Consider the following 90,456-nt stretch of genomic DNA (forward strand, 5'->3'; position numbering starts at 1 on the left):
GCGATCGCAATCGGGCAACTCGCTTGCATACGATTTGATCAAAGGCAAAGAATGGTTTCCCCCCTGCCCGCTTTGGTTTAGTTTCCGTAAACGGTTGCAGCGCGGGACAGCGCCAGCGGTCGCTTTCAACGGGGATAATACGGAGAGACGTATGCTGAATGAGTTCAAAGAGTTTGTTGCCCGCGGGAACGTGATGGATCTCGCGGTGGGTGTGATCATCGGCGCCGCTTTCAGCAAGATCGTCACGTCGATCGTCGAAGACCTGGTGATGCCCGTTGTCGGTGCGCTCACCGGTGGCGGTTTCGACTTCTCCAACTACTTCCTGCCGCTCTCGGCCAACGTGACGGCGACGTCTCTTGCCGCTGCCCGTGAACAGGGCGCCGTCTTCGCCTATGGCAACTTCATCACTGTCCTCATCAACTTTCTGATCCTCGCTTGGATCATCTTCCTGATGATCAAAGCGGTAAACCGCGTGCGTGCATCGGTCGAAAAGCAGAAGGAATCCGAGCCGGCCGCTCCGCCGCCGGAAGATGTCCGGCTGCTTTCGGAAATCCGCGATCTCTTGAAGCAGCGCGCCTGAGTTTCCTCTTCCCGCGGGCTCCGGCGTCGTCGACCGAAGCCCGCGAAACATCACAGAAATCAATAAACCGGTCAGATAAAGTCGCGTGATCGCCGCTGCGAAAGCGGCTAGAAGCGACGGGCGATCCGGAGCGGGATCAGGAAAAGTGTGGGCGGTTTTCCGCCCGCATCCCGCTCTAACTCATGAAAATCGATCACGTTTTTGATTTGGGTCGAGCCAACCCGACCAAATCAAAAACGTGATCCAGGAGCCCGTCGATGACCATCATCACCACCCTCAGTCCCCGTGCACTCTCGGCGCCGGAAAGCGGCATCGTCGAGGTCGTGAACTATGCCCGTGGGCGCGACGGTCTGATCCCGCTCTGGGTCGGCGAAGGCGATCTTTCGACCCCGACCTTCATTTCCGAGGCCGCCAGCGAAGCGTTGCTCGCCGGAGAAACCTTCTACACCTGGCAGCGCGGCATCCCGCCACTGCGCGAAGCGCTGTCGCGCTATTACCAGCGCCGGTTCCAGAAGACCCTGTCACCGGAGCATTTCTATGTCACCGGCTCCGGCATGCAGGCAATCAAGCTTTCGATCGAGGCGATCACCTCGCCGGGCGACGAGATGGTGCTTTTGACCCCGGCTTGGCCGAATTTTGCCGCGGCTGCCGAGCTGTCGGGCGTCAAGCCCGTCTCCGTTGAGCTCCGCTTCGAAAACGGCACGTGGCAGCTCGATCACGAGCGGCTCGAAGCGGCAATCGGTCCGAAGACCAAGGCTCTCTTCATCAACACGCCGTCCAACCCGACCGGCTGGACCGCCAGCCATGACGATCTTCGCGCCATTCTGGCGCTGGCGCGCAAGCACGGCCTCTGGATCGTCGCCGACGAGATCTATGCGCTTTATCACTACGCAGGCGGCCGGGCGCCTTCTTTCCTTGATGTGATGGACGACGACGAGCGCATCATCTTCGTCAACTCCTTCTCCAAGAACTGGTCGATGACCGGTTGGCGCGTCGGCTGGATCGTCGCCCCGCCGGCAATCGGCCAGGTGCTTGAAAACCTGGTGCAATATGCAACCTCAGGTGTGGCGCAGTTCATGCAGCGCGGCGCCGTCGTGGCGTTGGAAGAGGGCGATGCTTTCGTCGACGCCAACATTGCCAAGGCCGCACAGAGCCGTGACCTCTTGTGCGACGCGCTGATCGCCACCAATCGGGTCGAAACGCTGAAGCCGGACGGTGCGATCTATACGTTCCTCAAGATCGACGGCGTCACGGATTCGCGCGCTGCGGCGATCGACATCGTCGACAAGACAGGCGTTGGCCTTGCGCCGGGAACCGCATTCGGCGATGGCGGCTCCTTGTTCATGCGCGCCTGCTTCCTGCGTGATCCGGCGCAGGTCGCGGAAGCGGCACACCGCCTGCAAAATTACATTCTCGGTCGGTAACGGTCGCCATCGCTTAGGTCGGCGTGCGCTCCTGCATAATTCCTTAAATCAGGATAGATTTAAGGCAAAAATTATGCAGCAAGTTTAGAATGTTACAGCGTCCTTAGCGCGTCAGATTTGACGCGCGGCGCTGTAAGTGCCCCGCCGACCTTTCGGCGTGACTATTTCTTAACTCTACACCAAGGAATTGTGGTCCCGCGGCCGCGCAGACGTGCGGCCCTTACCTATTCCGAAAGCATCTGTGGGTTTTGCTGTCTCCTATGTTCCAGGGAACGGGAAGCAGTAAATGGCTGTGTTGGTAACGGGCGGTGCCGGCTATATCGGCAGCCACATGACGTGGGCGTTGCTCGACGCCCACGAGGATGTGGTCGTGCTCGATCGACTGTCGACCGGTTTCCGCTGGGCCGTGCCATCAGAGGCGCGTTTCTACCGTGGCGATGTCGGCGACAAGGTATTGCTGGCACGCATCTTCGACGAGAACAGCATCGATGCGGTCGTGCATTTCGCCGGTTCGGCGATCGTTCCTGAATCGGTTGCCAACCCGCTTGCCTATTACGAAAACAACACCGGCAACACGCGTACGCTGATAGAGGCCGGCGTGAAAGCGGGGATCGGCGGTTTCGTTTTCTCGTCGACGGCGGCCGTCTATGGCAGCCAGGACGGCGCGGAACCCGTGCGCGAGACGACAGCCCTCCACCCCGAAAGCCCCTATGGGCTATCGAAGCTGATGGCCGAATTGATCCTGCGGGATGCCGCTGCAGCCCACGATTTCAGCTATGTGGCGCTGCGCTATTTCAACGTCGCCGGCGCCGATCCCCTGGGTAGGACAGGTCAGTCGACGACCGGCGCAACCCATCTGATCAAGGTCGCCTGTGAAGCCGCGCTCGGCAAGCGGCCGAAGGTCGATATCTACGGCACGGATTATTCCACGCCCGACGGCACCGGCATCCGCGATTACATCCACGTGGCCGACCTCGTCGAAGCCCACATGCGTGCGCTTGCCTATCTCAGGGCCGGTGGCGAGCCGTTGATCAGCAATTGCGGCTACGGCGAGGGTTTTTCGGTGTTGCAGGTCATCGACACCATCAGGCGCATCTCTGGCCGTGACATTGCGGTTAAGCATGGGCCGCGGCGACCGGGCGATATCGCTCGCATCGTTGCCGATCCCGCGCTCGCACGGCTGAAGCTTGGATGGGTGCCGGCCCATGCAAGTCTTGACCAGATCGTAGAGAGCGCCTTCGCCTGGGAAGAGCATCTTTCACGCAAGAACAGCTACGACCTGCCACGCCCGCAGATGCGATTGGTCTGAGGCCCTCGATCAGGGCGTTTGATCGTCGCTCGTTTCGCCCAGTATCTTTTGTTCATGCGCGATCGCGTGGTTGATCAGCCGTGCCCAGATCTCCTCGTAGAAATCCGGGTCCAGGTTCTGGCTCTCGGCATTCTTGCGGGCATTCTCGCGCACTTCCATGACCCGCGCCGGGATATCGGCCTTCAGCTTCAGCGGCCGCTTGATCTCTGCGGCGCGGTCGATATAGCCCCAGCGCTCGGCGAAAAGCGCCATCAGCGCCTGATCGAGCCGATCGATCTCGGCGCGCACATCGGCCATATCAGTGCATTCGGCTGGGGTCTTTTGCATCTGTCTCGTCCGGTTGCGGCAGGGATGCCTTGCGCCCGCAGGGGCACGCGGCGCTCTTGCGGCGCACTGCTAACAAACGGCGGGGGATCTGAGAAGAGGCAACAGGGTCGCACGGTCCCAGTGTCAGCGGAACGGTGATCACGAGGTGACACCGGGACCGTAATCACCAGGTGCCACCGGGTTGGTGGTCACCTCAGCAGGCGATCGCTTGGCGAGGGAGGAGGGTGCGGTCCTGTCTCCGTCCGCGGCGATCGCCTGCTGACGTGTTGGGAAAAGCTAACCCGCCAAGCTTGAGCGAGGCTTTATGCCCTGTCACCGAACCATCATGATCAGGTGCCGATCATCAGCTTGATTATCAGGCCGACGACGGTGACGGTCACCACGCCCGCACACCAGAGGCCGACAAACCACAGAAGCTTGCGACCGGTTCCCGTTTCGCTTTTCAATGGTAGCCCTCCTCCGGGTCGATCTTGCCGCGGAAGACCCAATAGGCGTAGCCGGTATAGGCAAGGATGATCGGCACCAGCACCAGCGCGCCGGCAAGCAGGAACGACAGGCTGGCGTCAGGTGCCGCCGCATCCCAGATCGTCAGCGATGGCGGCACGATATAGGGAAAGAAGCTGATGCCGATGCCGGCATAGCCGAGCACGAACAGCCCCAGCGCGGCAAGGAACGGCCGGGTGTCATGACGGGTCCTGATGCCGGTTATCAGAAGATAGAGGCAACCGAGCACCAGCAGTGGCACGATGATGCTGAAGATTGCCGTCGGCCAGCCGAACCAGCGCTGCAGATAGAGCGGTTCGAGGAAGGGCGTCCACAGGCTGACGATGCCCATGGCGGCGATTGTGCCGAACGAGCATTTGAGGGCAAGGCTGCGAGCCCGCTCCGCCAGATCCCCATGGGTCTTCATGACAAGCCAGGTGGCGCCGAGCAGTGCATAGCCGACGACGACGGCGATGCCGGTCATGATCGAGAATGGCGTCAACCAGTCCCACCAGCCGCCGGTATAGGCCCGGTTCTCAACCGGAATGCCCTGAACCAGCGCCCCCAGCGTGATGCCTTGGGCAAATGCGGCGAGCATCGAGCCGCCGGCAAAGGCCCAGTTCCAGAGATACTCGGCCCGCTTGGTGCGCCAGCGATATTCGAAGGCAACGCCACGGAAGATAAGGCCGATGACCATGGCGATGATGGGCGCGTAAAGTGCCGGCAGGATGGTGGCGTAGGCGAGCGGGAACACCGCCATCAGGCCGCCACCGCCCAGCACGAGCCAGGTCTCGTTGCCGTCCCAGACGGGTGCGACCGAGTTCATCATCACGTCGCGATCATGCTTTTGCGGAAAGAACGGGAAAAGGATGCCGACACCGAGGTCGAACCCGTCGAGGATGACATAGGCGAGCACCGCAAAGGCGATGATGCCGGCCCAAATCAGCGGCAGATCAATGTCCATGATGACCTCCATGGGGGTTGGCGAGGGCGGCACCGGCCGTGCGGATCGGCCCCTCGTCGAGATCCGGCGTCGGATCACGCGGCAGCCGCGCCATCAGCCGCAGGATGTAGAAAGTGCCTGCGCCGAAAACGAAGAAGTAGACGATGATGAAGGCCAGCAGCGAAGCGCCGACGGCAGGGGCCGCAATCGGTGCGACCGAGTCTGCCGTCAGCAGATGGCCGTAGACCGTATAGGGCTGGCGGCCGACCTCCGTGGTGATCCAACCGGCAAGCACGGCGACGAAGCCGGCCGGGCCCATGAGGACTGCTGCACGGTGTAGCCAGGCATTGCTGTCAAGCGTGCCGCGATACCGACACCACAGGCTCCACAGCCCGATACCGAGCATGGCGAAGCCGAGGCCGACCATGACGCGGAACGACCAGAAGATGATACCAACAGGCGGATGCAGTTCGTCGGGAATGGTGTCGAGGCCGGCAAGCGGCGCATTGAGATCGTGCTTGAGGATGAGGCTCGACAGCTTCGGCACGTCGATGGCGTAGTCGACGCGCTTTTCGGCGGAATTGGGAATGCCGAAGAGGATGAGCGGCGCGCCGTCCGGGTGGCTCTGGTAGTGGCCTTCCATCGCCATCACCTTGGCCGGTTGATGTTCCAGCGTGTTGAGGCCGTGCATGTCGCCGGCAAAGATCTGGATCGGCGCAACGATCGCCGCCATCCACATCGCCATCGAGAACATCTTTCGCGCCCGGCGCGGCGCCGTCTTGCGGATGAGGTGCCAGGCGCCGCAGGCGCCGACGACGAAGGCGGTCGTCAGATAGGCGGCAAGCACCATGTGCACCAGGCGATAGGGAAAGGACGGGTTGAAGACGATAGCCCACCAATCGACCGGCACAAACTGGCCGACCGCATTGATCTCGAAGCCCCTCGGCGTCTGCATCCACGAATTTGCCGAAAGGATCCAGGTGGCCGAGATCAGCGTGCCGATCGCGACCATGGCAGTCGCCAGAAAATGCAGTTTCGGGCCGACGCGGTTGAGGCCGAAGAGCATGACGCCCAGGAACCCCGCCTCGAGGAAGAAGGCGGTCAACACCTCGTAGCCCATCAGCGGCCCGATGATCGGCCCTGCCTTGTCGGAAAAGACGCTCCAGTTGGTGCCGAACTGGTAGGACATGACGATGCCGGAGACGACGCCCATGCCGAAGGCGACGGCAAAGATCGTCTTCCAGAAATTGAAGAGCTCGAGATAGACCTCGTCCTTCTTCCACAGCCACAACGCTTCGAGCACCGCAAGGTAGCTCGCAAGCCCGATCGAAAAGGCGGGGAAGATGATGTGGAACGAGACGGTGAAGGCGAACTGGATGCGGGCAAGTATCGTCGCATCGAAATTTTCAAACACGGCACAATCCTTTCAGACGTGCAGCGCCGCGTGTCCATTTGGACGCGCAAGGCTCACTGCAGCTCTCTGGTCTGCTGCGCACTTTCGGCCTCGGATCGTTTCCGACCTAAGGCGTTACGCGGTGCCTTTCGGGCCGGGCCAATCCTGTGGTTGCACCCGAATTTCAGCATGTGATTGAATCTGAGCCAAAATTGCCAAAGGTCAATGATGGGCCGGCCGCCACGTTGTCACACTGCGGCAATGTCGCGCTTGCGGCAAAAGGGAGCGGGCGCGCCGGTCATCGATGGCACGAGCACATGGGGGCGCTTGGTGTTGTGTCGCCGTTTTCAGCGCGTCGGCAGATAGGCTTCCGCAAGCTCCGTCCAGAAGGCGGCGCCGACGGGCAGAAGATCGTCGTTGAAGTTGTAGGCGGGATGATGGAGCGGCTTCTCCTCGCCGCTCACTTTCGAGCCGAGGAAGAAGTAAGTCCCCGGCCGCTCCTGCAGCATGTAGGCGAAGTCCTCGCTGCCCATGAACGGGCGGGCGAGATCGATCACCTTGTCGGCACCGGCAAAGCGGACGGCAAGATCGCGGACAAAATCCGTCTCTGCCTTGTGGTTGATGGTCGCGTCGTAGCTGCGCAGATAGTCGACCGTTGCGCGCATGCCGAAGCTTGCGGCTTGCGCCTCTGCGATCATGCGGATACGGCGCTCCAGCTCGTCGCGCACGGCGGGGTCGAAGGACCGGATGCCGACGACGATCTCGGCGCGCTCCGGGATGATGTTGCTGGCGGAGCCGGCATGGAAGGCGCCGACGGTGACGACGGACGGATCCATCGGGTGAATGTTGCGCGAGACGATCGACTGCAGCGCCATGATGATCGAAGCGCCGCAGACGATCGGGTCGGCGGTGTCCTGCGGTTCGGCACCATGGCCGCCGCGTCCGTGCACGGTGATCCGCGCTTCGTCGACCGCCGCCATGATCGGCCCTTCGCGCAAAGCGAACTGCCCGAAGGGCAGGCCCGGTTCGTTGTGAAGCGCAAAGACCGCGTCGCAGGGGAATTTTTCAAACAGCCCTTCGTCCATCATGATCTTGGCGCCGCCGAAATTCTCCTCGGCCGGCTGGAAGATCAGGTGAATGGTGCCATCGAAATTGCGGCGTTCGGCAAGGGCGCGTGCCGCGCCGAGCAGCATCGTCGTGTGGCCGTCGTGGCCGCAGGCATGCATCAGCCCCGGTGTCTTGCTGGCGTAGCCGAGGCCGGTTTCCTCAAGGATCGGAAGCGCATCGATATCGGCGCGAATGCCGATCGAACGTAACCCGCTGCCATTGCGCAACGTCCCGACGACGCCGGTCTTGGCAAGCCCCGTCGTCACCTCGTAGCCGAGTTCGGCGAGGTGCCGGGCGATGAAGGCGGAGGTGCGCGTCTCCTCCAGGCCGAGTTCGGGGTGGGCATGCAGATCGTGCCGGATGGCGACGAGGTCCGGCATGGCGTTGTCGATGGAGGAGGAAAGCTTCATGTCATGCACCACGGGTTGGTATGCGATTCTCGAACGTGCGGAAGGCCACCACCAGAATGCCGGTGAGGCACATGTAGATGAGCGCGAGCAGCAGCAGCGGCTCGTAGGTCAGGAACGTTTCCTGGCGGACCTTCGAAATCACCGCGTAGACGTCAACGACGGTGATCGTCGCCACCAGCGGCGTTGATTTCAGCTGCAGCACTGCCTCGCCATTGAGCGTCGGCAGGGCACGGTGGATGGCGCGCGGCAGCCAGATGCGGCGGAACATCGTCCAGCGGCTCATGCCATAGGCCTTGGCAGCTTCCAGTTCGCCGGCGGGAACGCCTGCAAAAGCGCCGCGCATCACTTCGCCCTCGTAGGCTGCGAAGGATATCGTCAGCGCCGCGACGCCATAGGGCCATGCTTCGCGCAGATACGGCCAGAGAAAGGATTGGCGGATGGCAGGAAACTGCGGGAACAGCGAGCCGAGCCCGTAATAGAGAAGCCAAAGCTGGAGGAGCAGCGGCGTGCCGCGAATGACGGTGCAGAACACCTTTGCCGGCAACTTGAAGAACCACGGGCCGGTCACCTGCGCCAGGCCGATCGGTACGGCGAGCAGGAAGCCGAGGATCGATGTGCTGAACAGCATCACCAGGCTGATGAGAATGCCCCAGCCGAGACGCGGCAGGTAGCGCGGCAACCAGTCCCAGCGCATGAAGACGGCGACGGTGACGACGAACGCGGCAAAGACCAGCATCATCACGATGCGATGCGGCTGGAAGAAACTGCGCGCGGTCGGCAGGTCCTCGGGCGTGAAGGCGATGGCGTGGGTGGTTTGATCCGTCATCGCTGCTCCGCGAAACCGCGCCTCGCATGTCGTTCCAGCATGCCGATGAAGATGTTGGAGATGAGCGTCAGCGCCAGATAGAGCGCGCCGGCCGCAAGGAAGAACAACAGATAGGCCTTGGTCGTGCCCGCCGCCTGGCGCGTGACGAGCGTCAGTTCGCTGAAGCCGACGACGGCCAGAAGCGCCGTGTCCTTGGTGGCGATCAGCCACAGATTGGAAAGGCCCGGGATGGCGTAGGGCAGCATGGCCGGCAAGGTGACACGCCGCAGCACCTTCAGGGGCGACATGCCATAGGCGCGGGCGGCTTCGATCTGCCCGGCCGGAACCGCCTTGATCGCGCCGCGAAGCACCTCGGTCGAATAGGCGCCCTGAACCACGCCGATGACGAAGATGCCGGCCATCAGGCCGCTGATGTCGACCGGGCCGATGCCGAACAGCGCCAGCAACTGGTTCAACAGATCGGTGCCGGCGTAGTAGAGCAGAAGGATGAGCACCAGCTCGGGCACGGCCCTGACGACCGTGGTGTAGCATTCGAGCAGGTCACGCAGGATCGGACCGCCATAGAGTTTGCCGAAGGCGCCGCCGACGCCGAGCGCCATGCCGAGCGCAAAACCGCCGACGGCGATCTGGATCGAGTTGAAGAAACCCTGCAGCAGCACGCCGCCCCAACCGGGTGCGGACAGTGCGAGCAGGCTCCAGTTGACGATAGAATCCGATGCCATGCGTCTTCGACCTCCGAAGGCACCGGCCGGCAGCCCGAGGGCTGCCGGCCGGTTGCGCCTTATTTGCCGTAGATGTCGAAGTCGAAGTACGTCTTCGAGAACGTGTCGTAGGTGCCGTTGTCGCGGATCGCCTTGATCGCGGTGTTGAGCTTGTCCTTGAGTTCGGTCTCGCCCTTGCGCAGGCCGACGCCGACGCCCGGGCCGATCACGGCCACGTCCTCGGCCACATCACCCTTGTAGTCGCAGCACTCCTTGCCCTGGTCCGTCGCAAGGAAGGCCTTGAGCGCGATCGCGTCCGCCTGGACCGCGTCCACGCGTCCGGCGGCCAGATCGTTGTTGGCCTCGTCCTGCGTCTGGTATTCCTTGACCTCGATGCCGGCCGAGGCGAAATGCTTGGCGGCATAGGCCTGGTGCACGGTCGAGACCTGGACACCGATCGTCTTGCCAGCAAGGCCTTCAGGCGTCGGCTTGAAGTCGACGCCCTTGGTGCCGATGACGCCGGTCGGTGTGTTGTAGTACTTGTCGGAGAAGTCGATCGTCTTCAGCCGCTCGTCGGTGATCGACATCGAACTCATGATCATGTCGATCTTCTTCGAGGTCAGCGCCGGGATGATGCCGTCCCAGGCGACGGGGGTCAGCACGCATTCGAGCTTCGCCTCGGCACAGACGGCCTTCATGAACTCGACTTCCCAGCCTTCCCAGTTGCCGTTCGCATCCGGCGCAGTGAAGGGCGGGTAAGGCTCGGCGGCGACGCCGACCTTCAATGCTTCCGCCGAAGCGGCGATGCCGCCACTGACGGCGATGGCGGCCGCAACCGCCAGGACTTTCAATGTCTTCTTCATGCTGTTCCCCTTTTTTGGTTGTTGAGCATTGTTGAATTCAGTGAATGGAGCTGATGAACTTCTTGAGCCTTTCGGATCTAGGCGCGCCGAAGATGGCCTCAGGCGAGCCCTGTTCCTCGATGACGCCGTTGTGCAGAAAGATGATGTGATTGGCGACGTCGCGCGCGAACTTCATCTCGTGGGTGACGAGGATCATCGTGCGCTTCTCGCGAGCGAGATCGCCGATCACCGAGAGCACTTCGCCGACCAGTTCAGGATCGAGCGCCGAGGTCGGTTCGTCGAAGAGCATGACCAGCGGCTGGATGGCGAGCGCGCGGGCGATGGCGGCACGCTGCTGCTGACCGCCCGACAGGAAAGCCGGATAGGCATCGCGTTTTTCATAGAGCCCGACGCGCTTGAGCAGCGATTCGGCGGTGGCGATCACCTCGGCCTTCGGTTTGCCGAGCACATGGATCGGCGCCTCGATGACGTTTTCGAGGATTGTCATGTGTTGCCAGAGATTGAAGCTCTGGAAGACCATGCCGAGCTGGCTGCGGATGCGCTGGACCTGTTTTCGGTCTTCCGGGACAAGTCCGCCGCGGCCGTCCGGTTTCATCCGGATCTTTTCGCCGTGTACGCTGACAGTGCCGGCGGACGGCAGTTCCAGCATGTTGATACAGCGCAGGAAGGTGGACTTGCCGGAGCCGCTGCCGCCGATGATGGCGATGACGTCGCCCTGTTTCGCTGTGAGCGAAACTCCCTTCAGCACTTCCAATGGCCCGAAACGCTTGTGCAGGTCAGTGACCGCGATTGCCTGGGCCGCATCCGTCATCGACGCGCCGATCCAATGGCTCTGCGAGCTTTCCGTGAAGGCATGAAACAGTTCCCCTGTCGTCTTTCCGTGCAGCATCTTTGGCTTGTCACGGTCTTTGTTGGCAGGCATGGTTGCACTTGTGCCGCTATTGTTCAAGCGTATAATAACACGTATCGTCGTTTTTTTATCGCCCGCCGCGTGCCCGATTTTCCCTGAAGGAGCTCCCATGCATCCGTTCCGCTCGAAGGATTTGACGAACCCGTTCGCCGACCCCCGTGCGCGGATGATGGCACGGATGACGGCATGAATCGTCGCGCGTTTCACCGGGCCCCTGAAGGAGAACGCCGCCAGGAGCTGATCGAAGCGACGCTCGATTGCATCGCCGAATTCGGCCTGAAGGGTGCGACAGTGCGCCAGATCGCTATCCGCGCCGGGGTGACGGCTGGGCTGGTCCGGCACTATTTCGAATCGAAGGACCAGATGGTCGCCGAGGCCTACCGTGCGGTGATCGCGTCGCTGACCGACAAGGCCGCCCATGTCGAAGGCGACCCGGAAACGCGGCTGAGGGACTTCATCGCCATCAACCTGACCGAGCCGGTCGCCGACAGCCGCAGCATCTCGCTCTGGGCGGCTTTCATCAGCCAGGTCCGCGTCGACCCGATCCTCGCCGAAATCCACCGGGACGGCTACCTGACCTTTCGCAACACGCTGCAGGACCTGCTTGCCGATTTCTTGGCGGTGAAGAACAAACCGGCCGACGCGGAAACCTGCCGCGCCTACGCGATCGCGATCAACGGCCTCGTCGACGGCCTGTGGATCGAAGGGTGCCTGGCGGGAGATCTGTTTCGGGAAGGCGAACTGGTCGCCATCGCCATGGCCTCGGTCGAGGCGCTGCTCGGCACCTCGATTGGCAGTGACAAACAATGAAAACGGGAGAAAACACCATGCGCTATGCATCGATCACCGAACGCCTCGCCGACCTCGGTTCGGGAAAATGGTCGCTGCACATCCGTGCGCGGCAACTGAAGGCGAGTGGTGCCGATATCATCGAGCTGACGATCGGCGAGCCGGACGTGCCGCCGGACCGCGCTCTGCTCGATGAATGCCAGCGTGCCATGAATGCCGGTCGCTATCGTTATTCCAACGGCCGCGGCGAGCATGCGGTCGTGGCGGCGCTCGTCGAGAAGTACCGCCGTCGCCGCGCCGATGTCACCACCGAAAACGTCATGTGCTTCCCGGGCACGCAGACGGCGCTCTTCGGCGTCATGCTGGGCCTGGTCGAGGCCGGCGATGCCGTTCTCGTCGGCGATCCGCTCTACGCCACCTATGAGGGCGTCATCCAGTCGACGGGCGCCCATCACGTGCTGGTGCCGCTGAAGCCGGAGTTTGGTTTTCACATGCAGGCCGCCGATATCGAGAAGGCGATCACGCCGGAATGCCGGGTGCTGCTGCTCAACACGCCGCACAATCCGACCGGGGCCGTACTGACCGCGGCTGAAATCGCCGAGATCGGCGAGGTCGCGCGCCGCCACGATCTCTGGATCGTCTGCGACGAGGTCTACGAGGAATTGGTGTTCGACGCCGTGTTTGCCTCTCCGTTCGACAATCCGGATCTGGCCGAGCGCACTATCGTCGTGTCGTCGATCTCCAAGTCGCATGCAGCGCCAGGCTTCCGCAGCGGCTGGGCCGTCGGGCCGGAGGAGTTTACCAATAGGCTTCTGCCGGTGTCGGAAACCATGCTGTTCGGCGTGCAGCCGTTCATTGCCGATATGACGGCTTACGCGCTGACGCATGACATCGATACGGCGCGGCGGATGCGCGAGACCTACAAGTCTCGCTCGCGCCGCATCGTCGAGGGCCTCGCCAATGCGCCAGGCATCCTGGTCTTGCCACCGGAGGCTGGCATGTTCACGCTGATCGACGTGTCGGCCACCGGCATGACCGGCGAAGCCTTCGCCTGGGCGCTTTTGGAGGAAGAGGGGGTCGCGGTGATGCCGGGATCCTCCTTCGGTGACGAGGCGCAGAACTTTCTGCGCGTCAGCCTGACCGTGCCCGACAAGGACATCGACGAGGCTTGCCGTCGCATCACCGTGCTTGCCGAGCGCGCCACACTGCGTCAGGAGCGCCGCGCATGACCACGAAAACAGTAGGCGAAGCCCTGGTCGATCTGCTCGAGGCCAATGGCGTCGAGGTGGTGTTCGGTATTCCGGGCGTTCATACGGTCGAGCTCTATCGCGGCCTGGCGGCATCGAAGATCCGCCACGTCACCCCCCGTCACGAGCAGGGCGCCGGCTTCATGGCCGATGGCTATGCCCGCGTCAGCGGCAAGCCGGGCGTCGCCCTTGTCATCACCGGACCGGGCTTGACCAACACCATCACCGCCATGGCGCAGGCCCGGCAGGATTCGATCCCGATGCTGGTAATTTCAGGCGTCAATCGTCGCGATTCGCTTGGGCACGGTCGCGGGCTGCTGCATGAGCTTCCCGACCAGCACGGCATGATCAAGACGCTGGCGCTCTATTCGCACACCTTGCTCAATCCCGACGACCTGCCTTTTGTCGTCGACCGGGCTTTCTCTGTGCTGCTGTCCGGCCGGCCAGGGCCGGTGCATATCGAGATCCCGACCGACGTCATGACGGCACGGATCGAGCCGAAGACGATCCGCTCGGCCGCCGCGACCCGTCCGCGCTCCGACAGCGAGACGCTACAACGCGCCGCGATCCTCTGCGCCGACGCGACCCGCCCGGTGATCATCTGCGGCGGCGGCGCTCTGACTGCCGAGGCGGAGGTCAGGGCACTTGCCGAGCAGATCGGCGCGCCCGTCGTCACGACGGTGAATGCGCGCGGCATGCTGGCCGGCAGCCCGCTGCGCGTTCCGGCAAGCCCCAGCCTCAAGGCGGTGCGATCGCTGCTCAAGGAGGCTGATCTCGTGCTGGCGCTTGGCACTGAGATGGGCCAGACCGACTACGACATGTATGCCGATGGCGGGTTCCCGGTGCTGCGCAACCTGATCCGTACCGACATCGATGCAGCACAGCTGGCCCGCGGTCCGCATGCCGCACTTTCGATCCTCTCCGGCGCCAAGACGGCGACGGCGAGCATTCTGGCTTTCCTGCCGGGACATGCGCCGAAGGATGGAGCGGCCCGCGCCGAGGTAGCGCGTAAGGCGGCGCTGAAGGAGCTGACGGCGAAGATGCGGGCCGAGATTGCCGTGATCGATGCGGTCTACAAGGCGCTGCCGGACTGCACCATCGTCGGTGACTCCACTCAGGCCGTCTACGCCGGCAACCTTTATTGCGACGCGCCGCGCCAGCGCAGCTGGTTCAACTCGGCGACGGGGTACGGGGCATTGGGCTACGCGCCGCCGGCAGCCGTCGGTGCTGCCGTGGCCGACCCGTCGCGGCCGGTCGTCTGCCTTGTCGGCGATGGTGGTTTCCAGTTTTCGCTTGCCGAGATTGGTTCTGCCGTCGATGTCCAAGCGCGGGTGATCTTCCTCGTCTGGAACAACGACGGCTATCAGGAGATCGAGTCCTACATGATCGATTCCGGTGTGACGCCGGAGGGTGTGAGGCCGTCTGCGCCGGACTTTATCCTCGCCGCCAAGGCCTATGGCATCGAGGCGGAAAGGCTGACGTCGGTCACTGACCTTTCGCGGGCACTTGCGGATGCCGTCGCGCGCAGCGGGCCGTCGCTGATCGAGATTCATCAGGTGAAAACCAGCGGCGCAACCGCGTAACCTGCAAATCATGTCACCGTTTGAGCGGCGCGAAATTTGACATTTCGCGCCCGCAATGGTGTTAAGAGCGCCTCGTGCTCGATTCCGGCCATGTTCTTCGGCTAGATTTGTTGCATTCCGGCTGAATTGAACTTTCAGGCGCCAAGCGCCGAGGAAGGGGCGGCGTCCCGAATGGACCCAGTGTGTGGTGGCAACAGAGGCAAGTTTGCCGGCCGGCTAATCGCCGTGCTGTGGCTCTTCTGTGCCTCGCTCGCCATGCAGCTGATCGTCGTCGGGCAGGGCTTCTCCTCGCGTCTTTCAGCCGAACAGCAGGCGGGCAATTTCTCCGCGCCTGACACCGTTCCTTCGGATCACCCCGCCGCGCGCCAGATTTCGCGCGCCACCCCGGTTTCGGATCTGCGCTTTACCGCCGAACGCAAGGATGGCAAATCCGCGACCGGCGACGGCGCGGTGCCGATGCTGCTTGCGTCGGTCCAGTTTCTTGCTTTCGAGCCGTCCGGCGAAGACCTCGCTTTCGGCCGTACCCCCTTCGCCGATGGTTTGTCGAACCGCGGCCCGCAAATCCGTGCGCCTCCGCGCGCCTCTGGTGATTGCTGATATTCGGGCACGATGATCGCTGCGATCGTGTTCATGCCCTTGATGAAACAAAGTCCTGATCACGCGGCTTTCGCCCGTACAGGCTCTCTTGGAACCACAACATGCGTACATCCAAATGGGCGATTTTCGCCTATGTCGTCGTTATCATCTTCGGATGCATAGCAGCGCTGCCAAACGTTCTCTCGCCGGCACAACGCGAGCAATTCGGCGCCTGGCTGCCGGTGAAGCCCGTTACCCTCGGCCTCGACCTGAAGGGCGGCTCTCACCTCGTCCTCGAGGTCGACGCCGCCGGCCTGCGCAAGGCGCGGCTTGAAACCCTGCTCGACGATACGCGCAGGGCGCTTCGCGGCGAGCGCATTCCCGCCTCGTCGGCGCGCATCAGCGGCGATGCCGTCACCGTCAAGATCGACGATCCGGCCGACCTCGAAAAGGCGCTGCCGAAGCTCAAGGAGCTCGCAGCCCCTGTCGGCACGCTCGGTTTCGGTGGTTCGGCCTCGGATATCGAAGTCACCGAGAACGGTGGCAACATTAGCCTGGCAATGACCGAAGCCGGCCTCAACGACCGGATGACCAAGGCGGTCGAACAGAGCCTCGAGATCATTCGCCGGCGCGTCGACACGGTCGGCGTCGCCGAGCCGTTGATCCAGCGCGTCGGTTCCAACCGTATTCTCGTCCAGCTTCCGGGCCTGCAGGATCCGACCGGGCTCCGCCAACTCCTGGGCTCGACCGCCCAGATGAGCTTCCACATGCTGGATCAGACCGTCGACGTGACGCAGCCGGCGCCCCGTGGCGTCGACATCCTGCCCGGTGCCAACGACGGCAACAGATATCCGGTCGAAAGCCGCATCGCCATTTCAGGCGAGCGTCTGGCCGATTCCAAGGCCGGCTTCGACCAGCGCACCAATGAGCCGATTGTCTCGTTCACCTTCGATTCGCTCGGCGCCCGGCAGTTCGCCGAAATCACCCGTGACAATGTCGGCCGGCCCTTCGCCATCGTGCTTGACGGCAAAGTCCTGACCGCGCCCGTCATCCGCGAACCGATCATCGGCGGTAACGGTCAGATCAGCGGTAATTTCACCGCACAGGAAGCAACCGTTCTTTCGGCACTGCTGCGCTCGGGCGCACTGCCCGCACCGTTGACCGTGATCGAAGAGCGTTCCGTTGGCCCGAACCTCGGCAGCGATTCCATCCGCATGGGCATCTTCACCGGCCTTGCCGGTTTCGGCCTCGTGGTTGCCCTCATGGTCGTGCTCTACGGCGCATGGGGCATGATCGCTAACGTCGGCTTGGTACTGCACACCATTCTGACGATCGGCGTGCTCGCAATGCTCGGCTCGACCCTTACGCTTCCCGGCATCGCCGGTATCATCCTCGGCATCGGCATGGCGGTGGACGCCAACATTCTCATCAATGCCCGTATTCGAGAAGAAACCGAGGGCGGCGCCGGCGCCATGAAGGCGCTCGATATCGGCTTCAACAAAGCCTATGCGACGATCATCGACTCCAACGTCACCACGCTTTCGGGCACCGTGCTGCTGTTTGCGTTCGGCTCCGGACCGGTCAAGGGCTTTGCGGTGACCATGATGCTCGGCATCGTCATCTCGATGTTCACGTCGGTGACCGTCGTGCGCCTGATGATGCGTGAAGTCGTCATCCGCCGGAAGATGAAGAAGCTCGAGATCCCCTCGCTCTTCGGACGTGTTCCGCATCTGCCGTCCTTCTCCTTCATGAAGGGCCGTTTCGTTGCCATCGGCATGTCCGCCTTCCTGTCGATCAGCTCGGTCGTGTTGTTCTTCACGCCCGGCCTCAACTACGGCATCGACTTCGTCGGCGGTATCCAGGTGGAAGCGACATCCAAGCAGAAGCTCGATCTGCCGGCGCTGCGCCATGGTCTGGAGTCGCTCAACATCGGTGAAGTCGCCCTTCAGGAATTCGGCCAGGACAAGTCGGTCCTGATCCGCGTTCAGCGCCAGCCCGGCGGTGAGCAGGAGCAGACGGTTGCCCTGAACAAGATCAAGGATGCAGCCGTTCAGACCATTCCCGACGTGACCTTCGAGCGGACGGAAGTCGTCGGCCCGACGATCAGCACGGAACTCGCGCGTTCGGGCTTCCTTGCCGTCGGTCTCGCGATGGTGGCGATCCTGTTCTACATCTGGTTCCGCTTCGAATGGCACTTCGCCGTCGGCGCGATCGCGGTCCTGCTGCTCGACATCACCAAGACGATCGGCTTCTTCGCGCTCACCGGCATCGACTTCAACCTGACGGCCATCGCCGCACTGCTGACGATGATCGGTTACTCCGTCAACGACAAGGTCGTGGTCTACGACCGCATGCGCGAGAACCTGCGCAAGTACAAGTCGATGCCGTTCTCCGACCTCATCGACATGAGCATCAACCAGGTGATCGCGCGATGCATCTTCACCTCGATGGCCACGGCGCTGTCACTGGTGCCGATGGCAATCTGGGGCGGCGATGCCGTCAAGAGCTTCGCCTGGCCGATGATCTTCGGTGTTATCGTCGCGACGACGTCGTCGATCTACATCGGCGGCCCGATCCTGCTCTTCCTCAATCGTTGGTGGAAGGATCGCGAAGCGACCCGCACCGGCACCGGAACCACGCAGCCGGGCGCACCGGCCGCCTGATATCAGGGCTGAGGTTATAAAATGTGAAGGGGCGGTCCTATGGGCCGCCCCTTTTTTGTCAGAAAGTGCTGTCTTTATCGCCCCCGTACCTTGCAGGTTGATTCGTCGCTTCCTAGATAGCGAGGGTCTCCGGTTTCGGATCGGGAGAACGGATATTGCATCCGGGACCCCTAAAATTTGATGGGTTGAGAAATATTTTTCGCGTCATCATGTTTTTAATTGACGGAATTGGTAGATTATTCTAGTTTGCAGCTCTGTGACGCGGGCGAGTCCGCCTCACAGTTGTTCATGAACCGCTCCGGCATTGCGATGCCGGACCAAGCCAAAGGAGTGTGACATGTCCGAAACCGTCTCGACCGCCGCCTTCTTCGGCACGCGTTCCCATTGTCGTGCAACAGTGAAGAAACGTCTCATTCGCCTCTGCCGAATGTGATCCTCGAACTCTCGAAATTCATCCTTTGCCGAAATTGAAATGTCCGCGCCTCCGGGTGTGGAAGGAGCGTTATTTGCATGAGCAAGCAGGTTATCGAATATGGCGGCGAAGCCGTCGGGGTCGTCGTCCCGGACGACGGCCGGTTCAAGTTCCTGGCAGTCAAGTACCATGTCTGGGATCTGGACGCTCAGCGGTTCCGGTCGGCTGACGAAGCACGCGCGGCAATTCGCCATCTGCTCGCGCGTCAGGCAGTGCCTGCCGAACGCCATGGCGATGCGGCCGCAGCATAATGTCTGGGGCGGCCGCCCCCTTATTCCGAGTATAATCCCAGACCAAGCTTTGCATTGATTCTGTGCCACAATTGTGTGTTTGCCGCACGATTCTTGTGCTATGCCAAAACAAGATTGCGTTTGCGCGGATGATTCCCGTTCTCAAGGGAACCGTAGGGAAAGCTTGCCGGAATGCTGACGAAGAAGGGAAAGTACGGATTGAAGGCTCTTGTCGACCTCGCTCGACTGGAGCCGGGAGAGACGGCTTTCATTACCGAAATCGCCCAGCGCAACAATATCCCGAAAAAATTCCTGGATACGATCCTGCTCGAACTGCGCAACGCCGGCATGCTGCGTTCGAAGAAGGGGCCAGGCGGCGGCTATTCGCTGTCGCGCCCGGCGGCGGAAATCCGCATCGGCCATGTCATCCGGACGCTTGACGGTCCGCTTGCGCCGATCCGCTGCGCCAGCCGCACGGCTTACGAGGTCTGCGAGGACTGCAATGATCCCGAGACCTGTCAGGTCCGTGTGTCGATGACGACCGTGCGCGACGCGGTTGCCGCGATCCTGGACTCCATGACGCTCGAAGAGTTTGCGGCCGACAAGTCGATGCCGCTCGAAGCGCCGGAAGAACAGCGCGTCGGCTGACGAAACCGTCGTCTTTGTGGGATTTCCTGCCGAAACTCGATGGCTTTGGCTTGGTTTGCCAAGAAAAAGCGCCTATCTGCCTGCAATGGGTCTGAGAAACGCCGCTTCTAACCGGCGCAAACGTCTTCGCGGGAATGGAAACATCATGGGTTTGAGACACGCATCAGCGGATGAGCGACGCGGTTCTGCCGCATTGGAGTCGGTCGGCAGGACGCTGACGACGGCGATGGCAGGCATCAAGGCGCTGGCCGATCATCTCGGTGCCGATACGGCGTTTGCGCAAAGCATGGTCGAAGCGATCGAACTCATTGGCGAAAGCCAGGGGCGCGTTGTCGTTTCCGGCGTCGGCAAGAGTGGCCATATCGGCCGCAAGATGGCGGCGACCATGGCATCAACAGGCACGTCCGCCTATTTTGTCCATCCGACCGAGGCGAGCCACGGCGATCTCGGCATGGTCACGTCGCAGGACGTGCTGATCCTGTTGTCCTGGTCGGGCGAAACGGCGGAACTCGCCAACATGCTCACCTATGCCAAGCGCTTCAAGGTGCCGGTCGTTTCGATTTCGTCCAACCGCGACAGCGTTCTCGCTCGCAACTCCGAAGTGCCGATCGTGCTGCCGAAGGTTCAGGAAGCCTGTCCGCATGGGCTGGCGCCGACGACGTCGGCGATGCTGCAGCTTGCGGTCGGCGACGCGCTTGCCATCGCCCTGCTCGAGCGCCGCGGTTTCTCCGCCGAAGATTTCAAGACCTTCCATCCCGGCGGCAAGCTCGGCGCTCAACTGCGTCTCGTGCGCGAACTGGCGCATGCCGGGGAACAGGTGCCGCTCTTGAGCGTCGGTCGCCCGATGAGCGAAGCCGTCATCGAGATGTCTTCCAAGGGCTTTGGTGTCGTCGGCATCGTCGACGAGGATGGCAAGCTGACCGGCGTCATCACCGACGGCGACCTCCGTCGCCACATGTCGGGCGATCTGCTTGCGCAGACCGTCGAGGCGGTCATGTCGCGTAACCCCCGTGTCATCAGGGGAGATGTTCTGGCAAGCGGTGCAATGGAGTTCATGCAGGATCACAAGGTGACCGTGCTGTTTCTCGTCGACGACGACGGGCTTCCCGTCGGCATCCTGCACATTCACGATCTGCTTCGCGCCGGCGTTGCCTGAGTTAAGCCGTCTTGGAATTTTTACGGCCAGCCTATGCCGATCGCGAGGCTGGCCGTTGTCTTTTCTGCGGCTTCCGGCGCGGTGGCGGATCGATGAACGCGCCGGGCTGGTTGACCGTGTTCTCGTGCAGGCGCTCGGCGATTGCCCGGGCGCCTGCGTCGGTTCCTGTTCTTGAATAGAGATTGCCCCGCACCTGGATCGAAGCCGCAAGCAGCCGGAACATGGCGCTGCTCACCTCGGCGTCGGGTGCTGTCGGCCTTTGCCAGAAATCCTCCAGCGGCTGCTGGTCCGTCAAACCGGCAATGTCGAACACAGCCGTGCCCAGCACCCTGACCGGGCGTCCCTGCTTTAGCGCGTGCAGACCGGCGGTCGAGTTGACCGTGACCATGCCGGCGCTGGCCTCTGCCAGCACATCGAGATTGCCGCCATCGAGATAGAACACGCGACCGGTCAGCCCGAGTTCCGCTGCCTTGTCGTCGATGAATTTGCGCCAGGCGATCAGATCGTTGTCGAGCGGATGAACCTTGAAGACCAGTTTGGTTTCCCTAGCCGCATCGGCTGCAAACGAGTGCATGACCTCGTCGATCGCGTCCTTCTGGCTGTGGAACGGCGAGTGGGCGCGCAGCTGGAAATCGGTTTCGAGCTGCAGCGGATAGACGAAAAAGGGCACGCGTTCCGAAAGCAGGATGCGGACCGTTTCCTCGGCCTCGGCACTGCGTCTTTTGCCGGTGAAAAGGCGGCGGATCCAGCCGGCATATTCGGCAAGTGGATGAAAGATCGCGTGACGGCGATAATGCGGAAAGAGGAACCACAGGAAGACGTTGGGCAGGTTGTAGAGAAGGTCGTAGCTGGCATCGGCGAGAAAGGTCTGGCTGTAGTGCTTGCGCCAATCCGGCTCCGGCAGGGTCTTCGCGGCTTCGACGATATGGGCGGCGTCGGCGGGAAAGTGGGAGTTCGACGACATGCCGTCGCGCTCGAGTGTTAGCCAGTCGGGTCGGAGATAGCCCATCTCGACGATGGCGATCGCGACCCCGGTCCGCCGGGCGACCGCAGTGGCAGCCTGATGATAGGGGCGCTCTTCGCCAAGCAGGATCATGTCGGTGACCTGGTGCAGGCCGATGAAGCGTGCCAGATAGTCCGGCCAATCCTCCGCTCTCCCGCGGTAGTTGGATGCGCCTTTGCGACGCCAGATGATCTCGTCGCCGACATTGAGGTTTATCCGCAGGCAGGTGTGGCCGTAGCTCTCAAGCCGATCGGCGATCTTGCGGAAGATCGGCGATGACGGGCCTTGCAGGAACAGGAAGACCCGTCGGCTTGGCCGATCGGCTGACACACGGGTGTTCAACGCTGCGTTTTCCATCGTCTCGCCGCCGCTAACGCAGCGTGTCCTTCTTGAGGTTGGCGTGGTTGAGCAGCGCCTCGATCAGATCCCAGGCAGCGACATCCCGTGGTTCGACCGGTCGATGATGCGTCGATTTCGCCTTGGAAAAAGGCACGATGAGATAATCCGTGCGTGGGTCGGGGAAGGGGTCTGCGAACGATTTCAGCAGCGGCGCATGATCGCCATAAAAGACGAACCAGACAGGCCGGTCGAGCCTGTCGAGCCGATCGGTCAGCTGCTTCAGTGCTGCGTCGGATTGCTCAAGGATCGCCAGATAGATGTCCACCGGGTTGGCAAGATCGCCAACGCGACCCGGTTCCCAAGGTCCGTGGTTTGCCATCGAGGCGACGAAAACGAAACCGCTCTTGTCTTCCGGCAGGTTCTCGCAGGCATCGATGACCCTGGCGGCGAGCTTCTCGTCGGAGACGTAAGGCCCGTCGCGCGCCGGCACGTGGTCGAATCCATCGAGCATCGTCAGCTCGGCAAAGCCGAGCTGCGGCATCGCCTTGTGGCGCAGGAAGAACGTGCGGTCGTAAGGATGCATGAAATGGGTGTGCCAGCCGGCGCGTTTCATCTTTCCCGGCCAGACGACGTCGGAATAGTGGGACGCGCGCAGATAAGGGTAGCTTGCATCCACGTGGATATCGTCGGGCACGAGCCCGCTGATGACGGCAAACTCGGTGCGCAGCGTATAGCCGCCTTCGAAGACGCTGCTGAGGCGTCCCCACTGGGCGGCCTGACGCCGCAACCGGTCGAGTGTCGGCATCTTCAGCGTGTCGACACCGAAATGGCGCATGTCGATGAAGGACTCCGACTGCCAGACGACGATGAGCGGCGAACCGTCGTCACCGATCAGGTCCTGGACGGCCGCCCGAACGATTTGTGAGAGTTCGGCGACGATCTTCTCCCGCTTGACGCCGAGCCAGATGATGAAGCGGAAGATCACCGACCCGAAGGTGCCGAAGCGCACCGTATTCATTTTGACGTCGAGCACTTTGACGAGCCTCTGAACGAGGGCCGCCGTGGGTCGGTTCACCGGGCCGTAGAACAGCAGGAGCCATGGGCCTGCGGCGACTGCCACCATCACCAGGATCCAGAAGGCCTTGCCGCTGTTGGGCAGAACAGACGGTTCGAAATAGAGGTAGAGCCCGGAAACGCCGAAGACATAGAGAAATGCAACGGTCCAGAACACGATGTTCAGCGAACTGGCATAGAAGATCGTCTTGTATTTGAAGACGTCGACGACGAGGGCGATGTCGGAAAAGATCAGCGGCTCGCGGATGAACTTGAACTTGGCCCTAGAAATCCCGGTGAAGATGATGAAGAAGCTCATCGTGCCGGCGGCGGCATAAAGTGGCCGCCAGGAGCCAGCGAAAAAGCCGGCGAACACCAGCGCGATGACCGGCAGGCGGGCAATAACATCGATGATGTCCTGCTTGCGGCCAAAGGGAGACGGGTTTTTCCGGCGTTCCCGTTTCGGCAGAGCGAAGCGGTCGGTGAAGAAGATCACCGCACAGGACAAGATGAAACAACAGATCGTCAGCGTTATCGGATAGTCGTGCAATTGAAAGGGGAGCAACGCCAAGCGGAAACCTTCATGCTTTCTTGCACACCGGCGCCGCCTCATGCAGCACGGCATCCGCCTGACACTTAGATCCTATCGCCGGCGCGCACAAGCGCCGTCACCTGCCGCCCTTTGATACTCCACCGCTACTGCGGGCGATTGCGCGGTCGAACCACCAGTTGAGGAGTGGTCTGACGGTGGGGCCGAACCGACCGAGAAGAAAAAGCGTCATTCCAAAATAGACTTCGAACCGTCCGCGCTCGATGCCGTAGACGATCTTGCGGGCAACTGCTTCCGCCGGCCAGGGGCTGACCGTACCCATGACGGCGGCGGCTTCAGGGGGACGGAAGGCAAGCTCGCGCTGGAACTGCGGCGTCTGGGTGTCCGGCGGGAAGCAGATCGAGACGTCTATCCCATGCGCGCGCGCCTCGGAGCGGAGTGCCTGGGCAAAGCCGTGCAGTGCGAACTTCGAGGCGCAATAGGCCGAATAGCCATAGATGCCGAGAAGGCCGGCACCGGAGGAGATCATCATGATCTTTCCGTGCCCACGCTGCTTCATGCCGGCGTAGACGGCGCGAACCGCATGGACGGTACCGGAAAAATTCGTTTCCATCTGACGCCGGAAGGCGGCGCTGCCGAGTTCGTCGAACCGGCCCGGCTCGACGACGCCGGCAGAGGTCACCAGGATGTCGCAGGGCCCGAATGCCGCTTCGCAGCGATGGATGGCGGCGATGATTTCCTCTTCCCGCGCGACATCCGCCGTCTCGATCCGGATGTCGCCGGCTGTTGCCGACTTGGAGGAGAGTTCATCCTGGGCACGCTTCAGGATCTCGGCCGAACGGGCGATCAGCGAAAGGCGCGCGCCACGACCCGCATAGATCGATGCGATCGCCAGCCCTATGCCGCTCGAGCCGCCGGTGATGATCACATGGGTCATGCTGGTTTCCGCCTGCGGCATCCGGCCCGTGAAGGGCGCCTGCACGTCATCCTCAGCGCGCCGAGAGCGCCTTCATCATCTGATCGATATCGATGCCGCCGAGGCCGAAGTTGCGTTCGGTCAGGTCCTTCAGGCGTTCCGCCGTCAGGGCCACCGTCTTGCGGATCTGCTCTTCGGTATGGTCGCTGGTGATGAAGAAGCGCAACCGCGCCAGTCCTTCGGGAACGGCGGGGTGGATGATCGGCAGCGCATTGACGCCGGCCGCAAGCAGATCGTTGGACAGCTGAACCGCGCGCAGGGAATCCCCGACCAGCACCGGCACAACCGAAAAGCCGCTGCTGAGGCCGGTGTCCAGACCCGCTTCCTTGGCAAGCTTGAGGAAGAGCGCGCCATTGCGCCGGAGGGCGGCAGTGCGCGACGGCTCGCGCGCAAGCACGTCGAGGCTGGCGGCCGCCGAGGCGGCCAGAACCGGCGCCAGGCCGACGCTGTAGACGAAGCCGCCGGCAGAGGCCTTGAGCACGGCAACAAGCGCCTCGCTGCCGGCAATGTAGCCGCCGCAGCTGGACGTCGTCTTCGAAAGCGTTCCCATCCAGATGTCGATCTCATGCGGATCGACGCCGAAGTGCTCGGCAAGACCACGACCATGCTTGCCGACGACCCCCAAGGAATGGGCCTCGTCGACCATCAGCCAGAAGCCGTATTCGGCCTTGAGCTTCAGGAGGGCCGGCAGGTCGGCGATGTCGCCGTCCATCGAGTAGATGCCCTCGACGATGACAAGGATACGACGATAGTCGCCCGAGACCGTGCGCAGCACGTGTTCCAGGTCGCTCGCGTCATTGTGCTTGAACAGCCGGCGCGTGGCGCCGGAGAGCTTGATGCCCGCAAGCGCGCTATTGTGAATGAACTCGTCGTGGACAACCAGATCCTTCGGGCCCATCAGGCAGCTGATGGCCGCGACATTGGTGAGATAGCCACTGACGAAGCAGACCGCGGCATCGACGCCGTAGAAGCGCGCGATCTTTTCTTCGAGCTCCACATGAACAGGGCGCTCGCCAGCGACAAGCCGGCTGGCAGAAGCCGAGATCCCGAAGGCGTCGACGGTTTCCTTTGCCCTTGCCAGCACTTCCGCGTGCCGGTTGAGGCCGAGATAATCATAGGAGGCGAAGTTGATCAGCTTGCGCCCGTCGATGACGGTGGTGGCGCCGGCTGCGGTCTGATGCGCGCGGTAGAACGGATTGGCGATCCCCAGCTGTTCGCTGGCAAACTTCTGGGTCAGAACCTGCTTGTACTCCGGCAGGTCCTCGAAACGGGCCTGTTGCCGGCGGGCCGGCGGCGGCATCTCCCGCTCCGAACGCGCCATGCGGTTGCGCTCGGAGGATTGATGCGTGTTTCTCATCCGGTCCAGCAGGTTCTCCTTGAGGCTGCTGGTCATCTTGGATGAGCCGGGACCATTTCCGTTCGTGCTCATTGGCTCTGTGCTTTTTCCTTTGCCGTGCCGACATGCCGTTGCGCCAGTTCTGTGACCAACTTGTCGTCCGCACCGTCGCTCTCTTCGCCCTGGTCGCGCTTGCTGACCTTGTCATAGAGCTTGCGGGCGACGTCGCCAACCGTCGTGTTGTCTGCGACACCACTGAGCGGCATGTCGAAACCGGTATTCTGCTGGAAGCTCATGCCGAGTTCCACGGCCATCAGGCTGTCGAGGCCGATTTCCTTCAGGACCTTGCTGCGCGTGACCGTATCCTTCGAGACCCGAAGGATGGCGGCAATTTCGCCTGCGACCAGTTCGAAGAGAATATCCTCGGCTTCCTGCGCCGACTTGCCCTCGATCATCGCGACGAGGTCCATCTTGGTGCCTTCGCCGCCGGACGAATGCTGATCGGCGCTACGCAGGATGACTTCGAAGAGCGCGTTGCGCGCGACCGGCAAGTTGCGGGCGGCCGACCAATCGATCTCCGATATCATCACGACGGCGGCGTCGACTGTGCCGGGATCGCTGGCGAGATGGCTCTCGACCATGTCCAGCGCCGTCTGCGCCTTCAGTGCCGTCTTGCCGATGCGCTTGGCCAGCAGATCGTTGACGTCGGTGTTCTGCACGAGATAGCCCTTGTCGGCGATCGCGCCGAAACCGACCGCCAAACCGGCAAGACCTTCCGCGCGCCGGGCGCGGGCAAGACCTTCGAGGTAGCCGTTGGCCGCAACGTAGTTTGCCTGGCCGGGATTGCCCACCAGCGTCGTTGCCGACGAGAACAGGATGAAGTTGTCGAGCGCATCGTTGCGGGTCAGCTGATCGAGAACAGCGGCACCCTTTGCCTTCGTGTCGATAACCGGCCGGTTGCGCTCGCGATTGAGATTGCTGATCAGCGCGTCATCCAGCACCATCGCTGCATGAACGATGGAGCGTAGCGGTGCGATGGCTCGCAATTCGGTGAGCAGGAGATCCGCAGCGGTTGCATCGGTGATATCGCAGGCGTGAACCGTGGCCGAAATGCCGGCCTTGGCCCAAAGCTCGATCATCGCCGTCGTTTCCGCGTCGGCAAGGCCGCGCCGCGAGCAGAGCGCGATCGTCTTGGCGCCCTTTTCCGCAAGCCAGTTGGCGGCGGCCAGGCCGAAGCCACCGATGCCACCGACGACCAGGTGCATGCCTTCGGGGTCGACCTTGACGCCACCGTGCGGCCGGGTCGCGACCTGGTGTTTGCCGGCCACCGGCGGCAGCACGACGATCTTGCCGATGTGACCCGCGTTCTGCATCAGGCGGAACGCATTGCCGATCTCGTCGAAATCGAAAGCACGGTACGGCAGCGGCGTAAGCTTGCCGTCCTCGAACAGGGCGCCGATCTCGGTGAAGATGCGCTTGGTCAGGGCCGGCGCGTTGACCAGCAACTGGTCCGCGTCGATGCCGAAGTAGCTGACATTGCGGCGGAACGGCCTGAGGCCGATCTTGCTGTCTGCGTAGTAGTCACGCTTGCCGAGTTCGAGGAAGCGGCCGAACGGTTTGACCAGTGCCAGGCTCTGCTCCATCGCCTCGGCGAAGAGTGAGTTCAGCACGAGGTCGACGCCCTCTCCATCAGTCACGGCGCGCACGTCGTTGACGAAACCGAGCGAGCGCGAATCGAACACATGATCGGCACCGAGCATCGAAAGGAAGCGGCGCTTCTCGCGGGTGCCGGCCGTGGCGATGACTTTCGCGCCCTTGAGCTTGGCAACCTGCAGCGCTGCGAGGCCGACCCCGCCGGCCGCACCATGGATGAGGATCGTTTCACCGGCCTGGATGCGGCCGAGCTCGACCATGGCGTAGTAGGCCGTGAGGAACGCAACAGGCACGGTGGCCGCGGCAACCGGGCTGACCGATTGCGGCAGCCTGGCGACGCCGGCGCGCGAAACGACGGCATGGGTGGAGAAGGCCGCAGACGCGATCGCCATGACCGCATCGCCGACCGAAAGGTCGTCCACGCCTTGACCGACGGCAACCACGTGACCGGACAGTTCCATGCCGATCGTCGCACCGGCAAAGCCGTCCTCGAGGGCTTCTTCAGGCAGAAGACCCATCGCCCACATCACGTCGCGGAAGTTGAGGCCGGTGGCCGCAACCTTGACGACGACGTCGCCGGGGGCCGCGGACGGCACGTTGCTTTCTTCCCAAACGATGCTGCCGACCTGAGAGGCGACACGCTGGCGGATGGTGGCGGCCTCGAAGGAGGCCGTCGAGCCATGGGCGTTGTCGGTCGGACCGGGAACCGCACGGATTTCCGAAAGCGATCCGTTCGGTCCTTCCAGCAGCCATTCGCGATTGCTGCCGGAAACGGTGAGCAATGGAAGCGATGCGGCAATCTGCTCGTCAGACGTCGAGGCGTCTGCGGCCAGATCCAGAGCATGAACGTCCAGGAACTCATATTCGTTCTGCAGCACCCGGGCGAAAGCCCAAAGGCCGGCATTGGTGCCGGAGCTTGCGGCCGTCGTGCCTGAGACACGGCTGGCGACCGGCGCCCCGCCAGGCGCGACAAGAACGAGCCTCGGACGTGCGTCGCCACTTGGATCGGTATCGCCGACATGCCGCCGCAATACTTCGGCTACGGCGCTAAACGCCAGAACCTGGTTTTGCAGCGAGGCAGAATCGTCCGTCCGGCTCTTCGGCGCAGGCGACGAAAGGAAGACGGCGCGAACGGGGCGATCGCGGAAGGCCTCAAGTGCATCGCGAAGCAAGGCCGCATCCGTCGCCGCATCACCCGTCAGGTCGACGGGGATGGCGCCGGTGGACGACTGCTTTGTCTTGGGCGCGCCGATCTGCAACAGAAGGTAGGAGCCCGCCGCTGAGGCAGCAGCATTCGCACCGGTCTCGACAGCCGCCGGCGCTTCCACGCCGCGTGCTTCAAGAACGATGACATTGCCGGACGCGCATTCACGGTCGGTGACGTCAATCTCGCGAAGATCGAGGTCGGCCAGACATTTCTGCCAGTGAGGAACGGCGGCGAGGTTGCCGATCGGGAACTCGGCCGCCTGGCTGCGGGCAAACCAGCCATCCGACAGTCCAAGCGCAAAATCGTTGAAAAGGGATGGCGCGCCGACGCCAGCGACGAGACCACCCGTCCGGCGCAGCGTCGAGCGGAGTGCCGTGCGTACATCGATGTCGTCTTCGATCAGGCCGTAGAGCCGGTCGGAGGCACTGATGGCGAGATCGAACGGCGCCTGTGTCGCAAGCTCACCCTTCTTGAGAATGCGCACATGGGCATCGTTTTCGAAGGCGAGTTCAAGGCCGCGTTGGGCATTGTCACGCGGCTCGACCACACCGAGGCTCGCGCCGTGTTTGGCTGCAAGCGTCGCGATGCGGCGCGTGAACCCGGCAGACACGCTGCCAAGCTCGAGAACGCGCAGACGTGTTCCCGTCGGCTGCGCCCGTAGCGCGCTTTCGACCGCATCAAGCACGAGCGCCATACGCTGGCGGCTTACTTCAGAATGCACGGCCTGATGATCGAGCGTCGCATCGCTGATGAAGCCGGCATTGGCAACGATTTCGGCATCGCCACCGGCTGGGGCCGCCAGCAGGACGTCGAGGCGTGCGAGCGCTTCCGCATAGGCGTTGTTGATCAGCACCGCCTCGACGGCACGATCAGGACGTTCGCCATAGAGTTCGCGCAGGATTTCTGGAACGCTCGGCAGGCTGAATTCCTGGGCGACGACCCAGACTCCATCCTTGTGCTCGCAGAGGCCGGCATCCTCAAGCACGTAAAGGCAGCTCGCCAGGAAACACTGGAAGGCGAAATCACCGGGCAGGCTATCGCTGCGCACGATCGATCGGCCCTTGCCGAGCTTCAGCGCAATCTCCTGGCAGGCGCGGTAGATCGCCGCGTTGAACAGCAACGTCGTGTTGTCGACGCCGGCATCGGCCGCCGTCTTGACGCCGAGGGTTACCGGCGTGCGGACGTCGGCCTCAACTGTCGGCAGGAACGTTTCGGAAAGGACTGTTTCGTAGTGGAAAGAGAGAGCGTCCAGCGCCTTGTGCTTGCGCAGATAGGTGCGTCGGAAACGGCAATCCTCGAAATGAGCGATCGGGTCGCCCGACTTGTCGAAGAAATGGAACTTGGCCTTGATCGAATTGGCGCTGACACGTTCGATCTCGATCGTGGCGCGCGCGATCGGCTTGCCGGCATTGACGACGCGCACGGAACCGAAGCGCACCGGAATATAGGGTGCGCCGCTCTTGTCGCCGGTGAAGCGGTCAAAAAGCGCGACGAGGCCGTGGAACGTGGCGTCGACCGAGATCGGATTGAGGGCATAGGTGACGAGCGGATGTCCCGGTTTGTCCGGGCTCTTCAGCTCGACGTCGACGATCCGGTCGTTATAGGCAACCGCCTTTGCCAGCAGCTGGAAACGCGGACCGTAGTCGAGGCCGAATTGCCGTGCGGTATCATAAGCCTTGGCCGGAGCGACGGTTGCCGTCTTCTGCATGCCGGCAAAGGAAGGCAACGCGCGTTCTTCACTCGGCAACGGCTTGCGGGACCGGGCGACCGCATGAACGGCCCAGTCGTCTTCGGACAGGCGCTCGCGCGAGCGGATCTCGATATCGCCGGTTTCCGGCGACAGGATGGTCGACAGTTCCATGATGCGGCTGTCGCTGAGCTCCAGCGGCCGGACGATTTCCAGATTGGTGATCTCGACTTCGTCTGTCCCGTAAAACTGCTGTGCCGCTGCGACGGCAATCTCGATGAAGCCGCTGCCCGGCAGGATAGCCTTGCCATCGACAACGTGCTCGGCCAGATCCGGGAAGAGGGGCGCATCGATGTGGTTCTTCCAGCTGCCGCTGTTCGGGTCGCTGCGCCATCCGATCAGGCGATAGGGTTTGGCGGTGCGGCCAAAGAGATCCGTGGCGTCGGTCGTGGCCGCCGGTCGCAATTCGACCGGCTCGAACGGCAGGCTCGGCAGCGAAATCGCCGCATTGCGCTTGCCGAATACGCGCGCGGTGTCGACGATTGCGCCGTGGGCGACAGCACGCGCCATAGCGGCCGAGATCGGATCCTGACCGGTCTCTCCGACATCTCGAAGCAGCGTCGGCACGACCATGCCTGGTGCCGCCGCCTGCTTGATCGTCTCCTTGACGTAAGAGGACAGGATCGGGCGCGGAGAAATCTCGATGAAGAGCCGGCAGCCGAGCTCGATCGCCGCCTCTGCCGCCGCCTGGAAGCGAACCGGCTCACGAACATTCTTCCACCAGTAGTCGGGGTCGAGTTGCGTGCCATCAAGGGCAGCACCCGTAACCGTCGATAGGTAGGTAACGTCCGCACGACGGGGCGCGATATCGGGAATATCCGACAGGAATGCGTCCTTGGCCCGGTCGATGATCGGGTGGTGGAAGGGATAGTTGATGTCGAGGATCTGAGCAGGGATCTTCGCCTTGCGTGCCGCGTCGCGGAAGGCGGAAATCTCATGGGCCGGGCCCGAGATCGTCACCGAATTGTGGGCGTTGACGGCAGCGACGCAAAGCTCATCGAGGCCGTGCGCCTCGGCGAAGGCGCGCGCGGCGTCTTCGCCCAGCATCACGGCGGCCATCGTGCCGTGGCCCGCGAGCAGATCCTGGTGCAGCGACCGCTTTGCAACGATCGAGACGGCGTCGACCATCGACAGCGCGCCGGCTGCATAAGCAGCGGCGATCTCGCCGACCGAATGACCGAACACGGCGACTGGCTTGACGCCCATGGCGACAAGCGAATCGGAAAGAGCTGCCTGGACGGCAAAAAGCAACGGCTGGGCGATCTTCGTGTCGGACAGCTTCTTGTCGAGGTCAGGATCGGTCAGAAGCTCGATGAGCGAGATGTCCGAATGGAACTTGAAGAGCGCGCTGACAGATGTGAAACACTGGCGGAAATGCAGGTTCTCACGGAACGCTTCGACGCCCATGCCGGCCCATTGCGAACCGTTGCCCGAAAAGACGAAGGCGACCTTGGCATCTCTGGTGACGGCTTCGCCGACTTCGCCGATATCGGAGCCCGGCTTTTCCACATGGCTTGCGATCGCACGGACGATATCTTCGGGATGATCGCTGCGGGCCGCGAACCGATAGCGCATATGGGTGCGGTTGGCGCCCGACGCTGCGACCATCGAGCGGATTTCGCCCTTGGAAGCGTTGGCAAAACGCGTCTTGTAGTCCTTCAGCAGTGCTTCGAGGCTCGACGCGGTATGGGCGCTTGCAAGGAAGACGTGACCGGACGACGGCGGATTGTTGATCTTGTCTTCGGAAACGGGCTCCGGATCGCTGATGACCACGTGGGCATTGGCGCCGCCGAAGCCGAAGGAGTTGATGCCGGCAAGCCGCGCACGCTTGCCGCGCAGCAGTTCGATCGGGCTTGCCGTGACGCGCACGTTCAGGCCATCGAAATCGATATGTTCGTTCGGCGTGTCGAAGTGCAGCGACGCCGGCAGGTAGTTGTTTTCGAGCGCCAGGATCGCCTTCATCATGCCGAAAAGGCCGGAGGCAGGCTCCGTGTGGCCGATGTTCGACTTGATCGAGCCGATCGGAACCGGTGCCCGGCGATTGGCGCCGATGACCGTGCCGATGGACCAGACTTCCGCTGGGTCGCCGACCTTGGTGCCGGTGCCGTGGCCCTCGACGAAAGCCACCTGATTGGCATCGATGCCGTTGCCTTCGTAGATCGCCCGCAGCAGATTTGCCTGGGCTTCGCGCGAGGGCAGGGAGATGCCGTTCGTGCGGCCGGCCGAATTGACGCCAGTCGCAACGATCCGGGCATAGCTCCGGTCTTTTTCGCGGCGCGCCCGGTCCGAGCGGCGCAGCACGAACACGACGCCACCTTCGGCGCGCACATAGCCCGCGCCATCGTTGTCATAGGCGCGGCAGAGCCCTTCAGGCGACAGCATGCGCGCCTGCGCAAAGCCGACGAACGGCAGCGGATGGGCGAGAATATTGACGCCGCCGACGATCGCCGTGTCGATTTCGCCGGCGTTCAGTGCGCGCATCGCCTGATCGAGCGCGACGAGCGAGGACGAACAAGCCGTATCGACCGTCATGCTCGGACCGCTCAGCCCGAAGATGTGCGAAATGCGGTTGGAGACGATCGACAGGGTGTTGCCGGTCATGAAATACGGGCCGGCCGCCGCCGGGTCCTCAACCGTCAGGTTGGCGTGGTCGAGGCTCGATGCGCCGATGTAGACGCCGACATTCTCGCCGTGCAGCGACGTCGTCGAGATATTGGCGTCCTCGAGCGCGCGCCAGGCGAGCTGCAAGAGCACGCGCTGCTGCGGATCCATATACATGGCTTCGCGCTGCGACATGCCGAAGACGGCCGGGTCGAAGTCATAGAGCTGATCCAGCACGCCCGCGGCGAAGGAATAGGTCTTGCCCTGCGTGCCCATGACCGGGTGCCAGAAACGCGCAACGTCCCAGCGATCGGACGGGATGCTGGTGACTGTGCACTTGCCCTGACGAAGAAGTTTGAACAACGCCGAAGGCGATTCTGCTCCAGGGGCGAGGCATGCACGCCCAATAATTTCAACAGCCATATATGATCGAACGCTCTAAACTGACGTTAAAGTTGCATCTGCGATTGCGCTTCCAAGCGGAAAACGCAACTGCCAATCATTCCGCCCCAGGGTTATCCCCACGTATATTCGTTCCGCCTCATTAGTCAGCTTTTAACTTAAAGTACCTAGCTTTCAAGTCCAATGGCCTAACATATACATGCCCAGAACCTTCATCCAAGACAAATCGGGCCGCAAACCCGTCAAGGTGTAGGAGGTATGACCGGAAAGGCGCAGGGCCAATTATTTTGCTCGTCTTCGTCTGCAAGTGACTTGTTGTGAGACGGCTATTGTGCTTTTCAGAGACCGGCGGATTCCCGACCGGGAGATCATGCGGTGCAGAACTATGAACAGAATCATGGCTGTGCCGAATTCGGAGTGTCTTAGTTGAAACGTGTAGCTGCCCTTCTGCTTTCTACCGCGCTTGCGGGATGTCAGGCTGTTCCGGGCGAGGGGCCGCTGGCCGGGGCCATTGTTGCGGATGCCGGCCAATCCGGCGCCGAAATCGGTCGAAAGAACGCCACCGTATTTGATATCGTCGATGTGACCGGTCAGTCCGCACGCCTTGTTTCCGACTACGTGTCTTCGACGCTCAACCGCCGGTTCGGTATCGGCGGCGGTGTGGGCCGGGTCGTCATCGGTGTTGGCGACGCTCTGAAAGTATCGATCTTCGAGGCCGGCAGCGACGGTCTGTTCTCGACGCAGGACTCCAAACAGACAAGCATCGACCTCGTCGTCCAGCCGGACGGCAAGGCAGCCATCCCCTATGTCGGCTCGGTCCGATTTGCCGGCCTGACGCTGGAACAGGCGCGCCAGGAAATCCTGGAAGCGCTGAAGCAGAAGGCGGTCGAGCCTGATGTCATCGTCACGAGCATGAGCACCGCCTCGCGCAACGTCACCGTTTCGGGCGCTGTCGGCAAGTCCGCAGTCGTCCCGCTCAGCCTCGTCGACGAGACGATCAACGAGGTCATCGCCAAGGCGGGCGGCCCCGTGGCGCAGCCCTACGAGACCTATGTCACGCTGGTGCGCGGCAAGAAGACCGGCACGGTTCTCCTGAAGTCGATCATCGAGAACCCGTCTGAAAACATCCATGTGAAGCCGGGAGACCAGATCTTCGTTGCGCGCGATCCGCGCCGCTTCACTATCCTTGGCGCCGTCAAGGCCAACCAGCGCGTCGAGTTCGGCGCCAACGACCTCAACCTGCTGGAAGCCATGGGACTTGCCGGCGGCGGTTCCGACTATGCGCTCGACATGAAGGGCTACTTCATCTTCCGCTACGAAGAGCCGGATGTCGTCATGAGCCTTCTCGGCCAGCAGCGCTTCAACGAGATGTTGCGCAAGGGCATGCAGACGGACAGCCAGGGGCGCTATCCGATCGTCTACCGCTTCGACATGAGCAAGCCGGACAGCCTGATCGTCGGCCAGACCTTCCCGATCAAGAATCGCGACGTGATCTATGCCTCGCGTCATCCGTCGGTGGACTTCTCGAAGTTCCTGAACTTCGTGGCGCAGCCGGTCGGCATTGCCAATTCCGGCTTCTCCATCGCCGACAACCTCAACGGCAACTGATCCAATTCAGGCTGCAGTTCTTGAGAGGGCGCCGACCGTGGTCAGCGCCCTTTTTCTATGTGCGTCAAGGATCGTGCCGTGGGGTGTCGAAGCGGGTTGCCGTCGCTCAAATTCTGTGATTGATCTTGGACTTAAATCGATTTTGGTGATCGATAGGGATTGGTCCGCTCAAGGGGAAAGCGATGGCTGGTGAGGCGTTGATCGTCGTCGACGTGCAAAACGATTTTTGCCCGGGCGGAGCGCTTGCCGTTTCCGGCGGCGATGAGATCGTGCCTGCGGTCAACGATCTGATCGGGAGGTTCGAGCATGTGGTGCTGACGCAGGATTGGCATCCGGTCGGCCATTCGAGCTTCGCATCCGTCCATTCGGGAAAAGCGCCGTTCGAGACGGTAACGATGTCCTATGGCGAGCAAACGCTTTGGCCGGACCATTGTGTTCAGGGCAGTACCGGCGCCGACTTTCACCCATCGCTGAAATGGACACGCGCCGAACTGGTGATCCGCAAGGGCTTTCGCACCGGCATCGACAGCTATTCCGCCTTCTTCGAGAATGATCGCCGGACGCCGACCGGGCTGACTGGCTACCTCAGGGATCGCGGTATCGGCAGCGTTACCTTGTGCGGCCTGGCGACCGATTTCTGCGTCGCCTTTTCCGCGCTCGACGCCGTGGCCCAGGGGTTTTCAACCTCCGTCGTGCTTGATGCCTCCAGGGGTATCGATCTCAACGGTTCGCTCTCCGCCATGATCACGCGCATGCGGCAAGCCGGCGTGCGTATGCTTTAGCCATGCAGCAATTCAAAGTGCTACAGCGACCTTTGCGCGTCTCATAAGACGCGCTGCGCTGTAAGAGGAGCAATTCCTAAGATGACCAAGACCGATATCGCCAGGCGCGTCTACAATCATGCCTGGAAGCTCGACCCGATCGTGCGCAGCCTGCTCGACACGGATTTCTACAAGCTTTTGATGCTGCAGATGATCTGGCAGCTCTATCCGGATGTAGACGCGACCTTCTCGCTGATCAACCGGACCAAGACCGTGCGCCTGGCCGACGAGATCGACGAAAATGAACTGCGCGAGCAACTCGATCATGCGCGCGAGTTGCGGTTCTCCAAGAAGGAGATGATCTGGCTTGCCGGTAACTCGTTCTACGGTCGCAAGCAGATTTTCTCGCCGGAGTTCCTCGCCTGGCTCGCAAAATTCCGCCTGCCGGATTACGAGCTGTCGCGACGCGACGGCCAGTTCGAGCTGACCTTCCGTGGGCGCTGGGCCGAGACCACCATGTGGGAGATCCCGGCGCTGGCGATCATCAACGAGCTGCGCTCGCGCTCGGCCATGAAAGGGCTCGGCCCCTTCACGCTCGATGTGCTCTATGCCCGTGCCAAGGCGAAGATGTGGTCGAAGGTCGAGCGCCTCAGGCAGTATCCCAACCTGCGGATTTCGGATTTCGGCACGCGAAGGCGCCACAGCTTCCTGTGGCAGCGCTGGTGCGTCGAGGCATTGAAGGAAGGCATCGGTGCATCCTTCTCCGGCTCCAGCAACGTGCTTCTGGCGATGGATACGGACCTGGAGGCGCTCGGCACCAACGCGCATGAATTGCCGATGGTGGCAGCTGCACTTGCCCGCACCGATGCCGAACTCGCCGCCGCACCCTATAAGGTGCTGCAGGACTGGAATCAGCTCTACGGCGGCAATCTCTTGATCGTGCTTCCCGATGCCTTCGGCACGGCCGCGTTCCTGCGCGATGCGCCGGCATGGGTGGCGGACTGGACCGGCTTTCGTCCGGACAGCGCCCCGCCGATCGAAGGCGGCGAGAAAATTCTCGCCTGGTGGAAGAAGATGGGGCGCGACCCGCGTGAAAAACTGCTCATCTTCTCCGATGGTCTCGATGTCGAAACGATCATCGAAACCTACAGGCATTTCGAGGGACGCGTGCGCATGAGCTTTGGTTGGGGAACGAACCTCACCAATGACTTTGCCGATTGCGCGCCGACGGAGATCAAGGGCCTCAATCCGATATCGATCGTCTGCAAGGTCAGCGACGCTGATGGCCGGCCGGCGGTCAAGCTGTCGGACAACCCCCGCAAGGCGACCGGCGACGCGGCCGAGGTGCAGCGCTATCTGAAGTTCTTCGGGAGCGAGGATTTCGTCGAGCAGGCCGTCAAGGTCTGACGGCGGTCGTTTGGACAAAAAGAAACCGGCGCGAGCCGGTTTCAAAAGGGGATTTAAGCGTTGCGATTGTCCATCATCGCGATGTCAAATCTAGGGACAGAATCTTAAGGTTGCGTTAAGGCGCATCTTTCGATGTCTGCAACTACAAATTAAATCTTCCGCTTGAGCGTTTCGATCGAGCGATCTCCTCAGGTTTCCTGAGCGACCCATCAGAACACGAACATGTAAAGCAGAACGATGACGATCAGGGGTACGCCCATGAGCCAGAGAACGATGCCTTTCATTTCAAGACCTCCACGTCGTTGCCGTTGAATTGGTAACGCAGGCTGGCGGGAAACGTTCCCTGTCTCAAGCAGGTCACGCAAGAGTGCCCAGCGGTTGGCGATAACCGCTGAGAGGCAACTGGACTTTAAATTGCGACGAGCTGATCTTGGAGATCGCGCCCGCATTTTGGGATTGAAGCGTTGCCGCGCGGAATATCAAACAGGGTCGTCTGACGACGCCGTAACATCGAGAAATCGCTTCATAATTCCACCTCGATGCGTCGCCGGTTTGAGGTGGAATTATCCAGTCGCCGGTGACAACAGGGCAATAAAAAAGGCCGGGCGAACCCGACCTTCCCATTCGCTGCACTGCCGCTGCCCGCAAATCTGCGTCCGGCGACGACGCGCGAAAATGACTTGGCCTAATTACTTGGCCTGCAGGTTGTCTGCAGAAGACTTGCCGGTCTTGCGGTCGCGCGTCAGCTCGTAGCTGATCTGCTGACCTTCGTTGAGGCCGGAAAGGCCTGCGCGCTGAACGGCCGAAATGTGAACGAACACGTCCGGGCTGCCGTCGTCAGGCTGGATGAAGCCGAAACCCTTGGTGCTGTTGAACCACTTTACTGTGCCTGTAGCCATGACGATTCCCTTTCAATCGCTCGTAATAGACATTTCCGGAAAAAACCTCCGGATCAGGATAACCGATTTTGAAGAGGGAAGTCCGTCTCTCACGCGCTTAGGGCGCCGACACAAAGTTCGTCAGCAATATCGATTTCCGCCAAATAGGAGCTGAATGTGACGATTGCAAGGCTTTGTTCGCCCATGTCTGGACGGGTTGAGCGGCTATGCACATGTGCGTGTTCATCGCGGTGCAACGGTGGCGAATAGCGCCATGGTTTTGAGGCAAAATAGAAGGAAAACTGGTGCTGCTAGAGAGATTTGAACTCTCGGCCTCTCCCTTACCAAGGGAGTGCTCTACCCCTGAGCTATAGCAGCATCTCGCGGCCGGTTCGTTGACAAGCCGCATCAAGCGAGGCGCCTATTGCCATAGCTGGACGGGGAGCGCAAGCCGCATTTCGAAGTTTTCGCTGTTGTTCCGTGAGAAAATCGGTTTCGGCTTCCGAAGCCCCTGCTTTTGCGCTAAAGCATCGCCCATGCAAACAGACGACAAGAAAAGCGCCAAGGGCGAGGTTTCGCCGCAGGAGCAGCAGGCGACTGCGCCGACGCGCAAGAAGAAAGATACGACCGAGTCGGATCTGAGAAAGGCGCGCCTTGCCAAGACCCTGCGCGACAATCTCCAGCGCCGTAAACAGCAGATGCGCGCGCGCCGTTCCGGCGCCCCCGACGAAGCGATTGGTCTGCCTGCCGCAAAAACGGACGAATCCGAAGATTAGTACGACGAGGGAGGGGCTGCCGTTCGGCATTCCCCCACGCATGCAGGCGTCTGCCTTGCGTTCAAGGCACTTCTAATTTCGCGGCGTCTCCACTAAAGAGGCGCCTTCAGACACACTTCATTTTTTTGGAAAGGCGGGCCAAGCCCGTTCGAGAGGCCTCATGGATCGCATCAGGATTGTAGGCGGGAATGAACTTCACGGGGTCATCCCGATCTCCGGCGCGAAGAATGCGGCCCTGCCGCTGATGATCGCATCGCTTTTGACCGATGACACGCTGACGCTGGAAAACGTTCCGCATCTGGCCGACGTCGAGCAGCTGATCCGCATCCTCGGCAACCATGGCGTCGATATCTCGGTCAACGGCCGGCGCGAGCGCCAGGGCGAAAGCTACGCCCGCACGATCCATTTCACCTGCCGCAACATCGTCGACACCACCGCGCCTTATGAGCTGGTGTCGAAGATGCGCGCAAGCTTCTGGGTCATTGGCCCGCTGCTCGCACGCGAAGGCAAGGCCCGCGTGTCGCTGCCGGGCGGTTGCGCCATCGGCACGCGCCCGGTCGATCTGTTCATCGAGGGTCTTCAGGCGCTGAGCGCCAACATCGAGATCGACAGCGGCTACGTTAACGCGACGGCGCCGGCAGGTGGCCTGATCGGTGCCCGCTACACCTTCCCGAAGGTTTCCGTCGGTGCCACCCACGTGCTGATGATGGCGGCGACGCTCGCCAACGGCACCACCGTGCTCGGCAACGCCGCGCGCGAGCCCGAAGTCGTCGACCTAGCCAATTGCCTGAACGCCATGGGCGCCAAGATCACCGGCCAGGGCACGGCGACGATCACCATCGAGGGCGTGTGCTCGCTGTCCGGCGCGCGTCACCGCGTGCTGCCCGACCGTATCGAGACCGGCACCTACGCCATGGCCGTTGCCATGACCGGCGGCGACGTCATCCTCGAAGACACGGATATGGCGCTGCTTGACACCGCACTCGAGGCGATCCGCCGGGCCGGCGCTGAAATCACGCCGACCAACAGCGGCATCCGCGTCGTGCGCAATGGCGCCGGCATCAAGCCGGTCGATATCGTCACCGATCCGTTCCCCGGATTCCCGACCGACCTGCAGGCGCAGTTCATGGGTCTGATGACCAAGTCGAACGGCGTTTCGCACATCACCGAGACGATCTTCGAAAACCGTTTCATGCACGTGCAGGAACTGGCGCGCCTCGGCGCCAAGATCTCGCTGTCGGGCCAGACGGCCAAGATCGAGGGCGTCAGCCGGCTGAAGGGCGCCCCCGTGATGGCGACCGACCTGCGCGCCTCGGTGTCGCTGGTCATCGCCGGTCTTGCGGCGGAAGGCGAAACCATGGTGTCGCGCGTCTACCATCTCGACCGCGGTTTCGAGCGGCTGGAAGAAAAGCTCACCCGTTGCGGCGCTCACGTCGAGCGTGTCAGCGACTGATTTTAGCCGTCGCGCCTGATGCCGTTGCGGTTTCAGGCGCGACGTCCTATGTCCATTTCAATTGTGGCACGCAAAATGTGCGACGAAAGCGAAAGGAATGGATCGCATGGATGGTCTGAAGCTGCTGGCGCTCGATGAAGAGGACCTGGCCGTCGTCTCCGCCCACGTCCAGGATGCCGTGTTCAAGGTTTCCGGACTGGAATACGACGCACGCCGCAAGCAGTTTTCGCTCATCGTCAACCGGTTCGTCTGGGAGATGGCCGACGGCAAGCGGCGTTCGTTCGAGCGCCGGCGCGCCGTGCTCCTGTTCAAGCGGGTGAGCGCCGTGCGCTCGCTTGGCTTCGACCGCCGCAACGGCGAGGCCGTGCTCGATCTGCTGGCGGTGACGTTCACGGTCGCCGGCGAGGGGCCGGAAGGCGCCGTCGAACTGGTGCTTGCCGGCGAAGCTTCGATCGCCCTTGATGTGGAATGCATCGAGGTGCAGCTTGCGGATACCGGCGGAGCATGGGAAACCGCTTTCAAGCCCCGGCATCCCGAAGGCGTTTGAAACCCGCGACACAGGCATACCACAAGGACATTTTGCGTTGGCAATCAGGCTGAACTATCTCGACGGTAACTTCGAACAGCAGTTCGCGGCATTCCTGACCACCAAGCGCGAAGTTTCCGAGGACGTCAACGCCGCGGTCAAGGCGATCATCGACGATGTTCGCCTGCGCGGCGACGAGGCGGTGGCGGAATATTCCGCCCGCTTCGACGGCATCGACTTTGCAACGACACCGATGGCCGTCAGCGCCGAGGAAATCGATGCGGCGATCCAGGCCGTTGAGCCGGAAGTGCTGGGCGCGCTCAAGGTTGCCGCCGTCCGCATCGAGGCGCACCACGCCCGCCAGCGGCCGAAGGACGATATCTACGAGGATACGATGGGCGTCGGCCTCGGCTCGCGCTGGACGGCGGTCGACGCCGTCGGGCTTTACGTGCCTGGCGGCACGGCGAGCTACCCAAGCTCGGTGCTGATGAACGCGCTGCCGGCCAAGGTCGCCGGCGTCGAGCGCATCGTCATGGTCGTGCCGGCAAACGGCGGCAAGATCAACCCGGCGGTGCTGGCAGCTGCGCGTCTGGCCGGTGTCGAGGAAATCTACCGTATTGGCGGCGCGCAGGCGATCGCCGCCCTTGCTTATGGCACCGCGACCGTCGCGCCGGTGGCAAAGGTCGTCGGCCCGGGCAATGCCTATGTCGCCGCCGCCAAGCGCCAGGTTTTCGGCACCGTCGGCATCGACATGATTGCTGGCCCGTCCGAGGTGCTCGTCATCGCCGACCGCGAAAACAATCCGGACTGGATCGCCGCCGACCTCCTGGCGCAGGCCGAGCACGATGTCGGCGCCCAGTCGATCCTGATCACGGATGACGCGGCCTTCGGCGAGGCGGTCGAAGCGGCGGTCGAACGTCAGCTGAAAACCCTGCCGCGCGCAGAGACCGCATCGGCGAGCTGGCGCGATTTCGGCGCGATCATCCTGGTGCCGGACCTCGAAAAGGCCATACCGCTTGCAAACCGCATTGCCGCCGAGCATCTGGAGCTGGCGCTTGCCGATCCCGAGCCGATGGTCGCCAAGATCCGCAATGCCGGCGCCATCTTTGTCGGACGCCACACGCCCGAAGTCATCGGTGACTATGTCGGTGGCTCGAACCACGTACTGCCGACGGCGCGCTCGGCGCGGTTCTCCTCCGGTCTCGGCGTTCTCGACTACATGAAGCGCACGTCGATCCTGCGCCTCGACGCGGAGCAGCTTCGCATCCTCGGCCCTGCAGCAATCGCGCTGGCGCGGTCGGAAGGCCTTGAGGCTCATGCGCGCTCCGTCGCCATTCGCCTCAATCTCGGGGATGCGGGATGAAGGCAGACCGCAACCAGCGCCTCTGCGACGTCGTATTGGACGAGACGATCGGCCGTTCGACGCCCGACGTGGAGCATGAGCGCGCGGTTGCGATCTTCGACCTTCTCGAAGAAAACCTGTTCGAACCGGTCGGCCACCCGGGCGGCCCCTACAAGCTCAACCTTTCTCTCATGGACGCCAAGCTGGTCTTTGCGATCTCCACCGAGAAAGGATCTGACGTCGCCACCCATATTCTCTCGCTGACGCCGTTTCGCCGGATCGTGAAGGACTACTTCATGATCTGCGAGAGCTATTACGAAGCGATCCGCTCGGCGACGCCGAGTCAGATCGAAGCGATCGACATGGGTCGCCGCGGCATCCACAACGAGGGCTCGCAGACGCTGATGGACCGCCTGTCGGGCAAGATCCGGCTAGATTTCGACACCGCCCGCCGCCTGTTCACGCTCGTCTGCGTGCTCTACTGGCGCGGATGACGGCGGAGACCGGGATGACGGCAACCGCGACGCCTCAACCGACAAGGCCCCGTTCCGTTCTCTTCATGTGCGGCATGAACGCAATCCGCTCGCCGATGGCCGAGGCACTCGCCAAGGCCGCCCTGCCGGCGGGAACCTATGTCACCTCCGCCGGCGTGCGCCACGGTGAGCGCGATCCCTTCGTCGATGTCGTGCTCGACGAGATCGGCCTGTCGATCGGGCGGCATCAGCCGCGCACCCTGGACGAGCTCGAGGACGACTATTTCGACCTCATCGTCACGCTGGCGCCCGAGGCCCATCACATGGCGCTGGAATTGACTCGCTCCATGGCCGTCGACGTGGTCTATTGGCCGACACCTGACCCGACGGTTGCCACCGGCACGCGCGAACAGATTGTCGATGCCTATCGCGCCGTTCGCGATCACCTTGCCACTCTGATTAATCGCCGTCTGGTAGTAGCGCCCGCGGGCGAAAAAGCTTAATACCAACCTGCGCTGATATTGACCTATTGCGTGCGACCGTATGCGGTCCTCCGGCAAGGAGCATATCTGAGAGCGATGCCTGGGCATCGGTCGAGGATTGCGACGCTGCCGGCGGCCGACAGACGGCCCACCCGAAGGGCCGGGCGCTTTTGGTCTCCGACAGCGTCGACAATCCTCACCGGACTGCTCGGGTCCGGTTGCGGTTTTCTCCTTGCCGGAAACCAAAATCGCTCCGGCGCAATCGATCAATATCAGCGCAGGTTGGTATAAGGCAGTACAAAAGCTGAAAAGCCGGCGCAAAGCGGTTCACAAATCCTCGTCGATTGTGTAGTTTCCGGCGAATTTTTCGGGATGCGTGTCGTATCCCCGAACAAACACAGAAAGAACAGTCCTACATGGCGAAAGAAGAAGTCCTCGAATTCCCGGGCGTGGTCACGGAATTGCTTCCCAATGCGACCTTCCGCGTGAAGCTCGAAAATGAACATGAAATTATTGCCCACACCGCAGGCCGCATGCGCAAGAACCGTATCCGCGTTCTGGCCGGCGACAAGGTGCTCGTCGAAATGACGCCCTATGACCTGACCAAGGGTCGCATCACCTACCGCTTCAAGTAAACCGCCCGACAGGTGGCTTCATCATATTTCTGGGGTGACGGCGCGTTCCGATGACAACGGCTCAAAAACTGATACTGGCGTCCGGTTCGCCGCGTCGCGTCGAGCTTTTGGCCCAGGCAGGTATCGAGCCTGCGCGCCTGATGCCGATGGATCTCGACGAAACGCCGAAGCGCTCCGAGCATCCGCGCTCGCTGGCGCGTCGTCTCTCGGCTGAAAAGGCCAAGGCGGCGCTGGCTGCGATCAAGGGTGAAGCCGGTTGGGATGGCAGCTATATTCTGGCGGCCGACACCGTCGTCTGCGTCGGTCGGCGCATCCTGCCGAAGCCGGAACTCGTCAGCGAAGCCTCGAGCGCCCTGCATCTTTTGTCGGGCCGCAGCCACCGCGTCTATACCGGTGTTTGCCTGATCACACCCGACAAGACGTTGCGCCAGAAGGTGGTCGACACCAAGGTCCGCTTCAAGCGCCTTTCCGGTTTTGACATCGAGAGCTATCTTGCCTCCGGCCAATGGCGCGGCAAGGCAGGCGCCTATGGCATCCAGGGCATTGCCGGCAGCTTTGTGGTCAAGCTCGTCGGCTCCTACAGCAACGTCGTCGGCCTGCCGCTCTACGAGACGGTCGGCCTGCTGGTCGGTGAAGGCTACGACGTTCACAATCGCTGGCTGGAAGGCTGAAGGCAGTGACTGACGAAGACAAGAAAAGCGGCTCGAACGTAGCACCTCTGCGCGCCCCGCGTCCTTGCCCCGAATGCGGCCGCCCATCGCACCGCGAGCACTATCCCTTCTGCTCGGACCGCTGCCGCAATGTCGACCTCAACCGCTGGCTCTCGGGCTCCTACGCCATTCCCGTCGCAGACGACGAGGCGAAAGCGGACGACGACGATCGCTGACCGCGATCTGCCTGAATATCCACGGTTTTTTGGCTTTTTCCACTAACTTTGAAATTCCTGCCAAAAAACTTTCATTTGGTGCTGGACACCGCCGAACAAGATGTTATAACCCCGCTCGCTTCCGGGGCACAGACAACGCCCCGAGGGCTCCGAGAGGAGCCGCTGCCCGCAACGGCAGGATGCCCGGATAGCTCAGTTGGTAGAGCAGCGGATTGAAAATCCGCGTGTCGGTGGTTCAAATCCGCCTCCGGGCACCATTCATAATTGCATGGTTTCCTTTGATTTTTAGCCTCTTGATTTAGTCGGTCGCTTGCCGCGTCTAGGCAGGTCTTTTCAGCGTTCTGGAAGTTTCCGTTCTTCCTTCTGCTCACTTCCTTTTTGAAGTCAGCAATGGTGCGTGTCGCAGATGGTAGCCACGTCGAACCTCGCCGCCTCCTCCAACCGAATGTGGCGGGTCTCTAGGGCACGGTCACACTGGCAGGAGCATATCGGGGCAGGGGTGGCTGCTTCCCCTTGCCGATGCAAAGCCGGAGCCGAAGAAGCCGTAATCTTAGCGCTGACGCCCTTACAAGGGCTAGGGCGCGGTCTGTGACTGCGCTCTGATGCAAGCTGCTTCCGATACCCTGCCGCCACCTTATTCAGCCAAGCGGCGATTTTTTCACCTGGCTCTGTCGCCGCCATCCCGCCATGCGGCTGGTATTCCGCATGGGCCCGAAGGGCGCCGCGCCACCTATCCACCCAACACCGCAGACAATGAGATTAACCAATTGTTAACCATGTCGGCGCAACCTGAAACACTGTTGGCAGATTGTGCACCGATCTGGTGGGATCGTGTCAGTCAGGCGTTTCGAGCTTGGAATATACCGGGCATGCCGCGCCCCAAAAGCAGACGAATTCGTTCATTCCTGAGGGAGTAGAGGCAAGGGTGTACGAAATGGCAGATCACATGATGAAGATGCTGATGAGCATCATGGCAGCGCTGTCGCTTGGCTCGCTGCTGTTTCTGATGGCCGTTCTCTAAAGCGCGTCGCGATTTCCAGGATCCGCTTGTCGCGCTTCAAGCTCTTGTTCTTTCGCATGTCATCGCGAAAGCGCTGCACATTTTTGCGCGACATTTCTGGTGACGGCGAAAAGCTCGGGCGTTTGCGCGCACCCGCGGTCCGGTCTGTCAGGGATAGAGGTAGAACTCGTCCCAGTTCTCGCGCGGCACGAGATCGCCGATCTTATATTCGAAGGACAGGATGCCCAGGTGCTCCGCGTCGGTGCGGCACTTGAATTTTAGCTTGTACCATTCCCCCTTGCTGCGGAAAACCGCGCCCGGCGCCTTCATCTTGTCTTCCTTCATGACCGGTTCGGCGAAGGTGTAGGCGATCACCTTGTCGGGCTTGAAGGTCGTCTTGTCGGCGTTGATGCGCTCCATCGCCTCGGTGTCGCAGCGCTGTTCCAGGCGGGTCTGCGGGTCAAGCTTTTCGAACTGGCGCACCAGGGACTGATCCATCGCCAGCGCCGGGGAAAATGTGGCGGCGAAGATGAGCGGGTACGCGACTATCTTCATGCTCGACGGACTCCTGATTCTGGAAAGGGCCGCGCCCGGCAAATCACTGCCGGAGTGCGCCTGCGGTTTCAGTTAAGCTTTGTGGCCATTCCAAGGCACGGATTACGTTTCCGAAACGTCGATCCATTCGGCGCCGGTCAATTCGACGATACGCTGCGGATTGATGTGAACGGCGGCATTGGTGGCGCCAGCGGCAGGAACGACGATGTCGTAGGCTTTCAGCGACAGGTCGCAATAGATGCTGTGGGGCTTGGCAAGGCCGAACGGGCAGACGCCGCCGACTGGATGACCGGTCTCCGCCTCGACCTCGTCGAAGCCGAGCATGCGGGCCTTGGTGCCGAAGCGGGCTTTGTATTTCTTGTTGTCGAGCCGCGCGTCACCGCGCGTGACGATGAGGATCACGTCGTCGCCGACGCGGAGCGCCAATGTCTTGGCGATCTGTGCCGGTTCGACGCCATGGCCCTCGGCGGCAAGTGCCACTGTTGCCGTGCTCTGCTCGAGTTCGATGACGTCGATGTCGGGGGCGTGCTGCGAGAAGAACTGTTTGACGGATGTAAGGCTCATGGTGGGTCTTCAGGCTCTGGAAATGGCTTCATGAAAAAAAGTCGAGCGGACGAACGCTTGGAGAGGCGTCGAGCGCCAAGGGTGCTGCCGCCGGCAGGAATGCCTCAATCGTCGTTGGAGGCGTCAAGGTCTTCCGGGCGTCTGCCTTCCTGCTGCGGCGGCAGGTAGCCATGGGTCGTGAACCAGTTTTCGAGGATCGCCGCGATCGCCTGCTCGCGTGTGAGCTTGCCGGGATGGTCGGCCATGAACGCCTTCAGCGCCGTTTCGATATTGTCGGAGTTCGGCTCGCTCATGGTGATTTCCTTCCGTTGGACTGGCACGGCCCGCCGGGTCGGCGAGCCATGCGGTATGGTCGCGTGGCGGTGGTTCGTCACGCCTGTTTGACGATGCGGATCAGCACCAGCAGGATCACTGCGCCGATCGTCGCGTGCAGGATCGCCGAAAGCACGCCCGATCCAAGGCTGATACCGATGGCGGGAAAGAGGAAGCCGGCGATGAAGGCGCCGATGATGCCCACGACCATGTTGCCGATCAGGCCGAAGCCGAACCCCTTGACGATCAAGCCGGCAAGCCAGCCGGCGATCGCTCCGACAATCAGGAATACGAGAATGCTTTCGATACCCATGAATGGTTCCCTTTCCGTTGGACCTAGAAGGGAAAGATAGACCAGGATTTCAAATCAGATAGGGGGCAATTTCATCGCGCGATGATTTTTTGCAGGAATGCGAAGCATTTGTGCGGGACAATCCGGCGCCGTCCGTCAAACAGGGCGCACAAAAGGCCGCGGTCACGCTCGCTTTATGATCCGCCTACGAGATCGGAGCCGATCCGCGAGACGATATCAATCGTGCGTGAAAATGCCGGGCAGCAATCGCTGCCCGGCATTTAGATTGTGGGATGGGGGAGTGGATCTCAGACGATGCCGCCGCCACCGCCGGCAACGGCCGGCCGCTCGCCGGCCACCTTGGCGCGATAGCCGCTCGCCCGATAGGTCGCAACCGGCGCAATCGCCCCGCCGCTTTCGAAGCGCGCCATCGCCAGGATCGGCTCGACGTCGGTGCGAAACGCGGTCTTCAGCGTTTCCGCCGCCATCAGTGCATCATTGTCCTGCTGGAAGCTGTCGAGCGCTGTGCGGTCGACGATGAGGGCCTGTGCATAGGCGCGGCAGACCTCCGTCGCGCTCGTCATCAGGCTTTCGATCGGATCGGTGACATTGTGGCTCTGGTCGAGCATATGGGCCGGATCGAAGCCTTTGGCACCCCGCGTCTCGGCATCGACGAGTTCATTGAAGACGAGGAACAGGCGATAGGGGTCGATCGAGCCGGTATCGAGGTCGTCGTCGCCATATTTCGAATCGTTGAAGTGGAAACCACCGAGTTTCCTGAACTGGATCAGCCGGGCGACGATCATCTCGATGTTGACGTTCGGCGCGTGGTGGCCAAGGTCGACCAGGCAGAAGGCCTTGGGTCCAAGTTCCTGGGCGATCAGGTAGTTGGTGCCCCAGTCCTGCACCACGGTCGAATAGAAGGCCGGCTCGAACATCTTGTGTTCGGTGAAGACGCGCCAGTCCTCGGGCAGTGCGGCATAGACCGCTTTCATCGCATCGAGATAACGCTCGAACGATCTGGTGAAGTTGCTCTGGCCGGGAAAGTTGGAGCCGTCTCCGACCCAGACCGTCAGTGCCTTCGAGCCGAGCTGTCGGCCGATGTCGATGCATTCGAGATTGTGCTCGACCGCTTGGGCGCGCGTGGCCGCGTCGCTGTGCGACAACGATCCGAACTTGTAGGAATGTGCCTGTCCGGGCGCATCCGAGAAGGTGTTCGAGTTCATCGCGTCGAAGCCGAGGCCGAGGGCGGCACCTTTCTGCTTCAGTTCCTGGAGATCGCTGACCTTGTCCCACGGGATGTGCAGCGAGACGTTGGGCGTTGCCCGTGTCAGCTGCTGGATGACGGCGCAATCCTCCAGCTTGTCGAAGATATTGCGCGGCTCGCCCTTGCCGGGGAAGCGGGCAAAGCGGGTGCCGCCGGTGCCGACCCCCCAGGAGGGGACTGCGACGCCATAGGCCGCAACCTTGCGCTTGATGGCGTCGACGTCGATGCCGCGGCGCGCCAGCCTTTCGCCAAGGCTTTCATAGTCCTGGCGAAGTGCCGCCTCGCGGCGCTCGTTCTCTGCGTCAAGGATGGTCTTGCCGATCATGGTGGTGCTCATCAAAATCTCCGGATCAGCGGGTGAACGACTGGGCATTGCCCGCGTCGACATTGACGATGTTGCCGGTCGATTTCGCCGACATGTCCGAGGCGAGGAAGTAGATCGCCTCGGCGATATCCTCCGGGAAGACGCTGAGCTTCAGCATCGAGCGTTCGCGGTAGTGCGCCTCGAGGTCGTCGACATCCATCTTGTAGGCGGCGGCGCGCTGCTCTTTCCACTCGCCGGTCCAGATTTTCGAGCCGCGCAGCACGGCGTCCGGGTTGACGACGTTGACGCGGATCTGGGCGGACGCGCCCTCGAGCGCCAGGCAACGGGCGAGGTGGATCTCGGCTGCCTTTGCGGTGCAGTAGGCCGATGCGCCGGGCGACGCGGCAAGACCATTTTTGGAAGCAACGAAGACGACGTTGCCGCCGGCCTTCTGGTTGCGGAAGACCCGGAAGGCCTCGCGCGAGACGAGGAAGTAGCCCGTCGCAAGGATGTCCATGTTCTTGTTCCAGAGCGCCAGCGTCGTATCCTCGACCGCGGCGGAGGAGGCAAGGCCGGCATTCGACACCAGGATGTCGAGACCGCCGAAGGCTAAAAGCGTATCGCCGAAGCCACCTTCTACCGCCGCCTCGCTGGTCACGTTCATGCTGAGCGAACGCACGAAATCCTTGCCGTGGCGGGCCGCAAGCTCGCTTTCGGCGCTAGCAAGCGCCGTTTCGTCGATATCGGCGATGACGACGCAGGCACCTTCCTGCATCAGCCGGTGTGCCGTTGCCTTGCCGATGCCGCCGGCGCCGCCAGTCACCAGCGCGATGCGTCCCGCAAGGCTTTTTGGCTTCGGCATGCGCTGAAGCTTGGCTTCCTCGAGCAGCCAGTATTCGATGTCGAAGGCTTCCTGTTCCGGCAGGCCGACATAGGTCGAGACGCCGGATGCGCCGCGCATGACATTGATGGCGTTGACGTAGAATTCGCCGGAGATGCGCGCCGTCGCCTTGTCCTTGGCAAAGGTGATCATGCCGACGCCGGGCACCAAGTAGACGACCGCGTTCGGATCGCGCATGGCGGGGCTGTCTGCATGTTTGCAGCGCTCGTAGTAGGCGGCGTAATCGGCGCGATAGGCAGCGATTGCGTCGGCAAGCCCGGCAAGGGTCTTTTCGATGTCTGCAGCGGCAGGATCGAAATCGACGACAAGCGGGCAGATCTTGGTTCTGAGGAAATGATCCGGGCAGCTGGTGCCGAGCGCTGCCAGCGGCTTGAGATCCTTGGCGGTCACGAAGTCGAGCACCGCCTGGCTGTCGTCGAAATGTCCGACCTTGCGCTCGTCGGCGCTGATCAGGCCGCGGATGACCGGCATCAACCGTTTGGCAATCGCCACCCGGTCGCTCGCATCGAGCGTCGGCTTGGCCACGCCGCCGAAGGCCGGCCTGGTGTTTTCCGTCTCGAACCAGCGATCGCCTTGTTGATGATTTCGACGGTGGTCTCGTAAGCTTCTCTGGCCGTGTCGCCCCAGGTGAAGAGGCCATGGCTTTCAAGCACGACGCCGCGGGCGGACGGATTCTCCAGGCAGAACTTTTCCAGCCAGAGGCCGAGTTCGTAGCCCGGGCGCTTCCAGGGCAGCCAGCCGATGTCGTTGCCGAAGATTTTTGCCGTCAATTCCCTGCTGTTTTTGGAGGCCGCTATCGCGATGATCGCATCGGGATGCATGTGATCGACGTGCTTTTTCGGAACATAGGCGTGCAGCGGCGTGTCGATCGAGGCGGCGCGCGGGTTGAGGTTGAACGTGCAATGCGGAAGATAGCCGACCATCTCGTCTTCGAAGGCGACGCCGCGATAGATGCCTTTCAGGGCATTCAGCTTGTCCATGCAAAGCGTGGCGAAGCCGTCCATCTTGATCGTGCCGACGTCGCCGCCAGAGCCCTTGACCCAGAGGACTTCGACCGTGCCGCCGCCGAGCGGGTCCTTCTCCATCACCTTGGCCGAGGTATTGCCGCCGCCGTAGTTGGTGATGCGCTTGTCGGAGCCGAGCAGGTTCGAACGATAGAGAAGACGTTCGGCCTCGCTCATGCCGGCCGCCTTCGTCTCATCCCATAGATTGGCAAGCCGCGCGCCCTGTTGCTTGTCGAGCATCTCGAAAATCCTCCCGGTCCGTTGCCACGCGGCTTGGCGGCCGCGTGGAGATGTGGTTGGCATCAGATCACATGGCCCGAGAGTCATTGTCAATCAAAAACGATCAAATTCGCGCATGTCGCACTGCACAATGAAAAAATATGATTGATTGTGATTGACAATGTTTGGTCGTGATGGAAGCATGCAAATTATCGGAGGAGCGAATGCACGAGAAAGAAAGACATCGGATCATTCTGTCGGCGGTTCAGGAAAAGCCCGTGGTCACGGTGCCGGAACTGGTCGATCTGACCGACAGTTCCGAGGCGACGATCCGGCGCGATATCGCGGCGCTCCACGTGCAGAAGCGGTTGCGGCGCGTGCGCGGCGGGGCGGAAGCGATCAATCCGCCGCAGTTCGTCGGGCTGGCCGGGCGACCCTTCAAGGTCAATGAAAGCCTGCATGCGCGGGAGAAGCAGGCGATCGCCAAGGAGGCGGTGGCGCTGTGCGAAGATGGCGAGCCGATCATCATCAATGGCGGCACGACGACCTTCCAGATGGTGCACTTTCTCACCAATCGCCGGATGCAGGTCTTCACCAACTCGTTTCCGATCGCCGAGCATCTGCTCAAGCACTCGAAAAACACGGTGATGCTGTCGGGCGGCACGATCTACCGCGAGCAGAACATCATCCTCAGTCCGTTCGACAATGACGTGACGCGCAATTTCTATGCGCGCCGCATGTTCATGGGCGCCCAGGGGCTTGGTCCGCTCGGTCTGATGGAGGCGGATCCGCTGCTGATCCAGGCCGAGCAGAAACTGATCGATCAGGCCGACGAGCTCGTCGTGCTCGTCGACTCGTCGAAATTTCACAAGCGCTCCAGCCTCATCCTGTGCGGATTGAAGCGGATCGCCACTGTGATCACGGATTCGGGCATCGAGGACAGGCATGCTGCGATGCTCGAAAATGCCGGCGTGCGATTGGTGATCGCCAACGCCAGGTCCGGCGCTGACGCGGAGAATGCATCCTCGACCGCTTGAGACGGCCGAGGGGAGGGGAAGGATCGGCACCGGTCGGAAAAGACCGGGCCGGTTGCGAATTCGAGAAGGTTAGTACCGGACGATGCGGTCATCCCGATCGCGTTCCGGTCCATGGGAGGAGTGGAAATGAAGATCCTGAAATCATTGATGGTCACGGCCGCCGTGTCGTTGGCGCTGATGGCCAATGCCGCACATGCGGAAAACAAGAAGATCGCCCTGGTCGTCAAGGCGCTCGGCATCGGCTTCTTCGAGGCTGCCAACAAGGGCGCGCAGGAAGCCGCAAAGGAACTGGGCGACGTCGAGGTGATCTACACCGGTCCAACGACGACGACCGCTGAAGGCCAGATCGAGGTGATCAACTCGCTGATCGCCCAGAAGGTCGATGCCATCGCTGTTTCCGCCAACGACACCGATGCTCTCGTTCCGGCGCTGAAGAAGGCGATGGATCGTGGCATCAAGGTGATCTCCTGGGATTCCGGGGTCGCCAAGGACGGCCGCCAGATGCACCTCAACCCGTCGTCAAATCCATTGATCGGCAACATGATCATCAAGCTCGCCGCCGACAACCTGCCGGATGGCGGCGATGTCGCCGTGCTCTCGGCTTCGGCGACAGCCACGAACCAGAACACCTGGATCGAGGAAATGAAGAAGGTTCAGGGCAACTACAAGGGCATCAATGTCGTCGCGACCGTCTACGGCGATGACCTTGCCGACAAGTCTTACCGCGAAACGCAAGGGCTCATTCAGTCCTATCCCAACCTGAAGGCGATCATCGCGCCGACCTCGGTCGGTATCGTTGCTGCGGCACAGGCCGTCACCGATGCCGGCAAGATCGGCCAGATCAATGTCACGGGCCTCGGCCTTCCCTCGGAGATGGCCGGTCACGTGAAGTCGGGCGCATCCAAGTCCTTCGCGATCTGGAACCCGATCGATCTCGGCTATTCCGCAACGATGATCGCCTATGATCTCGTCAACGGTGCCGAAGCCAAGCCCGGCGCGGAATTGAAGATGGGCCGCATGGGCGCTGTGAAGCTCGACGACAACAACGAAGGCGCCATGGCCGACCCGTTCGTCTACGACGCCTCGAACGTCGAAGAGTTCGCAAAGATCTTCTGATCGGCGAGGGGCGGTTACCTCTCACCCGGCCTGCCGGCCACCTTCTCCCCGTTTGACGGGGAGAAGGGAAACATGCGGCGATGCTCCGCTCCTAATGGGCGTCGGCGTAAGCGGCGACACGCCAACGGGTCCCCTCTCCCCGCGAGCGAGGAGAGGGTTAGGGTGAGGGGCAATTTTGCAGACGTGGCGCCTTGGATGTCAGGCCCACAAATCAGGCGGATGGAATGTGTTGCAGGATACGATCACATCGCGGATGAAGCCCGCCATTGCGCTTGAAGGCATCTCCAAGTCCTTTCCCGGCGTCAAGGCATTGTCCGACGTTTCGCTGTCGCTCTATCCGGGCTCCGTGACGGCACTCGTCGGTGAGAACGGTGCGGGCAAGTCGACCCTCGTCAAGATATTGACGGGCATCTATCAGCCTGATGGAGGCAGCATCCGCGTTGCGGATGCGGAAACCGCCTTCCCGACCGCGCTTTCTGCTGCAAGGGCAGGCGTAACCGCCATCCATCAGGAAACGGTTCTGTTCGACGAACTGTCCGTCGCTGAAAACATCTTCCTCGGCCATGCCCCGCGCAACCGTTTCGGCCTGATCGACTGGAATAAGCTCAATGCGGATGCACGTGCGCTCTTGCATCGCGCCGGCGCTGATTTCGATCCGACGATCCGGCTGCGCGATCTCGGCATTGCCAAGAAACATCTGGTGGCGATCGCCCGGGCTCTGTCGGTCGATGCCCGCGTCGTGATCATGGACGAACCGACGGCGGCGCTGTCGCACAAGGAAATTCACGAACTCTACGCGCTCGTCGAACGGCTGAAGGCCGACGGCAAGGCGATCCTCTTCATTAGCCACAAATTCGATGAGATCTTCCGCATCGCCGATCGCTACACCGTGTTTCGCGACGGAACGATGGTCGGCGAGGGGCTGATCGCCGATGTCAGTCAGGACGATCTCGTGCGCATGATGGTCGGCCGCGCCGTCGGCTCCGTCTATCCGAAGAAGGACGTAGCCATCGGCGACCCCGTTCTGACAGTCTCCGGCTACCGTCACCCGACCGAGTTCGAGGACATTAACTTTGAACTGAGACGTGGCGAAATTCTTGGCTTCTATGGGCTGATCGGCGCGGGCCGCTCCGAATTCATGCAGTCGCTGATCGGCATCACCCGCCCGTCGGCAGGTGCCATCAGGCTGGATGGCGAAATCCTGGTGATCCGCAATCCGTCCGAGGCGATCAGGAGCGGTATCGTCTATGTGCCAGAGGAGCGTGGGCGTCAGGGCGCGATCATCGGCTTGCCGATCTTCCAGAACGTGACGCTGCCGTCGCTGTCGCGCACCTCGCGCTCCGGCTTCCTCAAACTTGCCAACGAGTTCGCGCTTGCGCGGGAATATACGTCTAGGCTCGATCTGCGGGCCGCCTCCCTCGATCAGGACGTCGGCACGCTTTCGGGCGGCAACCAGCAGAAGGTGGTCATCGCCAAATGGCTGGCGACCAAGCCGAAGGTGATCATTCTTGATGAACCGACCAAGGGCATCGACATCGGCTCCAAGGCCGCGGTGCACGCCTTCATGAGTGAGCTTGCCGCACAGGGCCTCAGCGTCATCATGGTCTCATCGGAAATCCCCGAAATCATGGGCATGTCGGATCGCGTCATCGTCATGCGCGAGGGCCGCATTGTCGGCCGCTTCGAGCGGGAAGAATTGACGGCGGAAAAGCTGGTGCGTGCCGCCGCCGGCATTGCGGAGGCCGCATGATGGCCAAGCTCCTGAAAAACCGTGAACTGCTGCTTGTCGGCGCGATCCTGGTGCTGGTCGTCCTGATCGCCTGGCGCTTCCCGCCCTTCATTGCGCCGACCAATCTGGCACGCGTCTACAACGACACCTCGATCCTCATCATCCTGGCGCTCGGCCAGATGGCCGTGATCCTGACGCGCTGCATCGATCTGTCCATGGCGGCAAACCTGGCGCTTTCCGGCATGGTCGCGGCAATGCTGAACGCCGCGTTCCCCGGCCTGCCGATCCCCGTCATCCTCCTGTCGGCCATAGCGCTCGGCGCGGTGCTCGGGATGATCAATGGGGCGCTGGTCTGGAAACTCGACATCCCGCCGATCGTTGTCACTCTCGGCACGCTGACGATCTATCGCGGCCTGATCTTCCTCTTGACCAACGGCAAGTGGATCAATGCCCACCAGATGAGCGATGCCTTCAAGAGCTTTCCGCGCACTGATCTTGCCGGCATTCCCGTGCTGTCCTGGCTCTCGGTCGTCACGGTCGCGGCGATCTTCCTGGTGATAAGCCGCACGCCGCTCGGGCGGGCCTTCTTCGCCGTCGGCGGCAATCCGCATGCGGCTGTCTATACCGGCATCGACGTCGGCCGGACGCGCTTCTTTGCCTATTGCCTCTCGGGGACGCTTGCCGGGCTGTCCGGCTATCTCTGGGTGTCGCGCTATGCCGTTGCCTATGTCGATATTGCCGCCGGCTTCGAACTCGACATCATCGCCGCCTGCGTCATCGGCGGCATCTCGATCGCCGGTGGCATCGGTTCGGTGCCGGGAGCGGTGCTCGGCGCGCTGTTCCTCGGTGTGATCAAGAACGCTCTGCCGGTCATCAACATCTCGCCCTTTGCCCAGATGGCGATTTCCGGCATGGTCATCATAACGGCCGTTGCCGTCAATGCGCGTGCCGAACGGCGCAAGGGACGCGTCATCCTCAAAAAGGCGGAGGCTGTCTGATGGCAGAAACGCATCTCTCCCCCCGCAACATTCCCGATCGCCTCGAAGGGCGCGGCGCGCGCCTGCTGAAGAGTTGGGAAAGCCTGCTGTTCGTCGTCGCCTGCCTCATCTTCATCGGCAATTCGCTGGCCTCACCCTATTTCCTCGACCCGTGGAACCTGTCCGACGCCACCTTCAACTTCACCGAAAAGGCGATGATCGCCTTCGCCATGGCGCTGGTGATCATTTCAGGCGAGATCGATCTCTCGGTCGCCTCGATCATCGCGCTCGCCTCGACGGCGATGGGTTATGCCGTCCAGCTCGGCTTCGACACGCCGGCGCTGGTGGTTGTCGGACTTTCGGTCGGGCTCGCCTGCGGCGTCGTCAACGGCCTGCTGATCACCGGTCTCGGCCTGCCGTCGATTGTCGTCACTATCGGTACGATGAGCCTGTTTCGTGGCCTCTCCTTCATCATCCTTGGCGATCAGGCCTTCACCGGCTATCCCGGAAGCTTCTCCTGGTTCGGGCAGGGCTATGTCTGGTGGGTGTTCTCGTTCGAGTTCACGCTCTTTGTCGTCCTGGCCGTGATCTATGGCGTCGTGCTGCACAAGACCAATTTCGGCCGCGCCGTCTACGCGATCGGCAACAACCAGACGGCCGCGCTGTTCTCCGGTATCCGCGTCGGCCGCGTGAAGTTCACGCTGTTTCTGCTCACCGGCCTGATGGCGGGGCTTGCCTCGATCTGCCTGACCTCGCGCCTCGGCTCCACCCGACCGTCGATCGCGCTTGGTTGGGAGCTGGAAGTCGTGACCATGGTGGTGCTTGGCGGCGTCAGCATTCTCGGTGGCTCCGGTACCATACCGGGGGTCGTGCTTGCGGCCCTGATCATGGGCATGGTCACCTTCGGCTTCGGGCTCCTGAACGTGCCGGGCATCGTCATGTCGATCTTCATCGGTTTGCTGTTGATCTCGGTGATCGCCCTGCCCATCCTGTGGCGACGCGCCCGCCGCCGTCTTGCCCACTGAGGTTTCCATGGAAAAATACGCCTTCCGTATGCGGCTCAATCCGGGAATGGCCGCCGAATATACCGCACGTCACGATGCCATCTGGCCGGAGCTGGTGACCCTGTTGAAGGAGGCCGGTATTTCGGACTACTCCATCCATCTCGACGAGGAGAACGATCTGCTCTTCGGCGTCCTCTGGCGAGCGGACGACCACGGCATGGCCGATCTGCCCTCCCATCCGGTGATGCGGAAGTGGTGGGCTCATATGGCCGACATCATGGAAACCCGCGAGGATAACGATCCGGTCGCCGTACCGCTCAAAACCGTTTTTCACATGAGCTGACCCGATGCGGATCGTGGGCGTCATTGACATCGGCAAGACCAATGCCAAGGTCGCAGCGGTTGATCTCGATCGCTTCGAAGAGGTTGCCGTGCGCAAGACCGCAAACCGTGTCGTCGCGGGCGAGCCCTATCCGCATTTCGATGTCGAGCGTCTCTGGGCCTTCGTGCTCGATAGCCTGACGGCGCTCCAGGCCGAGCATCCCTTGCAAGCGATCTCGATCACCACCCACGGCGCAACCGCGGTTGTCCTCGACGAGGCCGGCGACCTTGCCTTGCCGGTGCTGGACTATGAATTCGGCGGGCCGGATACCCTGTCGGAAGCCTATGAGGCCGTTCGTCCGCCTTTTGCCGAAACCGGCTCCGCGCGCCTGCCTATGGGCCTGAATGTCGGCGCGCAGCTGTTCTGGCAGCAGCAGACCTTTCCCGACGCCTTCGCCAGGATCGCAACGATCCTGACCTATGCGCAATACTGGACCTTCCGGCTGACCGGCGTGCGCGTCAACGAACTGACCTCGCTCGGTTGCCACACCGACCTCTGGAACCCGACGGAAGGCGCCTTCTCGACGCTGGTGGAAGGCCAGGGCTGGCGGCACCTGTTTGCGCCCGTCCGCAAGGCAGACGATATCGTCGGCAAGCTGCTGCCCGAGCTTTGCCTCGCCACCGGCATTCCCGCGGGTACGCCTATCTACTGCGGCATCCACGATTCCAACGCGTCGTTGCTGCCGCATCTGCTGACCCGAACGACGCCGTTTTCCGTGGTGTCGACCGGCACCTGGGTCGTGATGCTGGCGGTTGGCGCCGCCAAAGTGACGCTCGATGAACATCGCGACACACTGATCAACGTCAACGCTCTCGGCGACCCGGTTCCCTCGGCGCGTTTCATGGGCGGTCGTGCCTTCTCGCTGCTGCTCGGCGACGGCACGACGCCCACCGCGTTTGAAGACGAGGAGGCCGTCATTGCGGCAGGGCACATGCTGTTGCCTTCGCTTCCCGAAGGCTCCGGACCTTTCCCATCCGCCAAGGCGCGCTGGACGGTGGACGAGGAGAAGCTGACGCCGGCCGGCAGGGTCGCCGCCGTTTCTTTCCATCTGGCATTGATGACGGCGACATGCCTCGATCTCATCGGGGCGCGAGGGGATATCGTGGTCGAGGGACCGTTCGCTGCAAACGCCGCCTATTTGCGCATGCTTCAGGCGGCAACGGGGCGCCCGGTCCTTGCCGACAGCCACAACGTGACCGGCACCAGCCTCGGGGCTGCAAGTCTTGTCGACGGCCGCCACGTGCGGACCGGCGTGCAGGCCTTCGCCGGCCCCGTGCCTGAGAGCTTTGTGCACTATGCAGAAAACTGGCGGTCGCTAACGAAAAGCCATGTGCAACAGGCCAATGGCAACCAGTAACGGTGAAATATAGGAGAGTAACGGTGCCGCATGAAGTGCGCGGTTGACGACGATGGCGTTCGTTTTTTCGCTTAGAAAACCGAGCTGCGGTTCGTCGAGCGGTTATGCTCGAGATTGAGCACGATGGATACGGCCATCATTGTCAGGATTGCTGTGAGAGCGGCGCCAATTCCAAGAACAATCATTGTTCGTTTCCCGTCAGCGCATCGTCATGATGTCGCTTTGCTTGCTGCAAAGGTTTCTTCCGCGCGATCTGCGCCCACTTCACGTTCGCTTCGATACGCGAGCGCAAGTAGAAGTACAATTCTAAACTCTTGTGAGTGAAAACCTGTTGAAATTCGGGGTCAATAGTGCGGCATTGCTGCGCCGCAAAAACAGCGCCAGGAAACACCCGGCGAATTTTAGTGATTCCGGTTACAGGCCATCGACCGTTAACCTTCAAGCAAGGAATTAACCATAAACATTGTCCCACACGTCGGAATGGGAAAATTCACAGTCTCCTCAAGGCATGATGCCGCCCCGCCGTACCGGTTCCGGTCCGGTATCGATTCTTCACCGAATTTACTTGCGGGATGGACGATAGCAGACGCCCAAGCGGCGGGGGCTGATCTCATTGATGTGGCGTGCACGTCCGGTGGACCGTGGACCGTCCGGATACTCCCCAGGCAAATTCCAAGCATGCAAAGCCGGGGATTTAGCGTTGAGGCAGGAAGCATCGTCAGAACAGGCAAGGAAGGGCCAGGCAGGCAGTCTGCTGGAGCGCTTGCGCTTTGCCGGGCTCGACGACGAGAGTTGTTCCCGCGTCCGCGACACCAGGCAGAAACTTTCCCCTCGCATCGACGCAGCCCTTCGCGATCTCTTCCAGCGCCTGCAGAGCTATCCCGACGCAGCCCGCCATTTCGACAACGACCGGCAGCTCGATCGCCTGCAGGACATCCAGTCTTCGCACTGGAACGTGCTGACCGATGCCCGCTTTGACGGCCTCTATGCCGAGCGCGTCAAGGTGCTTGCCGACACATCGAACCGCATGGGCCTCGATCCGCGCTGGCAGATGGCAAGCCACGCCGTCGTGCTGGAACACTTGTTGGTCGGCCTCATCGAAGAGGCCTGGCCGAAGTCCTTCCTGCCGATGGGCAGGGGACGTCGCAAGGAACTGTGCGATCTGGTTGCGGCACTAGTCCGTACCGTTTTCGTCGACACCGAGATCGGCGTCTCGCTCCGCTTCAACGCCCTTCGCCAGCAGCATCAGCGCCAGCTCGCCGACCAGCACAGTGCCGACGAGCAGGCGGTAACGACCCTATTCGGCGACTTCGCCAAAGGCTTGAACGACGGCGACCTGGGCGTGCGCCTGTCCGAGAGCGCGCCGGATGCCTACCAGCCGATCGTCGCCAGCTTGAACGCGGCACTCGACACGATCCAGCAGAGCCTGCAGTCCGCCGATCAGCGCGGTCAGGCGGCGGAGACTTTCATTGGCCGTCTGCGCGACGGAGCGGCCGGTTTTTCCGACAAGGCGGCGGCTGAAGCCGATGCCCTCTCGGGTCAGCTCGCAGCGCTTGCCGACATGACCGAACGCATGGCGACGGGCTCGAGCCGCATCAGCGCCACCGAGATCAAAGCCACCGAGACAAGGGTTGCTGTCGAGCGCAGCGGCGAGATTGCCGGCCAGGCAATCTCCGCCATGGCCGACATCGAAGCGTCGGCCGAAAAGATCGGCCAGATCATCGGCGTCATCGACGAGATCGCCTTCCAGACCAACCTGTTGGCGCTGAATGCCGGCATCGAGGCTGCAAGGGCAGGCGACAGCGGCCGCGGCTTTGCCGTCGTCGCCCAGGAAGTGCGCGCGCTGGCGCAGCGCTCCGGCGAAGCGGCACGTGAAATCAAGCAGCTGGTGACGGGCACCAAGGCGCAGGTCGAGACCGGCGTCGAGATCGTCGGTCGCACTCAGGATGCGATCAGCAGCATCGTCCAGCAGGTCACATCGATCAATGCCGCCGTCTCCGGTATCGCCCGTGAGGCGGAACAACAGGTCGGCGATCTCAAGGGCGTTGCCTCTGACATCGGTGCGATTTCGCAGGCCGTGCAGGCAAGTGCCGCGATGGCGGGCGAGACGGTCCGGTCTTCCGACGACCTGCACAATGTCATCGTCGAGCTCGGCGAGACGATCCGCAGGTTCCGCGTTGAACGCCGCCACGCGGCCTCACCAACACCGGCCGCCAGCCAGGGACGCGGCCTCGTGGCTCCTGCGGCGATGGCCGACGATGAAATGGCGGCGCCATTGTTCGACGACGGTCCGCAACGTCAGTTCGCCGGTTGGCAACGCTGATCTCAAGGGCACTCAAGAGTTAGCAGTCGAGGAAAACAGGAATGGCCAGCAAAAAGACCGCTCAGAAGACGCTCAGCCTCGCTCCGGTGTTGGACCTGAACGAAGCGACAGCGCTGCATGAGAAGCTTTTGGGCCTGAAGGGCAGCGATCTCACGATCGACGCCTCGGCGGTCGAGCGGGTTGGAACGCTCTGCGTCCAGGTGCTGATGGCCGGCGCCAAGACTTGGGAAGAGGATCATTTGTCTTTCACCTTCAGCAAGGTGTCGGACGCTTTCGAGAAAACGACACAGCTCATCGGGGTCGATATCGATCACCTGATGGCAAAGGAGATTTGAAGAATGAAAAAGCGAGTTCTGACAGTCGACGACTCCCGGACGATCCGAAACATGCTTCTGGTCACGCTGAACAATGCCGGTTTCGAAACGATCCAGGCAGAGGACGGCGTCGAGGGCCTCGAGGTTCTCGAAGAAGCCAATCCGGATGTCATCGTCACCGACATCAACATGCCGCGTCTCGACGGCTTCGGCTTCATTGAAGGCGTGCGCAAGAACGACCGTTACCGCGCTATCCCGATCCTGGTCCTGACCACGGAAAGCGACGCCGAAAAGAAGAACCGCGCCCGTCAGGCCGGAGCTACCGGCTGGATCGTCAAGCCGTTCGACCCGACCAAACTGATTGATGCAATCGAGCGCGTAACGGCCTGAAGTCCGAGGATAGCCTCCAATGGATATGAACGAAATCAAAGAGATCTTCTTCCAGGAATGCGAGGAACAACTCGCCGAACTGGAATCGGGTCTGCTGAAGCTCAATGACGGCGACCGCGATCCGGAAACGGTCAATGCGGTGTTTCGCGCGGTGCACTCGATCAAGGGTGGCGCCGGCGCTTTCGGGCTCGACGACCTCGTCTCCTTCGCCCACGTGTTCGAGACGACACTTGATTGCGTTCGTTCCAACAGGCTCGACCCCGGTCCTGAGGTTCTGAAGGTGATGCTGAAGTCGGCCGACGTGCTCGCCGACCTGACGAACGCTGCCCGCGATGGCGGTAGCGTCGACGAGGCGCGCAGCCGCCAGTTGATCAAGGAACTCGAGGCGCTTGCCAACGGCGAGGTACCGCAGGCGTCGGCCGCTGCCGAGCCGGTCACCAAGGCCGCCCCGGTTGTAACGGCACCCGTCGCCAACGACGAAGGCTTCCAGCCCGTCGCGTTCTCCTTCGACGATTTCGAGGCAGACGAGCCGGCGCTGATGGAGATGCCGACCTACGAGATCGTCTTCAAGCCGAGATCCGATCTCTACGCCAAGGGCAACGAGGCAACGCTGCTTCTGCGCGACCTTTCCCGCCTTGGCGAGATGAGCATCCATTGCGACATGGACGCGCTTCCGGCGCTCGATCGCCTAAATCCGGAATCCGCCTACTTCTCCTGGAAGATCTCGTTGAAGACGGACAAGGGCGAGGACGCGATCCGCACCGTGTTCGAATTCGCCGAGTGGGATTGCGACCTCGAGATTTTGCTGGTCTCCGATGACACAGCCGCTCCGAGCGAAGAGCTGCCGATGCAGCCGGTGCCGTTCGACCTCTCGATCCTCGACGACGAGCCGGCTGTTTCGGTCGGCGTGATCGAGGAAGAAGAGCAGCTGGCAGCCCGGCAGGCGATCCGCGATGCGGCCGTCTCTGCCGCCGGCACGGCCAGCAACGTGCTGCAGATGGCCCAGTCGACCGCCCGTGCGCCTGTTGAAAAGTCGGCCGGTGCCGCCGCCAGTGCCGCGGCGCAATCCGCAGCCGCGCAGCAGGCAGCCGCATCCGCCGCGACACCGACCATCCGCGTCGATCTCGATCGCGTCGACCGCCTGATCAACCTCGTCGGCGAACTGGTGATCAACCAGGCGATGCTGTCGCAGAGCGTGGTCGAAAACGACGCCAACGGCACCTCGTCGATCAACATGGGCCTCGAGGAGCTGCAGCAGCTCACCCGCGAGATCCAGGACTCGGTGATGGCGATCCGCGCGCAGCCGGTAAAGCCGGTGTTCCAGCGCATGTCGCGCATCGTTCGCGAAATCGCCGACATGACCGGCAAGTCTGTCCGTCTCATCACCGAAGGCGAAAACACCGAAGTCGACAAGACGGTCATCGACAAGCTGGCCGAACCGCTGACGCACATGATCCGCAACGCCGTCGATCACGGCCTCGAAACGCCGGAGAAGCGTCTCGCCGCCGGCAAGAGCGCCGAAGGCACCGTGCGCCTGACGGCCAAGCACCGGTCGGGCCGCATCGTCATCGAGCTTGCCGACGACGGCGCCGGCATCAACCGCGAGAAGGTGCGCCAGAAGGCGATCGACAACGATCTGATCGCCGCCGATGCCAATCTCTCCGACGAGGAGATCGACAACCTGATCTTCCACGCCGGCTTCTCCACCGCCGACAAGATCTCCGACATCTCCGGCCGCGGCGTCGGCATGGACGTGGTCAAGCGCTCGATCCAGGCGCTCGGCGGCCGCATCAACATCTCCTCGAAGCCCGGCCACGGCTCGGTCTTCACCATGAGCCTGCCGCTGACGCTCGCCGTGCTTGACGGCATGGTGGTCACGGTCGCCAACCAGACGCTGGTGGTGCCGCTGACGGCGATCGTCGAGACCTTGCAGCCGGAAGCCGCCGCAATCCATTCGTTCGGCTCCAACCAGCGGCTGATATCGATCCGCAACTCCTTCTGCCCGCTGGTCGACGTCGGTCGCATCCTCAACTTCCGCGCCAGCCAGGCAAACCCGGTCGAAGGCGTCGCACTTCTGGTGGAATCCGAAGGTGGCGGCCAGCGCGCACTGATGGTCGACGCCATCCAGGGCCAGCGCCAGGTCGTCATCAAGAGCCTTGAGGCCAACTACACCCACGTGCCGGGCATCGCTGCGGCGACCATTCTTGGCGACGGTCGGGTGGCGCTCATCCTCGATGTCGACACGATCGTGGCCGCCTCGCGTGGCCATTCGCTGAAGGCTGAAATGTCTCTCGCTGCTGCTGGATGAATGCGATGACCTATGCCGCAAGGAATCTGACCACGGACGGACGAGAGCTGATTGCTTTCCGCGTCGGCGATCAGGAGTTCTGCGTGAACGTGATGTCCGTGCGCGAAATCCGCGGATGGACACCGGCGACTGCAATGCCGCATGCGCCGGCCTATATGCTCGGCATCATCAATCTGCGCGGCGCGGTGCTGCCGATCATCGATCTGTCGGCACGCCTCGGCATGAAGCCGGCCGAGCCGACCGTCCGCCATGTCATCATCGTCGCCCAGGTGAAGAACCAGGTCGTCGGCCTGCTGGTCGATGCCGTCTCCGACATACTGACGATTACCGATGACAAGATCCAGCCGACACCTGATGTCATCTCGTCCGAATTCGAAAGGAGCTTCGCCCGCGGCGTGCTCGCGATCGAAGGCCGGCTGATCTGCCTGATAGAACTCGAATCTGTCTTCCCGCAGGAAGAAAGGGAAGCAGCATGAGAAACCAGGCCATTCTGGAGCAGAAGCAGTCGCCCGATGAATGTTTGGCAAGCGGTGAGTATCCGCTGACGCGCCGCGATCTCAGTGAAATCGCAGCGATGATCTATGCCGATGCCGGCATCTATCTCAACGAGACCAAGGCATCGCTGGTCTATTCCCGCCTGTCGAAGCACATCCGCAACCTCGGTCTCAAGGGCTTCCGCGAGTACTGCCAGCTGGTCTCCTCGCCGGCAGGCGCTGCCGCCCGCCGCGACATGCTCTCGCATCTGACGACGAACTTCACCCGCTTCTTTCGCGAGAATCATCACTTCGAGCATCTGAAGACGGAGGTTCTGCCGGAGCTGATTGCCCGCGCCAAGGCCGGCGGTCGCGTGCGTATCTGGTCTGCGGCGTGCTCGGACGGGCAGGAGCCCTATTCGATCGCGCTGACGGTGCTGTCGCTGCTGCCGAACGCGGCCGATTACGACTTCCGCATTCTCGCGACCGATATCGACCCGAAGATCCTGACGCTGGCACGGGCCGGCGCCTATGATGCCACCGCGCTCGAAACGGTCAATCCGGCCATGCGCAAGCAATGGTTCGACGAGGTCAATGCCGGCGGCCGCTTCAAGTGGCAGATCGACGATCGCGTCAAGCGGCTCATCACCTTCAACGAGCTCAACCTGATGGCCCAATGGCCGTTCAAGGGGCCGTTCGATGTCATCTTCTGCCGCAACGTGGTGATCTATTTCGACGAGCCGACGCAGATGAAGATCTGGTCGCGTTTTGCCGGAATGCTCGGCACCAATGGACATCTCTACATCGGTCATTCCGAGCGCGTGTCGGGCGACGCCAAGTCGCAGTTCGACAATATCGGCATCACCACCTACCGCCATACCGGCAAGTTTCATGGAGGACGGGCATGACCGCACCCGCTCGCGTTCTCGTCGTCGACGACTCCGCCACCATGCGTGGCCTGATCACCGCAGTTCTCAATTCCGATCCCGGCGTGACCGTCGTCGGCCAGGCGGCCGATGCGATGGAAGCGCGCCAGGCGATCAAGCAGCTCGATCCCGATGTCGTCACGCTCGACATCGAGATGCCGAACATGAACGGCCTGGAATTCCTCGACAAGATCATGCGCCTGCGCCCGATGCCGGTCATCATGGTCTCGACGCTGACACACAAGGGTGCCGAGGCGACGATTGCAGCACTTGAAATCGGTGCGTTCGATTGCGTCGGAAAACCCCTTCCGGGCGATCCGAACCCCTTCGGCGATCTGATCGACAAGGTGAAGGCCGCAGCCCGCTCGCAGCGAAAGTTCATCATCACCGGCAACAAGGCGGCAGCGCCGACGGCGGCCAATGTCAACGGTGCCTCGGAATATCGGGCAGGGCGCAAGATCATCGCCATCGGCGCTTCCACCGGCGGCGTCGAGGCCCTGATCACCGTGTTGCAGAAGTTCCCGCCGAACTGCCCGCCGACTGTGATCACACAGCATATGCCGCACACCTTCACCAAGAGCTTTGCCGAGCGGCTCAATCGCCTGTGCGCACCGACGGTGCAGGAAGCAACCGATGGCGCACGCCTCGAAATCGGCAAGGTCTATCTGGCCCCGGGCGGCGAGCGCCACCTGCAGGTCTCCAATCCGACGGCGCCTTGCTGCCGTCTGGTCGATCGGGATCCGGTCAACGGCCACCGTCCTTCGGTCGACGTGCTGTTCGATTCGGTCGCCGAACTTGCCGGTCGCAATGCGATCGGCGTCATTCTGACTGGCATGGGCCGTGACGGCGCATCCGGTCTCCTGAAAATGCGGCATGCCGGGGCAAAGACCTTCGGACAAAACGAAAAGACGTGTGTCGTCTACGGTATGCCGAGAGTTGCCTATGAATTGGGCGCCGTCGAAACGCAGCTCCCCCTCGGTTCCATCGGGGAGGAGATACTGAAGACCGCGGCGTTCCGGAAGGAAGGAAGCGAATAATGTCCATCGCCGAAAAAATAAAAGTTCTGATCGTCGACGATCAGGTCACGAGCCGCCTGCTTTTGGGCGACGCCCTGCAGCAGCTGGGCTTCAAGCAGATCACCGCCGCCGGTGATGGGGAACAGGGCATGAAGATCATGGCCCAGAACCCGCATCACCTTGTCATCTCCGACTTCAACATGCCGAAGATGGATGGCCTTGGCCTGCTTCAGGCAGTGCGGTCGAACCCGGCTACCAAGAAGGCGGCCTTCATCATTCTGACGGCGCAGGGCGACCGCGCGCTGGTCCAGAAGGCGGCAGCGCTCGGAGCCAACAACGTGCTGGCCAAGCCGTTCACGATCGAAAAGATGAAGGCCGCGATCGAAGCCGTATTTGGGGCATTGAAATGAACATGGAAGCCGTCGGCAAGCGCGTGCATGTCATTCAGGGCGAGTACAAGGTCTTCAACGATCCCAATGTGGTGTTGTCGACCATTCTCGGTTCCTGCGTGGCCGCGTGCATGCGCGATCCCGTGGTCGGAGTCGGCGGCATGAATCATTTCCTGCTGCCGGGATCGGCGTCGTCGCCCGCTTCCGGCGGCGATGCGACCCGCTATGGGGTCCATCTCATGGAACTGCTGATCAACGGTCTGTTGAAGCAGGGCGCCCGGCGTGATCGGCTCGAGGCCAAGATCTTCGGCGGCGCCAAGACCATCGCCCGGTTTTCGAATGTCGGTGAGCAGAATGCCGCCTTTGCCCGGCAGTTCCTGCTTGACGAAGGCATCCGCATCGTCGGCGAGAGCACCGGCGGTGAACACGGCCGCAAGCTCGAATACTGGCCGTCGTCGGGACGCGCCCGTCAGTACGCACTGACAGGGGTGGAAACCCAGCGCACGGTCCAGCTGGAAGAGCGCCCGGTGATCGCGCCACGTCCGGTCGAAAGCTCCATCGAATTCTTCTGATCCTGCGGGGCATGCTCCGCAGGCGAACCACACGCCTGCACTATCGTCAGAAAAACCACGTGAGAACCGACAATGCAGACTGACTACCAGGGCCACATGCCGCACGTGGAAGAATCGCTGCCCGAAGTGTTGATGCGCGTCGTCACCGAACTTCACGACGTCGCCTATCTCATCGAACGGATCGAGCCTCAGCTGCTCGGCGGTCGGGGCGCCTCGGCACTCGACAATCGCGACGAGATGATGGTGCTGCAGGGCATCGATCTGGCCGTGCAGAAGACCCGCGGCCTGGCCGAGTTCATCGACACGATCACCGCCGTGATCCCCGATACCTGCCTCGTCGACGTGACCACGGCTGTTAGCCTGGTCAAGCTCGCCGACATGAAGAAGGCGCTGGGCAACGGCATGTTGCGTCACGGCCATTCGCAGCCGCTGACCAAGGCGGCGGGCGACTTTGAGGCGTTCTAAAGCCTTCCCAGGAAAAGTGCGGAGCGGTTTTCCGTCAGGGAACGCGTAAAAACAAAGAGAGCGTTTCCGCGCCCCGTTTAAGATGGACGCGCTCTTTTAAGATGGAAGCGCTCTGGCCTTTGGGCTGCATCGTCCGTCGGTGCAGCCAGATTTCTCTACAGCTATATCCCCCGATTTCCCCGAGACTGGCGGCGAAAGCCAAGTTCGCGCAAGTTTCGTTTCCTACGGTCCCGATCGGGGCTGATGGATTCGTGTGTGTTGGAAGTCGTTGCGGGGCACGCGACACCCACCAAACCCAAAATGTTGGAACTGCGCAGGGCGCTCGTCGGATGACCGGCTCGAATGTCCTGCGATACTGGGTGCGGAAACAGAATGAGTCTGTTGAATCAATTTTCGATGTTCACGAAGAACCTCGCCAGTCTGGGGCAAGGCAAGCTGATAGCGCTGGCGGCCGCCGGCATTGTCGCTGTCGGCATGGTCCTGGGGGCCGGTATCTACGTCAACAGGCCATCGTTCGAGACGCTCTATGTCGGGCTTGAGCGAAGCGACGTCACTCAAATCAGCATTGCGCTTGCAGAAGCCAACATCGACTTCAACGTCGGTGCGGATGGCGGCAGCATCCAGGTTCCCGTCGGCATGACCGGCAAGTCCCGTCTGCTCCTGGCCGAGCGCGGCCTGCCGAGCAGCGCCAATGCCGGCTACGAACTCTTCGACAATGTCGGCTCGCTCGGTCTGACCTCCTTCATGCAGGAAGTCACCCGGGTTCGCGCGCTTGAAGGCGAAATCGGCCGCACCATCCAGCAGATCTCCGGTATCGCCGCCGCCCGCGTCCACATCGTGATGCCTGAGCGTGGCAGCTTCCGTAAGGCAGACCAGAACCCGACCGCCTCGGTGATGATCCGCGCCAGCGCCACGGTCGGCCGCAATGCCGCAGCCTCCATCCGCCATCTCGTCGCCTCGTCCGTACCGGGGCTCGACTTCGATGACGTGACCATCCTCGATTCGACCGGCCAGCTTCTCGCCTCTGGCGACGATCCGGCCAACAGCGCCCTCAACCAGTCGCTGGGCGTGGTGCAGAATGTCCAGACCGAGCTTGAGAAGAAGATCGACAACGCGCTCGCCCCATTCCTCGGCATGGACAACTTCCGCACCAGCGTTACGGCTCGTCTGAACACCGACACGCAGCAGATCCAGGAAACGATGTTCGATCCGGAATCGCGCGTCGAACGCTCCACCCGTGTCACCAAGGAAGAGCAGAAGTCCAGCCAGCAGCAGCCGGACAATGCCGCAACCGTACAGCAGAACATCCCGCAGGCCGCTCCGCGCGGCGGTGCCGGCCCGCAGTCGAACGACCAGGCCGAGAAGAAGGAAGAACAGACCAACTACGAGATCAACAGCAAGACGATCGCCACCGTGAAGAACAGCTACACGGTCGAGCGCCTGTCGATTGCGGTGGTCGTCAATCGCGGCCGCCTTGCCGCCATGGTCGGTGAGCCGGTCGATCAGGCAAAGATCGATGCCTATCTTCAGGAGATGCAGAAGATCGTATCGTCAGCCGCCGGCATTGATGCGAACCGTGGCGACGTGGTGACGTTGAACGCCATGGACTTCGTCGAGACGCAGTTGCTTGACCAGGCCATCTCGGGTCCGGGTCTCATGGAGACGCTGACGCGCAATCTTGGCGGCATCATCAACGCGCTCGCCTTCGTCGTCGTCGCCTTCCTGGTGGTCTGGATGGGCATGCGGCCGCTGGCTCGGCAGCTCGGCCTTGGCGGAAGCTCCGGCCAGCTCGCCAACGAATCCGCCGGTCTCGAACTGCCCGATTTCTCCCCTGCGACAGCAGTGCCGGTGGCGCCCTCATGGACGGCTTCGGCTCCGACTTCGGCTTCGACAGCACCGACGATCTGCTCAGCATGGGCGAAGACGCAGGCGCCTTCAACCGTCGCGTCAAGGAAGGACCGGAAAGGCGCCTTGCACGCATGGTCGAGATCAGCGAAGAGCGCGCCGCAAAGATCCTGCGCAAATGGGCTCTCGAGAAAGCCGCCTGATCACACACAGAAATCGTCTGATAGTGACAAATCCCGCCGCATCGGCGGGATTTTTCGTTTCGCAGGCGTTGCGGGTGCAGCGCTCTTGCCGTCGTGTCCCGTGCAAATATTGTGCGAGTCTCGGCGGTTGCCGGTATCGGCCGCTGAATCCACGGTAAGAATCGTTGTGCCGTCGCCCGAGTCATGGGTGCGGCCCGCGATTGTAATACTTTAACGAGATCTTAATTTTTAGATTCCGCCGTTGCTGCCCGGGTGCGGAAGGTGGGCCGGTTTACTGCGTCTGCCATCGTCAATACACAGATAAATTGGAATATAAATTGGGTTATTCGATAATAATTCTCGACGTATTCGAGTTTTATATATTGATAGACTGCGGTTGTTCGAGTGAATAATTGATGCATTTTCGCAACAGGCGTCAGTCGAAAGTAAAATTCGCCCCTGTTCGAAGCTTCTTCTGACTCTGGTGAATGACGAGATTTGGGCTGAATTTGTGCTCAGCGAGCCGCCCAGCGCTGCGCGAAATCGGTGCGTCAGCGGAGCAGGGGCAATTCGAACGGCAAAACTCTTTTAAATATCAACGCTATGTCAAAACATGTGCTGCGTGGTGCCCGGGATCGGACAATGCTGAAGCAGCATCTCGGCGAATCGTTTCATGAAAGGGTGGTGAAGTAAATAGCGAGAAGATGACGATGGTTTTTTTTGAGGACGGATGTACATTTTTAACATTGATTCGCGTCCTGAATTGCGACTGGTGGTGATATTCGGCTTGGGCCGGCTGTTGGCGGCGACAGTGCAAGCGCAGGTTCCAGGGCGGTGAATCCGGCACGGGGGCTGACATCATGGACATTTCGCAAGCAGACATAACTGTCTGGCCTTTGCCGACAGCGTCGACACGCCTACGCGGTGGTGGGCTTACGCGTGATCAGTTGTTTCGGCGGCTGGGCGACATGGCGGGGCGCGCCAACCTGGGAAGCGGGCTTGCGGCGCTGACCGAATATGTTGGCGCGAGCCATTATCTCCTGGCGCGATACGATCTCTCGCAGGATAACGGGCTCGACTTCGTCGTCTGCTCGGATTGGCCGTTCGACATCGTCAGACGGCTTTCGGGCATCATCATCGGACTTCATGCCAAGACGACCGAGCTTGAAAAATGCCTCTCGGTGCTGCAGCCAGTGTTCTATTCGCTGCCCGACGACATCGACCTGCCACGGGGCATCAGCCGCGAATATTGCGCGGTCACCTTCAATGTCGGACGGCTGCGCTTCTCGTTGATGCTGCTCGTTCCCGAGGATGTGATCCTGTCGCAGGAGAGCCTGCGCGATGTGACCCTGCTTGCTGGATACCTCGCAAGCTTCACCACACGCGCCGAAGTGCGGCACGATCGCGACTTCGACTTGACCGACCGTGAACTGGAGTGCCTGTCCTGGATCGCCGAGGGCAAGACGAGCGAAGAGATCGCCGTCATTCTCGGGATCTCCCGCAACACAATCAACAACTACATCACCAGCGTCATGCGAAAGACAGCCACGCGAACCCGCTCCGAGGCGATCGCCTATGCCGTCCGCAACAACCTGGTCTGAGGGGCGAGACTGATGACCCATTTCCTCCCCAGTGGACGCAACGACGACGACCAGCGGCACAGCCGTAGCGGCAGGGCGGCGCGCGCGGCCACTCTGATCACACGATTGCAGGCGATGCAGCGTCAGATCAACGCCAAGCATTTCGCCGTCCTGCGGCTCAACGGCAAGGGTATGGGCGCGGTGCGCAAGCTGACCTGCGTGCTCGACAACTGGGGAGTTTCCTCGGAAGCGAACGCGCATGATCTCATAACTCTTTACGGCGACGAGTTGACGGCCCATCTCGACACATCGCTGCTGCCGGTGCTTTGGAATGGCTCGGGCGAACATCAGGCGGCGGAGATGTTCGAGTTCGGGCACTTCGGCCACCGTCTGAAAGCGCGCAAGCTACCCTATTCCGGCATTGCCTTTCCCGTGCGGCTCGGTGCGCAGGGCAATGGATATGTGGTCTTCGCCGGCAGCTATGTCGAAGCGACGACCGAGCAGGTGGTTGATCTGCATGGCCGTAGCTGCACGATCATGACAGACCTTCTGGCGGCTGACGAGAAGCGCATGGTGCGGCCGGAGACGCTGAGTGATCGTGAGATCGCCTGCCTGCAGATGGCCGGCGACGGCCATATCAGCGAAGAGATCGCCGAACGGATGGGGCTCTCCGTCCACACGGTGAACGCCTATCTCGGCGCCGCCACGACCAAGCTCGATTCGGTCAACCGTATTCAGGCGATCGCCAAGGCTATTCGCCTCGGCTACATCAGCTGAAGATCGGGCGACCCGGAGCATTTCCAGGAAAAGTGCGTAGCGGTTTTCCGTCAGGAAATGCGTAAAAAACAATAATATAGATCGTTTCTACGGCTCCGTTTAAACCGGAAGCGCTCTAACACGCCAGAGGCAGTTCATAGGATTTGATGAACTTCGCTTCGGTCAGGCTCTTTGCAAGGAAGGCCGTGTTCTCGTCTGGATCCGCCGACGGGTTCTGGAAGGTGATGTGGCTGATCTCGATGCCGGCGGTGTCGTTGCCGAGCGAGAGGCGTACGTAGATGGTGACGCCGCGCGGCTTGAGCTCGAGATCGAGCACGATTTCTGGCTCGCTGTCCCAATCCAGATTGTAATTTCCGCCGAGACCGAAATTGACCGTTCCGGGCAGGAAATAGAGCTCGGCGGCCGATTCAACGAGGTCAGCGAGGCTGGCATAGGATTCGAACCGCAGGAGAGCGATGAAATCCGCGGCGTCGATGAGACGCAACTCGGTCGCCACTGGGCGGATCGCTTCGGCTACTATCTGTTCCCGTCTCTCGGAGAATTCGCACTTTTTCATCGGCGTTACGTCATCCGTTTTGGTTGCGATTGCGCATGCACCCTGTGAATGAGTTCGGCAACTGCCTTGTAAAACACGGGTGGAATCACACTATCGACCGAGACTTGTGCAAACATGGAGCGTGCAAGCGGTGGATCCTCGAAGACGGGAATGCCGTTCTTCTCTGCGATCTCGCGGATTTTGAGGGCAACGAGGTCCTGACCAAGGGCAACGACCACCGGTGCGTCGCTTTCTTCGCGGACATAACGCAGGGCAACGGCATAGTGGGTAGGGTTGGCGATCACCAGGGTTGCCCGTGGCACCGATGAAATCATGCGCTTGCGCGCCCGATCGCGCTGCATTGAGCGCAGGCGCGACTTGACGATCGGGTCGCCCTGCGCCTGCTTCATCTCCTCTTTTACTTCCTGCTTGGTCATCATCAGTTCGGTGTACCAATGGTGACGGGACCAGAAGAGATCGGCGATCGCCAAAACGGCGGTGGCCAGCATGATGACGATCATCACCTGGTTGAGATCGGACGTCATCGTCGAGAAGATCATAACCGGATCGGAGAACATCAGATCGAGCGTCGCGAAGTAGTCGTTCCAGAGAACCAGCACGACGAAGATCGACACGACGATGATCTTGAACAGCGACTTTCCGAACTCCACCAACCCTTGAACGCCGAAGATGCGCTTCAGGCCCGCCATCGGCGAAATCCGGTTCATCTTCGGCTGGATGCGATCGAGCACCGGACGCGGCAGGTTCTGAAAGATCGACGAGCCGACGCCGAAGACGATGAGCAGCACGAAGACGGGAACGAGCAGTGCTGTCGACTTCCACGCGAGGTGCGTCATCAACGCGACGACATCCGTGGCGTTGTTCAGTCGCCAGGCTTCCGGCTGCTCGAAAATGTCCTTGAGCGCCGCGGCAACCGTGCTGGCGCCGTCGGTCAGGAAGAACACGAAGAAGATGTAGATCGCCACCGTCGAGGCAAAGGTGGTCGCTTCGCGGGAGAAGGGCACGTTGCCCTTGTCGGCGGCGTCGGAGATCTTCTTCTCCGACGGGGATTCTGTTTTGCTGTCCTTATCCTGATCGTCCGACATGCGACAGGAAATCTCCCGACCGGTTTCCACAAGACAGCGCTGATCTTGCGCTGTTTGTAGTGAACCCGGAAACTAGGGCAGACAAGGGCTTCGCGGGGGCAATCATGCCGGGTCAACAGGAAATGCGGGGGCCGTCGATCTCTCCAAAACAGGAACGCGGGCCAAGGGCCCGCGTTGTGGTTCTACGATCAGGCTTAGCGCCGGTCCTTGAAAGGATACCCGGCGACCGGATGGATCAGGCGGCCTGCGCTTCCTTTTCCTTCAGCTCCAGCTGGCCGCTTGCGGCAAGGCGGATCGCCTCCTGGGTGATCGAGCGGCGGGCGATGGCGATGTCGCGCGGGTTGATGCCGGCATCGCCCATGGCAAGATCGGATTCGATCATGCGGCGCTGGCGTGCGCCGATGGAGGCGAGCACCGATTCGCGCAGGTCCGAGGTCGAACCGCGCAGCGCCATGGTGATGATGTCGGTCGAGACATCGTTGAACAGCTGAACGCGGCTGCGCTGCGGCATGTAAAGAACGTCGTCGAAGAGGAAGATCTTCGGGCGAACCTTCTTGGCCGATTCGGTGCTGAGAGATTCGAGCGAAGCGAGCAGCGTGTCGACCTGCGGCTTGTCGAGCTCGTTCATCACCTCGGCGATCTTGGTCGGACCGGCGGAATTGCGCTCGGCTTCCATCTCGCCGATCATTTCCATGACGCGGTTCTCGATGATCGACGCAGCCTTCGGGCTGACGTCCTTCATGTTGACGGCGCGCTTCAGGATATCCGGCCTCTGCTCTTCGGAGAGCTGCAGCAGGACCTTCGCGCCGAAGCTCGACGGCATCATCGACAAGACATAGGCAATGGTCTGCGGATGTTCCTTGGCCAGCTGCAGCGCAACCGCGACCGGGTCGCATTCCTGCAGTCGGTCCCAGATGTTGGCTTCGTAGGACTGGAAGGTGGCGCGGCGCCCGAGCAGGCCGTCGACTTCGTCCGGGGTCAGGCCTTCCTCGAGAATGCTCTCGATCGCCTTGGCATTGTCCATGAGGCCGGCGCCCTCGGTGAACAGGTCTTCGAATTCGTTGACCAGCGCTTCCAGTTCGTGGGGAGGGATGGCCCGCAGCGACTGCGCCGAAGCGATGATCGCCTGCAGCTCGCTCTGGGTGAAGAACTTCAGCAGCTTTCCGGCGACGGTCTTGCCCATCGCGAGCAGAACGGCTGCTGCCTTGTCGGTCTGGTTGAGAGGTCTGGAGAGTGCCTGAGCCTCAAAACTTTCGAAATCCATCATGGATTCATCCCTCGCCCAATGATTGGGTTCTATGACTTCTTGCTGCCCTTGATCTCGATGAGCTTGACGCCGAACCGGGTGTCGTCGCCTTCGAGAACGGTAATTTCACCACGGCCGATGATCCGGCCGTTGACCATGATTTCGACCGGTTCGCCGATCCGCCGGTCGAGCGAGATCGTCGCGCCTTCGGTCAGGTTCATGAGACCCGATACCTGCATTCGGCTGGTGCCGAGAACGATCTGAACATCGATCGGAATATCCATGATCAGGTCGAGATTGGCGGTCATGCCGCTGCCGGGCGGCGTGTCGGTGACGGTTTCACCGGCATCGAAGTCCGATGCGCCGAAATCGCTGGCGCCGAAGCTGCCGCCGCCGAAATCCGTGGTGGCCGGGGTCTCCGACAGATCGTTGCCAAAGGTGTCCGAACCGAAGTCGCCGCCAAAGGCGCCAAGACCATCGGCCGGAGCGGCGAAGTCGCCGCCGAATTCGCCTGCGCCACTGAGCGTGTCTACGCTGCCGAACTCGGCGCCGAAGCCAGCCGGCGCGTCCGTGTCTTTCTTGAGAACACCGCGCAGATCGTCGATCGCCTGGTCGAGTTCCATGTCTCCGACAGCGAGTGCGGCCTGTTCGTTGATTGGTGCTTTCTTGGGTGCCATGTGCGAACTATTCCAGTTGAAGCTTGCCTCAGGCCTACTGCCTGGCGACGGCGAGCCGAATTAACTCATGATGTGGCGAAGGATGTCCTGTTCGGAGCCGTGGGTATCCTTGACCCGCACGGTGTATTTCGCACCCGATCGGCCGAACTCGCAGACGTAGAGATCGCGGCCGTTGGCGTTCACGTCGACGCGAACGTCCTGGGCATCGTGGAAGGGAATGACGTCGCCGGCCCGGAGGCGGCTGATCGTCTCGAGTGTCAGGCTTTCAAGCCGGATGCGTGCCTCGATGGTGACGGCGGAGCGGCGAACCTGCTCCTCCATCTGTTCGGTCCATTCGGACTTCTGCTTGCGGTTCTGGCCGGCACCCTTCGGAAAGACGATCTGCGTCTTCAACAGCACGCTTTGCGGCACGATGATCGAGAAGGTCGACAAAACAGGGCCGAAACCGATCGTCATGTCGATCGCTGCCGCATGAACGTCCTCGACCGCAGGGTCGGGCTTGCCGCGGGAAGCACTGTTGTGGGCGCGGGCAACGATCGGCTCGAAGCCGCCCGACGCGTTGACGGCGGTGCGAAGCACGTCGGCGATCTTCTCGAAGATCGGTTGGGCGACGTCGATTTCGATCGGGGAAAGTGTGCGCGGTTGCGGCTCTTCGATATCGGTCGGCTCCGCGCCCAACAGCGCCTCGACCATGGTGATGATGATCGGGCTGTCGCAGCTGATCAGAAAGTCGGGGCACCAGTTGCGCAAGCAGATGTCGCTGATCAGCACGCCGTTGCCGAGCTCGGCGATCAGGCTGTTGCGCAGGCCGGTGCGGAAGCCCGCATAGCCGATGGCGATGTCGAGGCCGGTTTCCGCCTTGCAGATGTCGGGAAGGAATTCGCCGAACACCTGGCCGAGATCGAGCGCCACCCGGCCGATCGCGCGGTCGTCGCCGAGCGCGCCGGTCATGCGCGCCAGCAGTTTCCTGTCGAAGGGATGAACGTTTGTCGGTGTTCCTGATGTCATGGGATCAAGCCGCCTTGCTTTCGCTGCCGCCGCCGGGGTTCATCATCTCCTGCTCGACGGCGTCGATCGAAGGACGCTCATAGGCCGAAATCGTCTTGCGGCCGTATTCAAGCGCGACCTGCGGAACCGAGCCGTTCATGTAGGCAAGCAGCGTCTGCTTGACGATGATGTAGAGCCGGTTCTGTTTTTCGCGGACGGATTTGATGTTCGCGACCAGCGGAGCGACGATCGAGTAGGAGAGGAACACGCCGAGCAGGGTGCCGACGAGTGCGGCGGCGATCTTGGCGCCGAGAACCTCAGGCGCTTCGCTGATCGCGCCCATCGCCTTGATGACGCCGAGAACCGCCGCGACGATGCCGATCGCCGGGAAGGCGTCGCCCATGATCGTCAGCGCGTGGTAGGACTTCATCTTGTCGTGGGTGATCGTCTGGATTTCTTCATCCATCAGCGCCTCGATCTCATGCGAGCGGGCGTTGCCGATGATGATCAGGCGGACGTAGTCGCAGATGAAGGCCGTCAGTTCCTTGTTTTTCAGCACGGTCGGCGCCGACAGGAAGATCGAGGATTCTTCGGGGTTGTCGATGTGGCTTTCGATCTCGTTGCGCGACTTGGTTCTCAGATCGCGCATCAGCGAGTAGAGAACGCCGAGCGTGTCGAGATACTCCCGCTCCTTGGGAACCTTATGGCGAAACGCTTCGCCGAGAGCCTTTCCGGTATCCTTCACCACCTTCATGGAGTTGGCCATGATGAAGCCGCCGATACCGGCGCCGCCGATGATCAGCAGTTCGAAAGGCTGGTTGAGGACTTCCATGTGGCCGCCCATGGCCACGTAGCCGCCGAGAATACAGCCGAAAGTCACAAGAAGCCCGATGATGATGTTCATTTTCGATACCTGACACGATCCCATTTTCGTCTAACGGGATAAGGTTTCTTCCTTGCGTGAGGCTGGCCGTCGAAGCGGCGGAAATCATTGCGGTGGAACAGGTTCGCGCAAGCCAATCCGGTCAGGATTTGCTATGGCCGGCTCTCCAGTCGCGCCCGTCTCACTCCGCTAAGGGCGACCGATCGTGACCACGACCTATACGAGCTACAAGCTGATTACGGCCGACTTGGGCAAGTCGCTGGAGCGCGTCGCCGAGGAACCGGACGTCGCCCGCGAGACCGAATATTATCTTTCGAAGATCGGCGACATAAAAACGATCGACCAGTTTTTCGCTGACACGCGCCTCTACAACTATGCGATCAAGGCGCACGGTCTCGAAGACATGGGCTACGCCAAGGCCTTCATGCGCAAGGTCTTGACCGAGGGCGTCGACAACGAGGATGCCTTCGCCAACAAGTTGACCGACAGCCGCTACAAGCAGCTGGCCGAATCGCTGAATTTCGCCCTTCACGGCGAGGCGGCCACCTCCTTCGATCGCGCCCAGAAGGGCGTCGTCGACAAATACGCCCGCCAGACGCTCGAGCAGAGTGCCGGCGAGGAGAACGCCGGCGTGCGGCTCGCGCTCTATTTCGCCCGCATGGCGCCGTCGATATCAAGCGGTTACGCCATCATTGCCGACGAGGCGCTGGCGCAGGTGGTGCGCACCACGCTGCAGCTGCCCGACGAATTCGCCGGCACCGAGGTCGACCGTCAGGCGGCCGCCTATGAGGACGCAATCGACCTCAAGGACTTCCAGGATCCGGCCAAGCTGACGGACTTTCTCGATCGCTTTACGGCGCTTTGGGAAATCAACAATTCAACGGACGGTTACGACCCGCTTGCGGTTTTCGGCGCGTCGAGCGGCTACGGCATCTCTTCCGACCTGCTCCTGTCCATCAACAGCCTGAAACTCGGGGGACGCTGAACGTGCAGACCGGTCTTTACGTTGCGATTTCGTCGCAGATGGCGCTTGAAAAGCGTCTCAATACACTTGCCGACAATATCGCAAACTCGGGCACCGTCGGTTTCCGCGGCACGGAAGTGAAGTTCAACCAGATGCTCGGCGATACCAAGCCGACCAAGGTTTCCTACGTCAGCAAGGGCGAAGAGTTCCTCAATAGCAGCAACGGTTCGCTGACGCGCACCGGAGGCATGTTCGATTTTGCCGTCAAAGGCGATGCCTGGTTTCAGATCGACACGCCCTCGGGTCCGGCGCTGACGCGCGACGGTCGCTTCACGCTGACCGAAACCGGCGAACTGGTCACCATTCGCGGCTATCCGGTTCTCGACGCCGGCGGCGCGCCGATCCAGATCAATGGCTCGGGCGGCGACGTGACCGTCGGCGCCGACGGTGCCCTGCACCAGAACGGTGTCGCGGTCGCCTCGCTCGGCCTCTACCAGGCCGACTTCAGCAAGGGCTTCATGCGCCTCGACAACAGTGCGGTGCTTCCGGCGGTACAGCCGGAACCGGTCGTCGATCGCTTCGATGTCGGCGTCATGCAGGGGTTCCTCGAAGAATCCAACGTCAACGCCATCGCGGAAATGTCGCAGCTGATCATGGTCACCCGCGCGTTCGACAACATCACCGCGCTGATGCGTGACAGCGAAGGGTCGCTCGACGAAGCGATCAAGACGCTCGGTGGCAGCCGCTAAGGCGTGACGGGAAACGGTATGGAACGCGAAGGCCTGAAGACGAGCGCCGCATCGACATCGCTGGCTGCCCTTGCCGGCCTGGTCGAACGCTACGCCAAACCTGAACATTCGATTGCGCCGGGCGGCCACGTCCAGACGATCTCTCCGGGCCACTATACGGTGACCGGCCTGTCGCGACATGTCCGGCTCGGCGATTTCGTCGCGCACAAGAGTTCGACTGGAACGCATCTCGGCGAAGTGGTGCGCGTCGAGCCTGAACGCGTGGTCGTCTGCCCGATCGAGCCGGGCGATCCGATCGGCATCCACGATACAGTCATCCGCAAGGGCGCCTTCCGCATCGCGCCGACCGACCAATGGTGCGGCCGGGCGATCAACGCGCTTGCGGAGCCGATCGACGGCCTCGGTCCGCTGCTGCAGGGCGACGTCCGCCGCTCGATTTCCAACACGGCACCGCCGTCGATGACCCGCAAGCGTGTGGAGCAGGGGTTCCGCACCGGTGTGCGGGCGATCGATATCTTTTCGCCGCTCTGCCTCGGACAGCGCCTCGGCATTTTTGCCGGTTCCGGTGTCGGCAAATCGACGCTGCTGTCGATGCTTGCGCGCGCCGATGCCTTCGACAAGGTGGTCATCGCGCTGGTCGGCGAACGCGGCCGCGAAGTGCGCGAATTCATCGAGGACACGCTCGGCGACAATCTTTCCAAATCGGTTGCCGTTGTCGCGACCAGCGACGAAAGCCCGATGCTGCGCAAGATGGCGCCGCTGACCGCCGTCACCATTGCCGAGCACTATCGTGACAACGGCGACAACGTGCTGTTGATCGTCGACAGTGTCACCCGTTTCGCCCATGCGATCCGCGAAGTGGCGACCGCATCAGGCGAGCCGCCGATCGCCCGCGGCTATCCGGCCTCGGTCTTTACCGAATTGCCGCGCCTGCTTGAGCGTGCTGGTCCCGGCGCTGAGGGCGCCGGCACCATCACTGCGATCATCTCGATCCTGGTGGACGGCGACAACCACAACGATCCCATCGCCGACTCGACGCGCGGCATTCTCGATGGGCACATCGTGCTCGAACGCAGCCTGGCGGAAGAAGGCCGCTATCCGCCGATCAATCCGCTGGCGTCGATCTCCCGTCTGGCACGCAAGGCTTGGACGCCGGACCAGGAAAAGCTGGTGTCGCGGCTGAAGGCGCTGATCCACCGCTTCGAGGAAACGCGCGACCTGCGCCTGATCGGCGGCTATCGCCCGGGTGGCGATCCCGATCTCGACATGGCGATCAAGCAGGTGCCGGTGATCTACGACGTGCTGACACAGACGGCGAGCGAGCCGCCGACGCAGGATGCTTTTTCCGATCTTGCCGGTGCGCTGAAGGCCGCGGCAATGGGCAATCAGCCGGGTGCTGCAGGGATGAGGCCGAGGTGATGGGTGTGACCGACTACGACGCCGACGAAACGATCCGCCAGCGCAAGCGCGAATCCGGCATGCCGATGATCGACAAGGCGCTGGCCGCAACCGGCATCATGCTGGCGGCCCTTGCGACCTTCTTTCCCTGGTACGCCTTTTTCAATCAGGACAAGTTCACGATGCCGCCGTTGTGGCAGGGCTCGACGCGTGATCTGCCGGAGAAGCCAGCGCGTAGCGTCCTGTCAGTATCGCCGTTGGCAATGTCCGATATGGACGGAGAAACCGTCGCGGCAATCGACCAACTGACGACGGCGACCGTTCCAAGCCTTGGCGGCGGCCCGGCCGTCGAGGGGACCGCTCCGAAGGAGGGGCTCGAGCAGCCATTCCCAGGCAAATCCGGCTTCAAGCTGATGCATGTCGCCAACGGTCGGGCTCTGATCGAGGATACGACCGGCATGTATATCGTGCGTATCGGTTCGATCCTGCCGGACAACAGCCGGCTGGCGACGCTTGAAGAGCGCGATGGCCGCTGGGTGATGATCACGTCGGGCGGCGAGGTCTACCAGGCCGACTGACCGGCCCCCATTTTCCGATCGTTCTTCTCCGTTGCGGGTTCGTCACTGTCCGCAACGGATAATGTCCTGCGTGTTTTGGATGCGTTCCGGCATCAGCACCAAGCTCGTTTCCGACGACAAGTCCCACGCAAGATTACCGACCTAGGTTCGCATCACCAAGCATGGAGCTTTTTATGCAACCGATTCAGCTTTTCGAACTCGCGTCCCGGCAGGCCCAGTGGCTGACCGTCCGCCAGAACGTGGTGGCCGGCAACATCGCCAACGCGAATACGCCGCACTACAAGGCCAAGGACGTCAAGCCGTTCGAAAGCGTGTTGGAAAGCACCGGCATCCAGATGGCCGCGACCCACAAGGCGCACTTCACCGAGAGCCTCGAAGCCTCGCAGGTGGCTGAGGTCGGCATGCTTGACGGCGTTCAGATCCAGCAATCCGGCAACAGCGTCGCGATCGAGCAGGAAATGATGAAGACCGGTGAGATCAAGCGCGACTACGAGCTCAGTGCCGGGCTCGTCAAAGCGTTTCACCGTATGATGCTCATGACGGTACGGAAGTAACAACCATGGATCCTTTGACTTCGGCCATGAAGGTCTCGGCCTCCGGTCTGCAAGCAGAATCGACCCGCCTGCGCATCGTTTCCGAAAACATCGCCAATGCACGCTCCTCCGGCGACGCACCCGGCGCGACCCGTACCGGCGCAAGACCATCAGCTTTGCAGCCGAGGTCGACAGGGCCAGCGGCGCATCGCTCGTCGAGATCGAGCGGCTCGGCACCGATGATTCTGACTTCACCATCGAGTTCGACCCGGGCAATCCGGCCGCCGACGAGAAGGGCATGGTCAAGATGCCGAACGTCAACATCCTGGTTGAAATGGCCGACATGCGCGAAGCCAACCGCGCCTATGAGGCCAACCTGCAGACGATCAAGCAGTCGCGCGACCTGGTTTCCCAAACAATCGACCTGTTGAGAGCATCACAATAATGATCGACGCAATTAATTCTGTCGGCGCATTTTCGGTCATGAAAGAGGCCGAAGGTACCCGCCTTACGTCCTCTTCGTCGTCGGTCTTCGGTGCGGCCAGCGCCACCCCGGCGGCCCCGCAATCCCAGAGCTTTGCCTCGGTTCTCGGCGACATGGCGACCGACGCTATCGGCGCGATGAAGAAAGCCGAAGGCGCATCGCTCGACGGCATCCGCGGCCAGGCCAACACCCGTGAAGTCGTCGATGCGGTGATGAACGCCGAACAGTCACTCCAGACCGCAATCGCGATCCGCGACAAGGTGGTGACCGCCTACCTCGAAATCGCGCGCATGCAGATCTGAAGGAACGAGACATGAAGGCCCTTTCCATTGCCGCAACCGGCATGAACGCCCAGCAGCTGAACCTCGAAGTGATCGCGAACAACATCGCGAACATCAACACCACCGGCTACAAGCGTGCCCGCGCAGAGTTTTCCGACCTGCTTTATCAAACCGAGCGCGCCCAGGGCGTGCCGAACCGCTCCAACCAGGCGATCGTTCCGGAAGGTGCGATCATCGGTCTCGGCGTCCAGACGGCCGCCGTGCGCAACCTGCATATCCAGGGCAGCCTGGTCAGCACCGGCAACGACTACGACCTCGCGCTGGTCGGCCGTGGCTGGTTCCAGGTCGAAACGCCCGATGGCGAGACGGTCTATACCCGTGCGGGCGCCTTCAACAAGAATGCCCAGGGCCAGCTGGTGACGATCGACGGCTACACCGTCGTGCCGGGCGTCACCGTTCCGCAGGACGCCACCGAAATAGCCTTCACCAGCTCCGGCCAGGTAATGGTGCGCATCGGTAACGATCCGGCGATGCAGGAAATCGGCCAGCTGACGGTTGCCAACTTCGTCAATGAAGCGGGTCTCGAGCCGCAGGGCGAAAACCTGTTCAAGCAGACGCCGGCCTCCGGCGAGCCGATCGTCGGCACGCCGGCTGATCCGGGTTTTGCGCTGATCAAGCAGAAGTATCTCGAAGCGTCGAACGTCGATCCGGTCAAGGAAATCACCGACCTGATCTCGGCCCAGCGCGCCTATGAGATGAACTCCAAGATTATCCAGGCCGCCGACGAGATGGCGGCTACGGTGAGCAAGAACCTCAGATAACGGAAGAGGGGGCAAACATGACGTTTCGCCGAGCCGCAGGAATGACAGCTCAGAAGGACGGTTCCGCGCCAAGGGCGCGGCACGTGGTGGCGGGCATTTTGCTCGCCGCCGCTTTCCTGTCGCCTTCGGCAGGCTTTGCGGAACGGCTGACGGCAGTCATCCCCAAGCAGACGATTTACCCAGGCGAAGCGATCGACGCGAGCCGGGTCGAGATCGTTGATGTGACCAATCCCGATCTGACGGATGGTTATGTCAGGACGTTGAGCGAGATCGACGGCAAGGTAAGCAAGCGCACGCTGCTCCCCGGCCGCGTCATCCTGGCCTCCGCGCTGCGCGAGCAATATGCGGTCGAGCGCGGCTCCACCGTCCGTCTGATCTTCAGCAATGGTGGTCTCACCATCAGCGCGGCCGGTTCGCCCCTTCAGGACGCCGCGGTCGGCGATCTGATCCGGGCTCGCAACATTGATACTGGCGTTATCGTTTCCGGAACGGTGATGGCCGACGGCACGATACATGTGGTGGCGAAATGAAAATGCTTGCCTGCAAATGGTTCCTGACGCTGGCCGTCGCGCTGTCCACAGCGATGACGCCCGCCTTTGGCGCGTCGCGAATCAAGGACGTTGCCTCGCTGCAGGCCGGCCGCGACAACCAGCTCATCGGCTACGGCCTCGTCGTCGGCCTTCAGGGAACGGGTGACAGCCTGCGCGCGTCGCCGTTTACCGATCAATCGATGCGCGCCATGCTGCAGAACCTCGGCATTTCGACCCAGGGCGGAGAATCGCGCACGCGCAATGTCGCCGCCGTTCTCGTCACGGCGAACCTGCCGCCCTTTGCCAGCCCCGGCAGCCGCGTCGACGTGACCGTCGGATCGCTTGGCGATTCCACCTCCCTGCGCGGTGGTACCCTGGTGATGACCTCGCTCTCGGGCGCCGACGGCCAGATTTATGCGGTCGCGCAAGGGTCGGTCGTCGTCACCGGTTTCAATGCGCAAGGCGACGCGGCAACGCTCAACCAGGGCGTCACGACGTCAGGGCGCGTGCCGAACGGCGCCATCATCGAGCGCGAGCTACCGTCGAAATTCAAGGACGGCTTCAACCTCGTGCTGCAGCTGCGCAACCCCGACTTCTCCACCGCGGTCGGCATGGCCGCGGCGATCAACAAATATGCCGCGGCGCGATATGGCGGCCGCATCGCCGAAGCCCGGGATTCGCAGGCCGTTCTCGTCGAAAAGCCGAAGATGGCCGACCTTGCGCGGCTGATGGCGGAGATCGAGAACATCGTCATCGAAACGGACGTCCCTGCAAGGGTCGTCATCAACGAACGCACGGGCACGATTGTCATCGGTCAGGACGTGCGCGTCAACGAGGTGGCCGTCAGCTATGGCACCTTGACAGTGGAGGTCAGCGAGACGCCGACGGTGGTTCAGCCGCTGCCGTTCGCGCGCGGCCAGACGGCGATGGAGCCGAACACCACCATCGATGCTCAATCCGACGGCGGCACGGTCGCCATTCTCAATGGGTCCAGTTTGCGGTCGCTCGTTGCCGGTCTCAATAACATCGGCGTCAAGCCGGACGGCATCATCGCCATCCTGCAGAGCATCAAGACGGCCGGGGCCCTTCAGGCGGAGCTTGTCCTGCAATGATGAACATCGACCGCCTTCTCGGAAGATCCCGCAACATCCTGCTCGCATCGGTTGCCGTCGCGTCGATGCTGGCGATGCCCGGCGCCTTCGCCCAGGACGTCACCGCGCCGCCCGCCAGCAACGCCACAGCCAACGAAATCCAGCAGTTCTGCACCAACATCGCCGATGCTGCCCGCGACCAGCGCTACGTGCTGCAGCGCAAGGAACTCGAGGCTCTTCAGGCGAATGTCGACGACCGGATCGCGACGCTCGAAAAGCGGCGCGAGGAGTATGAAGACTGGCTGAAGCGCCGCAACGACTTCCTCAAGCAGGCCGAGATTGGCCTCGTCGGCATCTACAAGACGATGAAGCCGGATGCTGCCGCGGGCAAACTTGAATTGGTCCGTCCGGAGATTGCCGCCGCGATCGTCATGCAGCTGCCGGCGCGGCAGTCGTCGCTGATCCTCAGCGAGATGAGCGACGAGAAGGCCGCCATCCTGACCAACATCATCTCGAGTGCCAGCGATCCGAACACCTCGAAGGAACCATCATGAAAATGCGTCTAACGGCCATATTGGCCGCGGGCCTCCTCGCAGGATGTCAGAACCAGGCCATCAACGAGATCGGCCGTGCCCCCGCCATGAGCCCGATCGGCAGCGGTCTGCAATATACCCAGACACCGCAGCTGGCGATGTATCCCAAGGAGCCGCGCCATGTCGCCAACGGTTTCTCGCTCTGGAACGACCAGCAGTCGGCGCTCTTCAAGGATGCACGCGCGCTTAACGTCGGCGACATCCTGACGGTCGAGATCGCCATCAACGACAAGGCGTCGTTCGACAACAAGACCGATCGCAGCCGCAAGAACACCAGCGGCTTCAACATCGGCGCGAGCGGGCAGTCGGAAGCCAGCAGCTTTGGCTGGTCGGGTGACCTGAAATACGGCTCGAACACCAAGACCGAAGGCGACGGCTCGACCGAGCGGGCCGAAAAGCTCCAGCTGCTTGTCGCGGCAGTCGTCACCGGCGTGCTCGAAAACGGCAACCTTCTGATCAGCGGTTCGCAGGAAGTTCGCGTCAACCAAGAGCTTCGCATCCTCAATGTCGCTGGTATCGTGCGCACGCAGGACGTCGACTCCGAGAACGTGATCTCCTACGACCGGATTGCCGAGGCACGCATTTCCTATGGTGGTCGCGGCCGCCTGACCGAAGTGCAGCAGCCGCCTTACGGCCAGCAGATCATGGACCTGATTTCGCCGATCTGATCGGCAGGGAATGGCAAGATGGAAGAATTCGATACCGCCGCGCCCGTGAAATCACCGTCGAAGGTGATGACGATCGCCATCGTTGCCGTCCTGACGCTCGTCGCCGGCGGCGGCGGCTGGCTGGTCGGCGCCATGCTGGCGCCGCCGCCGCCCAAGGAGCAGGTGGAGGCGACCAAGGACACAGCTCCGAACGCAACCGGCGAGGAGGGCGTTCCGAAGATCGCGACGGAAGCCAACGGCGTCGTCCAGCTTGACCCGATCACCACGAACCTTGCCTACCCCTCGGAAAACTGGATCCGGCTCGAGGTGGCGTTGCAGTTCGACGGTGTCCCGGACCCGGCGATGGCCGAGCAGATACACCAGGATATCGCCGCCTATCTGAAAACCGTGTCGCTGCAGCAGATCCAGGGGCCGCGCGGCTTTCAATATCTCCGGGATGACATTCAGGAGCGGGTTGACCTGCGCTCGGATGGGCGCGTAACCAATGTTATGTTCAGAACCTTCGTCATTCAATGATTCGCTAAATGATCCGGCTCATCGCCTTCATAGTCGCCATGATGGCGATGTCCGGAATTGCCGGCGCCCAGAGTTTTCCCTCTGACATCCTGAACACGCCCATCGACGGATCGGCCGCCTCCTGGATCATCCGGACGTTCGGCCTTCTGACCGTTCTTTCGGTGGCGCCCGGCATCCTGATCATGGTCACCAGCTTTCCGCGCTTCGTGATCGCCTTTGCCATCCTGCGCACCGGCATGGGCCTGGCGACGACACCGTCGAACATGATCATGGTTTCGCTGGCGCTGTTCATGACCTTCTACGTCATGGCTCCGACCTTCGACCGCGCTTGGCGCGACGGCATCGACCCGCTGATGAAGAATCAGATTACGGAAACGGAAGCGCTGCCGCGCATCGCCGAGCCGTTCCGCGAATTCATGCTCGCCAATACCCGCGACAAGGATCTGCAGCTCTTCATCGATATAGCCAAGGAAAAGGGCCAGACCGTCGTCGTCAACGACAAGGTCGACCTGCGCGCCGTCGTTCCCGCCTTCATGATCTCGGAAATCCGCCGCGGCTTCGAGATCGGCTTCCTCATCATGCTGCCATTCCTGGTGATCGACCTGATCGTTGCCACCATCACCATGGCGATGGGCATGATGATGCTGCCACCAACGGCGATCTCCCTGCCGTTCAAGATCCTCTTCTTCGTGCTGATCGACGGCTGGAACCTGCTCGTCGGCAGCCTGGTACGCTCGTTCAGCTGACCAGCGAACCCGCTCCTCTTCGTTCTTTCAGCCTTGGCTTGTCGCCACGCGCCGTCTCCTGTGCGTGGCCGCGGCTGCTGCAGAAATATCCTCAAGTGTCATCGACCCAGGCACCAGCCGGTGAGTTTGAAACGTTGTCTTGCCCTTGTCGCGCTGTGTTTGATGCGCTGAGCTAAGCTGTAAGCAACGCGCCGGTTCTTGCGTAAAGCCGAACGAAAAACCCCGCCGGATGGGCGGGGTTCAGGAGGGTTATGATGTGCCGGCGGTTGAGCCCGCCTTCTGACTTTACTGTGCGAACGATCCTGTACGTACCGGCAGTGCCGGCACGTCGATGAGAGCAGGCTCCAATCCCTTCTTCGCGCGGTCGGCCATCGCCTCATAGGCCTGCTCGAGGTGGCGGCAGAAGCGTTCCGCATCAAAGAGCGGCATCTGCAGCCGGTTGTCGGCGAGCTTCTGCTTGTATTCGGCTACCTTGCCGCGGGTCTCGTAAAGGGCGATCGCCTGCCCGACATAGTCGTCGACATCGGCGGCAACGAGTTCCGGCACGCCGATTGCGCGCAGCAGGCTTTCGCTGACGCGCGAGGCGAAGTGCGTGCCCTTTGGCGTCAGCACCGGCAAGCCCATCCACAACTGCTCCGACGTCGTGGTGTGTCCGTTACAGGGGAAAGTGTCGAGGCCGAGGTCGGCGACTGGGATACGCGCCAAGTGTTGTTCGTACTCGACCTTCGCGCAGAAGATAATGCGTTTTGTGGCGATGCCGTAGCTCTGGAAACGCCGAAGAATATGAGCCTGGGCTTCCGGCTTGGGGCACATCAGCCAGAGAACGCTGTCAGGCGTCCTGCGCAGGATCCCAGCCCATGCCTTCATGGTTTCGACGGTGATCTTGCGGTTGGCGTTGAACGATGCGTAGACGAAAGCATCTTCCGGCAGGCCCGCTTGCGTGCGTGTCATCGCTGCCGGCCGTGGCCGGCCGGCAGGGTCGTTCGGCTGGTAGGTCTCGGGCAACCGGCAGAACCGCTCGTAGTAGTGGTCCTCGCTGCCATCGGGAAGGACGTGACGGTCGCCGATGATGTAGTCGAGATCGACGTTGACGGTGGTGCCGGGGAAACCGAGCCATGTCGCCTGCACAGGTGCGGTCTTGTGGTTGAGTATGGCAACGCGACTGTTCATCGTATGGCCCTTGAGATCGACGAGGATATCGATCTGCTCGTCGCGGATCGTCTGGGCGGCCTGCTCGTCGGAAAGGTTTTCGATGCGGACGATTTTGCCCCAGGTCTGACGCCCTTCGCCAGCAACGGCGAGGTGTTTCTCCGGCGTGTAGCAGAAGAGCGTCACGTCGAATTTCTCGCGATCATGCAAGGTCAGCACGGCTTGCAGGAGCTTCATCGTCGCGTGCGGTCCCCAGAAGTCGTTCGAAAGGTAACCCAGCCGTATCTTCTTGCCCCACACGTGCTGCATCTTGCGGCGTTCCTCGGGCAATGTTGGTGGGAACGGCTGATCAAGCGCAGCGGCCAGGCGGTTCAACTTTTCATCGCGGCACCAGTGCACATTGTAGAAAGGCGTTTCCGCGCGCAGAAATTTGCGGTTGGTCGCCTGGATCGCACGCTCCAGCGCCTGCGCATAGTTTTCGATTTCGTTGAAGTTGTTCACTTCCTGCATGAAAACGAGATAAGCCGACAGCAGGACCGGGTTCGATGGCGTCCGCCGGAACAGGTTGGTGACGATCTCGCGATCATCGTTGTTTCCGACATCCGACGTCAGCAGCTTTGCCGCCAGCACCTGGTGTTCCTGCCGCGCGCTCGCCGAGAGTGTCGATTTGAAAGGGCTGAGAATGTCGGCCTGGTCGCGCTTCAGGAACAAGGTCACGATGATGTAGGCAAGTTCGGGATCGGTCTTTGCCTGCTCGAGCAAGGGCCGGCCGAGGCTTAAGGCCTGATCATCATTGCCGCAGGCGAAATGCAGCTTCATGGCCTCGGCCAGGAAATGCTCCGAACGCAATCCGCCTTCTTCGCCGGCCAGCTGATAGGCTTGTGCAGCATCGCTCCGGAAGCCGAGCTTCAGCAGTACCTTTGCCAGAAGCGCATAGGTCTTGGCATCACGGGTAAGATCGAGCAGCTGATTGAGGGTATCGAGCGCCTCGGTGTACTGGCCTTTTTGATACTGCCGCGAAGCGGAAGAGAAGATGGTGTGGGCGTTCAAGGGAAGCTCCATGGGATAAGCGCAACCGTTGTCACCGCGCGAGCCTGTGCAACGTCAATGTTCCAGGGTGTTGTTTTGAAGCAGAAACCTTGCCCCAAGCGGGATTGCTGAGCGATTTGCGTATTGTTTGCCAATAAACGCGATGTCGATGAAGTCATTCGCGGGCGACGGGGTGGCGGCAAAGTAACGTGCCGTTAACCATAGGATTTTGCTTAGAAAATATCCTTCCGCCTTAATGAAATCGCAAGCTTTGGGAGGGATATTCACCTTCACATGACGGGTTTGGTTTCCTTCACTTGAGTGAGCGGAGCCGAGTGGCATGAAGCCGGTCCGTCATTGCCGGTAGACGTATTCAGTCCGGCATGTCCCCAACCGTGTAACCTTGTAAATTTGAGGGACAGTCTCATGACTTCTATTATGACCAACAACTCGGCAATGGCCGCACTCTCCACGCTGCGTTCGATCAATTCCTCGATGGAAACGACGCAGGACCGTATTTCGTCCGGCTACCGCGTTGGTAACGCTTCCGACAACGCCGCTTACTGGTCGATCGCAAC

At 61.7% G+C, this 90,456-nt stretch carries 82 protein-coding genes, 2 tRNA genes and 4 pseudogenes; 59 read left to right on the forward strand and 29 right to left on the reverse strand.

The features are described from left to right. Positions 1–151: 151 nt before the first annotated feature. The 3 genes from mscL (at position 152) to galE (ending at position 3,313) form a co-directional block, all read left to right on the forward strand. Positions 152–580 carry a large conductance mechanosensitive channel protein MscL gene (mscL, locus tag BKP54_RS20165; protein ID WP_025425843.1) on the forward strand — a complete coding sequence of 143 codons (429 nt, stop codon included), beginning with the start codon at positions 152–154 and terminating at the stop codon, positions 578–580. 257 nt (positions 581–837) lie between these two features. Further along, positions 838–2,004, forward strand: a complete 1,167-nt coding sequence (locus tag BKP54_RS20170) for a pyridoxal phosphate-dependent aminotransferase (protein WP_025425844.1) — start codon at positions 838–840, stop codon at positions 2,002–2,004. Positions 2,005–2,290: 286 nt separating this feature from the next. Next, entirely contained in the window at positions 2,291–3,313 is a 1,023-nt protein-coding gene (gene galE, locus BKP54_RS20175; RefSeq protein WP_025425845.1) for a UDP-glucose 4-epimerase GalE, read from the forward strand. Positions 3,314–3,322: 9 nt separating this feature from the next. On the opposite strand, the gene BKP54_RS20180 is transcribed toward galE, so the two are convergent. The 8 genes from BKP54_RS20180 to BKP54_RS20215 form a co-directional block, all read right to left on the reverse strand. After that, positions 3,323–3,640 carry a chorismate mutase family protein gene (locus BKP54_RS20180; RefSeq protein WP_025425846.1) on the reverse strand — a complete coding sequence of 106 codons (318 nt, stop codon included), beginning with the start codon at positions 3,638–3,640 and terminating at the stop codon, positions 3,323–3,325. Between the two features lie 442 nt (positions 3,641–4,082). Then, positions 4,083–5,087: a cytochrome d ubiquinol oxidase subunit II gene (gene cydB / locus BKP54_RS20185; protein ID WP_025425848.1), complete on the reverse strand. Its 1,005-nt coding sequence runs from the start codon at positions 5,085–5,087 to the stop codon at positions 4,083–4,085. Next, positions 5,077–6,480 (reverse strand): cytochrome ubiquinol oxidase subunit I, encoded by a 1,404-nt coding sequence (locus BKP54_RS20190; protein WP_025425849.1) that lies wholly within the window; start codon positions 6,478–6,480, stop codon positions 5,077–5,079. Before BKP54_RS20190 ends, cydB begins: the two co-directional genes overlap by 11 nt. Before the next feature lie 326 nt (positions 6,481–6,806). Next, positions 6,807–7,976, reverse strand: a complete 1,170-nt coding sequence (locus BKP54_RS20195; RefSeq protein WP_025425850.1) for a M20 aminoacylase family protein — start codon at positions 7,974–7,976, stop codon at positions 6,807–6,809. Position 7,977: 1 nt separating this feature from the next. Next, positions 7,978–8,802, reverse strand: a complete 825-nt coding sequence (locus tag BKP54_RS20200; RefSeq protein WP_057204250.1) for an ABC transporter permease — start codon at positions 8,800–8,802, stop codon at positions 7,978–7,980. Next, on the reverse strand, positions 8,799–9,524 hold the full coding sequence (locus BKP54_RS20205) for an ABC transporter permease (RefSeq protein ID WP_025425852.1): 726 nt from the start codon (positions 9,522–9,524) through the stop codon (positions 8,799–8,801). Before BKP54_RS20205 ends, BKP54_RS20200 begins: the two co-directional genes overlap by 4 nt. Positions 9,525–9,583: 59 nt before the next feature. Further along, positions 9,584–10,366 carry a transporter substrate-binding domain-containing protein gene (locus BKP54_RS20210; protein WP_025425853.1) on the reverse strand — a complete coding sequence of 261 codons (783 nt, stop codon included), beginning with the start codon at positions 10,364–10,366 and terminating at the stop codon, positions 9,584–9,586. 37 nt (positions 10,367–10,403) lie between these two features. Further along, complete coding sequence (locus BKP54_RS20215; RefSeq protein WP_025425854.1) at positions 10,404–11,177, reverse strand: ATP-binding cassette domain-containing protein; 774 nt, start codon at positions 11,175–11,177, stop codon at positions 10,404–10,406. Positions 11,178–11,462: 285 nt separating this feature from the next. Here BKP54_RS20215 and BKP54_RS20220 point away from each other — a divergent pair, with 285 nt between their 5' ends. The 8 genes from BKP54_RS20220 to BKP54_RS20255 all read left to right on the forward strand — a co-directional run bounded on the left by BKP54_RS20220 (position 11,463) and on the right by BKP54_RS20255 (position 20,640). Continuing rightward, positions 11,463–12,086 carry a TetR family transcriptional regulator C-terminal domain-containing protein gene (locus tag BKP54_RS20220; protein WP_025425855.1) on the forward strand — a complete coding sequence of 208 codons (624 nt, stop codon included), beginning with the start codon at positions 11,463–11,465 and terminating at the stop codon, positions 12,084–12,086. A gap of 17 nt (positions 12,087–12,103) precedes the next feature. Further along, on the forward strand, positions 12,104–13,294 hold the full coding sequence (locus BKP54_RS20225; RefSeq protein ID WP_025425856.1) for a pyridoxal phosphate-dependent aminotransferase: 1,191 nt from the start codon (positions 12,104–12,106) through the stop codon (positions 13,292–13,294). After that, entirely contained in the window at positions 13,291–14,895 is a 1,605-nt protein-coding gene (locus BKP54_RS20230) for a 5-guanidino-2-oxopentanoate decarboxylase (protein WP_057204248.1), read from the forward strand. The genes BKP54_RS20225 and BKP54_RS20230 overlap by 4 nt, the downstream gene beginning before the upstream one ends. Before the next feature lie 255 nt (positions 14,896–15,150). Then, entirely contained in the window at positions 15,151–15,492 is a 342-nt protein-coding gene (locus tag BKP54_RS20235) for a hypothetical protein (RefSeq protein ID WP_128090456.1), read from the forward strand. Between the two features lie 101 nt (positions 15,493–15,593). Continuing rightward, positions 15,594–18,134, forward strand: coding sequence for a protein translocase subunit SecD (secD, locus tag BKP54_RS20240; RefSeq protein WP_057204246.1), 2,541 nt, complete (start codon positions 15,594–15,596; stop codon positions 18,132–18,134). 510 nt (positions 18,135–18,644) lie between these two features. Next, positions 18,645–18,857: a hypothetical protein gene (locus BKP54_RS20245; protein WP_025425860.1), complete on the forward strand. Its 213-nt coding sequence runs from the start codon at positions 18,645–18,647 to the stop codon at positions 18,855–18,857. 171 nt (positions 18,858–19,028) lie between these two features. Continuing rightward, complete coding sequence (locus tag BKP54_RS20250; protein WP_025425861.1) at positions 19,029–19,484, forward strand: Rrf2 family transcriptional regulator; 456 nt, start codon at positions 19,029–19,031, stop codon at positions 19,482–19,484. A gap of 145 nt (positions 19,485–19,629) precedes the next feature. Next, entirely contained in the window at positions 19,630–20,640 is a 1,011-nt protein-coding gene (locus BKP54_RS20255) for a KpsF/GutQ family sugar-phosphate isomerase (RefSeq protein ID WP_038575867.1), read from the forward strand. Between the two features lie 31 nt (positions 20,641–20,671). Here BKP54_RS20255 and BKP54_RS20260 read toward each other — a convergent pair whose 3' ends face one another. From BKP54_RS20260 to BKP54_RS20280, 5 genes are read right to left on the reverse strand one after another with little or no spacing between them, the layout of a single operon-like run. Next, the gene (locus tag BKP54_RS20260; RefSeq protein WP_245317864.1) at positions 20,672–21,973 is read right to left on the reverse strand and encodes a capsule biosynthesis protein; all 1,302 of its coding nucleotides are present in this window, start codon (positions 21,971–21,973) and stop codon (positions 20,672–20,674) included. 40 nt (positions 21,974–22,013) lie between these two features. Then, the gene (locus BKP54_RS20265) at positions 22,014–23,648 is read right to left on the reverse strand and encodes an LTA synthase family protein (RefSeq protein WP_038575873.1); all 1,635 of its coding nucleotides are present in this window, start codon (positions 23,646–23,648) and stop codon (positions 22,014–22,016) included. 55 nt (positions 23,649–23,703) lie between these two features. Further along, the gene (locus BKP54_RS20270) at positions 23,704–24,522 is read right to left on the reverse strand and encodes an SDR family oxidoreductase (RefSeq protein ID WP_025425865.1); all 819 of its coding nucleotides are present in this window, start codon (positions 24,520–24,522) and stop codon (positions 23,704–23,706) included. Between the two features lie 52 nt (positions 24,523–24,574). Further along, entirely contained in the window at positions 24,575–25,990 is a 1,416-nt protein-coding gene (locus BKP54_RS20275; RefSeq protein WP_057204242.1) for an aminotransferase class I/II-fold pyridoxal phosphate-dependent enzyme, read from the reverse strand. Continuing rightward, a complete protein-coding gene (locus BKP54_RS20280) occupies positions 25,987–33,528 on the reverse strand; it encodes a type I polyketide synthase (RefSeq protein WP_084814753.1) in 7,542 nt (2,513 codons plus the stop codon). Before BKP54_RS20280 ends, BKP54_RS20275 begins: the two co-directional genes overlap by 4 nt. 405 nt (positions 33,529–33,933) lie before the next feature. On the opposite strand from BKP54_RS20280, the gene BKP54_RS20285 reads away from it, so the two are divergent. The 3 genes from BKP54_RS20285 (at position 33,934) to pncB (ending at position 37,283) form a co-directional block, all read left to right on the forward strand. Beyond that, positions 33,934–35,115 carry a polysaccharide biosynthesis/export family protein gene (locus tag BKP54_RS20285; RefSeq protein WP_025425868.1) on the forward strand — a complete coding sequence of 394 codons (1,182 nt, stop codon included), beginning with the start codon at positions 33,934–33,936 and terminating at the stop codon, positions 35,113–35,115. 182 nt (positions 35,116–35,297) lie between these two features. Continuing rightward, positions 35,298–35,897: a bifunctional nicotinamidase/pyrazinamidase gene (pncA, locus tag BKP54_RS20290; protein ID WP_025425869.1), complete on the forward strand. Its 600-nt coding sequence runs from the start codon at positions 35,298–35,300 to the stop codon at positions 35,895–35,897. Between the two features lie 81 nt (positions 35,898–35,978). Beyond that, complete coding sequence (gene pncB / locus BKP54_RS20295) at positions 35,979–37,283, forward strand: nicotinate phosphoribosyltransferase (RefSeq protein WP_025425870.1); 1,305 nt, start codon at positions 35,979–35,981, stop codon at positions 37,281–37,283. Between the two features lie 689 nt (positions 37,284–37,972). On the opposite strand, the gene BKP54_RS20300 is transcribed toward pncB, so the two are convergent. Together BKP54_RS20300 and BKP54_RS20305 are read right to left on the reverse strand one after the other, a co-directional pair. Then, the gene (locus BKP54_RS20300; RefSeq protein WP_025425871.1) at positions 37,973–38,182 is read right to left on the reverse strand and encodes a cold-shock protein; all 210 of its coding nucleotides are present in this window, start codon (positions 38,180–38,182) and stop codon (positions 37,973–37,975) included. A 282-nt stretch (positions 38,183–38,464) separates the two neighbouring features. Next, positions 38,465–38,539, reverse strand: a tRNA-Thr gene (locus tag BKP54_RS20305). 17 nt (positions 38,540–38,556) lie between these two features. Between BKP54_RS20305 and BKP54_RS20310 the strand changes: the two genes are divergently transcribed. The 10 genes from BKP54_RS20310 to BKP54_RS20355 all read left to right on the forward strand — a co-directional run bounded on the left by BKP54_RS20310 (position 38,557) and on the right by BKP54_RS20355 (position 44,991). After that, positions 38,557–38,937, forward strand: a complete 381-nt coding sequence (locus tag BKP54_RS20310; RefSeq protein WP_207207512.1) for a hypothetical protein — start codon at positions 38,557–38,559, stop codon at positions 38,935–38,937. A gap of 160 nt (positions 38,938–39,097) precedes the next feature. Next, complete coding sequence (gene murA, locus BKP54_RS20315) at positions 39,098–40,390, forward strand: UDP-N-acetylglucosamine 1-carboxyvinyltransferase (protein WP_084814754.1); 1,293 nt, start codon at positions 39,098–39,100, stop codon at positions 40,388–40,390. 106 nt (positions 40,391–40,496) lie between these two features. After that, positions 40,497–40,937, forward strand: a complete 441-nt coding sequence (locus tag BKP54_RS20320) for a DUF2948 family protein (protein ID WP_025425874.1) — start codon at positions 40,497–40,499, stop codon at positions 40,935–40,937. A 37-nt stretch (positions 40,938–40,974) separates the two neighbouring features. After that, a complete protein-coding gene (gene hisD, locus BKP54_RS20325) occupies positions 40,975–42,279 on the forward strand; it encodes a histidinol dehydrogenase (protein WP_025425875.1) in 1,305 nt (434 codons plus the stop codon). Then, positions 42,276–42,752, forward strand: a complete 477-nt coding sequence (locus tag BKP54_RS20330) for a UPF0262 family protein (protein ID WP_025425876.1) — start codon at positions 42,276–42,278, stop codon at positions 42,750–42,752. The genes hisD and BKP54_RS20330 overlap by 4 nt, the downstream gene beginning before the upstream one ends. A 14-nt stretch (positions 42,753–42,766) precedes the next feature. Further along, positions 42,767–43,234 (forward strand): low molecular weight phosphatase family protein, encoded by a 468-nt coding sequence (locus BKP54_RS20335; RefSeq protein ID WP_025425877.1) that lies wholly within the window; start codon positions 42,767–42,769, stop codon positions 43,232–43,234. Between the two features lie 395 nt (positions 43,235–43,629). Continuing rightward, a complete protein-coding gene (gene infA, locus BKP54_RS20340) occupies positions 43,630–43,848 on the forward strand; it encodes a translation initiation factor IF-1 (protein WP_004435948.1) in 219 nt (72 codons plus the stop codon). A gap of 50 nt (positions 43,849–43,898) precedes the next feature. Continuing rightward, the gene (locus BKP54_RS20345; RefSeq protein WP_025425878.1) at positions 43,899–44,519 is read left to right on the forward strand and encodes a Maf-like protein; all 621 of its coding nucleotides are present in this window, start codon (positions 43,899–43,901) and stop codon (positions 44,517–44,519) included. 5 nt (positions 44,520–44,524) lie between these two features. After that, a complete protein-coding gene (gene yacG, locus BKP54_RS20350; protein WP_025425879.1) occupies positions 44,525–44,734 on the forward strand; it encodes a DNA gyrase inhibitor YacG in 210 nt (69 codons plus the stop codon). A 181-nt stretch (positions 44,735–44,915) separates the two neighbouring features. Beyond that, positions 44,916–44,991 (forward strand) — tRNA-Phe (locus tag BKP54_RS20355). Positions 44,992–45,902: 911 nt separating this feature from the next. Here the strand turns inward: BKP54_RS20355 and BKP54_RS20360 are convergent. From BKP54_RS20360 to BKP54_RS20385, 6 genes and pseudogenes are all read right to left on the reverse strand, one after another. Then, positions 45,903–46,289 carry a DUF930 domain-containing protein gene (locus BKP54_RS20360; RefSeq protein ID WP_025425881.1) on the reverse strand — a complete coding sequence of 129 codons (387 nt, stop codon included), beginning with the start codon at positions 46,287–46,289 and terminating at the stop codon, positions 45,903–45,905. Positions 46,290–46,391: 102 nt separating this feature from the next. Then, a complete protein-coding gene (locus tag BKP54_RS20365) occupies positions 46,392–46,853 on the reverse strand; it encodes a YbaK/EbsC family protein (RefSeq protein WP_025425882.1) in 462 nt (153 codons plus the stop codon). Positions 46,854–46,957: 104 nt separating this feature from the next. Then, positions 46,958–47,146: a hypothetical protein gene (locus tag BKP54_RS20370; protein ID WP_025425883.1), complete on the reverse strand. Its 189-nt coding sequence runs from the start codon at positions 47,144–47,146 to the stop codon at positions 46,958–46,960. A gap of 77 nt (positions 47,147–47,223) precedes the next feature. Beyond that, on the reverse strand, positions 47,224–47,478 hold the full coding sequence (locus BKP54_RS20375) for a GlsB/YeaQ/YmgE family stress response membrane protein (protein ID WP_025425884.1): 255 nt from the start codon (positions 47,476–47,478) through the stop codon (positions 47,224–47,226). A gap of 287 nt (positions 47,479–47,765) precedes the next feature. Beyond that, the gene (gene rhaI / locus BKP54_RS20380) at positions 47,766–49,061 is read right to left on the reverse strand and encodes an L-rhamnose catabolism isomerase (RefSeq protein ID WP_084814755.1); all 1,296 of its coding nucleotides are present in this window, start codon (positions 49,059–49,061) and stop codon (positions 47,766–47,768) included. 13 nt (positions 49,062–49,074) lie between these two features. After that, positions 49,075–51,173: pseudogene (locus BKP54_RS20385) on the reverse strand (bifunctional rhamnulose-1-phosphate aldolase/short-chain dehydrogenase). A gap of 203 nt (positions 51,174–51,376) precedes the next feature. Between BKP54_RS20385 and BKP54_RS20390 the strand changes: the two are divergent. From BKP54_RS20390 to BKP54_RS20485, 20 genes and pseudogenes are all read left to right on the forward strand, one after another. Further along, complete coding sequence (locus BKP54_RS20390; protein WP_025425887.1) at positions 51,377–52,189, forward strand: DeoR/GlpR family DNA-binding transcription regulator; 813 nt, start codon at positions 51,377–51,379, stop codon at positions 52,187–52,189. A 126-nt stretch (positions 52,190–52,315) separates the two neighbouring features. Further along, positions 52,316–53,305, forward strand: a complete 990-nt coding sequence (rhaS, locus tag BKP54_RS20395; RefSeq protein WP_025425888.1) for a rhamnose ABC transporter substrate-binding protein — start codon at positions 52,316–52,318, stop codon at positions 53,303–53,305. Positions 53,306–53,558: 253 nt separating this feature from the next. Then, complete coding sequence (locus tag BKP54_RS20400; RefSeq protein ID WP_025425889.1) at positions 53,559–55,055, forward strand: sugar ABC transporter ATP-binding protein; 1,497 nt, start codon at positions 53,559–53,561, stop codon at positions 55,053–55,055. Beyond that, a complete protein-coding gene (locus BKP54_RS20405) occupies positions 55,052–56,032 on the forward strand; it encodes an ABC transporter permease (protein ID WP_025425890.1) in 981 nt (326 codons plus the stop codon). Before BKP54_RS20400 ends, BKP54_RS20405 begins: the two co-directional genes overlap by 4 nt. Then, positions 56,032–57,036 carry an ABC transporter permease gene (locus BKP54_RS20410; protein WP_025425891.1) on the forward strand — a complete coding sequence of 335 codons (1,005 nt, stop codon included), beginning with the start codon at positions 56,032–56,034 and terminating at the stop codon, positions 57,034–57,036. The genes BKP54_RS20405 and BKP54_RS20410 overlap by 1 nt, the downstream gene beginning before the upstream one ends. Before the next feature lie 7 nt (positions 57,037–57,043). Further along, positions 57,044–57,358, forward strand: coding sequence for an L-rhamnose mutarotase (gene rhaM, locus BKP54_RS20415; protein ID WP_025425892.1), 315 nt, complete (start codon positions 57,044–57,046; stop codon positions 57,356–57,358). Between the two features lie 4 nt (positions 57,359–57,362). Beyond that, positions 57,363–58,754, forward strand: a complete 1,392-nt coding sequence (locus BKP54_RS20420; protein ID WP_057204233.1) for an FGGY-family carbohydrate kinase — start codon at positions 57,363–57,365, stop codon at positions 58,752–58,754. A gap of 700 nt (positions 58,755–59,454) precedes the next feature. Beyond that, a complete protein-coding gene (locus tag BKP54_RS20425; RefSeq protein WP_025425895.1) occupies positions 59,455–61,077 on the forward strand; it encodes a globin-coupled sensor protein in 1,623 nt (540 codons plus the stop codon). A gap of 41 nt (positions 61,078–61,118) precedes the next feature. Then, positions 61,119–61,412, forward strand: coding sequence for an STAS domain-containing protein (locus BKP54_RS20430; RefSeq protein ID WP_025425896.1), 294 nt, complete (start codon positions 61,119–61,121; stop codon positions 61,410–61,412). A gap of 3 nt (positions 61,413–61,415) precedes the next feature. Further along, positions 61,416–61,781, forward strand: coding sequence for a response regulator (locus BKP54_RS20435; protein ID WP_025425897.1), 366 nt, complete (start codon positions 61,416–61,418; stop codon positions 61,779–61,781). 19 nt (positions 61,782–61,800) lie between these two features. Then, entirely contained in the window at positions 61,801–64,089 is a 2,289-nt protein-coding gene (locus BKP54_RS20440; RefSeq protein ID WP_025425898.1) for a chemotaxis protein CheA, read from the forward strand. Positions 64,090–64,094: 5 nt separating this feature from the next. Next, entirely contained in the window at positions 64,095–64,565 is a 471-nt protein-coding gene (locus BKP54_RS20445; RefSeq protein ID WP_025425899.1) for a chemotaxis protein CheW, read from the forward strand. After that, positions 64,562–65,470 carry a protein-glutamate O-methyltransferase CheR gene (cheR, locus tag BKP54_RS20450; protein WP_025425900.1) on the forward strand — a complete coding sequence of 303 codons (909 nt, stop codon included), beginning with the start codon at positions 64,562–64,564 and terminating at the stop codon, positions 65,468–65,470. The genes BKP54_RS20445 and cheR overlap by 4 nt, the downstream gene beginning before the upstream one ends. Beyond that, a complete protein-coding gene (locus BKP54_RS20455) occupies positions 65,467–66,525 on the forward strand; it encodes a chemotaxis response regulator protein-glutamate methylesterase (RefSeq protein WP_025425901.1) in 1,059 nt (352 codons plus the stop codon). Before cheR ends, BKP54_RS20455 begins: the two co-directional genes overlap by 4 nt. After that, complete coding sequence (locus BKP54_RS20460; RefSeq protein WP_025425902.1) at positions 66,525–66,914, forward strand: response regulator; 390 nt, start codon at positions 66,525–66,527, stop codon at positions 66,912–66,914. The genes BKP54_RS20455 and BKP54_RS20460 overlap by 1 nt, the downstream gene beginning before the upstream one ends. After that, positions 66,911–67,465, forward strand: a complete 555-nt coding sequence (cheD, locus tag BKP54_RS20465) for a chemoreceptor glutamine deamidase CheD (RefSeq protein ID WP_025425903.1) — start codon at positions 66,911–66,913, stop codon at positions 67,463–67,465. Before BKP54_RS20460 ends, cheD begins: the two co-directional genes overlap by 4 nt. Before the next feature lie 72 nt (positions 67,466–67,537). Beyond that, positions 67,538–67,930 carry a hypothetical protein gene (locus BKP54_RS20470; RefSeq protein WP_025425904.1) on the forward strand — a complete coding sequence of 131 codons (393 nt, stop codon included), beginning with the start codon at positions 67,538–67,540 and terminating at the stop codon, positions 67,928–67,930. A 372-nt stretch (positions 67,931–68,302) separates the two neighbouring features. Beyond that, a pseudogene (gene fliF / locus BKP54_RS20475) lies at positions 68,303–69,978 on the forward strand (flagellar basal-body MS-ring/collar protein FliF). An 839-nt stretch (positions 69,979–70,817) separates the two neighbouring features. After that, on the forward strand, positions 70,818–71,558 hold the full coding sequence (locus tag BKP54_RS20480; protein WP_025425906.1) for a helix-turn-helix transcriptional regulator: 741 nt from the start codon (positions 70,818–70,820) through the stop codon (positions 71,556–71,558). A gap of 12 nt (positions 71,559–71,570) precedes the next feature. Next, positions 71,571–72,314, forward strand: a complete 744-nt coding sequence (locus BKP54_RS20485) for a helix-turn-helix transcriptional regulator (protein ID WP_084814756.1) — start codon at positions 71,571–71,573, stop codon at positions 72,312–72,314. A 115-nt stretch (positions 72,315–72,429) separates the two neighbouring features. Here the strand turns inward: BKP54_RS20485 and BKP54_RS20490 are convergent, their stop codons facing one another. The 6 genes from BKP54_RS20490 to motA form a co-directional block, all read right to left on the reverse strand. Next, positions 72,430–72,870 (reverse strand): hypothetical protein, encoded by a 441-nt coding sequence (locus BKP54_RS20490; RefSeq protein WP_025425908.1) that lies wholly within the window; start codon positions 72,868–72,870, stop codon positions 72,430–72,432. 5 nt (positions 72,871–72,875) lie between these two features. Then, positions 72,876–73,955 (reverse strand): flagellar biosynthesis protein FlhB, encoded by a 1,080-nt coding sequence (flhB, locus tag BKP54_RS20495; RefSeq protein WP_025425909.1) that lies wholly within the window; start codon positions 73,953–73,955, stop codon positions 72,876–72,878. A gap of 235 nt (positions 73,956–74,190) precedes the next feature. After that, positions 74,191–75,222 carry a flagellar motor switch protein FliG gene (gene fliG, locus BKP54_RS20500; protein WP_025425910.1) on the reverse strand — a complete coding sequence of 344 codons (1,032 nt, stop codon included), beginning with the start codon at positions 75,220–75,222 and terminating at the stop codon, positions 74,191–74,193. A gap of 29 nt (positions 75,223–75,251) precedes the next feature. Then, positions 75,252–75,878 (reverse strand): flagellar motor switch protein FliN, encoded by a 627-nt coding sequence (gene fliN / locus BKP54_RS20505; RefSeq protein ID WP_057204227.1) that lies wholly within the window; start codon positions 75,876–75,878, stop codon positions 75,252–75,254. A 60-nt stretch (positions 75,879–75,938) separates the two neighbouring features. After that, on the reverse strand, positions 75,939–76,886 hold the full coding sequence (locus tag BKP54_RS20510) for a FliM/FliN family flagellar motor switch protein (protein ID WP_025425912.1): 948 nt from the start codon (positions 76,884–76,886) through the stop codon (positions 75,939–75,941). Positions 76,887–76,890: 4 nt separating this feature from the next. After that, on the reverse strand, positions 76,891–77,769 hold the full coding sequence (gene motA / locus BKP54_RS20515) for a flagellar motor stator protein MotA (protein WP_025425913.1): 879 nt from the start codon (positions 77,767–77,769) through the stop codon (positions 76,891–76,893). A 184-nt stretch (positions 77,770–77,953) separates the two neighbouring features. Between motA and BKP54_RS20520 the strand changes: the two genes are divergently transcribed. The 14 genes and pseudogenes from BKP54_RS20520 (at position 77,954) to fliP (ending at position 87,700) form a co-directional block, all read left to right on the forward strand. Beyond that, positions 77,954–78,733: a DUF1217 domain-containing protein gene (locus tag BKP54_RS20520; RefSeq protein ID WP_025425914.1), complete on the forward strand. Its 780-nt coding sequence runs from the start codon at positions 77,954–77,956 to the stop codon at positions 78,731–78,733. A 2-nt stretch (positions 78,734–78,735) separates the two neighbouring features. Then, positions 78,736–79,461 carry a flagellar basal-body rod protein FlgF gene (gene flgF / locus BKP54_RS20525; protein ID WP_025425915.1) on the forward strand — a complete coding sequence of 242 codons (726 nt, stop codon included), beginning with the start codon at positions 78,736–78,738 and terminating at the stop codon, positions 79,459–79,461. A gap of 18 nt (positions 79,462–79,479) precedes the next feature. Further along, complete coding sequence (gene fliI, locus BKP54_RS20530; RefSeq protein WP_025425916.1) at positions 79,480–80,880, forward strand: flagellar protein export ATPase FliI; 1,401 nt, start codon at positions 79,480–79,482, stop codon at positions 80,878–80,880. Continuing rightward, positions 80,880–81,437, forward strand: coding sequence for a hypothetical protein (locus BKP54_RS20535; RefSeq protein ID WP_025425917.1), 558 nt, complete (start codon positions 80,880–80,882; stop codon positions 81,435–81,437). Before fliI ends, BKP54_RS20535 begins: the two co-directional genes overlap by 1 nt. Before the next feature lie 173 nt (positions 81,438–81,610). Next, positions 81,611–81,991, forward strand: coding sequence for a flagellar basal body rod protein FlgB (flgB, locus tag BKP54_RS20540; RefSeq protein WP_025425918.1), 381 nt, complete (start codon positions 81,611–81,613; stop codon positions 81,989–81,991). 5 nt (positions 81,992–81,996) lie between these two features. Next, positions 81,997–82,415 (forward strand): annotated as a pseudogene (flgC, locus tag BKP54_RS20545) (flagellar basal body rod protein FlgC). Next, on the forward strand, positions 82,415–82,756 hold the full coding sequence (locus tag BKP54_RS20550) for a flagellar hook-basal body complex protein FliE (RefSeq protein ID WP_025425920.1): 342 nt from the start codon (positions 82,415–82,417) through the stop codon (positions 82,754–82,756). The pseudogene flgC and the gene BKP54_RS20550 overlap by 1 nt, the downstream one beginning before the upstream one ends. Before the next feature lie 11 nt (positions 82,757–82,767). Continuing rightward, the gene (gene flgG, locus BKP54_RS20555; RefSeq protein ID WP_025425921.1) at positions 82,768–83,556 is read left to right on the forward strand and encodes a flagellar basal-body rod protein FlgG; all 789 of its coding nucleotides are present in this window, start codon (positions 82,768–82,770) and stop codon (positions 83,554–83,556) included. Positions 83,557–83,573: 17 nt separating this feature from the next. Next, positions 83,574–84,086, forward strand: coding sequence for a flagellar basal body P-ring formation chaperone FlgA (flgA, locus tag BKP54_RS20560; protein ID WP_025425922.1), 513 nt, complete (start codon positions 83,574–83,576; stop codon positions 84,084–84,086). Beyond that, on the forward strand, positions 84,083–85,198 hold the full coding sequence (locus BKP54_RS20565) for a flagellar basal body P-ring protein FlgI (RefSeq protein ID WP_025425923.1): 1,116 nt from the start codon (positions 84,083–84,085) through the stop codon (positions 85,196–85,198). The genes flgA and BKP54_RS20565 overlap by 4 nt, the downstream gene beginning before the upstream one ends. After that, on the forward strand, positions 85,195–85,731 hold the full coding sequence (locus BKP54_RS20570; protein ID WP_025425924.1) for a MotE family protein: 537 nt from the start codon (positions 85,195–85,197) through the stop codon (positions 85,729–85,731). Before BKP54_RS20565 ends, BKP54_RS20570 begins: the two co-directional genes overlap by 4 nt. Then, the gene (gene flgH / locus BKP54_RS20575) at positions 85,728–86,438 is read left to right on the forward strand and encodes a flagellar basal body L-ring protein FlgH (protein WP_025425925.1); all 711 of its coding nucleotides are present in this window, start codon (positions 85,728–85,730) and stop codon (positions 86,436–86,438) included. Before BKP54_RS20570 ends, flgH begins: the two co-directional genes overlap by 4 nt. Before the next feature lie 18 nt (positions 86,439–86,456). Beyond that, positions 86,457–86,954, forward strand: a complete 498-nt coding sequence (locus tag BKP54_RS20580) for a flagellar basal body-associated FliL family protein (RefSeq protein WP_025425926.1) — start codon at positions 86,457–86,459, stop codon at positions 86,952–86,954. An 8-nt stretch (positions 86,955–86,962) separates the two neighbouring features. After that, positions 86,963–87,700, forward strand: a complete 738-nt coding sequence (gene fliP / locus BKP54_RS20585) for a flagellar type III secretion system pore protein FliP (protein ID WP_025425927.1) — start codon at positions 86,963–86,965, stop codon at positions 87,698–87,700. 285 nt (positions 87,701–87,985) lie between these two features. Here fliP and BKP54_RS20590 read toward each other — a convergent pair whose 3' ends face one another. Further along, entirely contained in the window at positions 87,986–89,899 is a 1,914-nt protein-coding gene (locus BKP54_RS20590; protein WP_025425928.1) for a glycosyl transferase, read from the reverse strand. 54 nt (positions 89,900–89,953) lie between these two features. Continuing rightward, positions 89,954–90,220 carry a hypothetical protein gene (locus BKP54_RS20595; RefSeq protein ID WP_128090457.1) on the reverse strand — a complete coding sequence of 89 codons (267 nt, stop codon included), beginning with the start codon at positions 90,218–90,220 and terminating at the stop codon, positions 89,954–89,956. 84 nt (positions 90,221–90,304) lie between these two features. Here BKP54_RS20595 and BKP54_RS20600 point away from each other — a divergent pair. Further along, positions 90,305–90,456: pseudogene (locus BKP54_RS20600) on the forward strand (flagellin); the annotation flags it as partial.

This window comes from Ensifer sp. 1H6 (assembly GCF_001976035.1).
Classification (GTDB): Bacteria; Pseudomonadota; Alphaproteobacteria; order Rhizobiales; family Rhizobiaceae; genus Ensifer; species Ensifer canadensis.

Bases quoted from the DNA above. Each gene is read 5' to 3' on its own strand.
- mscL (WP_025425843.1), top strand. From the start codon at position 152: ATGCTGAATGAGTTCAAAGAGTTTGTTGCCCGCGGGAACGTGATGGAT.
- BKP54_RS20170 (WP_025425844.1), top strand. From the start codon at position 838: ATGACCATCATCACCACCCTCAGTCCCCGTGCACTCTCGGCGCCGGAA.
- galE (WP_025425845.1), top strand. From the start codon at position 2,291: ATGGCTGTGTTGGTAACGGGCGGTGCCGGCTATATCGGCAGCCACATG.
- BKP54_RS20180 (WP_025425846.1), bottom strand. From the start codon at position 3,640: ATGCAAAAGACCCCAGCCGAATGCACTGATATGGCCGATGTGCGCGCC.
- cydB (WP_025425848.1), bottom strand. From the start codon at position 5,087: ATGGACATTGATCTGCCGCTGATTTGGGCCGGCATCATCGCCTTTGCG.
- BKP54_RS20195 (WP_025425850.1), bottom strand. From the start codon at position 7,976: ATGAAGCTTTCCTCCTCCATCGACAACGCCATGCCGGACCTCGTCGCC.
- BKP54_RS20200 (WP_057204250.1), bottom strand. From the start codon at position 8,802: ATGACGGATCAAACCACCCACGCCATCGCCTTCACGCCCGAGGACCTG.
- BKP54_RS20205 (WP_025425852.1), bottom strand. From the start codon at position 9,524: ATGGCATCGGATTCTATCGTCAACTGGAGCCTGCTCGCACTGTCCGCA.
- BKP54_RS20210 (WP_025425853.1), bottom strand. From the start codon at position 10,366: ATGAAGAAGACATTGAAAGTCCTGGCGGTTGCGGCCGCCATCGCCGTC.
- BKP54_RS20215 (WP_025425854.1), bottom strand. From the start codon at position 11,177: ATGACGGATGCGGCCCAGGCAATCGCGGTCACTGACCTGCACAAGCGT.
- BKP54_RS20220 (WP_025425855.1), top strand. From the start codon at position 11,463: ATGAATCGTCGCGCGTTTCACCGGGCCCCTGAAGGAGAACGCCGCCAG.
- BKP54_RS20225 (WP_025425856.1), top strand. From the start codon at position 12,104: ATGCGCTATGCATCGATCACCGAACGCCTCGCCGACCTCGGTTCGGGA.
- BKP54_RS20230 (WP_057204248.1), top strand. From the start codon at position 13,291: ATGACCACGAAAACAGTAGGCGAAGCCCTGGTCGATCTGCTCGAGGCC.
- BKP54_RS20235 (WP_128090456.1), top strand. From the start codon at position 15,151: ATGCAGCTGATCGTCGTCGGGCAGGGCTTCTCCTCGCGTCTTTCAGCC.
- secD (WP_057204246.1), top strand. From the start codon at position 15,594: ATGCGTACATCCAAATGGGCGATTTTCGCCTATGTCGTCGTTATCATC.
- BKP54_RS20245 (WP_025425860.1), top strand. From the start codon at position 18,645: ATGAGCAAGCAGGTTATCGAATATGGCGGCGAAGCCGTCGGGGTCGTC.
- BKP54_RS20250 (WP_025425861.1), top strand. From the start codon at position 19,029: ATGCTGACGAAGAAGGGAAAGTACGGATTGAAGGCTCTTGTCGACCTC.
- BKP54_RS20255 (WP_038575867.1), top strand. From the start codon at position 19,630: ATGGGTTTGAGACACGCATCAGCGGATGAGCGACGCGGTTCTGCCGCA.
- BKP54_RS20265 (WP_038575873.1), bottom strand. From the start codon at position 23,648: ATGAGGCGGCGCCGGTGTGCAAGAAAGCATGAAGGTTTCCGCTTGGCG.
- BKP54_RS20270 (WP_025425865.1), bottom strand. From the start codon at position 24,522: ATGACCCATGTGATCATCACCGGCGGCTCGAGCGGCATAGGGCTGGCG.
- BKP54_RS20275 (WP_057204242.1), bottom strand. From the start codon at position 25,990: ATGAGCACGAACGGAAATGGTCCCGGCTCATCCAAGATGACCAGCAGC.
- BKP54_RS20280 (WP_084814753.1), bottom strand. From the start codon at position 33,528: ATGGCTGTTGAAATTATTGGGCGTGCATGCCTCGCCCCTGGAGCAGAA.
- pncA (WP_025425869.1), top strand. From the start codon at position 35,298: ATGGCTGGTGAGGCGTTGATCGTCGTCGACGTGCAAAACGATTTTTGC.
- pncB (WP_025425870.1), top strand. From the start codon at position 35,979: ATGACCAAGACCGATATCGCCAGGCGCGTCTACAATCATGCCTGGAAG.
- BKP54_RS20300 (WP_025425871.1), bottom strand. From the start codon at position 38,182: ATGGCTACAGGCACAGTAAAGTGGTTCAACAGCACCAAGGGTTTCGGC.
- murA (WP_084814754.1), top strand. From the start codon at position 39,098: ATGGATCGCATCAGGATTGTAGGCGGGAATGAACTTCACGGGGTCATC.
- BKP54_RS20320 (WP_025425874.1), top strand. From the start codon at position 40,497: ATGGATGGTCTGAAGCTGCTGGCGCTCGATGAAGAGGACCTGGCCGTC.
- BKP54_RS20330 (WP_025425876.1), top strand. From the start codon at position 42,276: ATGAAGGCAGACCGCAACCAGCGCCTCTGCGACGTCGTATTGGACGAG.
- BKP54_RS20335 (WP_025425877.1), top strand. From the start codon at position 42,767: ATGACGGCAACCGCGACGCCTCAACCGACAAGGCCCCGTTCCGTTCTC.
- infA (WP_004435948.1), top strand. From the start codon at position 43,630: ATGGCGAAAGAAGAAGTCCTCGAATTCCCGGGCGTGGTCACGGAATTG.
- BKP54_RS20345 (WP_025425878.1), top strand. From the start codon at position 43,899: ATGACAACGGCTCAAAAACTGATACTGGCGTCCGGTTCGCCGCGTCGC.
- BKP54_RS20360 (WP_025425881.1), bottom strand. From the start codon at position 46,289: ATGAAGATAGTCGCGTACCCGCTCATCTTCGCCGCCACATTTTCCCCG.
- BKP54_RS20365 (WP_025425882.1), bottom strand. From the start codon at position 46,853: ATGAGCCTTACATCCGTCAAACAGTTCTTCTCGCAGCACGCCCCCGAC.
- BKP54_RS20370 (WP_025425883.1), bottom strand. From the start codon at position 47,146: ATGAGCGAGCCGAACTCCGACAATATCGAAACGGCGCTGAAGGCGTTC.
- BKP54_RS20375 (WP_025425884.1), bottom strand. From the start codon at position 47,478: ATGGGTATCGAAAGCATTCTCGTATTCCTGATTGTCGGAGCGATCGCC.
- rhaI (WP_084814755.1), bottom strand. From the start codon at position 49,061: ATGAGCACCACCATGATCGGCAAGACCATCCTTGACGCAGAGAACGAG.
- BKP54_RS20390 (WP_025425887.1), top strand. From the start codon at position 51,377: ATGCACGAGAAAGAAAGACATCGGATCATTCTGTCGGCGGTTCAGGAA.
- rhaS (WP_025425888.1), top strand. From the start codon at position 52,316: ATGAAGATCCTGAAATCATTGATGGTCACGGCCGCCGTGTCGTTGGCG.
- BKP54_RS20400 (WP_025425889.1), top strand. From the start codon at position 53,559: ATGAAGCCCGCCATTGCGCTTGAAGGCATCTCCAAGTCCTTTCCCGGC.
- BKP54_RS20405 (WP_025425890.1), top strand. From the start codon at position 55,052: ATGATGGCCAAGCTCCTGAAAAACCGTGAACTGCTGCTTGTCGGCGCG.
- BKP54_RS20410 (WP_025425891.1), top strand. From the start codon at position 56,032: ATGGCAGAAACGCATCTCTCCCCCCGCAACATTCCCGATCGCCTCGAA.
- rhaM (WP_025425892.1), top strand. From the start codon at position 57,044: ATGGAAAAATACGCCTTCCGTATGCGGCTCAATCCGGGAATGGCCGCC.
- BKP54_RS20420 (WP_057204233.1), top strand. From the start codon at position 57,363: ATGCGGATCGTGGGCGTCATTGACATCGGCAAGACCAATGCCAAGGTC.
- BKP54_RS20430 (WP_025425896.1), top strand. From the start codon at position 61,119: ATGGCCAGCAAAAAGACCGCTCAGAAGACGCTCAGCCTCGCTCCGGTG.
- BKP54_RS20435 (WP_025425897.1), top strand. From the start codon at position 61,416: ATGAAAAAGCGAGTTCTGACAGTCGACGACTCCCGGACGATCCGAAAC.
- BKP54_RS20440 (WP_025425898.1), top strand. From the start codon at position 61,801: ATGGATATGAACGAAATCAAAGAGATCTTCTTCCAGGAATGCGAGGAA.
- BKP54_RS20445 (WP_025425899.1), top strand. From the start codon at position 64,095: ATGACCTATGCCGCAAGGAATCTGACCACGGACGGACGAGAGCTGATT.
- cheR (WP_025425900.1), top strand. From the start codon at position 64,562: ATGAGAAACCAGGCCATTCTGGAGCAGAAGCAGTCGCCCGATGAATGT.
- BKP54_RS20455 (WP_025425901.1), top strand. From the start codon at position 65,467: ATGACCGCACCCGCTCGCGTTCTCGTCGTCGACGACTCCGCCACCATG.
- BKP54_RS20460 (WP_025425902.1), top strand. From the start codon at position 66,525: ATGTCCATCGCCGAAAAAATAAAAGTTCTGATCGTCGACGATCAGGTC.
- cheD (WP_025425903.1), top strand. From the start codon at position 66,911: ATGAACATGGAAGCCGTCGGCAAGCGCGTGCATGTCATTCAGGGCGAG.
- BKP54_RS20470 (WP_025425904.1), top strand. From the start codon at position 67,538: ATGCAGACTGACTACCAGGGCCACATGCCGCACGTGGAAGAATCGCTG.
- BKP54_RS20480 (WP_025425906.1), top strand. From the start codon at position 70,818: ATGGACATTTCGCAAGCAGACATAACTGTCTGGCCTTTGCCGACAGCG.
- BKP54_RS20485 (WP_084814756.1), top strand. From the start codon at position 71,571: ATGACCCATTTCCTCCCCAGTGGACGCAACGACGACGACCAGCGGCAC.
- BKP54_RS20490 (WP_025425908.1), bottom strand. From the start codon at position 72,870: ATGAAAAAGTGCGAATTCTCCGAGAGACGGGAACAGATAGTAGCCGAA.
- flhB (WP_025425909.1), bottom strand. From the start codon at position 73,955: ATGTCGGACGATCAGGATAAGGACAGCAAAACAGAATCCCCGTCGGAG.
- fliG (WP_025425910.1), bottom strand. From the start codon at position 75,222: ATGATGGATTTCGAAAGTTTTGAGGCTCAGGCACTCTCCAGACCTCTC.
- fliN (WP_057204227.1), bottom strand. From the start codon at position 75,878: ATGGCACCCAAGAAAGCACCAATCAACGAACAGGCCGCACTCGCTGTC.
- BKP54_RS20510 (WP_025425912.1), bottom strand. From the start codon at position 76,886: ATGACATCAGGAACACCGACAAACGTTCATCCCTTCGACAGGAAACTG.
- motA (WP_025425913.1), bottom strand. From the start codon at position 77,769: ATGAACATCATCATCGGGCTTCTTGTGACTTTCGGCTGTATTCTCGGC.
- fliI (WP_025425916.1), top strand. From the start codon at position 79,480: ATGGAACGCGAAGGCCTGAAGACGAGCGCCGCATCGACATCGCTGGCT.
- BKP54_RS20535 (WP_025425917.1), top strand. From the start codon at position 80,880: ATGGGTGTGACCGACTACGACGCCGACGAAACGATCCGCCAGCGCAAG.
- flgB (WP_025425918.1), top strand. From the start codon at position 81,611: ATGCAACCGATTCAGCTTTTCGAACTCGCGTCCCGGCAGGCCCAGTGG.
- BKP54_RS20550 (WP_025425920.1), top strand. From the start codon at position 82,415: ATGATCGACGCAATTAATTCTGTCGGCGCATTTTCGGTCATGAAAGAG.
- flgG (WP_025425921.1), top strand. From the start codon at position 82,768: ATGAAGGCCCTTTCCATTGCCGCAACCGGCATGAACGCCCAGCAGCTG.
- flgA (WP_025425922.1), top strand. From the start codon at position 83,574: ATGACGTTTCGCCGAGCCGCAGGAATGACAGCTCAGAAGGACGGTTCC.
- BKP54_RS20565 (WP_025425923.1), top strand. From the start codon at position 84,083: ATGAAAATGCTTGCCTGCAAATGGTTCCTGACGCTGGCCGTCGCGCTG.
- BKP54_RS20570 (WP_025425924.1), top strand. From the start codon at position 85,195: ATGATGAACATCGACCGCCTTCTCGGAAGATCCCGCAACATCCTGCTC.
- flgH (WP_025425925.1), top strand. From the start codon at position 85,728: ATGAAAATGCGTCTAACGGCCATATTGGCCGCGGGCCTCCTCGCAGGA.
- BKP54_RS20580 (WP_025425926.1), top strand. From the start codon at position 86,457: ATGGAAGAATTCGATACCGCCGCGCCCGTGAAATCACCGTCGAAGGTG.
- fliP (WP_025425927.1), top strand. From the start codon at position 86,963: ATGATCCGGCTCATCGCCTTCATAGTCGCCATGATGGCGATGTCCGGA.
- BKP54_RS20595 (WP_128090457.1), bottom strand. From the start codon at position 90,220: ATGCCACTCGGCTCCGCTCACTCAAGTGAAGGAAACCAAACCCGTCAT.